This is a genomic window from Bordetella sp. BOR01 (assembly GCF_019218885.1).
Classification (GTDB): Bacteria; Pseudomonadota; Gammaproteobacteria; order Burkholderiales; family Burkholderiaceae_B; genus Bordetella_A.
Genome location: NZ_JAHUWT010000001.1, coordinates 845,883 through 959,756 on the forward strand (window position 1 = coordinate 845,883; position 113,874 = coordinate 959,756).

General features: G+C 63.6%; 110 protein-coding genes and 1 pseudogene (2 of these 111 running past the window's edge). 73 read left to right on the forward strand and 38 right to left on the reverse strand.

What is annotated here, in order from left to right; all coding sequences use genetic code 11:
* Positions 1-613, forward strand: partial view of an amidase gene (locus tag KW845_RS04020; RefSeq protein WP_218367868.1) — the 3' portion only. Its footprint begins 815 nt before the window's first position; only the last 613 of its 1,428 coding nucleotides appear in the window; the start codon falls outside the window, past its left edge; its stop codon occupies positions 611-613.
* A 47-nt stretch (positions 614-660) separates the two neighbouring features.
* Here KW845_RS04020 and KW845_RS04025 read toward each other — a convergent pair whose 3' ends face one another.
* Positions 661-1,950, reverse strand: coding sequence for an MFS transporter (locus KW845_RS04025; protein WP_218367869.1), 1,290 nt, complete (start codon positions 1,948-1,950; stop codon positions 661-663).
* A 55-nt stretch (positions 1,951-2,005) separates the two neighbouring features.
* Complete coding sequence (locus KW845_RS04030) at positions 2,006-2,809, reverse strand: nitrilase-related carbon-nitrogen hydrolase (protein ID WP_218367870.1); 804 nt, start codon at positions 2,807-2,809, stop codon at positions 2,006-2,008.
* A 94-nt stretch (positions 2,810-2,903) separates the two neighbouring features.
* Between KW845_RS04030 and KW845_RS04035 the strand changes: the two genes are divergently transcribed.
* The 17 genes from KW845_RS04035 to KW845_RS04115 all read left to right on the forward strand — a co-directional run bounded on the left by KW845_RS04035 (position 2,904) and on the right by KW845_RS04115 (position 20,758).
* Positions 2,904-3,875: a LysR family transcriptional regulator gene (locus tag KW845_RS04035; RefSeq protein WP_218367871.1), complete on the forward strand. Its 972-nt coding sequence runs from the start codon at positions 2,904-2,906 to the stop codon at positions 3,873-3,875.
* 3 nt (positions 3,876-3,878) lie between these two features.
* Positions 3,879-4,829, forward strand: a complete 951-nt coding sequence (locus KW845_RS04040) for a LysR family transcriptional regulator (protein ID WP_218367872.1) — start codon at positions 3,879-3,881, stop codon at positions 4,827-4,829.
* Positions 4,830-4,947: 118 nt separating this feature from the next.
* Entirely contained in the window at positions 4,948-6,318 is a 1,371-nt protein-coding gene (locus tag KW845_RS04045; protein ID WP_218367873.1) for an MmgE/PrpD family protein, read from the forward strand.
* A gap of 34 nt (positions 6,319-6,352) precedes the next feature.
* A complete protein-coding gene (locus KW845_RS04050) occupies positions 6,353-7,342 on the forward strand; it encodes a tripartite tricarboxylate transporter substrate binding protein (RefSeq protein WP_255592460.1) in 990 nt (329 codons plus the stop codon).
* 38 nt (positions 7,343-7,380) lie between these two features.
* Positions 7,381-9,066, forward strand: coding sequence for a class I adenylate-forming enzyme family protein (locus KW845_RS04055; RefSeq protein ID WP_218367875.1), 1,686 nt, complete (start codon positions 7,381-7,383; stop codon positions 9,064-9,066).
* Positions 9,063-9,947, forward strand: coding sequence for an SMP-30/gluconolactonase/LRE family protein (locus KW845_RS04060; protein WP_218367876.1), 885 nt, complete (start codon positions 9,063-9,065; stop codon positions 9,945-9,947). Before KW845_RS04055 ends, KW845_RS04060 begins: the two co-directional genes overlap by 4 nt.
* A 3-nt stretch (positions 9,948-9,950) precedes the next feature.
* Positions 9,951-11,087 (forward strand): thiolase family protein, encoded by a 1,137-nt coding sequence (locus KW845_RS04065; RefSeq protein WP_255592365.1) that lies wholly within the window; start codon positions 9,951-9,953, stop codon positions 11,085-11,087.
* Entirely contained in the window at positions 11,084-11,497 is a 414-nt protein-coding gene (locus KW845_RS04070; protein ID WP_218367877.1) for a Zn-ribbon domain-containing OB-fold protein, read from the forward strand. Before KW845_RS04065 ends, KW845_RS04070 begins: the two co-directional genes overlap by 4 nt.
* A gap of 2 nt (positions 11,498-11,499) precedes the next feature.
* Positions 11,500-12,201, forward strand: a complete 702-nt coding sequence (locus tag KW845_RS04075; protein WP_218367878.1) for a nitroreductase — start codon at positions 11,500-11,502, stop codon at positions 12,199-12,201.
* 50 nt (positions 12,202-12,251) lie between these two features.
* Complete coding sequence (locus KW845_RS04080; RefSeq protein WP_218367879.1) at positions 12,252-13,520, forward strand: TIGR03862 family flavoprotein; 1,269 nt, start codon at positions 12,252-12,254, stop codon at positions 13,518-13,520.
* Positions 13,521-13,704: 184 nt separating this feature from the next.
* A complete protein-coding gene (locus KW845_RS04085; protein WP_218367880.1) occupies positions 13,705-14,766 on the forward strand; it encodes a TauD/TfdA family dioxygenase in 1,062 nt (353 codons plus the stop codon).
* Between the two features lie 167 nt (positions 14,767-14,933).
* Positions 14,934-15,806 (forward strand): ABC transporter substrate-binding protein, encoded by an 873-nt coding sequence (locus KW845_RS04090; RefSeq protein ID WP_218367881.1) that lies wholly within the window; start codon positions 14,934-14,936, stop codon positions 15,804-15,806.
* Between the two features lie 10 nt (positions 15,807-15,816).
* On the forward strand, positions 15,817-16,953 hold the full coding sequence (locus tag KW845_RS04095; RefSeq protein WP_218367882.1) for an amino acid ABC transporter permease: 1,137 nt from the start codon (positions 15,817-15,819) through the stop codon (positions 16,951-16,953).
* A 16-nt stretch (positions 16,954-16,969) separates the two neighbouring features.
* The gene (locus tag KW845_RS04100; protein WP_218367883.1) at positions 16,970-17,713 is read left to right on the forward strand and encodes an amino acid ABC transporter ATP-binding protein; all 744 of its coding nucleotides are present in this window, start codon (positions 16,970-16,972) and stop codon (positions 17,711-17,713) included.
* A gap of 81 nt (positions 17,714-17,794) precedes the next feature.
* Positions 17,795-18,508 carry a histidine utilization repressor gene (gene hutC / locus KW845_RS04105; RefSeq protein ID WP_218367884.1) on the forward strand — a complete coding sequence of 238 codons (714 nt, stop codon included), beginning with the start codon at positions 17,795-17,797 and terminating at the stop codon, positions 18,506-18,508.
* Between the two features lie 70 nt (positions 18,509-18,578).
* Positions 18,579-20,138 carry a histidine ammonia-lyase gene (gene hutH / locus KW845_RS04110; RefSeq protein WP_218367885.1) on the forward strand — a complete coding sequence of 520 codons (1,560 nt, stop codon included), beginning with the start codon at positions 18,579-18,581 and terminating at the stop codon, positions 20,136-20,138.
* Positions 20,139-20,167: 29 nt separating this feature from the next.
* The gene (locus tag KW845_RS04115) at positions 20,168-20,758 is read left to right on the forward strand and encodes a HutD family protein (RefSeq protein WP_218367886.1); all 591 of its coding nucleotides are present in this window, start codon (positions 20,168-20,170) and stop codon (positions 20,756-20,758) included.
* A gap of 27 nt (positions 20,759-20,785) precedes the next feature.
* On the opposite strand, the gene KW845_RS04120 is transcribed toward KW845_RS04115, so the two are convergent.
* Positions 20,786-21,760, reverse strand: coding sequence for a tripartite tricarboxylate transporter substrate binding protein (locus KW845_RS04120; RefSeq protein WP_218367887.1), 975 nt, complete (start codon positions 21,758-21,760; stop codon positions 20,786-20,788).
* Positions 21,761-21,952: 192 nt separating this feature from the next.
* Here KW845_RS04120 and KW845_RS04125 point away from each other — a divergent pair, with 192 nt between their 5' ends.
* A complete protein-coding gene (locus KW845_RS04125) occupies positions 21,953-22,726 on the forward strand; it encodes an SDR family oxidoreductase (RefSeq protein WP_218367888.1) in 774 nt (257 codons plus the stop codon).
* A gap of 33 nt (positions 22,727-22,759) precedes the next feature.
* Here KW845_RS04125 and KW845_RS04130 read toward each other — a convergent pair whose 3' ends face one another.
* The 4 genes from KW845_RS04130 to KW845_RS04145 form a co-directional block, all read right to left on the reverse strand.
* A complete protein-coding gene (locus tag KW845_RS04130) occupies positions 22,760-23,806 on the reverse strand; it encodes an amidohydrolase (RefSeq protein ID WP_218367889.1) in 1,047 nt (348 codons plus the stop codon).
* A complete protein-coding gene (locus tag KW845_RS04135; RefSeq protein WP_218367890.1) occupies positions 23,803-24,384 on the reverse strand; it encodes a carboxymuconolactone decarboxylase family protein in 582 nt (193 codons plus the stop codon). The genes KW845_RS04130 and KW845_RS04135 overlap by 4 nt, the downstream gene beginning before the upstream one ends.
* Positions 24,385-24,474: 90 nt before the next feature.
* On the reverse strand, positions 24,475-25,302 hold the full coding sequence (locus tag KW845_RS04140; protein ID WP_218367891.1) for an SDR family NAD(P)-dependent oxidoreductase: 828 nt from the start codon (positions 25,300-25,302) through the stop codon (positions 24,475-24,477).
* A gap of 44 nt (positions 25,303-25,346) precedes the next feature.
* A complete protein-coding gene (locus tag KW845_RS04145) occupies positions 25,347-26,054 on the reverse strand; it encodes a carboxymuconolactone decarboxylase family protein (RefSeq protein WP_218367892.1) in 708 nt (235 codons plus the stop codon).
* Between the two features lie 361 nt (positions 26,055-26,415).
* On the opposite strand from KW845_RS04145, the gene KW845_RS04150 reads away from it, so the two are divergent.
* Positions 26,416-28,197: an FAD-dependent oxidoreductase gene (locus tag KW845_RS04150; protein WP_218367893.1), complete on the forward strand. Its 1,782-nt coding sequence runs from the start codon at positions 26,416-26,418 to the stop codon at positions 28,195-28,197.
* Between the two features lie 76 nt (positions 28,198-28,273).
* On the opposite strand, the gene KW845_RS04155 is transcribed toward KW845_RS04150, so the two are convergent.
* The 4 genes from KW845_RS04155 to KW845_RS04170 form a co-directional block, all read right to left on the reverse strand.
* Positions 28,274-29,242 carry a tripartite tricarboxylate transporter substrate binding protein gene (locus tag KW845_RS04155; RefSeq protein ID WP_218367894.1) on the reverse strand — a complete coding sequence of 323 codons (969 nt, stop codon included), beginning with the start codon at positions 29,240-29,242 and terminating at the stop codon, positions 28,274-28,276.
* Between the two features lie 205 nt (positions 29,243-29,447).
* Entirely contained in the window at positions 29,448-30,380 is a 933-nt protein-coding gene (locus KW845_RS04160; protein WP_218367895.1) for a LysR family transcriptional regulator, read from the reverse strand.
* Positions 30,381-30,485: 105 nt separating this feature from the next.
* Positions 30,486-31,250, reverse strand: coding sequence for an SDR family NAD(P)-dependent oxidoreductase (locus KW845_RS04165; RefSeq protein ID WP_218367896.1), 765 nt, complete (start codon positions 31,248-31,250; stop codon positions 30,486-30,488).
* A gap of 184 nt (positions 31,251-31,434) precedes the next feature.
* Positions 31,435-32,181, reverse strand: a complete 747-nt coding sequence (locus KW845_RS04170) for a sulfite exporter TauE/SafE family protein (protein WP_218367897.1) — start codon at positions 32,179-32,181, stop codon at positions 31,435-31,437.
* Between the two features lie 178 nt (positions 32,182-32,359).
* On the opposite strand from KW845_RS04170, the gene KW845_RS04175 reads away from it, so the two are divergent.
* Positions 32,360-33,802 carry an MmgE/PrpD family protein gene (locus tag KW845_RS04175; protein ID WP_218367898.1) on the forward strand — a complete coding sequence of 481 codons (1,443 nt, stop codon included), beginning with the start codon at positions 32,360-32,362 and terminating at the stop codon, positions 33,800-33,802.
* Here KW845_RS04175 and KW845_RS04180 read toward each other — a convergent pair.
* On the reverse strand, positions 33,792-34,709 hold the full coding sequence (locus KW845_RS04180; protein ID WP_218367899.1) for a LysR family transcriptional regulator: 918 nt from the start codon (positions 34,707-34,709) through the stop codon (positions 33,792-33,794). The two genes, KW845_RS04175 and KW845_RS04180, sit on opposite strands and share 11 nt — an antisense overlap.
* Positions 34,710-34,877: 168 nt before the next feature.
* Between KW845_RS04180 and KW845_RS04185 the strand changes: the two genes are divergently transcribed.
* The 22 genes from KW845_RS04185 to KW845_RS04290 all read left to right on the forward strand — a co-directional run bounded on the left by KW845_RS04185 (position 34,878) and on the right by KW845_RS04290 (position 58,121).
* On the forward strand, positions 34,878-35,897 hold the full coding sequence (locus KW845_RS04185; protein ID WP_218367900.1) for a tripartite tricarboxylate transporter substrate binding protein: 1,020 nt from the start codon (positions 34,878-34,880) through the stop codon (positions 35,895-35,897).
* 2 nt (positions 35,898-35,899) lie between these two features.
* On the forward strand, positions 35,900-37,279 hold the full coding sequence (locus KW845_RS04190) for an MmgE/PrpD family protein (protein ID WP_218367901.1): 1,380 nt from the start codon (positions 35,900-35,902) through the stop codon (positions 37,277-37,279).
* An 11-nt stretch (positions 37,280-37,290) separates the two neighbouring features.
* The gene (locus KW845_RS04195; protein ID WP_218367902.1) at positions 37,291-38,097 is read left to right on the forward strand and encodes an N-acyl homoserine lactonase family protein; all 807 of its coding nucleotides are present in this window, start codon (positions 37,291-37,293) and stop codon (positions 38,095-38,097) included.
* Positions 38,098-38,142: 45 nt separating this feature from the next.
* On the forward strand, positions 38,143-39,543 hold the full coding sequence (locus KW845_RS04200; protein WP_218367903.1) for an MmgE/PrpD family protein: 1,401 nt from the start codon (positions 38,143-38,145) through the stop codon (positions 39,541-39,543).
* Positions 39,544-39,591: 48 nt separating this feature from the next.
* Positions 39,592-40,944, forward strand: a complete 1,353-nt coding sequence (locus tag KW845_RS04205; RefSeq protein ID WP_218367904.1) for an MmgE/PrpD family protein — start codon at positions 39,592-39,594, stop codon at positions 40,942-40,944.
* Position 40,945: 1 nt separating this feature from the next.
* Positions 40,946-41,767, forward strand: a complete 822-nt coding sequence (locus KW845_RS04210) for an N-acyl homoserine lactonase family protein (protein WP_255592368.1) — start codon at positions 40,946-40,948, stop codon at positions 41,765-41,767.
* Positions 41,768-41,814: 47 nt separating this feature from the next.
* Positions 41,815-42,777, forward strand: a complete 963-nt coding sequence (locus KW845_RS04215; protein ID WP_218367905.1) for a tripartite tricarboxylate transporter substrate binding protein — start codon at positions 41,815-41,817, stop codon at positions 42,775-42,777.
* 37 nt (positions 42,778-42,814) lie between these two features.
* A complete protein-coding gene (locus KW845_RS04220; RefSeq protein WP_218367906.1) occupies positions 42,815-43,813 on the forward strand; it encodes an NAD-dependent epimerase/dehydratase family protein in 999 nt (332 codons plus the stop codon).
* Positions 43,813-44,706 carry an NAD(P)-dependent oxidoreductase gene (locus tag KW845_RS04225; protein ID WP_218367907.1) on the forward strand — a complete coding sequence of 298 codons (894 nt, stop codon included), beginning with the start codon at positions 43,813-43,815 and terminating at the stop codon, positions 44,704-44,706. The genes KW845_RS04220 and KW845_RS04225 overlap by 1 nt, the downstream gene beginning before the upstream one ends.
* 25 nt (positions 44,707-44,731) lie before the next feature.
* On the forward strand, positions 44,732-45,499 hold the full coding sequence (locus tag KW845_RS04230; RefSeq protein ID WP_218367908.1) for an SDR family NAD(P)-dependent oxidoreductase: 768 nt from the start codon (positions 44,732-44,734) through the stop codon (positions 45,497-45,499).
* 24 nt (positions 45,500-45,523) lie between these two features.
* Positions 45,524-46,681, forward strand: a complete 1,158-nt coding sequence (locus KW845_RS04235) for an ABC transporter substrate-binding protein (RefSeq protein WP_218367909.1) — start codon at positions 45,524-45,526, stop codon at positions 46,679-46,681.
* Between the two features lie 24 nt (positions 46,682-46,705).
* Positions 46,706-47,866, forward strand: coding sequence for an ABC transporter substrate-binding protein (locus KW845_RS04240; protein ID WP_218367910.1), 1,161 nt, complete (start codon positions 46,706-46,708; stop codon positions 47,864-47,866).
* Positions 47,867-47,879: 13 nt separating this feature from the next.
* Positions 47,880-48,749, forward strand: coding sequence for a branched-chain amino acid ABC transporter permease (locus KW845_RS04245; protein WP_218367911.1), 870 nt, complete (start codon positions 47,880-47,882; stop codon positions 48,747-48,749).
* A 3-nt stretch (positions 48,750-48,752) separates the two neighbouring features.
* On the forward strand, positions 48,753-49,748 hold the full coding sequence (locus KW845_RS04250; RefSeq protein ID WP_218367912.1) for a branched-chain amino acid ABC transporter permease: 996 nt from the start codon (positions 48,753-48,755) through the stop codon (positions 49,746-49,748).
* Positions 49,745-50,524, forward strand: a complete 780-nt coding sequence (locus KW845_RS04255; RefSeq protein ID WP_218367913.1) for an ABC transporter ATP-binding protein — start codon at positions 49,745-49,747, stop codon at positions 50,522-50,524. Before KW845_RS04250 ends, KW845_RS04255 begins: the two co-directional genes overlap by 4 nt.
* Positions 50,511-51,224: an ABC transporter ATP-binding protein gene (locus KW845_RS04260; protein WP_218367914.1), complete on the forward strand. Its 714-nt coding sequence runs from the start codon at positions 50,511-50,513 to the stop codon at positions 51,222-51,224. Before KW845_RS04255 ends, KW845_RS04260 begins: the two co-directional genes overlap by 14 nt.
* A 4-nt stretch (positions 51,225-51,228) precedes the next feature.
* On the forward strand, positions 51,229-52,125 hold the full coding sequence (locus KW845_RS04265; protein ID WP_218367915.1) for an NAD(P)-dependent oxidoreductase: 897 nt from the start codon (positions 51,229-51,231) through the stop codon (positions 52,123-52,125).
* Positions 52,122-52,928, forward strand: a complete 807-nt coding sequence (locus KW845_RS04270) for an N-acyl homoserine lactonase family protein (RefSeq protein ID WP_370628172.1) — start codon at positions 52,122-52,124, stop codon at positions 52,926-52,928. The genes KW845_RS04265 and KW845_RS04270 overlap by 4 nt, the downstream gene beginning before the upstream one ends.
* Positions 52,929-53,201: 273 nt before the next feature.
* Positions 53,202-54,200 (forward strand): tripartite tricarboxylate transporter substrate binding protein, encoded by a 999-nt coding sequence (locus KW845_RS04275; protein WP_218367916.1) that lies wholly within the window; start codon positions 53,202-53,204, stop codon positions 54,198-54,200.
* Positions 54,201-54,210: 10 nt separating this feature from the next.
* Positions 54,211-56,247, forward strand: coding sequence for an FAD-dependent oxidoreductase (locus KW845_RS04280; RefSeq protein WP_218367917.1), 2,037 nt, complete (start codon positions 54,211-54,213; stop codon positions 56,245-56,247).
* The gene (locus KW845_RS04285; protein WP_218367918.1) at positions 56,244-57,212 is read left to right on the forward strand and encodes a tripartite tricarboxylate transporter substrate binding protein; all 969 of its coding nucleotides are present in this window, start codon (positions 56,244-56,246) and stop codon (positions 57,210-57,212) included. Before KW845_RS04280 ends, KW845_RS04285 begins: the two co-directional genes overlap by 4 nt.
* Before the next feature lie 33 nt (positions 57,213-57,245).
* The gene (locus KW845_RS04290; protein WP_218367919.1) at positions 57,246-58,121 is read left to right on the forward strand and encodes an oxaloacetate decarboxylase; all 876 of its coding nucleotides are present in this window, start codon (positions 57,246-57,248) and stop codon (positions 58,119-58,121) included.
* A 5-nt stretch (positions 58,122-58,126) separates the two neighbouring features.
* Here the strand turns inward: KW845_RS04290 and KW845_RS04295 are convergent, their stop codons facing one another.
* Entirely contained in the window at positions 58,127-58,891 is a 765-nt protein-coding gene (locus tag KW845_RS04295) for an IclR family transcriptional regulator (protein ID WP_218367920.1), read from the reverse strand.
* Between the two features lie 125 nt (positions 58,892-59,016).
* On the opposite strand from KW845_RS04295, the gene KW845_RS04300 reads away from it, so the two are divergent.
* From KW845_RS04300 to KW845_RS04310, 3 genes are read left to right on the forward strand one after another with little or no spacing between them, the layout of a single operon-like run.
* Positions 59,017-61,179, forward strand: a complete 2,163-nt coding sequence (locus tag KW845_RS04300; protein WP_218367921.1) for an acetate--CoA ligase family protein — start codon at positions 59,017-59,019, stop codon at positions 61,177-61,179.
* 45 nt (positions 61,180-61,224) lie between these two features.
* Positions 61,225-61,812: a cysteine hydrolase family protein gene (locus KW845_RS04305; protein WP_218367922.1), complete on the forward strand. Its 588-nt coding sequence runs from the start codon at positions 61,225-61,227 to the stop codon at positions 61,810-61,812.
* 60 nt (positions 61,813-61,872) lie between these two features.
* Positions 61,873-62,862 (forward strand): tripartite tricarboxylate transporter substrate binding protein, encoded by a 990-nt coding sequence (locus tag KW845_RS04310; RefSeq protein ID WP_218367923.1) that lies wholly within the window; start codon positions 61,873-61,875, stop codon positions 62,860-62,862.
* On the opposite strand, the gene KW845_RS04315 is transcribed toward KW845_RS04310, so the two are convergent.
* The 12 genes from KW845_RS04315 to KW845_RS04370 form a co-directional block, all read right to left on the reverse strand.
* Positions 62,834-63,748, reverse strand: coding sequence for an alpha/beta fold hydrolase (locus KW845_RS04315; protein WP_218367924.1), 915 nt, complete (start codon positions 63,746-63,748; stop codon positions 62,834-62,836). The genes KW845_RS04310 and KW845_RS04315 overlap by 29 nt on opposite strands.
* Positions 63,749-63,755: 7 nt before the next feature.
* On the reverse strand, positions 63,756-64,733 hold the full coding sequence (locus KW845_RS04320; protein WP_218367925.1) for a tripartite tricarboxylate transporter substrate binding protein: 978 nt from the start codon (positions 64,731-64,733) through the stop codon (positions 63,756-63,758).
* 47 nt (positions 64,734-64,780) lie between these two features.
* Positions 64,781-65,767 carry a tripartite tricarboxylate transporter substrate binding protein gene (locus KW845_RS04325; RefSeq protein WP_218367926.1) on the reverse strand — a complete coding sequence of 329 codons (987 nt, stop codon included), beginning with the start codon at positions 65,765-65,767 and terminating at the stop codon, positions 64,781-64,783.
* Positions 65,737-67,209: an FAD-dependent oxidoreductase gene (locus KW845_RS04330; RefSeq protein ID WP_218367927.1), complete on the reverse strand. Its 1,473-nt coding sequence runs from the start codon at positions 67,207-67,209 to the stop codon at positions 65,737-65,739. Before KW845_RS04330 ends, KW845_RS04325 begins: the two co-directional genes overlap by 31 nt.
* Before the next feature lie 83 nt (positions 67,210-67,292).
* Entirely contained in the window at positions 67,293-68,072 is a 780-nt protein-coding gene (locus KW845_RS04335; protein WP_218367928.1) for an enoyl-CoA hydratase/isomerase family protein, read from the reverse strand.
* Entirely contained in the window at positions 68,069-68,464 is a 396-nt protein-coding gene (locus KW845_RS04340) for a Zn-ribbon domain-containing OB-fold protein (protein ID WP_218367929.1), read from the reverse strand. The genes KW845_RS04335 and KW845_RS04340 overlap by 4 nt, the downstream gene beginning before the upstream one ends.
* A 4-nt stretch (positions 68,465-68,468) precedes the next feature.
* Positions 68,469-69,641, reverse strand: coding sequence for a thiolase family protein (locus tag KW845_RS04345; RefSeq protein WP_218367930.1), 1,173 nt, complete (start codon positions 69,639-69,641; stop codon positions 68,469-68,471).
* Positions 69,638-70,780 (reverse strand): acyl-CoA dehydrogenase family protein, encoded by a 1,143-nt coding sequence (locus KW845_RS04350; protein WP_218367931.1) that lies wholly within the window; start codon positions 70,778-70,780, stop codon positions 69,638-69,640. The genes KW845_RS04345 and KW845_RS04350 overlap by 4 nt, the downstream gene beginning before the upstream one ends.
* Position 70,781: 1 nt before the next feature.
* The gene (locus KW845_RS04355; RefSeq protein WP_218367932.1) at positions 70,782-71,504 is read right to left on the reverse strand and encodes an enoyl-CoA hydratase/isomerase family protein; all 723 of its coding nucleotides are present in this window, start codon (positions 71,502-71,504) and stop codon (positions 70,782-70,784) included.
* Between the two features lies 1 nt (position 71,505).
* Entirely contained in the window at positions 71,506-72,303 is a 798-nt protein-coding gene (locus KW845_RS04360) for an aspartate/glutamate racemase family protein (RefSeq protein ID WP_218367933.1), read from the reverse strand.
* 26 nt (positions 72,304-72,329) lie between these two features.
* Complete coding sequence (locus tag KW845_RS04365) at positions 72,330-73,349, reverse strand: tripartite tricarboxylate transporter substrate binding protein (RefSeq protein ID WP_255592466.1); 1,020 nt, start codon at positions 73,347-73,349, stop codon at positions 72,330-72,332.
* 519 nt (positions 73,350-73,868) lie between these two features.
* The gene (locus tag KW845_RS04370; protein ID WP_218367935.1) at positions 73,869-74,561 is read right to left on the reverse strand and encodes a GntR family transcriptional regulator; all 693 of its coding nucleotides are present in this window, start codon (positions 74,559-74,561) and stop codon (positions 73,869-73,871) included.
* Between the two features lie 147 nt (positions 74,562-74,708).
* On the opposite strand from KW845_RS04370, the gene KW845_RS04375 reads away from it, so the two are divergent.
* The 5 genes from KW845_RS04375 (at position 74,709) to KW845_RS04395 (ending at position 80,435) form a co-directional block, all read left to right on the forward strand.
* Positions 74,709-75,926, forward strand: a complete 1,218-nt coding sequence (locus KW845_RS04375) for a CaiB/BaiF CoA-transferase family protein (protein ID WP_218367936.1) — start codon at positions 74,709-74,711, stop codon at positions 75,924-75,926.
* Complete coding sequence (locus KW845_RS04380; RefSeq protein ID WP_218367937.1) at positions 75,919-77,106, forward strand: CaiB/BaiF CoA-transferase family protein; 1,188 nt, start codon at positions 75,919-75,921, stop codon at positions 77,104-77,106. Before KW845_RS04375 ends, KW845_RS04380 begins: the two co-directional genes overlap by 8 nt.
* Entirely contained in the window at positions 77,103-78,323 is a 1,221-nt protein-coding gene (locus KW845_RS04385) for a CaiB/BaiF CoA-transferase family protein (RefSeq protein ID WP_218367938.1), read from the forward strand. Before KW845_RS04380 ends, KW845_RS04385 begins: the two co-directional genes overlap by 4 nt.
* Before the next feature lie 54 nt (positions 78,324-78,377).
* Positions 78,378-79,349 (forward strand): tripartite tricarboxylate transporter substrate binding protein, encoded by a 972-nt coding sequence (locus KW845_RS04390; protein ID WP_218367939.1) that lies wholly within the window; start codon positions 78,378-78,380, stop codon positions 79,347-79,349.
* 84 nt (positions 79,350-79,433) lie between these two features.
* A complete protein-coding gene (locus tag KW845_RS04395) occupies positions 79,434-80,435 on the forward strand; it encodes a tripartite tricarboxylate transporter substrate binding protein (RefSeq protein ID WP_218367940.1) in 1,002 nt (333 codons plus the stop codon).
* A 39-nt stretch (positions 80,436-80,474) separates the two neighbouring features.
* On the opposite strand, the pseudogene KW845_RS04400 reads toward KW845_RS04395, so the two are convergent.
* Positions 80,475-81,045 (reverse strand): annotated as a pseudogene (locus KW845_RS04400) (aspartate/glutamate racemase family protein).
* A gap of 274 nt (positions 81,046-81,319) precedes the next feature.
* Here KW845_RS04400 and KW845_RS04405 point away from each other — a divergent pair.
* On the forward strand, positions 81,320-81,877 hold the full coding sequence (locus tag KW845_RS04405; RefSeq protein ID WP_218367941.1) for a hypothetical protein: 558 nt from the start codon (positions 81,320-81,322) through the stop codon (positions 81,875-81,877).
* A gap of 18 nt (positions 81,878-81,895) precedes the next feature.
* Here KW845_RS04405 and KW845_RS04410 read toward each other — a convergent pair whose 3' ends face one another.
* Positions 81,896-82,843 carry a LysR family transcriptional regulator gene (locus tag KW845_RS04410; RefSeq protein ID WP_218367942.1) on the reverse strand — a complete coding sequence of 316 codons (948 nt, stop codon included), beginning with the start codon at positions 82,841-82,843 and terminating at the stop codon, positions 81,896-81,898.
* A gap of 148 nt (positions 82,844-82,991) precedes the next feature.
* Between KW845_RS04410 and KW845_RS04415 the strand changes: the two genes are divergently transcribed.
* Genes KW845_RS04415 through KW845_RS04435 form a run of 5 tightly spaced genes read left to right on the forward strand, consistent with a single transcriptional unit; the run spans position 82,992 to position 86,783 of the window.
* Positions 82,992-83,972 (forward strand): tripartite tricarboxylate transporter substrate binding protein, encoded by a 981-nt coding sequence (locus KW845_RS04415; protein ID WP_218367943.1) that lies wholly within the window; start codon positions 82,992-82,994, stop codon positions 83,970-83,972.
* Between the two features lie 58 nt (positions 83,973-84,030).
* Positions 84,031-84,492 (forward strand): cupin domain-containing protein, encoded by a 462-nt coding sequence (locus KW845_RS04420; RefSeq protein ID WP_218367944.1) that lies wholly within the window; start codon positions 84,031-84,033, stop codon positions 84,490-84,492.
* 10 nt (positions 84,493-84,502) lie between these two features.
* On the forward strand, positions 84,503-85,456 hold the full coding sequence (locus KW845_RS29700; protein ID WP_218367945.1) for an NAD(P)-dependent oxidoreductase: 954 nt from the start codon (positions 84,503-84,505) through the stop codon (positions 85,454-85,456).
* Positions 85,453-85,872, forward strand: a complete 420-nt coding sequence (locus KW845_RS04430; protein WP_218367946.1) for a heme-binding protein — start codon at positions 85,453-85,455, stop codon at positions 85,870-85,872. The genes KW845_RS29700 and KW845_RS04430 overlap by 4 nt, the downstream gene beginning before the upstream one ends.
* A 59-nt stretch (positions 85,873-85,931) precedes the next feature.
* Positions 85,932-86,783: a fumarylacetoacetate hydrolase family protein gene (locus tag KW845_RS04435; RefSeq protein WP_255592372.1), complete on the forward strand. Its 852-nt coding sequence runs from the start codon at positions 85,932-85,934 to the stop codon at positions 86,781-86,783.
* A gap of 89 nt (positions 86,784-86,872) precedes the next feature.
* Here KW845_RS04435 and KW845_RS04440 read toward each other — a convergent pair whose 3' ends face one another.
* On the reverse strand, positions 86,873-87,100 hold the full coding sequence (locus KW845_RS04440; RefSeq protein ID WP_218367947.1) for a hypothetical protein: 228 nt from the start codon (positions 87,098-87,100) through the stop codon (positions 86,873-86,875).
* A gap of 682 nt (positions 87,101-87,782) precedes the next feature.
* On the opposite strand from KW845_RS04440, the gene KW845_RS04445 reads away from it, so the two are divergent.
* Positions 87,783-88,733 carry an alpha/beta fold hydrolase gene (locus tag KW845_RS04445; protein ID WP_218367948.1) on the forward strand — a complete coding sequence of 317 codons (951 nt, stop codon included), beginning with the start codon at positions 87,783-87,785 and terminating at the stop codon, positions 88,731-88,733.
* Between the two features lie 75 nt (positions 88,734-88,808).
* Here KW845_RS04445 and KW845_RS04450 read toward each other — a convergent pair whose 3' ends face one another.
* Entirely contained in the window at positions 88,809-89,039 is a 231-nt protein-coding gene (locus KW845_RS04450; protein ID WP_218368665.1) for a hypothetical protein, read from the reverse strand.
* Positions 89,040-89,057: 18 nt separating this feature from the next.
* Here KW845_RS04450 and KW845_RS04455 point away from each other — a divergent pair, with 18 nt between their 5' ends.
* The gene (locus KW845_RS04455) at positions 89,058-89,345 is read left to right on the forward strand and encodes a GFA family protein (protein WP_255592468.1); all 288 of its coding nucleotides are present in this window, start codon (positions 89,058-89,060) and stop codon (positions 89,343-89,345) included.
* Between the two features lie 13 nt (positions 89,346-89,358).
* Here the strand turns inward: KW845_RS04455 and KW845_RS04460 are convergent, their stop codons facing one another.
* Genes KW845_RS04460 through KW845_RS04470 form a run of 3 tightly spaced genes read right to left on the reverse strand, consistent with a single transcriptional unit; the run spans position 89,359 to position 91,451 of the window.
* Complete coding sequence (locus tag KW845_RS04460; protein ID WP_370628173.1) at positions 89,359-89,841, reverse strand: cupin domain-containing protein; 483 nt, start codon at positions 89,839-89,841, stop codon at positions 89,359-89,361.
* Positions 89,838-90,455: a flavodoxin gene (locus tag KW845_RS04465; RefSeq protein WP_255592373.1), complete on the reverse strand. Its 618-nt coding sequence runs from the start codon at positions 90,453-90,455 to the stop codon at positions 89,838-89,840. The genes KW845_RS04460 and KW845_RS04465 overlap by 4 nt, the downstream gene beginning before the upstream one ends.
* A 6-nt stretch (positions 90,456-90,461) precedes the next feature.
* The gene (locus KW845_RS04470; protein ID WP_218367950.1) at positions 90,462-91,451 is read right to left on the reverse strand and encodes an aldo/keto reductase; all 990 of its coding nucleotides are present in this window, start codon (positions 91,449-91,451) and stop codon (positions 90,462-90,464) included.
* Positions 91,452-91,550: 99 nt separating this feature from the next.
* On the opposite strand from KW845_RS04470, the gene KW845_RS04475 reads away from it, so the two are divergent.
* The 5 genes from KW845_RS04475 (at position 91,551) to KW845_RS04495 (ending at position 96,543) form a co-directional block, all read left to right on the forward strand.
* Positions 91,551-92,453, forward strand: a complete 903-nt coding sequence (locus tag KW845_RS04475; RefSeq protein ID WP_218367951.1) for a LysR family transcriptional regulator — start codon at positions 91,551-91,553, stop codon at positions 92,451-92,453.
* Between the two features lie 25 nt (positions 92,454-92,478).
* On the forward strand, positions 92,479-93,375 hold the full coding sequence (locus KW845_RS04480) for a LysR family transcriptional regulator (RefSeq protein WP_218367952.1): 897 nt from the start codon (positions 92,479-92,481) through the stop codon (positions 93,373-93,375).
* A 201-nt stretch (positions 93,376-93,576) separates the two neighbouring features.
* Positions 93,577-94,365 carry a carboxymuconolactone decarboxylase family protein gene (locus KW845_RS04485; protein ID WP_218367953.1) on the forward strand — a complete coding sequence of 263 codons (789 nt, stop codon included), beginning with the start codon at positions 93,577-93,579 and terminating at the stop codon, positions 94,363-94,365.
* 2 nt (positions 94,366-94,367) lie between these two features.
* Entirely contained in the window at positions 94,368-95,483 is a 1,116-nt protein-coding gene (locus KW845_RS04490; RefSeq protein ID WP_218367954.1) for an alpha/beta fold hydrolase, read from the forward strand.
* Positions 95,484-95,487: 4 nt separating this feature from the next.
* A complete protein-coding gene (locus KW845_RS04495) occupies positions 95,488-96,543 on the forward strand; it encodes an alpha/beta hydrolase (protein WP_218367955.1) in 1,056 nt (351 codons plus the stop codon).
* Positions 96,544-96,745: 202 nt separating this feature from the next.
* Here the strand turns inward: KW845_RS04495 and KW845_RS04500 are convergent, their stop codons facing one another.
* Together KW845_RS04500 and KW845_RS04505 are read right to left on the reverse strand one after the other, a co-directional pair.
* Entirely contained in the window at positions 96,746-97,732 is a 987-nt protein-coding gene (locus KW845_RS04500; RefSeq protein WP_218367956.1) for a tripartite tricarboxylate transporter substrate binding protein, read from the reverse strand.
* Positions 97,733-97,765: 33 nt separating this feature from the next.
* Positions 97,766-99,109, reverse strand: coding sequence for an MmgE/PrpD family protein (locus KW845_RS04505; RefSeq protein ID WP_218367957.1), 1,344 nt, complete (start codon positions 99,107-99,109; stop codon positions 97,766-97,768).
* Positions 99,110-99,279: 170 nt separating this feature from the next.
* Here KW845_RS04505 and KW845_RS04510 point away from each other — a divergent pair, with 170 nt between their 5' ends.
* Complete coding sequence (locus KW845_RS04510; protein ID WP_218367958.1) at positions 99,280-100,659, forward strand: CoA transferase; 1,380 nt, start codon at positions 99,280-99,282, stop codon at positions 100,657-100,659.
* 50 nt (positions 100,660-100,709) lie between these two features.
* Positions 100,710-101,681: an ornithine cyclodeaminase family protein gene (locus KW845_RS04515; RefSeq protein WP_218367959.1), complete on the forward strand. Its 972-nt coding sequence runs from the start codon at positions 100,710-100,712 to the stop codon at positions 101,679-101,681.
* A 45-nt stretch (positions 101,682-101,726) separates the two neighbouring features.
* Here the strand turns inward: KW845_RS04515 and KW845_RS04520 are convergent, their stop codons facing one another.
* The 4 genes from KW845_RS04520 to KW845_RS04535 form a co-directional block, all read right to left on the reverse strand.
* Positions 101,727-102,695 carry a tripartite tricarboxylate transporter substrate binding protein gene (locus tag KW845_RS04520; RefSeq protein WP_218367960.1) on the reverse strand — a complete coding sequence of 323 codons (969 nt, stop codon included), beginning with the start codon at positions 102,693-102,695 and terminating at the stop codon, positions 101,727-101,729.
* 88 nt (positions 102,696-102,783) lie between these two features.
* Positions 102,784-103,935 (reverse strand): 2-methylaconitate cis-trans isomerase PrpF family protein, encoded by a 1,152-nt coding sequence (locus tag KW845_RS04525; RefSeq protein ID WP_218367961.1) that lies wholly within the window; start codon positions 103,933-103,935, stop codon positions 102,784-102,786.
* 30 nt (positions 103,936-103,965) lie between these two features.
* Positions 103,966-105,069, reverse strand: coding sequence for a mandelate racemase/muconate lactonizing enzyme family protein (locus KW845_RS04530; RefSeq protein ID WP_218367962.1), 1,104 nt, complete (start codon positions 105,067-105,069; stop codon positions 103,966-103,968).
* Positions 105,070-105,247: 178 nt separating this feature from the next.
* Positions 105,248-106,057 (reverse strand): IclR family transcriptional regulator, encoded by an 810-nt coding sequence (locus KW845_RS04535; RefSeq protein WP_218367963.1) that lies wholly within the window; start codon positions 106,055-106,057, stop codon positions 105,248-105,250.
* A gap of 130 nt (positions 106,058-106,187) precedes the next feature.
* Between KW845_RS04535 and KW845_RS04540 the strand changes: the two genes are divergently transcribed.
* The 7 genes from KW845_RS04540 to KW845_RS04570 form a co-directional block, all read left to right on the forward strand.
* A complete protein-coding gene (locus tag KW845_RS04540) occupies positions 106,188-107,582 on the forward strand; it encodes an MmgE/PrpD family protein (protein ID WP_218367964.1) in 1,395 nt (464 codons plus the stop codon).
* A gap of 84 nt (positions 107,583-107,666) precedes the next feature.
* Entirely contained in the window at positions 107,667-108,929 is a 1,263-nt protein-coding gene (locus tag KW845_RS04545; protein ID WP_218367965.1) for a CaiB/BaiF CoA-transferase family protein, read from the forward strand.
* Complete coding sequence (locus tag KW845_RS04550) at positions 108,929-110,146, forward strand: CaiB/BaiF CoA-transferase family protein (protein ID WP_218367966.1); 1,218 nt, start codon at positions 108,929-108,931, stop codon at positions 110,144-110,146. Before KW845_RS04545 ends, KW845_RS04550 begins: the two co-directional genes overlap by 1 nt.
* A gap of 20 nt (positions 110,147-110,166) precedes the next feature.
* Positions 110,167-110,946, forward strand: coding sequence for an enoyl-CoA hydratase/isomerase family protein (locus tag KW845_RS04555; RefSeq protein WP_218367967.1), 780 nt, complete (start codon positions 110,167-110,169; stop codon positions 110,944-110,946).
* A gap of 43 nt (positions 110,947-110,989) precedes the next feature.
* Positions 110,990-112,135 (forward strand): thiolase family protein, encoded by a 1,146-nt coding sequence (locus KW845_RS04560; RefSeq protein WP_218367968.1) that lies wholly within the window; start codon positions 110,990-110,992, stop codon positions 112,133-112,135.
* A 5-nt stretch (positions 112,136-112,140) separates the two neighbouring features.
* Entirely contained in the window at positions 112,141-112,554 is a 414-nt protein-coding gene (locus KW845_RS04565; protein WP_218367969.1) for a Zn-ribbon domain-containing OB-fold protein, read from the forward strand.
* Between the two features lie 48 nt (positions 112,555-112,602).
* A protein-coding gene (locus tag KW845_RS04570; RefSeq protein ID WP_218367970.1) for an MmgE/PrpD family protein crosses the window boundary here: on the forward strand, positions 112,603-113,874 show its 5' portion. The gene runs 102 nt beyond the window's last position; the window shows 1,272 of its 1,374 coding nt (coding positions 1-1,272); its start codon is at positions 112,603-112,605; its stop codon lies off the right edge, out of view.

The window sequence follows — 113,874 nt, forward strand, 5'->3', positions numbered from 1 at the left end:
GCATCAGGACTGCATTCGCGCCCTGGAAGATGCCGCGGCGCTATGCCGGGACCTGGGCCATGTCGTCGATATCGTTCCGCCCGCTGTCGACATGGCAGCATTGGACCGCAACGGTGTGGTCGTGCTGGCAGCCTCGACGCGGCTATTGATCGAGGCGCGCGCATCGGAGCTCGGCCGATCCCCCGGACAAGACGATCTCGAACCGGCTGCCCGGACCCTCTGGGAAGCGGCGGGCAACTATTCCGCACTCGACTACGCCAACGCTATTGCGGCATACCATCGGGCAGGGCGGCAGCTTGCCGCCTTCCAGTCCGAATGGGATCTCATCTTGACGCCAACGCTCGCACAGCCTCCGGTAGAGGTCGGTACCATCACCACTTCGGATGTGGATAGCGAGGGTTTCCGCCCGCGCAGCCGCGCGTTCAACCCTTTCTGCTCGCTTGCCAACCGAACCGGCGTGCCCGCCTGCTCGGTTCCTTTGTACTGGAACAGCGCAGACCTGCCGATCGGCGTGCAGTTCATGGCACGTTTCGGCGACGAGGCGACGTTGTTCCAGATCGCGTCGCAGCTGGAACAGGCACGGCCCTGGTCGCAACGCAGCGCGCCGCTATAGAACAGCGCAATTCTGGAAAGCCTGCTGTCGACACCAGCGGAAGATAATCACAGCGCAGCGCCTTCGTGGGCCGTCATGGCCCGCTTGGAAGTCTCAGGCAGGAACAGGCACACCACCAGCACGGCCACCGACACGACCGCCATATAACCTGCCGGGGCAAGTAGCGAGCCGGTTTGAAGCACCAGCCATGCGCCAAGAAAGGGGGCAGTTCCTCCGAAAATGGTGTACGCGAGGTTGTAGCTGATGGCCGAGGCGCTGAAACGCGTCTTGGTCGGGAACAGCTCCAGCAGCGCAATGCCAACCGGCCCGGAAAACATGCCCATGCCCACGGCAAGCAGCGTCTGCGCGAAGATCGCCGATGGCAGCGTTGCCTTGGATGCGAGGATATAGGCGGGAATACTGATGCACGCGTTGAACAGCAGGGCCGCCAGCAGCATGGGCTTGCGGCCGACACGGTCCGACAGGTATCCGCCAAGAATCATCGTGAAGAACGCAACGAGCATGGCGATACTGTTGGCGATCAGCGCGTCGCTGCGGCTCATTCCCACCGATGCGGTCAGGAACGTGACGAAATAGCCCGACAAGGTATAGAAGGCAAGGCTCGAGAAGGCGGCCAGGCTGAAGCCGAAGGCCATCTGTTTGCGTTGGTCTCGCAGCGCTTCCTTGATGGGGCTGTGAGATATCTGCCTGGCGGCCTGCGCCTTCTGGAACATCGGCGATTCGTCGACTTTGGTCCGGATGTACAGGCCCACCAGCGCCATGGGGCCGCCCAGGATGAAGGGAATCCGCCAGCCCCAGGCTTCGTAAGTGGCTTCGCCCATCAGTTGGGTCAGCAGCAGGATCAGCAAGGCGGCAAAGACCGGTGGCAGATTTGCAAATGAGTACGTCAGCGCCACATGCAGGCCGCGGCGGTCTGGCGGGGCGTGCTCGGCGACGAACGAGTTCGAGCCCACTGTTTCGCCCGCGGCGGACAAGCCTTGGATCAGCCTGAGCAGCACCAGGCAGATCGGCGCCCAGACGCCGATCTGGGCGTAGGTGGGCAGCAACCCGATCAGCAGGGTGGATGCGCCCATTGAAAGAATGATGCCGGCAAGAATCGCCTTGCGTCCGTAGCGGTCCCCCAGGCTGCCGAAAATGAAGCCGCCCAGGGGTCGCATGATAAATCCGACCCCGTAGACAGCCAGGGCGGACAACAGCGCTGTGGTGGGATCCGAGCTCGGAAAGAACAGCTTGGCAATGACCGTGGCAGAGTAGGCGTACACCACGAAGTCGTACCACTCTACAAATTGCCCCAGGGCCGCTGAGTACAACACCTTCTTGTTGCTGCGAACGGACATTCTTGTCTTCCTCAATTTTTTCGCTGGTCGTCCCGCGCCAGCCGTTTTCAGATACTCAGGCCGCCGCTATGCGGTAGCGCCGGTGCGCCAGGCAAGGCAGCATCTCTCGTACCTCGCCAAGATGCTCAAGATCTATGCTGGCGATGGCAATGCCTTCCGTGCGGGCAACGCCGGCAAGCGTCAGTCCGTTCGCATCCAGGATCATGCTCAGGCCAACCGATTCCGGCGGCGGCTGGCAAGGGGCAAGCACGAAGCACGTATTCTCGATGGCGCGTGCGCGCAGCAGCGACTCCCAGTGCAGTTCCTTCAGGCTTCCGGCGATCCAGCCGGCGCCATAAACGAGCACATCGGCTCCTTTGTCGACGGCAATCCTGGCAATTTCCGGAAACCGCAAGTCATAGCAATTCAGGATGCCGAACTTGATGCCATCGATGTCGGCCACATAGACTTCATCATGATTGGGCTTCAAGGGCGCATGCCGGTTCTTTGCCGATTCCTGGAAGCTGAAGGCGTCGTAGAGATGCACCTTCTCGTAGCGCCCGCCGATCTGCCCATCCCGGTTCGCATGAACGAAGACGTTGCTCGAGCGTTCTTCGCCGCTGGGTTCGTAGACGCCGATGAAGACGTCGATCCGATGCTCTTTGGCGGCGGCGGCCACGGCCTGGATGAAGCCCGCCGAGGATTGCTCCGCGTGCGCACGCAGCTCATCGCGGGTCGACTCGAAAGCCACCATGCTGGCCTCGGGAAAGGCGATGACCCGGGCGCCTTCCTGGGCGGCCGCGCCGATGTGCCCGAGCACCGTGGCCAGGTTATCTCGAACCTGCGGCGTGCTCTTGAATTGCGAGACCGATACCTTCATCCACATGCCTCCTTGTGCAGACAGCCATGATGGCAAGGCATGGCAGGGCCGTCCAATACTTGATTGGGCAGAACTGATAACATAAAAGGTATCAATGGAACATTTGCCATCCATCCGCCGGCTGCAACTTTTCGAAGAGCTGGGGCGCCAATTGAACTTCCGCAGAACCGCGGAGGCGATCGGCATCGCCCAGCCCGCGCTTACGCGCGCCATCAAGCAGCTTGAAGATGAACTGGGGTTCGAGCTTTTCGCGCGTACCAGCAGAAGCACGCAACTGACCCCCGCCGGACGCATCCTTCACCTGCGGGTGGGGCAGTGGCTGCAAGACATGGACGTGTCCATCCGCGATTGTCGCCGGCTGGCACAGGGCGGCGGCCGCAGGCGCCTGTTGCTGGGCTATTCGGCGCAGGCATCGCAAGGGCAAATGTCCCAGTATCTTTTCAGGTTCGGCCTGCAGAACAGCGACATCGAACTCAACCTTAGGCAACTGCCCTCGGAAGCGGCGTACGAGGAAATTGCAGCGGGTGATTTGCACGGCGCCTTTGTGCTGCAAGACGACGCGGCGCTGAACGAGCTGGACTTGCAGTCCATGCCAGTCGAACGGCAGGAGATGGTGGTGCTTTGTTCGGCCAATCACCCCCTGGCCGGCCGCGGGAAAATCCCTGCCGAAGAACTGCATCATTGGGAACTTGCGATCGGCAGCGCTGCCAGGTGGCAGGTGTTTCGCCGGTCGGTACTGGCGCAATTGGCTCGCCTGGGCGTGACTCCCAAGCTCGCTTACGAGGCCGATGACACCCCCTTGCTCCTGGAGGCCATCGCCCAGGGCGAGTATCTGGGCGTGTACGGCTCCAGCATCGTGGGCCATCTGCCTCACCACTTGGTGGCCCTTACGCTCGCGGAGGACATTTCGCTTGCGATTTGTTTTGCCCATCGTGCCAGGCCGGCGGAGGCAGTGTGCGACCTGTTGGGGTTCCTGAGCGAGGCGGTCGATCTGGATAGACTAGCGCCGGATGCGCCAGCAGCCATGCATGATCGTTTGTCTGCCGCTTGGCGTGACGTGGACTAGCACATGGCGATGACGTTCGAGTTCGACACCAAGGCGTTGCGCTGTTTTTCCGCTGTCGCGTCGCACAGAAGTTTCACAACGGCCGCAGCCCATTTGCGCATCAGCCAACCGGCGGTAACCCGGCAAATCCAGGCCATGGAACGGTCCCTGGGCGTGCGTCTGTTTCGCCGCGAAGGCCGGCACATGGTGCTGACCGAGGCCGGCCGCGTGCTGCTGGAGCAATCGCGCGACGTCCTCGAGCGTTTTGACGCGGTACTTACCCTGGTCAAGGATGCCGCCAACGAGCCGATCGGCAAGGTGGCGCTAGGTGCGCCGACCTCCACGGGCGAGCTGCTCTTGCCGTCCATATTGAACCGCTTCCACCGCAATCATCCGAAAGTCTTCGTGCAGATCGCCACCGGCTACAGCGGCGACAGCATCGAGATGCTGGTCGATGGCCGCCTGGACATGGCACTGGTATTTGGGGTGCCCAGCCACAGCGACCTGGAGCTGCATCCCTTGCTCACCATGGACCTTGGGTTGATTGTGCCGTCCCGTTCCCGGCCCGATCCGATCGGCCAGCGGACTTCCATTACCCTGGCCGAGGCGGCCGCCCTGCCGCTGATCTTTCCGACTCGTACGCAGTACCTGCGCAAGCGCGTCGAACAGGCCTGCCAGCAGATCGGTGTCACTCCCAATGTTGTGCTCGAGTCCGATTCGCTCGGCATCTCCAAGGAACTGGTGGCCGCAGGCATGGGGTATATGTTTCTGGCCGCCAGCGGCATCCGTAGCGAGATCAGGGAAGGGCGCCTGCGCTACCTGGCAGTGACCGAACCAGGTATGGACTGGCAGCTCGCGCTTGCCCTGCGCCGCACCAAGTCGCAGCCCTTGGCGGTCAGAGTGTTGATGCGCGAGATTATCGATTCGGTGCGCGCGGAAGGCGCAAAGTCGGGCTGGAACTGGAAACTCGCCTAGGGCAGGCGACTGCACTCTATTCGCTTTTTGCATGATCGGTATGCGCCGCGCATGGGCGCACACCGTCCTGGCCGTCTTAGCATGCTGCATTCCCGGATGACATGCCCATAACAAGATCATGAGACAGCCCAGTAGCAACACCGCGCTGAGAACCTTGGCTCGATTCGCGCACGCGGTGAACGTTCCAGAGCTACCCGTCGAAGTGGTGGACAAGGCCAAGCTTTGCGTGATCGATGCGCTGGCTGCGTCGCTGACCCTTGGCCTGACGCAGGAAGGCCGCCAGGCGTTGGCGTTGGCTCGTAGCCGGGCCGGCCAAGCCGAAGCGACCGTGGTCGGTTCGTCCCTGGCCACTACTGCCGCCGACGCTGCCTTTGTCAACAGTGTGTCGGCCGGCGCTACTGCGCGCAGCGATACGCATGCAGAAACCGCTAGTCACCCGGGATCGGTCATCGTGCCCGCAGTCATGGCCGTCTGTGAAGCCCGGCACCGCGGTGGCATGAGCCTGCTGAAAGGTGTCGTAGCGGGCTATGAGGCAATGTGCCGGCTGGGGCAGGCCCTGATATCGCCCGAGCTGGCTGCGTTTTTCCGTCCTACGGGCCTGACTGGTCCGACGGCTGCCGCGCTGGGCGCCGGCGCCGCTGTGGGCCTGGAGGAAGCACCGCTTTGCCAGGCTGCAGCACTGGCCACTCACACTGCCTCCGGCTTGAATGAGTGGGCGCATGCCGGTACGGCCGAACTGGTGTTCCACGGCGGTTTTGCCGCGCGCAACGCCGTCGACGCCGTGCAACTCGCTCAGGCGGGTATGCAGGCGGCCGCGTCTGTCCTGGACGGACGCGCCGGCCTGCTGGCCGGCTATGGCGCGCTGGCGCAGTGCGACTTGCTGACGCAGGATCTTGGCCTGCATTACCGGATATTGGAGATCGGGCATAAGCCCGCGCCGGCTTGCATCTTCGTGCAGACTCCCTGCCAGGTGGCGCTGGATCTGGTCCGCATTCATGCGCTGGAGGTGTCCAGTCTGTCGGCTGTACGCATCTACGTCTGCCAGGCCGCGGCCGCGTATCCCGGATGCGATGATGGCGGCCCCATTGAAGATGCGCGGGCCGCCAAAATGAGCATCCAGTTCGCGGTAGCCGCCGTCCTGGCACAAGGACGCCTGGCCGACACCAACTGGGCCGATTTTCGAAACGTTGCCACGGGCGAGCTGTGCGCGAAGTGCGAACTGACCGTCGACGAGGCATTGACGCAGGCCTTTCCTGCTCAGGTGGGATGCCGTATCGAGCTGCAGTTCCAGGACGGCCGCTGCATCCAGCATCACCAAGACGACTTCGTATCCATGAGCGTCCAGGACGTCCATGAGCGGTTCCTCGACGCGGCGTTGCCGCGCGTGGGCACAGACAAGGCCCACCGGGCCCTGGAAATCATCGCGAACCTGGAAGCCGCCGAAGACCTGGCCGCACTGGCAAGCTGCCTGCGAGCAGTAGCGGTCTGACACAGTACAACATCAACACCGGAGACAAATCTTGATGCTGAGCCGCATTACCCGCCGCCGTCTGCTGCAGACAGCCTGCGCCCTGCCTCTGATGGCCTCCATGCGCCCAAGCCAGGCCGCTGATTTTCCCGATCGCCCCATTACCTTTGTCGTGCCTTTCGTCGCCGGAGGGGTAGCCGATATCCAGGCGCGCGTGGTCGCTCCTCCCATGAGCAATGCGCTGGGGGCATCATTGATCATCGACAACCGGGGAGGGGCCTCCGGCAGCATCGGTGCACAGCTGGTCACGCGCGCCAAATCCGACGGCTACACCATCTTGCTGTCGACCATCAGCATCCTGGCAACCAATCCGCATCTGTACAGCAATCTGTCATTCGATGCGCTGACCGACCTGGAGCCCATTTCCCGGTTGTCGACCGTCGACAATCTGTTCGTGGTCTCGCCATCCTTGCCTGTACATAACATCCAGGAGCTGATCGCCTATTCCAAGACCAAAGACGGTGGCGTCACGTTCGGCTCGGCCGGTGCGGGTGGATCCCTGCACCTGACGGGCGAGCTGCTGCGCAGCATGACCGACCTGCGCTATACCCACATTCCCTACAAGGGCAGCGCGCCCGCCGAGATAAACCTGATCGGCGGCCAGATCGACCTGATCGTGACCAGTGTGGCGGCTGCGCTTCCCAACATCAAGGCGGGCAAGATGCGCGCCATCGCTGCCACCCGCGCCAAACGCTCGGTCATGTTGCCGGACGTTCCCACCGTCGCAGAGAGCGGCGTACCGGGCTTTGAGGTGGATTCCTGGATTGCCGTGCACGGCCCCAAGGGCATGGCTCCGGCCGAAATCAAGCTCCTGGACGCAGCCGTTCGCCAGGCCACTGAAGATCCCATCGTCATCGAACGCTTCCGGCAATTGGGCCTGGAACCCTTCTATGCATCCAGCGAGGAGTTGGCCCGCTATCAACTTGCCGAGAGCGAACGCTGGGGCGCCTTGATCAAGAAGTTGAACATCAAGCTGGACAGCTGAATCGGTCGTTGCATACGACCTCAAGGAGAAGCATCGAAATGAGTCAAGCGCCAACAGCGGCCAGGAAAGCCCAGGAATTGCGCACGTCCCTGGCCGGCGGGCCTCAAACGGTCGCGCGTGCCTTCCTGGACAGCCTGCGCCAGCATGCCGGCCGGGATGCCATCAAGCCGCCCGGCATGCCCGCCAGGACGTACGCGGAACTGGGCGAAGATGTGCGGGTCGCCGTCGCCGTCATGCAGCGGCTTGGGCTTGCTGCCGGCACGCGGGCCGCCATCTGCCTGCCCAATGGCTACGATTGGGCTGTCCTGACCTACGCCGCTGCCATGCTGGGGGTGTGTCTGGTGCCGTTGAACATCCGCTATCGCGCCGACGAACTGGTCAGCGCCCTGCAGCGCTCGGCGGCCACGGTCCTGTTTACGCAAGACCGGTTCCTGAGCAACGACTTTCTTGCGCGGCTGCGCGAGATCGCTGGCGACCGCGAGCTTGGCCAAGGTACACGCGCAAGCATAGAGGCCTTGCCGGATTTGCACGATATCGTACTCATGCAAGGCGCAGCCATGGCGGGTACCCAGCACTATGCAGCGATATCCAGGGACGCCGATGCCAGCCGCGTGGACCTGGAAGCGTTCGCCGCCAGGCGCCAGCCGCAGGACCCCATGTGGTTGTTCTGGACTTCCGGCACGACCAGCGCGCCCAAAGGTGCTCTGCTGCCGCAGTCTGCTGTGGACATGGCCTGGCGCTGGAGCACGTTGGCGGGCTACAGGCCGCAAGACCGCATCCTCATGACGCGCCCCTTGTTCTATATCGCCGGGCATTTCTGGTGCCTGCTCGCGCCCATGCTCCACGGCGCGCTGTCCGTGGTGGGCGACCGTTTCACGGCCGAGGAAATGATTGTGCGCTGCCGTGATGAGGCCGTCACGATCCTGTCTGGCAATCCGCTCATGCTCAAGGCCCTGGTGCAGGATCCGTCTTTCGAGCCAGAGGCTTTTCGCAGCGTGCGATTGGGTTACTTCGGCGGCTCTACCTTGTCGCTCGAGGAAATGCGGCAAATCCGCGATCGGATCGGCATCGCGCGCATGATCCATACCTATGGCATGACCGAGTACGGCGGTTTCGTGCTGAGCACACTGCCCGACGATTCCATTGAACAGGCTTGCGCAAGTTGCGGCTATCCCTTTACGGAAGTAGAGATCAAGCTGGTGGATCCAGCGAGCGGCGAGCCGACGCCCCGGGGGCAGGTCGGCATGGTGATGACGCGCGGGCACAAGCTGCTTGATTACCTGGATCTGCCCGCGCAAGAGAAGAGCCGCCTGTTCGATGAGCAAGAATGGTTCCGCAGCGGCGACTTGATGCGGGAAACGGAAGAGGGCCGATACGAATTCATCGGCCGTGCCAAGGATCTCATCAAAGTCGGGGGAGAAAACGTGACCGCTGCCGAGGTTGAGACGCTTCTGATGCGTCATCCACATATCAATATCGCGGCTGTCCTTGGAGAACCGGACGCGAACAAGGGCGAGGTGGTTGTCGCCTACGTCGAGGTCGGCCCGCAGGCTGGCGGGCTGGACGCCGCCGGTATTCAGGCATGGTGCAGGCAGAAGATGGCGCCCCATAAGGTGCCGGCCCGTATCCATCTCGTGGCGCCCGCCGTGTGGCCCATGACGTCTAGCGGCAAGATCGCCAAGCACCTGCTGGCCAGCCTGGCGATACGGGAGCATACCGTATGAAATTGACGTTTTCCCCGCTCTGGTGTTCCGACGAGCGTGCGCTCCTGGGCGAGAATCCGCTATGGGACGACGCCAGCGGCGAGCTGTACTGGGTGGACGCCGCCAACCCGGCCGTTTATCGGCTCTCGCCCGGTGCCGGGGTGCGCCGCTACGCATTGCCCAGGCCGGTCGCGTCGATATTCCTGTCCCATCCCGGGCGCCTGGTGGTGGCAATGCGCCGGAGCGTCGTCGAACTGGACTTGGGCAGCGGCCGGCAGGTCGCCGACCTTGGCCTGTCCCCGCCGTCCGAGAACGAGCGCTTCAATGATGGGCGCTGCGGCCCCGACGGTGCGCTCTGGATCAGCACCATGGACAGGGAACTCAAGCGGGACATAGGCTCGCTGGCGCGCATGGACTCCGCCGGCGGCCGCCAGTCCTTCGGCACATCGGCGGCGCTCGGCAACGGGGTCTGTTTCAGCCCGGATGGCGGCACCCTGTACTTCTCTGACACTCAGCGTCGCACCATTTTTCGCTATGTGCTGCGCGATGGCCTGCCCGCCGAACGTACCGTCTTTGCCCAGCTCGACGCCGCTCCGGGGCGCCCAGACGGCTGCACTGTCGATGCCGATGGGTGCCTGTGGAGCGCGCGTGCGGGCGGCGGGCGGATCGATCGGTATGCACCCGATGGCCGGCTCATCGACTATCTCGAAACGCCAGTCAGCCATCCCACTCATTGCGCCTTCGGTGCGGGGGGCCTGTACATCACCAGCCTGCGCTACCCCGAGGCGTCATTCCGGGGCCAGCCGCTGGCGGGAGCCACTCTGGCCCACCGTATCGACGTGCAGGGCCTTCCGCAGGCACGCTTCCTTTCTTCGGCCACGGCCGCCAACACGGAGGTCTGAATCATGCATCCTTTGCGCAGCAAGGCGGTGGTGGCTGGCATTGGCGTTACCCGCTTTGGCGTCTTCGATACAGAGGACGCCTATACCCTCGGCGCCCAAGCCCTGCGCTCGGCCCTGGAAGACGCCGGCAGGCAGGCCTGCGACCTTGATGCCGTCATCACGATCCGTATCCCGTCATATCAGCGGTTCTGCCAGTTGGCGGGTGCTGACCCGCGCACGGCCTTCGCGCTGCAGGGCCAGGGCCGGATGGCGGGCGTAGCCCTGGAGCTTGGCGCCAGCCTCATCGCCTCGGGGGCGGCGCGGACGGTTGCGCTGGTCTATGGCAATGATGGCCGTTCGCGCGGGGCCACTTACGGTGGCCTGGACGACCGCTACGGAAACGGCGACGCCACATTCTGGCAGGCATACGGCATGACCTCGCCTGGCGCGGTGCATGCCATGATGTACGCGCGCCACGCTGCGCAATATGGCACGGACGATGACGCACTGGGGGTCATCGCTTCCACTTTTCGACGGCACGCCGGCCTGAATCCCGCGGCGGTCATGCGCAAGCCGTTGACCCTGGACGATCACCGCAACTCCCGCTACATCGCCGAGCCTCTGCGCCTGCCGGACTACTGCTTGATCAACGACGGTGGCGTGGCGCTCGTGCTTACCCACGCCGATGCGGCGCACGACCTGCCACAGCCACCCGTCTACCTGCGGGCAGTGGCGACGCAGACACGGATGCGGGATTCGGGCTTTCCCCCTGATGATTACTGGCATGGCGCCATGCAAGACATCGGCAAGCGGCTGTACCGGATGGCGGACCTGGCTCCGACCGATATGCATGCGCTCATGATCTACGACAATTTCACGCCGACCGTGCTTTTTTCGCTAGAGGGTTTTGGCTACTGCGATCCCGGCGAGTCTGGCCCATGGGTCAAGCAGGGGCACCTGTCGCTGCAGGGGCGCTATCCGGCCAACACCAGCGGCGGGCATCTTTCGGAGAGCTACATGCAGGGCTGGGCACTCATCGCCGAAGCCGTGCGGCAGGTCCGCGGACAGGCGCAAGGCCGCCAGGTGGCGGACGCGGGCAATGTGCACTATATGTGCGCGTCGCCGGTCAGCAGTTCGGCAATTTTCTCGGAGGCGCCATGAAACCCAGCCCTGCCATGCTCGCCCAGATCGATCCCGCCAACGCGCCCCATTGGGAGGCCGCCCGGCGCGGCGAACTGGCTGTGCAATGTTGCGTCCAGTGCGCCGCTGCGCGCCTGCCTTGCGCCCCGGTTTGCACCGCCTGCGGCAGCGCCGAGCATATCTGGCGTACGGTGGGGCGCGGCGGCCGCGTGCTTTCATGGTGCCGCTTTCACAAACCCTATTTCAAGGACGTTGCCGTACCCTATGCCGTATTGCTGGTAGAACTCGATTGCGGCCTGCGCATCTTCGCCAATCCGTGCCAGCAATACGAGGGCGGGCCGAATATCGGCGATGCAATCGAAATCGTCTTCGACACCATAGAGAACGGTACGCCGCTCATGCGGGTGCGCAAGCAGGAGGGTGCCGCATGAGTATGGATCCGGCCGGCTCCGTCAGTGCCGCGTTGTCGTCGCGGCGCTCAGTGCGCGCATTCACGGCCCAGCCCGTCGATGACGCTGTCCTGCAGCGCGTTATCGCGCGGGCGTCGCTGGCGCCTTCCGGCGGCAATCTTCAGCCCTGGCACCTCTATGTCCTGCGCGGCCGGGTCCTTGACGACCTGAAGACCATCATGACAGAGCGGGTTCGGGCTTTTCCCGAGGGCGAGGCCGGACACGGCGAAGGTGTTGAATACAACATCTATCCTTCCCCGTTGCAGTCTCCCTACAAAGAACGGCGGGTGGCTTTTGGCGAGGCACTTTATGGCAGCCTGGGCATTGCCCGGGACGATGCAGCCGCACGGCGGGCATGGCACGAGCGTAACTATCGCTTTTTCGATGCCCCTGTCGGCCTGTTCTGCTATGTCGAGCGCGGCCATGGAAAGCCGCAATGGGCAGACTTGGGCATGTACTTGATGTCGCTCATGCTGCTGTTGCGTGAAGAAGGTCTGCACAGCTGTCCGCAAGAGTGCTGGGCGCGCTACGCGCGCAGCGTGGACGCCTACGTGCAGCCCGCCGAGGGCATGATGCTGTTCTGCGGCGTGGCCATCGGCCATGCGGACCTGTCGCATTCGGCCAATCAGTTTCCCCGGCAGCGCGCACCTGTTCGGGAGTTCGCCACCTTTCTCGGCGATCCGTGAAGGCGCTGGCGTGCGACAATCGCCTCGCACGCCTCCCGCTCTCCCCATCCATGCCCGACTCCACCCCGCCCATCTCCCACGCTTGTGTCCGCGTCGCCATCATCGGCGGTGGCCCCGCCGGCCTGATGGCGGCCGAAACCCTGGCTCGACTAGGCATACAGGCCGATGTCTACGACGGCATGCCGTCGGTGGGGCGCAAATTCCTGCTGGCCGGCCGCGGCGGGCTGAACCTGACCCACAGCGAACCGGCCGAGCGTTTCAATCAACGCTATGGCGGGCGCAGCACGGCCGTGGCCGCATGGCTGCGCCGCCTTGATGCCCAGGCCTTGCGCGATTGGGCGCATGGGCTGGGCATCGATACATTCGTCGGCTCGTCGGGCCGCGTGTTTCCCCTTGAAATGAAGGCTGCGCCGCTATTGCGCGCCTGGCTGTCGCGGCTGCGCGCCGCAGGCGTGCGCTTTCATATGCGGCACCGCTGGAACGGCTGGGCCGCCGGCGAAGCAGCCGGCCCGCAGGCACTGCATTTCGAGACGCCGCAGGGCGTGCTGGCCGTGCGCGCCGATGCCGCCATCCTGGCGCTGGGCGGCGCCAGTTGGGCCCGGCTGGGTTCGGACGGCGCATGGGCCGCCGGCTTGCAGGCGCACGGCGTGGACATGGCGCCGTTGCACCCGGCCAATTGCGGCTTCGACACCAACTGGAGCGCGCACCTGCGCGAGCGCTGCGCCGGCATGCCGGTCAAGTCGGTTGCCATGGCACTGGACAATGACAGCGTGCCTGGGGCATGGCGGCGCGGCGAATTCATGCTGGCCGCGTCGGGCATCGAAGGCAGCCTGGTCTATGCCTTGTCGGCCGGGTTGCGCGATGCCATCGACGCAAATGGCGCAACGCTTGCCTGGGTCGACCTGCTGCCCGATCTGTCGGCCGAGCGTGTCCTTGCGCAAGTCTCGCATCCGCGCGGCGCGCGCTCCATGGCCAGCCATCTGCAGAGCCGGTTGGGGCTCAAGGGTGTCAAGGCCGCGCTGCTGCGCGAGTGCGCGGACCCGCTGGCCTGGCAGGATATGGCGCTGCTGGCCCGCTGCATCAAGGCGTTGCCGCTGCGCCTGCTGCGCCCGCGCCCGATCGACGAAGCCATCAGCAGTGCGGGGGGCGTGCGCCTGGAAGCGGCCGACGAAGCGCTGATGCTCAAGGCCGCGCCGGGCATTTTCTGCGCAGGCGAAATGCTCGACTGGGAAGCGCCCACCGGCGGGTATCTGCTGACGGCATGCATGGCCAGCGGCGTGACGGCGGCCGAGGGCGTGCGGACATTCCTCGCATCCTGACCACGCGGAAGTGAAAGCCGGGCGACCCTAAGGATTTTCCCTTAAAGACGTTTTTTTGTGTTTGCACATCCCCGGACCGAGGCGTATCGTGAGCCACTTGTCTATACAACCCTAGGCAACGTGTTTTTCTCGCGGGATTTCCTATCCTGGCACAATACCCACCCCTCTGTCCGGAGAGAGCTTCATGTCGGAGTCGAGTTTTCTGCAAGGCGCCTGCGTTTGGCAGGGTAATGAGATCGCAAGCAACCCACGGTGGGCCAAGCAGTTTCCCGCCGCCGTGCTGGATGCGATCGACACGGCCGTTCACAAGACCAAAGACGTGCCGTGGCGCAAGATCAATCGCGAGAATTTCCCGCTGCCGGGTGCCGAACCCTATTTCGATGACGTGCGTGAAGAACTGGAGAACGGCTCGGGTATGGTGAAGATGAGCGGGCTGGATGTTGCCCGCTATGACGCCGAACAGCTGCGTCGCCTGTGGTACGGCCTGGGCGCACACCTGGGTACCGCGATGTTCCAGAATCGCCGCGGCGAAGTCATGCGCGAGATCAAGGACGAAGGCATGGGCGTGGGCGCCAAGTTGTATGGCGCCTCTACCGATACGTCCGGCAAGCCATTCCTGTCTTCCGGCGCGCGTACCCTGTCGCCGGGACAACTGCGCTTTCACACCGATCGCTGCGACGTCGTTGGCCTGCTGTGCGTGCGCCAGGCCTCCGAGGGCGGCGTGAGCAAGCTGGCCAGCAGCGCCACGGTCTACAACGAGATCCTGCGCCGCCGTCCCGACCTGCATGCATTGCTGTGCCAGGCCATTCCCCGCAGCCGCTTCGGCGAAGAAGCGGGCGGCGAGCACGTCGTCTACGACCTGCCCATTTTCGGCGTGCGCGACGGCAAGCTGACCAGCCATTTCTCGCTTACCTACATCGAGAATTCGCAGATGCTGCCCATGGGCCGCAAGCTGACCGATGCCGAGCACGAGGCCATCAAGCTGCTGATGGCCGTGGCCGAAGAGGTCTGTTTCGAAATGCGCTTCTCTCCGGGCGACATCCAACTGCTGAATAACCACGTCGTCTATCACGGGCGTACCGCTTTCAAGGATGACGTCACCACCGGCCAGGACCGCATGCTGATGCGCCTGTGGCTGTCCGTGCCCAATTCGCGCGCGCTACCGGCGGACCACGCCGTGCTGTGGGGCGACGTGGGTGCGGGCCAGCCGCGCGGCGGTATCGCGCAACCGGCCATCGCGGCCTGAACCGGGCGGCACGCGGCAGCGCCACCGGCAGGCGAGACCACGCTGCGCGCGCTGATCGTACGACCAGAAAAATCATCGTTGGCATTACCCAGAGCCTGGCCACCAGCCCCGGGATCATCTTCCGGGCCGGGAAGGTCTGGCCAAACATGTTCAAGGAGGGAAGCACCATGAAGCAGCTTGCAATGAAGAAATCGGGTCGCCGCCAGGCGGCCGTGAAGGCAATCGCCGTTCCGTTCCTGCTGGGCCTCTGCGCGACGGCTTTTGCCGCGCCGCAGTTCGGCAATTGCGAAGTCAGCGGCAAGCGGGGCTCGGTGAAGCTGGAAACCACGGAACCGGGCGCGCTGTCGGTACGCCCGGTCCTGCCGTCGCCGGGCTGGTGGAATGGCGACTCGCCGTCCACCATCAAGGATGGCTTCGAGTATTGCATGGCCGCCAACATGGCCTACCGCGCCGGCCTGGACCGCCTGAACATCGTTACCCGCTCTTTCGCTCAAGTGCTGACGGGCCAGTCCAAGGGTTTCGACATCGCGCTTAGCGAAATCACCATCACCGAACAGCGCAAGAAAGTCGTCGACTTCACCATTCCCTATTTCACGTCCGACCAGGGCATCTTGGTCAAGACAGACACCAAGATCGACCAGGACAGCATCAAGAACATGCGCCTGGGCGTGCTTCAGGGCAGCACCATCTATCACTACCTGATGGAAAACGTGAAGCCCAAGGAACATCCCAAGGTGTACACCGACACTGCGCCCATGTATGCGGCGCTGGCGGCCGGGCAGGTCGATGCCGTGCTGTATGACACGCCCAATGTGCTGGCGCGCGCCAAGCGCTCCAACGGCCTGTTCCGGGTGGCGGGGCGTTACGACACCGGCGAACGCTGGGGCGGCCTGGTGAACAAGGATTCGCCCAATCTGGAGGCCTTCAACACGCTCATCCAGGAGATGATCGACGACGGGACGTTCGACAAGCTGGCGGCGAAGTACCTGACGCCGACTTTCGGCGACGAACCCAGCCACGTGCCGCTTTTCACGCCTTGAGGAAGAGGGCATGAGCGAGCTAAGCCAGCAGGCGCACGCCGGAGCCTCCAATAACAATAAGCAGCGCCGGCTCAATATTGGCGGCATGCCGTCCATGCCGAAGGGGCTGTTCCTGTTCGCGCTGGCGGGCGTGATCGCCGCGATCGCGTCCGGCGGCGTCACCATCCAGGCGCTGCGCGGGGCCTTATTGGCCAACGGCCACGATGGCTGGTGGGTCTCGGCGGGCACGGTCCTGCTGGCGCTGGCGGCCATCCTGGTGGCGCTGCCCCTGTTCAACGCCTTCAGGTGGTGCCGCAAGGTCAGTGCCGCCGCGCGGCGAAACGACGTCGTCGCCGCGCGCATCGCGCGCTCGGAAGCCTGCACGTATAGCTGGATCGCACTGGGCTACACGCTGGCGCAATTGATCGTGGTCCTGCTGGCCCAGTTCCTGCTCGCCAATAACCAGACAGTGGCGAAGACCTTTTTCTTCGTGCCGCTCATCGTCCAGACTTTCCCGCTGGTTCTGGATGCGTTCTGGATCAACGTCAAGATCTTCGTCATCTCCGAGATCTTCGTCCTGATCTGGGGCCTGGTCGTGGCCCTGGCCATGTTCGCTCCCGGACCGGCGGGCAAGCCCCTGCGCCTGCTGGCCACGGCCTACGTCGACGTGTTCCGCTCCATCCCCGCGGTCCTGGTGATTTATCTGGTTGGTTTCGGGCTGCCCCTGACCGGCGTGGTCGTGCTGAAGGACCTTTCGTCGACCTCATATGTGGTCATCGCCTTGACGCTGACCGTGGGCGCTTATGTGGCCGAGATCTACCGGGCGGGCATACAGAGCATCCACTGGAGCCAGACCGCGGCGGCGCGCTCGCTGGGCCTGTCCCATATGCAGACCCTGCGCTTCGTGGTCCTGCCCCAGGGGATACGGCAGATCATCCCGCCGCTGCTCAACGCCTTCATCGCCCTGCAGAAGGATACGGCGCTGGTCAATGTGGTTGGCGTCATCGATTCCTTCAACCAATCGATGGTGATCGCCTCCAACTACTACAACTTGTCGGCCGCCACGACAGTCGCGCTGCTGTTCATCGTGATTTCCGTCCCGCAAACCCGGTTCGTCGAACGCATGGCGAAACGCGACCGTGCCCGCATGCGTGCGGGCGGTGCATGAGAGACTAGGGTAGAGCATGCCATTCATCGAAATCCGGGATATCTCCAAATCCTATGGCGACCTGGTAGTGATCAACCGCTTGGCCATGTCGGTGGAAGAGCACCAGGTCGTTTGCCTCATCGGACCTTCAGGCTCGGGCAAGTCCACGCTGCTTCGTTGCATCAACGGGCTCGAGCCCATCGATTCGGGCGATATCCTCGTGCATGGCGAGCGGATCACCGGTCCGGGGGTGGACGTCAATTCGCTGCGCCGTGACATCGGCATCGTCTTCCAGGGCTACAACCTCTTTCCCCACATGACGGTGCTGGACAACGTCACCCTGGCACCGATCCGCGTATTGAAGCAGGCCCGCGATGAAGCCGAGGGCAGGGCCATGGCGCTGCTGAAGCGCTTCGGCCTGGCCCACAAGGCCGGGGAATATCCCGATCGCATGTCAGGAGGGCAGCAACAACGCGTGGCCATCGTGCGCGCCCTGGCCATGGATCCCATGGTACTGCTGCTCGACGAGATCACTTCGGCGCTCGACCCTGAGCTGGTTTCCGAAGTCCTGGGCATCGTGCGCGAGCTTGCCAATGAAGGCATGACCATGCTGCTGGCCACGCACGAGATGGGTTTTGCGAACGAAGTGGCCTCCAAGGTATGCTTCTTGTGCGATGGCGCCGTCTATGAAGAAGGGCCGCCGGAGCAGATCTTCGGAGATCCCCAGGGCGACCGGACCCGGGCGTTCTTGCGCAGCATCCGCGAAGCGAAGCGCATCTAGGCCGCGATCGATTTGCAATGCGCGTCCAATAACCATGAGCTGGCTGAAGCCTGGCCAGGCCATTCAATAGGTTCTACGGGAATGGCAACGACACTGCACGAAAAGATCAAGGCCCATGTGATCCGGGGCATCCATGATGGAACCTGGTTGCCAGGACAGCGCTTGCCCTCTGAGCACCAATTGGTTTCCGAGCTTGGCGTATCGCGGATGACAGTCAACAAGGCTTTGCGCGAACTTGCCGGCGCTGGTCGTATCGTCCGGATCGCCGGGGTGGGCAGTTTCGTGGCCGAGGCCAAGCCGCAATCCACGCTGCTGCAAATCGCGACGATCGCCAACGAAATCCGCGCCCGCGGCCATGAGCACAGCTGGCACTGCCTGTCGCGCGAGCGGATCGCGGCGCCCCCCGATGTCGCTGTCTGGCTGGACATGATTCCCGGCCAATCCATTTTTCACATGGCCAGCGTGCATTTCGAGAACGGGGTACCCATCCAGCTGGAGGACCGCTATGTGAATCCGAAGATGGTGCCGGATTTCCTGGACCAGGACTTCAGCCACAGCACGCCCGGCGAGATCCTGCTCGCTACCGTGCCTGCAGACCTCGTGGAACATGTGGTGGATGCCGTGATGCCAACCCCCGAGCAAGCGCGCATACTGGACATGCAGGCAAGCGAGCCCTGCCTGCAACTGACGCGGCGCACTTGGTCTCGCGATGTGCCGGTGACCTGGGTGCGCTGCCTGAATCCCGCGTCACGCTACAGCCTGGGCAGCCGGTTCCGGCCGGGGCCGGATCATTGACTTCAACTGGGTACCCGGCCGGCTGCTCTTTTATTTGCTCATTCTTGTATATACATGATTAGAGATTTCCATGACCAACATGCCTGAACTGACCCTCACCGCCCGCCCCCTGAGCTTGGGCGACTTGCGCCGCCTGCATGCCGGAGAGGTTTGCCTGCGCGTCGCGGACGAGACTTTCGACGGCCTGGCGCTGGCCCATGGCACGGTCAATGACATCGTGGCCAGCGGGCAGGTGGTCTATGGCATCAACACAGGATTCGGCAAGCTGGCCAGCACCCGGATCGACACTGGCCGGCTGGCCGACTTGCAGCGCAACCTGGTGCTTTCGCACAGCGTCGGCACCGGCGAAGCCTTGCCCGCCGATGTCGTGCGGCTCATCCTCGCCACCAAGGCCATAAGCCTGCTGCGCGGCTATTCCGGCGTACGGCCAGAGCTTGTGCGCGCCCTGGTCACGCTTTTCAATGCCGGCGTCGTGCCTTGCATTCCGGCCAAGGGTTCGGTGGGCGCCTCCGGAGACCTGGCGCCGCTGGCCCACCTTGCTTGCGTGCTGATCGGCGATGGCCAGGCCGTGATGCCCGACGGCCGCAAAGTGCCCGGCGCGCAAGCCCTGCACGAAGTCGGCTTGGCGCCTTTCGTGCTCGGGCCCAAGGAAGGGCTCGCGCTGCTCAACGGCACCCAGGTCTCGACCTCGCTGGCACTGGCCGGCCTGTTCGTGGCCGAACAAGTCTTCGCCGGCGCGCTGACGGCCGGCGCATTGTCGCTGGAAGCCATCCAGGGTTCGATCAAGCCCCTGGACCCGCGTATCCATGCCGTGCGCGGCCAGGCCGGCCAGATTGCCGTGGCGCAAAGCCTGCGCGAGCTGTTGGCCGACAGCGCCATCGTGGCCTCGCACGCCCAGTGCGGGCGCGTGCAGGATCCGTATTCCATCCGCTGCGTGCCGCAAGTGATGGGTGCCTGCCTGGACAATCTCCAGCATGCCGCAAGGGTGCTGGAAATCGAGGCCAACGCCGCCTCGGACAACCCGTTGGTGTTTTCCGATACGGGCGAGGTCATCTCGGGGGGCAACTTTCATGCCGAGCCGGTGGCTTTTGCCGCCGACATCATCGCCCTGGCAATCAGCGAGATCGGGGCTATCTCGGAGCGGCGCCTGGCGCTGTTGCTGGACTCTGGCCTGTCTGGCCTGCCTCCTTTCCTGGTGCGCGACAGCGGCCTGAATTCCGGCTTCATGATCGCCCAGGTGACCGCGGCCGCGCTGGCCTCGGAGAACAAATCGCTGGCCCATCCGGCCAGCGTGGACAGCCTGCCCACCTCGGCCAACCAGGAAGATCACGTGTCCATGGCCACGTTTGCCGCGCGGCGCCTGGCCGAGATGGTAAGCAATACCGCCGTGGTGGTCGGAATCGAGGCCATGGCCGCGGTGCAGGGCATCGAGCTCAAACGCACGCCTAAGGGGCCTCATAGCTCTGATACGCTAGAAGGCGTACTGCGGGCGATTCGCCAGGAAGTGGCCTTCGTCGACCAGGACCGCTATCTTGCCGACGATGTGGAGACCATGCGCCTGTGGGCGATGCATCCCGATCGCTTGTCCATCTTCAGCGGCCTGGTTCCCAGCCTGCGGGAAGCAGCCTGAAGCTGTCCATGTGCATACAGGAACCGGCAATGCTCCAGATATTCCATCTCGATACGATCACCCCCACGCCCTGGAAGAACGGCGGCGGCAGCACGCGCGAACTCGCCAGTTGGCCGCCCGGAGCGGGGACCGCGGGCTTCGATTGGCGGGTCAGCGTGGCGACCATTGCGGCGGCGGGGCCGTTCTCGGCCTTTCCGGGCGTGGATCGCACCATCATGCTGCTGGAAGGAGATGGCGTGCAGTTGCGCTCCGAGGACGGCGCGATCGACCAGCGGCTGGATTCGGCGCTTGCACCGTTCGCCTTCAGCGGCGATGTGCCGCTGCACTGCCAACTGCTAGGCGGCGTCTCGACCGACCTCAACCTGATGGTGCGTCGCGATCGCGTGCGCGGCCAATTACGGCTATACCGCGAGCCGGCCGCTTCGCCGGCCTCGGCCGGCGGCCTGTTGCTGGCCTGGCGCGGCAACTGGACGGTGCAGCGGGGCGGGGTCGAGAATCGCCTGGCGCCGCGCCAGGGCCTATGGTGGAGCGACGAGCCCTTTTCGCCGCAACTGCATCATGATGGCACGCCCGGGGCGTGCCTGGTCGGCGTGCACATTGCGGGCCGGGTGGCAGCCTGATGTACGTGCCCCGGGAATGCCATCGCCTTATTCAGGCTGTATGTTTGCATCGCGGACGATTTTTTCGGCTCTTTGCATTTCAGACTGTAGCAATTGCTTCAGGTCTTCTGTTCCACCGACCATGGGTGCGGCATTGATGGCCTTGATTTTTTGCTCTGTCTCGGGATCTTCCAGGACGACTGCGAGGGCCTGCGAGAATCTTTCAATTGCTGCCTTGGGGGTATTCCTGGGGCCGAAAACGGCAACCCACGCAGAGAAGGTGAACCCGGGCAAACCTGCCTCCGCCACCGTAGGCAAGTCAGGTGCATTTTCAACGCGCTGCGGGCTGGTGACACCCAGTGCCCTGAGCCTGCCAGAGGCAATATTGGGTAGCGCAGTGGCGACCGGCTCGCAAATGATGGCCAGGCGACCGCCGATCAAATCATTGAGTGCTTGCGGCGAACTCTTGTAGCTGATCATTTGCAGGTCCAGTCCTGCCATGGTCTTGAAGTTTTCCATGCAGATCTTGGCGCCGCTGGTGGCTGCGCCGTAGTTGTACTTTCCGGGATTGGCCTTGGCAAGCGCGATGAATTCCTTCAGATTCCTGGCTGGAATATCGGGATTGATGACCAGTACGTTGAAGAAATCCTTTAACGCTGTCGATACCGGAGCCAGGTCGTCGACCGGATGGAAAGGAAGATCATTGCGCAGGTAGTAGTTGGCCGCGACAGTGGAGCTTGAGCCCAGTACGTAGGTGTAGCCGTCAGGCGCCGCCTTGGCCGCGGTATTCACCCCTATTGCGCCCTCGGCCCCCGGGCGATTCTCGATAATGACCTGCTGCCCAAGTTTGACGCTGAGCTTTTCGGCGATCACGCGGGCCACGACATCGGTCGCACCACCCGCCCCAAGAGGCACAATCAACGTGATGGGTCTCGTTGGGTAGCTGCTATTCGCATGGCTGATGCCCACCATGGCCGCTGCCAAGGCAAGAGAAGCTGCCAAAGCTCTACTTGGGTTCTTCATTGTCTCTCCTGTCAATTCTTATCATCGCGGTAGAACCGCCCATGGCGGCGCTGGCATTATCCCGTGGCAAGCTGCGGCCTTACAAGGATTTGGCAATGCATAAAAGTGAAAGGAGCTTTGCACGCGGCGCGTGGTATCCGGCCCATGCGGGCGGTATATTGTCTTCTGCTGCAGAATCTCACGGATCAAGATATGGCTGACTCTAAGCTGGGCGTGGTCATCGGTGGAGCCAACGGTATAGGTGCCGCTTGTTGTGAATTGATGGCACAAAGGGCTTGGCGCGTTGTGGTGGTGGATCTGGACGAAGCGCACGCCCAACAGCTGGCGGCAGGCATCGGAGGCATCGGCCGGGGTGTAGATATACGAAGCCTGAAGTCGCTGGAAAGCCTGGCCGATTCAATCGAACGTGAGGCTGGGCCCATCAGTTCGCTGGTCGTTTCGGCGGCGGCGTTTCAAGACCGCTACGCCCCGGGCGATTTCCCGGAAGATGTCTTTCGCACCGTCATGGAAGTCAATGTGCAAGGTACATTCAATGCGAACCGGGCATTCGGGAACCGCATGGTCCAGAACGGCAAAGGCAACATCGTCAATATCGCCTCCACTGTGGCGCATGGCTCTTCGCCGTTGCACGCATATGGCCCGAGCAAAGCCGCGGTCGTCAATCTGACGCGCAACTTTGCAAGCCAGTGGGGTCGTTTCGGCGTTCGAGTCAATTCCGTATCGCCCGGAACGACCGAGGTCGCTCGCGTGTTGCAACGCCCGCCCGGCCGCTATGCGGCTGATTTCCGCGATCACATGGCTTTGGGCAGGCGTGTACAGCCCAACGAAGTCGCGGAAGGTGTGGAGTTCCTGGCGTCCGATAGGGCGTCGGCCATAACGGGTGTCGATCTATTGATTGATGCCGGCTGGCTGGCTGCGAGTACCTGGGGGCTCTATGGCGGTGTTCCCAGGCCGTCCGAAGGCTAGTCCGCGGGCAGGCGCTCGAACCGCGGGCGAAGGTCAGTTTCGCCCGCCGCTTGGGCTCGTTTGTATCCGATAGAACGTACACGCGCTGCGCCAGAACAAATCTGCCTTTTCAGATGCGCTTGCATGCTCTGCGATGCGCTGGAACGCATTCCAGCCGGCAGCATAGTCATATCCAACCTTGTCGGCCGGGAAGTTGCTTTCGAACATGCAGCGTGACGGTCCAAAAGTCTCGATGCAATGTTCGATCCAGGGGCGCCACAACTCGGCCAATTCCGCCGATGAGGGCCGCGCATCGTGCCGACGGGTTCCCAGGCCTGACAGCGGCATGCCCAATCCACCCAGCTTCACCATGACATTCGGGCACGATGCCAACTCGCGGGTCGCAGTCGCCCATTGGCGAAACACTTCCTGGTGCCGGCCTTCATAACATCCCAGCCCCAGGATGCCTCCGCAGTGGTTGAGGACAATAGGCGTATCGGGGAATGCCCGCGCAAGCGAAGTCAGTCTAGGAATCTGATGGAAATACAGCCATGCGTCGAAGCTCAGGCCCCGAGGATTCAGTTGTGCGAATCCCGCCCGGAAGGCCGCGCTGTCCAGTAGATCTTCACTGGTTGGATAGGCCGGATTCAATAAGGCTGGATCGGCGTCCCAGGCGGCAACGTGGCGAATTCCCCTGAAGCGACCTCCGACCGCAGCAGGGCCGCCTGCGGTATCGATATGCGCTTGCAATACAGCTTGCACGGCCTGTCCCAGGCAGAGGTCGGCGAAACCCACAATGGCTGCACACACGCGGGCATTTCCGTATATGCCGCTAGCGCACATCGCCGCCACGCCATTGGCAAACTCTGTTTCGCCAACTGGCTTGAGGCTCTCGGGGCCTTCCTGGCGCTGCATGGCCCGCGCTTGCACGTAAACCGTCGCGCGTACGTCATGGCCGGTACGGATGTCGGCCAGAAAATCATCCAGCAGGTACCTCAGGCTGGGCCGATCATATAGGTGATGATGCGCGTCGACGATCGGTTGCGCGGGGTCTATCGGTTCTTCCTGCCTGGCAATCAGGCCATGTGCCGCGTGCGTCATGCCGTTGGACCGGTGGCGGGGAACCGCGGATCCTCGAGTTCCGGGGCAATATTTTCCGGAATGCCCAGTTCGAACGCGTTGAGCGTCAAAGCCACAAGGCAGTAATAGCCCAGTACACCAACGAGTTCAACCACGCCCGGCTCTCCCAGGATGCAAACGCCCTGGTCGTAGAGTTCTTGCGGAACTTGTCCGCTTGCCAGCAGCACGGTTGAAAAATCGTAAACGACACGTTGCCGCTCACAATCAAAATCCGGCACGCGGCGCGCGGCGATATCCGCAATCACGCCTGCATTCAGGCCGGCTTTCAGGCCAAGTGCTTTATGCGCAGTCCATTCATGGTGCGAGGTCCAGTGGCGGCCGCACACAAGAATCGCAAGTTCGGTCAGCCGTGGCTCGAGCGATGTGCCAAAGCGCAGCAGCTCTCCAAGCTTCTGAGCGCGCCGAGCCAATTCGGGGCTGCGCAACCATCCGATCATGGGCGCCGGTACTCTGCCCCTGGGGCCTGACACGGCCTCGGCGCATACCGCTGCTTGCTCCGCTGTCAGCGCCGCCTGTGGCACCATTTCGATCCTGGACATTGCCCGCCTCCTGGGTGTTGTCAACTCGCAGGGCCAAGAATTTCCGCGCCTGGGCGGATGCCGTCGCCAGCGAATCTGGATAGCACCGCATTACATTCCCGGCCGCGCCGCCGTCAATCCGCCATCAACCACCAGCTGGGTTGCCGTGATATAGCGTGCTTCGTCGCTGGCAAGAAAGAGCACCGCGTTGGCTACGTCCCATGCGTCGCCCATGTGCCCCATGGGAACACTGGCATGTCGTTTCGCAATCAGCGATTGGGCATCTGCTGCCCCCAACTGCTTGACCAACCGGTGTTCGACGAGAGGCGTATGCATGGTGCCCGGAACGACCGTGTTGACTCGGACGCCTTTCTTGACATAGGCAATCGCCGTCGAGCGGCCGAACGCGATAACGCCCGCTTTGGAAGCTGCGTAGGCGGCACTGACGCGGCCTTCGACTGGAAAGCTCATGCAGCCTATGCTGGACACATTCACGATGGCGCCACCATTTCCGCTTGCGGCGAATTGCCGTTCCATCACCGGAAGCACATGCTTGCATCCCAGAAAGGCAGTCTTGAGATTGAGGTCCATCTGCGCATTCCACGTCTCTTCGCTCATTGCGACGGGGTCGCCTGGCGCGCTGCCTCCTACGTTGTTGACGAGTATGTCGATGCGTCCATGCCGCCGGACACAATCGTCGACGGCCGCCTGGACGTCCTCGCTGCAAGTCAGGTCGCAGGTGCGGCCTGTCCAATGTGCCAATCCCTCTTTTCGCATAACGGCGGCGGAATCTGCCAGGGCATCAGGATTCACGTCTACGCCATAGATTGTTGCACCTTGCCGCGCCATGAGCACAGCTGTCGCCTTGCCGTTACCCCAGCCTTCACCCACGGAGCCAGCCCCCGCAATGAATGCCACTTTTCCTGTTAAGTCATGCATGTGAAATTTTCCGGTATGTATTCATAAGGGCTTATCGGTATGGGCTAACCAAGCTTCTGCAACGCCTCTGCACCCAAGATGTACCCTTCCAGCCCGATCAGGACAGCCAGCTGGAATACGGTCAGGATTTCATCGCGCGTTGCTCCGTGCTCAAGGGCGTGGCGAATGTGCATCGCGAGGCCGGGGCCATACATGTGCGTCACAGAGCAATCGATCGCGATATAGATGAATTCCCGCTCTTTGGGCGTCAGCGCGCCCTGTTTCCAGGGCACCATGGTAAGTTCCGAGAGCGCCCGGGAGTAGGCCGGCAGGAACTGCGCAATGGTGTCGCGTTGCTCGCTCCAGAAGCCGCGTGTCTTGAGAAAATCGTCCCGAACCGCTTCGAGGTCCGGCAACATTTCCGGAGGCTCCGCCTCTTCGCCGCGGCCAGCTTTCCTGAGTTCGTCCTGAAGAATCGGCAGCGAAAAATACATGCTGTGATTGCTCAGGCCAACGATGGACACCAAGACGTCCAGGACATCCCCGTCCGAGGCGCCGGCGGCCCGAGCTCTTTTGGTATGACGACCGATTGCCTGGGCATTGACTGCAGAGGCAGAAGCGTGAACCGCAAGCAGCACAAGTTCCTTCATGCGCACAGACAGATGTTCGGCGGCCATCACGGTTCGCCAAAGCCGTGACGCTGCTTCGAACGAGGCGGGGCTCTCGCTGCGCAGGTATCTGGCCACGGCGGGATCGTCAAAGATCTCGCTCATCTGTGCCAGGCCGGCCGGACCAGCGATGCGCTGCGTGCCAGTAAATGGGAAGCCGTGAGGGGCATGCTTGTATGCCTCGATAGCAGGAGTGGCTGAAAAATCAGTGTAAAAGCCGCCAGCTACTACCGGGTAGACCTCAGACTGGAAAGGTGCCTTGCAGCTTGCGCAATAAGCCAGTCTTCCCGTTCCAGAATGCGCAAGAATCCAGATAACTACCCATGGCCGGCACACAACCACCGTGCCATGCGGTCTTTGCACTTGACGCAAGATTCCTTGTCGCGCAACCACGTTATACGAAACAGACCCCTACCTTAGAATCGTCGGCATGGGCGAGTAGCCGTGACAGAAACGGGAGATCGGAATGTTGATTGACAGTGGGATTGAAGAGAATCCCGCAAAATTCGAGCAGTCGTCGGAAATGCAGCAAGTCAATAACTGGTTGAGGGCCTTCGAGCAGGCATTGCAGGCATGTGATCGGGAAGCTCTACTGTCGCTGTTCGCGGATGAGTGCTATTGGCGCGACATGCTGGCGTTCACCTGGAACATCACGCCGCACGAGGATCGGAAATCCATTGTCGATGGCCTTATCAAATACCAGCCCAAGGTAAACGCGCGAAACTTCAGCGTCGCTGAAGGGCGCACGCCGCCTCGCCAAGTCCGGCGCACCGGCAACGAAGTCATTGAAGCGATATTCAGTTTCGAGACTGACGTTGCGCGCTGCCATGGCGTTCTACGGTTGCCGGTTCAGAGTGCGGATCGGGCATGGGTGTTCTCAAGTTCGACGACAGAACTCAAGGGCCATGAAGAGCCGATCTTCGGGCGCCGGCCGACAGGTGCCGCCTACTCGCGCAACTTCGGTGCGGGGAACTGGTCCGACATGCGGGCCACGGAGCAGGCTTATGAAGGCCGCGAGCCGACGGTACTGATAATAGGGGGTGGTCAGGCTGGAGTCACGCTGGGTGCGCGGCTGAGGTTGCTTGGCGTTGACGCCCTGATCGTCGAAAAGACCCCGCAGGCAGGGCAGGTGTGGGCCAATCGCTATCATTCCCTGGCGCTGCACAACGAGGTCGCCATCAATCATTTTCCCTATATTCCATTTCCCCCGAACTGGCCAAAATATCTTCCCAAGGACATGCTGGCAGGATTCATCGGGTTCTACGCATGGGCCATGGAGTGCAATGTATGGGGCAATACCCGCTTTCTCAACGGCGACTACGATGAAGAGCAGGGCGTCTGGAACGCGACTGTGCGTCTGAACGATGGCACAGAGCGAACGCTGCATCCGAAACACCTGGTATTCGCCAATGGCATCGCCGGCGGCAAGAAGATACCCGCTCTTCCTGGCTTGTCCGACTTCAAGGGCGAGGTGCTGCACACCGAGGACTACTACTCAGGCGGCGGGTACAAGGGGAAACGTGTCCTCGTCCTGGGAACGGGCACCAGCGGACACGATTGCGCCCAGGACCTTCATGGCCACGGCGCCAGGGTAAAGCTGATCCAGCGCGGTTCCACCACCGTGGTAAGCGTGGCGGCCGCCGGGTTCAATAATGCGGTGCACTACCAGGAAAATATCCCCATCGAGGACGCTGATCTGATTGGCACGGCTCCTACGTTCCGGCTTCTGCAACGTGGCTATCAACTGAACGTCAAAAGGATGAAGGAGCACGACAAGGAATTGCTTGAGGGCCTTCGCTCTCGCGGTTTCAAGGTCGATTTCGGGCCTGACGAGGCTGGCCATCAGATGAAGCTGCGCTCACGCCATGGCGGCTACTACCTGAATTGCGGATGCTCCGAGCTGATCGTAAGCGGCGATATCGGTCTGCTGCAATGGGAAAACGCGCAAAGATTCGTTGCCGAGGGTTTGTTAATGAATGACGGGCATGTGGAAAAAGCCGATCTGCTCATAGCCGCGACTGGCTACCATTCGCAAGAAGAGGTGGTAAGGCAGTTGCTGGGCGAAGAGATTGCAAGAAAAACAGGGCCGATCTGGGGGGTGGGGCAAGACGGCGAGTTGCAAAACATGTTTGGCCCGACCCCGCAACAAGGCCTGTGGTTCTTGGGAGGCGGCTTGTCCCAGAATCGTGTCTATAGCCACTTTGTGGCAATACAGATCAAGGCGCGTGAACTTGGCCTGGTTCAGTAAGCAAGTATGGCTGGCGATGGCTCTTGGCCGGACCGTCGCCGGGCACCACGGCCTTTGGCCATGGAATCCAGCCCGTTTATTTGATCCGCTTTGCGACCGTACCCCAGAGGGCCATATCTTCATCTATCCGCTGTGTGAATTCCTCCGAGGTACCCGTTACTGGCCGAAAATCCATTTCGGCTGCGCGCTGCTGAACAGCAGGCAGGGATGAAACTTCATTGAACGCATCGTTCAACTTGCCTGTCACGTCTTTCGGCATTCCTGCAGGCCCAAGCATGGCGTAGAACGCATAGACACTCATGCCTTTCAGCGCAGGAATCGAACCTTCTTCAAGCGTGGGAACATCGGGCAGCGACTTCACGCGTTGCTTGCCGGTGACGGCAATAGCATCGATTTTTCCTGCATTGATGAGCGGTGCCGCAGCGGCGGGAACAACGACTGCGAAATCAATGCTGCCGGCCATCAGTTCTCGTGCAACGTCCCCAGCGCCTTTATAGGGGATATGCGTCATCTTGATATCAAGCAGGCTTTGTATGTACTCGACGAGCAGGTGGCTGGGAGCGCCGGTTCCAGCCGAACCGAAGTTGATCGCGTTCGGATGGGCTCGTGCATATTCAACCAGCTCATCCACTGATTTTGCCGGGAAATCCTTCTTTACGGCCAGTACGGCGTCTGCCTCTGCTATTACCCCGATATGAGTGAAGTCGTGCTTGGGGTCGTACGGCATGTCGCGAATCAGGGGGGCCTGGACTATTCCCCCGGTGGTAGCCAGCCAAAGGGTGTATCCGTCCGGGGCTGCATTTTGTACGTACCTTCCTGCCAGCTGTTCGTAGGCTCCCGCTCTGTTCTCAACGATCACCGGAGTTCCCAGTATTTTTTCCAGCTCGGCCGCGTAAATCCTGGCAATGGCATCAGCGCCCCCGCCAGCACTGAAACCCAGCACGAGTTTAATTGGCCTGGAAGGATATGTTTCGGCGTTCGTTGTGTTGCCGGCAAGCAATGCAGCGCATGACAATATCACCGCCAATAGCCTTGTTCCGATCATGTTCGTCTCCTGGGCCTTGATATTTATTGCCATCCGGGAATCGCCGAAAATTCTCCGGATTTTCAATTTTCAGGATAGCGGATAGGCACCGGCGAACGACAGCAAGCTGCACGGGAAACTGCTTTGCAGAGATTGCAAGAGTCCGTTTGCGCAGCCGCTGCGAAAGGGCAGGGCAGCCCGGTCGATGCGCGGTGCGCGGACGATATCAGCGGCTTGGCAGAGAGCCCTGGCCGGCGTTTGCTTCGGGAGCGAACAACTGCACGAGGAAGTCGACAAAAACGCGTACCTTCAAGGGCAAGCGGTCGCGGTGTGGATACACAACGTAGAGGGACGTGTCCTGGTCGGTTGGGTAGGCTTCATAGTCGGATAGCACGGTTTGAAGCAATCCTTCCTGTACCGATTTGCGCACCATCCAGCCCTGCAGCATCACGAGGCCCAGCCCCCCTTTGGCGCCCGTGATCAGGGCAGCACTGTTCGATGTCCGCAAGCGGCCCGAAACAGGAGTGGAGATCAATTCGCTACCTTTGCGGAATCGCCATTCCTTCAGGTAGTTATGTTGCTGGTAAATCAGGCAGCTATGATGAACCAGATCTTCCGGCTTGCCGGGAATGCCGTGCCGCGCAAGATATCCAGGGCTTGCGCATACAACTCGCCGGCTTTCGCTCAGTTGTCTCGCCACCATGTTCGAATCGTCCAGCGTGCCGAGCCAGACGGCGACGTCCACGCCATGTGACAGGAGATCCACGCGCTCGTCAGTGAGTGCAATGTCGATCTCGACATCCGGATACTGTTCAAAAAACAATGGAAGCGCGGGCACGATCACTTCGGCACCCGCCGACATGCGCGCGTGTACGCAAATCGACCCGCTGATTTTTCGTTGGTAAGCGTGGGCCGTTCTGCGAGCCAATTCCAACTGGCGCAACGCTGGCGCTACCGAAGCCAGATAAGTCTGGCCGGCTTCGGTGAGTACGAGGTTGCGCGTTGAACGCTTGAACAGGCGTACATCGATCGATTCTTCGAGGCTGCTGATTTGACGAGAAACGGAGCTGGTGGACATTCCGAGGCGTCGGCCAGCCTCTGAAAAACTGCCGGCCTCGGCCACAAATGTGAACACGCGGATTGCGGCAAGTTCATCCATTCGCTACTCGCACTCTGATCAGTTGCTTGGGCACGCGCCTTGCCGCCGAGTATACGCTCTCGGCGCCAGCCGGAGCGCGTGCTGGTGCACGCGCCCCCTTGGCGGTTATTTCGGAATGAACGCGGCCCGGGTGCCGCCATCCACGGGAAGTACGGTTCCGGTCACGTACTTGGCAGCATCGTCCAGGAAGAACAAGATTACCTTCGCGATATCATCCGGCTGGGCTATTCTGCCCAGAGGCGAGTCCCCAGAGGGTCTGTATCGAGCGGCACCCGAAGAGCCGCGCAAGGCGGATATCATCGGCGTGGCCACTGTGCCTGGCGCTACGGCGTTCACCAGCACGCCGCTACCTGCCAGCTCGACCGCAAACACACCGGCAAGTACATGTAGTGCTGCCTTGGTTGCCCCATAGAAACCGCCGCCCACTTTGGGCCGAATGCCGGCGATGGATCCGACCAATACCACGCGCGCGGGGTTTTCGGCTGAGGCATCCTTTCTAAGCAGGGGAAGCGCTGCGCAGGTCGTCAGCCATGGGCCTTTGATATTGACGTCCATCATAAGGTCCACCTGATCTGGCGTGTGATCTTCCAGGCTGCCCGTGCCAAGTACACCGGCGGAACATATCAGCGCGTCGATCTTCCGCGTTTGTTGGTGGATGACGTCGAATGCTGCCCGTACGCTTTTCGCATCCGCGACATCGCATTTCACATAGGAAACAGCTCCAGATCCATCTTCAATTGCCGCTTTTGCTTCTGGGCCGGGTTCGGCGCGGTCAAGCGCCCAGACTTTCCAGCCTTTTTCTTTAAGCCGGTTTGTCGTCTGCAAGCCAATGCCCGATACGCCACCCGTCACCACTGCAATCTTTGCCATATTGAGTTCGCTTCAATCAATTAGTCGATATGCAGCGGACATACTCATCGCCTGCATTTCAGCACAGCATAGAGGAACGGGCTGCGCCGACTAAAGCGTTTTCAGGGAATCTGCCTTGCTGATTGCGCAAAGGTTTCGGTACATAGTGGGTATGCCGCTGCGCATCCGGCAGCAAACCCGATACTTAAAACGCCTGCCAGATCATGTGCAGGCTGGCCACGGTCATCACGATCTTGAAGCCCAGCCGGAACATCGCCTCGGGCAAATTGTCCAGCGTACGGGTGCCTACCCAGGTGCCCACCACGCCGCTGGCAATCATCGCTGCAATCAGCGGTCCCCATTCGGCGTAGGCAAAACCCAGTGTGCCGAAAACCAGGATCTTCAGCCCGTGCTGAATTACCATGCACGCTGCGTGCGTAGCCACCAGCGGCTGCTTGACCAAGCCGGTGCTGGCCAACAGCGCGGCCACCAGCGGTCCGGTGGCGCCCACCAGCATGGTGCAGAAGCTCGATATCGTCCCGCCCAACAGGAAATAAGCCTTGCCGTGACGCTGGGCCGTGGCGCTGGGCTTCTTGCGATAGACCGACCACAAGATGAACAGCGCCAGCGCCCCCTTGGCCAGGGAGTCAGGGATACGTACTACTACCGAAGCACCCAGCGTGATGCCGGCCAGGCTGCCCAGCGTGAACCACAGCAGCAGCGGTGCCACCAGGTAACGGCGCTGGATGATGACACGGCCGCTGTTCGATCCCATCTGCACCACGCCATGCACCGGCAGCACGCTGGTCACCGGCAGGCCCAGGCTTAACACCGCCAGCATGGCCACGCCCCCGCCCAGGCCCATGGCGGCCGTCAGCGCCGAGGTGAGAAAGCTGGTGATCACCAGAACGGTGGCAAAGACAGTCGTGATCTCGGGCGGGACGAAGGACATGGGGCTCTCTGGCGGACGGACGGCAGTGTAGCGTGTCCGGATCGAAGCACTGATGAATGATGTTCATAACTGATCTGATCCGGGGCCGATAGATACCCGCGCGCATCACTCCTATCATCAAGCCGCAGAAGCCGTAAGCCGGCAGGTGATTCATCCGTTTCAGCAAGGAGCAGCAAGCGTGGACGATCTGGAGACTTGGAAGAAACTGGCGCGCGAACATCGCGGCGTGACCCAGGAACTGGCGGCTTTCATCGCAGGGCTCAAGCCCGGCGACATTCCCGGAAAGACCCGGGAAATCCTCGACCACGCCCTGGTGGATGCACTGGGCTGCGGCCTGTACGGCCTGACCACACCATGGGGCCGCGTCATGGCCGAGTTCGCCCGCGAACAGCAGGGTCCGGCCGAAGCCGCCCTGTGGGGCTGCGGCACGCGCATAAGCGCGGTCAACACCGTGCTGGCCGGCGGTACGGCCATTCACAGTTTCGACTTCGACGACCACAGCCGCGCCAAGATCCATCCGGGCGCGCTGGTGGTGCCCGTCGTGCTGGCGTTGGCCGAGCGGCAGCGCGCCGGCGGCGACCTGATGCTGGCGGGCATGGCGGCTGGCTACGAAGCCATGAACCGCGTCAGCCAGGCGTTCAACCCGAGCCGGACACGCATGCGCGGCTGGCACCTGACCGGCACCGCAGGGACTTTCGCAGCGGCCGCGGCCGCGTCCGTGATGCTCAGGCTCGATGCCGAGACCACGGCCAGCGCGCTGGGCCTGGCCGGCACCCAGTCGGCGGGCACCTGGGCCTTTACAGCCGACGGCGGGATGAGCAAACGCATGCACCCCGGCCGGTCGGCACAGGCGGGTCTGATGGCCGCGCTGCTGGCGCAGCGTGGCTTCGCCGGTCCGCGCTACATCCTGGAGGCCGAAGACGGCGGGCTGTTGTTCGGTATGTCCGATACGCCGCGCCCGGCCATGCTGGTCGAAGGCCTGGGCCGCCGCTGGCATTCCGACGAGACCTGCTTCAAGCCGCATGCCTGCTGCGGCAGCAATCATGCCTGCGTGGATGCGGTGCTGGACCTGATGCGCGAGAACAAGCTCAAGCCTGCCGACGTCGAACGCGTGGTGGCTGGCGTGGCCAGCGTGGTCAACACGCAGACAGGCTTCGAATACCGGGCCGATTCGGTGCTGAATGCCCAGATGAGCCTGCGCTACAACATCGCCGTGGCCATGTTTGACGGCCGGGCCTACCTGGAGCAGTTCACTCCGCAGCGCATCGTCGAACCGCAGGTGGTGGCCTTGTCCCGGCGCGTGGAAATCGAGATCGATCCGGAGATCGACCGCGCTTATCCAGAGATTTACGGCGGCAGGGTCTCGCTGGTTACCAAACAGGGCAAGACACTGACCCGCAAGGTCGACTATTCGCGCGGCATGCCGGAAAACCCCATGTCGCGCGCCGAGATCGACGCCAAGTTCATGTCGCTGGCCTCGGCCGCCGTGGGCACCGAATCGGCCGCCGGCGTGCTGCAAGCCGCGCGCGGCGTGTTCAACGCCGGCTCGGCCAAGCCCCTGGCCGGCCTGCTGGCGCAGGTGCGCGCGGGCAACACGGCCGACGCGCCTGTCACGGCGTGATCTTGTCCCAGTCGGGATTGCCGGAGATCTCTTCCAGAAGGAAATTGACGAAGGCGCGGACCTTGGGGGAAAGATTCCGGCTGGGCAGGTACACCACCGACACTGGCGGGCCTTCGCCGACGTAATCGGTCAGGATCGGGCGCAGCCGCCCCGCGCGTATGGTCTCGGCCGCGGTGAAGTTGCTGATCATGGCGATGCCCAGGCCCGACGAGGCGGCCTCTAGCAGCGTTTCCGCGTTGTTGACGTTGAGGTGGCCCGACACGGACTTGGGGCAAGGTATGCCGTTCTTGCTGAACGGCCACTCGCGGTAGCGGCCGGTATGCATCAGCACGTAGGCCATGCAGTGGTGCTTGTCCAGTTCTTCGGGCGTGCGAGGCTCGCCGTGCTGCGCCAGATACTGCGGCGAGGCGCAGGCCATGAAGCGCAGGTGGCACAGCTTGCGCGCGATCAGCCGGGCGTCGGCCAGTTCGCCGATCTGCACGGCGACGTCGATGCCTTCGTAAGCCAGGTCCACGTTGCGGTCGCTCAGTTCGGCGTCCAGCACGAGGTCGGGGTACTGCTTCAGGAAGCGCGGCACCATCGGCATGATGACGCGCCGTCCGAAGCCCACCGGCAGATGCACGCGCAACCGTCCATGCGGGCTGGAGGTGGCCTGGCCCAGCAGGTTCTCGGCGTCCTCGATCTGTCCCAGGATCTGCAGGCAGTGCTCGAAGAAACTGGCGCCGTCGTTGGTCAAGCCCACCGAGCGGGTCGTGCGGTGCAGCAGCCGCACGCCCAGTTCCTGCTCGAGCCGGGTGATGGCCTTGCTGACAGCCGACGAAGTCAGCCCCAGCCGCTTGGCAGCCTGGGTAAAGCTGCGCGTTTCGGCCACGCGCACGAACACTCGCAGGGCATTGAGGTTTTCCACGCCTTGTCTCCCGTTTTTGGTTGTGAATGAATTTAGTGAAATTCATTCATTAGTATTTTGAATTTTGAGTCATTGATCTGTTTTTATAGCGTAATTAGACTGCCCGAATCAATCCATTACTGACCAGACACCTACCGCAAGCACGGTACGGACCAGGAGACAACAGGCGTGCGTGTACCCGAAACCAAGATCGCTGTCCGCCTGGCTTGGGGGATGCGGATCCTGGCCGCTGCGGCCTCCCTGTCCCTGTGCGGCGCCGCCGCCCAGGCGGCGGACGAGTCCGCCGGCCCCTTTCCCGACCGTCCCGTAAAACTGATCGTGCCGTTCCCGCCGGGCGGCGGCACCGACATCCTGGCGCGGCCGCTGGCGCAGCGGCTGAGCGAGTACTGGGGCCAGTCGGTGGTGATCGAGAACCGCGGCGGCGCGGGCGGCAACGTAGGTGCCGCCGCCACGGCCAGGTCAGAGCCCGACGGCTACACCTTGCTCTTCACCCCGGTGATCACGCTCGCGGCCAACCAAAGCCTGTACAAGTCGGCCGGTTATGACGCCGTGCGCGACTTCACCGCGGTCACGATGCTGGTCAGCACCCCCAACATCCTGGCAGTGCCGGCGTCCGTGCCGGTAAGAACGGTGCAGGAATTCCTGGATTACGCCCGTGCCAAGCCCGACCAGTTGAACTTCGCCTCGCCGGGCAACGGCACGCCGCCGCACCTGGCCATGGAAATTCTCAAACGCATGGCTGATGTCAGGATCACGCACGTGCCCTACAAGGGCACCGGCCCCGCCGTGACCGACCTGATCGCCGGCCGGGTGCAGGCGATGATGGTCAACGCCCCGGTGGCGCTGCCTTACATGAAATCCGGCCAATTACGTGGCCTGGCCACCACCAGTGCGAAGCGGCCCTCCTCGGTCGCCGACCTGCCCACGCTGGACGAAAGCGGCCTGAAGGGCTATGAGGCCGACACCTGGTACGGCCTGTTCGCGCCGGCGGGCACGCCCCAGGCCGTCATTGCCAAGATCAATGCCGACGTGGCACGGGCGTTGAACTCGCCCGACATCAAGAAGCTTTTCGCCGGGCAGGGCGCCGAGGTGGTGGGCGACAGCCCCGAGTCGGCCTCGGCCCGGGTGCGCGCCGACGTGATCAAGTGGCGCGATGTCATCAATGACATCGGCCTCGAAGTGGATTGACCATGCGGGAATCTTCTGTGGCTTCCATTGAGGCTGGCGCAGCGCCGCTGGCGGCCATCCTGGGCCGGTTCATCGCCGGCACGCGGGCCGGGCACCTGCCCGCCGAGGTGGAACAGGCCGCGTCCCTGCGCATGCTGGACACATTGGCCGCGGCCGCCAGTGGCGTACAGCAGGGCACCCACCGGAAGCTGCTGGCGCTGCTGCCCGGCGACGGCCCCCTTTCCGCCTGGGGCACCACCGTTCGGCGCGGCTTGCGCGATGCGGCCATCATCAACAGCGCGGTATCGCATTCCACCTATTTCGAGGACGGCTGCCGCTACACCGGCGGACATCCCTCGTCGGCGCTTATCCCCGCGGCATTTGCCCTGGCTTGCGAGCGCGAGGCTGGCGGCGCGGAGCTGGTCGCCGCCATCGCCGCAGGGTACGAAGTCTTCCTGCGCCTGGGGCGGGCCATTTACCCCTCTACGGTGCGGCGCGGCTTCCAGAGCACGGCGATCCTGGCAGCGCCTGCCACGGCGGCGGCTGCCGCCGTGTTGCTGCGCCTGCCCGCCGAACAGGCCACGCACGCGATCGCCATCGCCTGCAGCCACGGCGCAGGGCTGAAAGAAGCGCTGAAGAATGCCGGCAGCCAGCCCCTGCAAGTGGGCCGCAGCAGCGAAGGCGGCCTGCTGGCGGCGCTGTACGCCGCACAGGGTGCCGAGGGCGTGCCCGCAGTGATCGAGCAAGGCTTCTTCAAGGCCTACGCCGAAGGCGCCCAGGCCGACGTCGTCACACGCGAGCTGGGCCGGCAATGGGGTATCGGGCAGACCTACTTGAAGATGCACGGCGGCTGCCGCGGCAATCACGCGCCGGTGGATACGGCGGTGGCCCTGGCGCGCGAATACGGCGTCGTGCCGCGCGACATCGCATCCATGGACGTGTGGGTGGACACCGTGACGCTGGCGGCCGAGGTGGCGGAGCCCGCCAATGCCGACCAGGCCAGGTTTTCCATCGCGTTTTCCATCGCGGCAAGGCTGCTCAAGGGTGACGCCATGCCGGCGCGCTACACCGACGCCGCGCTGGCCGAGCCCGAAGTGCGCGCCTTGATGGCGCGCATCCGGGTGCGCGCCGACGCCGCGCTCGACGAAGGCTATCCGGACCGGCGCGGCGCGGTGATCCGCGTGCGCACCACCCGCGGACGGGACCTGGAATATGTCCTGGACCGTGCCCTGGGCGAGCCCGAGCAGCCCTTCACGCAGGCCGATATCGAGCACAAGTTCGACCTGACCGCGGGCACGCTGTACGGCGCATCCGCCAGCCGGATCAAAGAGCTGTCGCTGTCGCTGCCGTCGCTGCCGAGCGTGAAGGTACTGAACGACCTGCTGCAAGCCAACCCTTCCTGACGAAGAGATAGATGAGCCATACGACGCTGCCCAACTACGAGGTTTACGCCATCCGCTACGGCACGCGCGATGCCAAGCGCACCAATAATTTCATCGGCGGCGACCCGCACGATGCACCGATGCCCATGGACTACTACCTGTGGCTGGTGCGCGGCAAGGGCCGGGAATTCGTGGTCGACACGGGGTTCGGCGCCGAGGTCGCGAAAAAGCGCGGCCGCACGCTGCTGCGCCATCCGTCCGAGGGCCTGGCCCTGCTGGGCGTGGACGTGGACAAGGTCGAGGACGTGATCATCACGCACCTGCATTACGACCACGTCGGCACCTTCGACGGTTTTCCGCTTGCACGCTTTCACCTGCAGGATGACGAAATGTCATACGCCACCGGGCGTCACATGTGCTATCGGCAGTTCAACCACGGCTACGAGGCCGACGAGGTGATAGGCATGGTGCGCATGGTCTACAAGGACCGGGTGCGTTTCCACAAGGGTAGCGCCGACCTGGCTCCCGGCCTGAGCATCCACCGCATCGGCGGCCACACCCACGGCCTGCAGTGCGTGCGCGTGCACACCAAGCGCGGCTGGGTCGTGCTGGCGTCGGACTGCAGCCACTACTACGAGCATTTCGAGAAGAAGCGCGCCTTCAGCACCGTGTTCCATGTGGGCGAATTGATCGATGGATACAACAAGCTGGACATGCTGGCCGACAGTCCGAAGCACATCGTGCCCGGCCATGATCCGCTGGTGATGCAGCGCTACCCGGCGGTCTCCGGCCAGCTCGAGGGCATCGCCGTCCGCCTGGATGAAGAACCCAACTACTGATGCATTTCCGATTCGCAAACTTGTTCAACCAGCAGAGACATCCCGATGAGTAGTTCGCAACCGCCGCTTCTGGAAAACGCCACCCGGGACCTTGCCTGTTTCGCCGCGCAATTGCGCTACGAGGACATTCCCGCCGACGCCGTGGACCGCATGAAGACCAGCCTGCTCGACAGCATCGGCTGCTGCCTGTACGGCGCGACCCTGCCGTGGACGCAGCGCGTGCAGGCCATGGCCGAGGCCGAGCAGGCGGCGCCCGTCGCCAGCCTGTGGGGCAGCGGCCGCAAGACCTCGATCGCCAATGCCGCGATGGTCAATGGCACGGCGGGGCACGCTTTCGAGCTGGACGACATTCACAAGGAATCCATCGTGCACGCGGGCTCGATCGCCGTGCCCGTGGCGCTGGCCTACGCCGAGCGCCACGGCAACTGGAACGGGCGCGACCTGGTCACCGCCCTGGTGGCCGGCTACGAAATCGGCACGCGGGTGGGCAATGCCGCCACCATGAGCCTGTTCTACCGCGGCTTCCATCCGCAGGGCACCTCTGGCGTGTTCGTGGCGGCGGCATCGGCGGGCAAGGCACTGAAACTCGACGCGGACCGCATGCAGCATGCCCTGGGCATCGCAGGCTCGCAGGCGGGCGGCTTGATGGCCGCGCAGGAAGGCGCCATGGTCAAGCGTTTCCACGCCGGCCGCGCTGCGCAGAGCGGCGTGTACTCGGCGGAGCTGGCCCAACGCGACTTCACCGGTATCGTCGATGTGCTGGAGGCGAGCTACGGCGGCTACCTTTGCTCGTATTCCGACCAGCCCAACGCCGCGCGCCTGACCGACGGCCTGGGCAAAGTCTGGGAAACCGCCAAGGTGGGCTACAAGCCGCACGCCAGCGTGACCAGCATCCACGCCGCGCTCGACGCGCTGACGCACATCATGCGGTCCAACGCCTTGCAGGCGGCCGACATCGCCTCGATCCGGGCCGGGGTCAGCCACATGACCTACGTGCACTGCGCCTGGGAATACAAAGCGCAGGGCGTGACTGCCGCACAGATGAACCTGTACTACGGCCTGGCCGTGACCGCGCACGACGGCGTGGCCTTCGTCGACCAATACGACGAGAAACGCCTGGCCGATCCGGAGTTGCTCGACCTGATCAAGCGCACCCAGGCTTATGAAGATGCGGAGATCGAGGCCATGGGTCCGGCGTTCCGCCATGCCGCCACGGTAACGGTGCAAACCCGCGACGGCCGCGAGCTGACGCACCGCATCCTGAACCGGCGCGGCAGCCCCGAGAACCCGATCTCGGCCGGCGACGTGGAATACAAGTTCCGCAACGTGGCCCGTTCCTGCCTGCCGGCAGGCGAGCTCGATCGCCTGGTCGAGTTGTGCAGGCGGCTGGACACGCTGCCCAGCCTGGATGAACTGATCTCCATTGTGAGCGCCCCCCGCGCCTGACCCTTTCCATTTCCCGATACGGCCTTTCAACGCATTCACGAAACCACCATGGCAAAAACCATCGCTGAACAACTCGCTTCCCACTTCGAAAAATTCAACTACGACACTTTGACGCCGGCAACCCGCAAGGCCGTCAAGCGCCTGTTGCTGGACTACCTGGGCGTGGGCGTGGCCGGCAGCCAGACCGGCAGCGGCAAGGTCGCGCGCGAGTTCGCCACCTCTACCGGCGGCTTTGAACAGGCCACCCTGATCGGAGACGGCCGGCGCGTGCCGGCCATGCAGGCCGCGCTGGCCAATGCCATTTCCTCTCACAGCGTCGAACTGGACGATATCGATGTACTGGCGCTGTTCCACTTCAGCCCGCCCGTATATTCGGCGGCGCTGGCCACGGCCGAGCAGACGGGCAAGGACGGCCGCGCCCTGCTGGCCGCGCTGGCAGCTGGCTGCGAAATGATGGAACGCCTGAGCAAGGCGGCCAACAATTCGCTGCGCAATCGCGCCTACCACACTACGCCCACCTGCGGCATATTCGGCGCCACCATCGCTTCCGGCCTGCTGCTGGGCAATACGGCAGAGCAGATCGTGTCGTCACTGGGCCTGGCCGGGGCACAGTCGGGCGGCCTGATGGAAATGTACGGCCCCTCGATGCAGAAGCGGTTCAACCCCGGCCCGGCCTCGCGCAGCGGCGTGACCGCTGCCGCCATGGCCAAGCTGGGTTTCACGGGCGCCGCTACCATTTTCGAGGGTGAGCGCGGCTGGCTGAAGTCTTTCACCGACACGAACGACCCTGGCCAACTGACACTGGACCTGGACAAGCCCTACCAGTTGGACATCGAGTTCAAACCCTATTCGTGCGCCCGCCCGATCCACAACGCCATCGACTGCGCGCTGGATATTCGCAAGAAGCATGCGCCCGACCTGAACCGCATCAAAAGCATGACCATGGCGCGCCACTCCGACTGGGCGCTGTACCACCAGAACACCCGGCCCCAGACCTACCACGAGGCGCAGGTCAGCCTGCCGTACTCGGTGGCTGTTGCCTTTACCGACGGCCAGGCGCTGTTCCCGCAATACAACAACGCGCGCTTGAAAGAGCCCATGCTGGCCAGGCTTTCGGAAATGCTCAAGATCACGGTGGACGACACGCTGCCGCGCGGCGTGTCGTGCAAGCTGACCGTGCAAATGGAAGACGGTACCCAGCACGTGTCGCAGGTCGATTATCCCAAGGGCTCGATCCAGAATTCCATGTCCGACGACGAGCTGCGCGCCAAGTTCGACAGCCTGACGATTCCGGTGATCGGCCCGTCGCGCTCGGCCGAGGCGGCCGGGATGGTGGCGGATATCGAGCATTGCAAGGACATCGGCCTGTTGATGCGCCTCCTGGCGCCGGCGGGAGCCTGACATGGCCATGATCCGGACGGCCGGGGCGCTGCCCACGTACGAGGTGTACGCGTTGAAGTACGCGACGCGGCCGGCCCGGCGTGGCGCCAACTTCGTGGGGGGAGACCCTCACGACGCGCCCATGCCGCTGGACTACTACGTGTGGATCGTGCGCAACCAGGACCGCCTGGTCCTGGTGGATACCGGTTTCTTCCAGGACATGGCCGACAAGCGCCACCGCACCTTGCTGCGCACGCCGGTCCAGGCCCTGGCGCTGATGGGCGTCCAGGCGGCCGACGTGCGCGATATCGTCATCACCCACATGCACAACGACCACGTCGGCACATTCGACGCCTGGCCCAATGCGCGCTTCCACCTGCAGGACGCCGAGATGGACTACGCGACGGGCCGGCACATGGCCTGCGAAGTGCACAGCCGGGCATACGAGCCCGATCACGTGGCGGGCCTGGTCCGCCTGGTCTACGGCAACCGCGTCGTGTTTCACGATGGCGACGCGGCAATCGCCCCCGGCATCAGCCTGCACCGCGTAGGCGGCCACACGGCCGGCATGCAGGTGGTGCGGGTGAACACGGCGCGCGGCTGGGTGGTCCTGGCGTCCGACGCCAGCCACTTCTACGAGCATATCCAGAAGCGCCGCAGCTTCACGCTGGTATTCCACATGGGCGACCTGTTCCAGGGCTATGCGCGCATCGAGGCGCTGGCGCAATCGCCCGATCACATCATCCCCGGCCATGACCCGCTGGTGATGGAAAGGTATCCACCGGCAAGCCAGGAGCTGGCCGGGATCGTGGCGCGACTGGATGTGCCACCCATAAGGCAGTAGCCGCCGCACTCGGCGGACGATCAACCATAAGAATCAGGAGACATGCAATGAGAAAGTTGGTTTTGGCGTTTTGCTGGACATTGGCATCGGCTTTGCCCTTGGCTGCCCAGGCGGATTATCCCGATCGTCCTATCAAGCTTATTGTCCCTTTCCCCGCGGGCAGCGGCACGGATACGGTGGCCAGGGAGCTGGCGGAGGAAATGGCGAAGGATCTGCGCCAGCCCATCGTGGTGGACAACAAGCCTGGCGCGCAGGGCATCATCGGTGTCAATGCGGCCGTGGATTCGCCGCCGGACGGCTATACCCTGGTCATGCTGGGCGTGACCACCGGGGCCAGCAACGTCACGCTGTTCAAGAAACTACCCTATGACCCGATACATGACCTGACTCCCATCGGCATGATTGCCGAGTCGCCCATCGTGCTGGTGGCGGCCCCTCAATTCGGGCCGAACAATACGAAAGAGCTGTTCGAGCTTGGGCACAAAGAGCCGGGCAAGCTGACCTATGCCTACGGCTCGGGAAGCGCGCAGGTGGCGGCCGCAAAACTGGTGGACATGGGAAGCATCGAGACGGTCGGCGTCGCGTACAAGGGGTCGCCGCAAGCGCTGACGGACGTGATGTCCAGGCAGGTGGATTTCATGTTCGTCGACTTGTCCTTGGCCATACCGCAGATCCAGGGCGGAAAACTGAAGGCCCTGGGGGTCACGACAGCGTCGCGGTTCTCGGTGGTGCCTGACATTCCGGCCATCAATGAATCTGGCGCGCCGGGTTATCAGTTGGTGGTCTGGTTCGCCCTGGGCGGCCCCGCAGGCATGCCGAAACCAGTGGTCGACCGTCTTTCAGAATCACTGAAACAGGCTCTGGACAGCAAGAAACTGCAAGGCAAGTACGCGAACCACGGCTTGGAGGTGAAGGTGTCCACGCCGGATGAGTTCGGCGAATTTCTCAAGAGCGAAATCACCAATTGGGGTGGGTTGATCCGCAAGGCCGGGATCACCCCTCAGGGTTGAGGTCATTTTCAAGAATCGCGGAGACAGGATCAACGTCATGAAAATCTCTGGAGGCCGGTTCGCCATCACCGGCGGGGTCAGCCTGATCGGCTCCCACATCACTGAAGTATTGTTGTCGCGCGGCGCAGAACAAATCACCCTGTTCGACAACTATTCCCTGAGCACACCGGAAACAGTCGGCGATTTGCTCAAGAACCCCCGCATCAAGCTGGTGCGAGGAGACATCCTTCGAATCGGTGAGATTTATGACGCGTTCGAGGGGGTGCAAGGCGTGTTTTCCGTCGCCGCCTTCCTTACCTTGCCCTTGTCGCAGAATCCCGCGCTCGGCCTCGCCGTGAATGTGCAAGGACAGAACAATGTCCTGGAGGCTTGCCGTTACCGGGGCGTGAAGAAGACGGTCTTCTCGTCGTCCACCGCTGTATATGGCGAACCGATTCCAGGAGTCATGGACGAAACCACGGCATCCAACCTGGCGCCTTTCCAGCCTGCGGCGGCGTTGTACTCGGCATCCAAGCTGATCGGCGAGCATCTGAACCGGCATTACCACCAGAGGCACGGGCTGCAGGCGGTTTCATTGCGCTATGCCACGGTGTACGGCGAACGCCAGCATTACCGTGGCGTCAACGCCCTGTACATCGTGGAGAACTACGACAGGATCAAGCGGGGCGAGCGTCCCATCATTCCGGACGACGGAAAAGAGGTTCACGACTACATCCATGTCGCGGATGTGGCCAGGGCTAATGTGCTTGCCATGGCATCCGACGTTTCCGGCGAGAGCATGAACGTATGCACCGGCATTGCCACGACCTTGAATGACGTAGTGGCCACGCTGCTGAAGGTCATGCAATCCGACCTGCAACCCGAATACCGCACGCCGGCAGAAGTGGTGCGCGCCTCGGTCGGTACGCACCTGGCGTTCAGCCGGGAAAAAATCGGCCGCTTGCTGGGCTGGAAGCCCGAGGTCTCGCTTGAAGAGGGCATACGCCGGCTGGTGGCCTGGTGTGAACAACGGGATGTCGCCAAGGGGAACGGCTGATGGACAAGCTGGCCGTAGCGGTGGTCGGCCTGGGCCAGATGGGCTCGGCCATGGCGCTCAATCTGGCGGAAAAGAGCTTTGATGTCATGGGCTGGGACATCGTTCCGGCTGTGCGCGAGCAGGTTGCGTCGCAAGGCCTCCCGGTCGGGAAAACGCTGGCCGATACGCTGAGGGGGCGCGCCTATGTGCTGAGCAGCTTGCCGAACGGGGCCATCGTCAAGGAAAGCTGGCTGGGCAAGGAAGGAATGGCCGAGCTGGCTGACGCGGGCGCGACCCTTATCGACCTGAGCACGATAGAGCCCGCCGCGATGCGGCAGGTTGCGATCCACGCGCAGGGCCGCGGGCTGAAGGTGCTGGATTGCCCGGTCAGCGGCGGCCCGGCCGAAGCGCGCACGGGAAAACTCATCGTCATGGTGGGCGGCGAGACCGCGGCGATGGAGCAGGCGCTTCCGTTGCTGCAGGCATTGGGTTCGGCGATCCGGCATACCGGCGACGTCGGGTCGGCCAAGGTGGTCAAGGTCATCAATAACACCATGGCGATGGGGAATCTGCTGGTCGCCTGCGAAGCCTTCGCGCTGGGCGAAGCCTTGGGCGTGGATTCAGCGACCTTGTTCGACGTGCTGTCGGAAAGCGGCGGCCGCTCGATGACGTTCACCAAGCGGTTTCCACCTGCCCTGAAAGGGGACTTCGAACCGCGTTTCAAGTTGGAACTGGCGGAAAAGGACTTGGCGCTGGGTTTGTCGATGGCCCGACAGCTGGGGGTGCAAGTTCCGGCGGCCACCCTGGTACGGGACCTCTTCGGCCAGGCCTTGGAAGAAGGGTACGGAGGCAAGGATGCAGTGGCGCTGCTTGCCATGTGCCGAGGCAGGATCCAGAAGCAAGCGGGGAAATGAACATGGGGTTCAGGAGATGAAAGCAATGGGCAAGCATGCGGTGGTTACAGGCGCTGCCTCGGGCATTGGGGCGGACTGCAGCCGGGATTTGTTCGAGCGCGGTCATACGGTCTTCGGGCTGGACAGGGACGAGCAGAAACTGAAGCTGGTGGCGGAAAGCGCGCAGGGTCTTGCGGGGAAATTCATTCCGATTGCCTGCGACGCTTCGAGCAGCGCCTCGGTAGCCCAGGCCTTCGAACGCATCCGTGCCGCGACGAGTGCGGTGGATGTACTGGTGTGTTCGGCTGGCGTATTCCGCACCGGTGCCCTGATGGAGCTTTCAGAGGCGGACTACGACGCGCTGTTCGACATCAATACCAAAGGATGCTGGCTGGCGGCGAAGGCTGCCCATCCCTTGCTCAGGTGCGCGGCGACCCAGGATGCGCCGGCCCGGGTGGTATTCGTGGCATCCGCCGCAGCGCTGCGGCCCAAGACCGGAGGAGGCGCCTACGCGGCGTCGAAGGTCGCACTGACCTACATCACACGGGTGCTTGCGGTTGAACTGGCGAACCAGTCGATTCTGGTGAATGCCGTGGCCCCGGCAACCGTGGATACCCCGCTGGTGCACAAATTGATGGCCGATGCCGCCACCAGCGGTTATCGGGTTTCGGGAACTTCACCCTTGGGCCGGGTGGCACAGCCGTCCGACGTCACGTCAGTGATTCGTTTCTTGCTTGGCGATGAGTCGCGCTATGTGACGGGCACGGTCATCCCCATAGATGGAGGTTCGGTCGCCGCGGTTTTATCAAACTAAAAATAATCGAAGGAGATGGAGACAATGAAAAGATTGATATTCATGGCCCTGGCCAGCGCGGCCGCGTTTTCCGTGCATGCGCAAGACGTCTTGAAAATCGGCGTGCTGGCGAGCCTTTCCGGCCCTGGCGCGCCATGGGGGCAGGCCATTCTGTACGGGACGCAATTCGCGGCGGACGATATCAACGCCAAGGGCGGCCTGATGGTGGAAGGCAAGCCTTACAAGATCGCGATCGTTGCATACGACGACAAGTACCAGGCCAGCGAGGCCGTTACCGCGGCCAACCGGCTGATCTTCGAGGACAAGGTCAAGTTCATCATGGGTCCGATGGGTGGCGCTACCGCCTTGGCTATCGGGCCCACTGTCGAGAAGCACGGTGTCATCACGACCACCATGGCCTTTACGCCCCTGGCATTGGGCCCGGACAAGCCGTTGACGTTCCGCCCGGTTCTCACGACATCCGAAACCGCCGGCGTGCAGGTGGCCTGGGCGGTCAAGAAGTATGGCCTGAAGAAAGTGGGCGGCCTGTTCCCGAACGACGAAACGGGCCAGAAAATCGTCGTCGACCTGGAGCAGGCCTATGCCAAGGCCGGGGTGCCGTTGGCGGCCAAGGAAATGTTCGATCGTGACCGGCTGGATATGGTTCCGCTGCTGACCCGCCTGATGGCGCAGGGCGTGGATGCGATCGACCTGGACGGCAACGCGCCTGCGACCGCGGGCCTGATTGTCAAGCAGGCCCGCGAGCTGGGATTCAAGGGGTTGATCATCCGCAGTGGTGGCCCTGCCACGCCCGAAATCGTCAAGGTCGCGGGAACGCAGGCCACTGAAGGCATGGTGGTCTATGCGCCGATCGATCCATCGAACAAGGCGGTTTCCGATTACGCGGAACGCTACCGCCTGGCGCACAACAAACCCATGAACGGATTCAGCCCCTCGTACTACGACAGTGCCAACATGCTGTTCCAGGCGATTTCCACGGCAGGAACCGTTACCGATACGAAAAAGATCGCGGATGCCTTGGCCGCCATGCGCGACTACAAGGGCATTCTCGGCACGCTGAACTGGACAGGCAAGGAGGCCTACGGCATCGACAGGCAGGTGGCGATGCCTTTCTATGTGGCGGAGGTCCACGCCGGCAAGGAAGTGATTGTCGCGAAGTGCACGCTGGATGCCTGCGAATAATCAAGAACGCACAAGGAGACAACCATGTTGAAGACATCATTGATGCTGGCTGGCTTGCTGGCCATGACGGCAGCAGCCCAGGCCCAGGAAACGCTGAAGATCGGCGCGGTGCTGGCCTTGTCCGGCCCCGGCGCCGCCTGGGGGCAGGGTATGCAGTACGCCGCGCAATTCGCGGCGGATGACGTCAACGCCAAGGGGGGGCTCGAAGTCGGCGGCAAGAAGTACAAAGTGGAAATCATCGCCTATGACGACAAGTACCAGGCCAACGAGGCCGTGACGGCGGTGAATCGCCTGATCTTCGAGGACAAGGTGCAATACGTCATCGGCCCGACGGGCTCCGCCCCGGCGCTGGCCATCCAACCGGTCACGGAAAAGAACAAGGTCATCATCATGACCCTCGCTTTTACCGCGAAGGCCATGGGGGCCGACAAGCCCTACACCTTCCGCCCCGTGTTGACCACGGTGGAAACGGCCGGCCCCCAGGTCGCCTGGATTTCGCAGGTGCTTGGTATCAAGAAGGTCGGCGGCCTGTTCGTCAGCGACGAATCCGGGCAGCAGCAGCATGAGTGGCTTACCAAGGCCTACAGCCAGGCGGGTATTCCGCTGGCCGCCAGCGAGTTCTTCGACCGGGATCGCCTCGACATGATGCCGCTGATCACCCGGCTGATGGCCAAGGGCGTGGAAGCGATCGAATTGAATGGAATCTCGCCCACCACGGCAGGCCTGATCGCCAAGCAGGCGCGTGAACTTGGCTTTACGGGCAGGTTCATTCGCAGCGGCGGCCCGGCCACCGCCGAAATCGTCAACGTCGCGGGCGCCAAGGCGGTCGAGGGCATGATCGTCTATACCCAGTTCGACCCGAACGATCCCAAGGTGCAGGCCTATTCCGGGCGCTATAGCGATAAATACAAGAAGCCGATGAACGGCTTCAGCCCGTCTTTCTACGACGGAACCCACATGTTGTTCCAGGCCATGGCAAAGGCGGGAACCGTGACCGACACCGACAAGGTCCGCGCAGCGCTCGAATCGATCAAGGATTATCCCGGCATATTGGGCAATACCAGCTGGACCGGGCAGCAGATGTACGGCATCAATCATCAGGCCGATACGCCGTTCTATCTTTCTGAAATCGTCGATGGCCAGGAGGTCATTCGGGCGCGTTGCACGATGGCCGGATGCAAATAAAAAAGGGATTGTCGTGGATATCTCTTTTCTTCTGGGCCAGGCGCTGACGAACGGGCTGATCATCGGATTGCTCTATTTGCTGATGGCAATCGGCTTTACCTTGGTATTCGGCGTGATGCGCATCGCCAATTTCGCGCATGGCGAGTTCTACATGCTGGGAGCCTTCTTTGCGTTCATCGGTGTAACGCAATGGGGGCTTCCCTATATGTTGTCCGTGCTGATCGCGTTTGCCCTGACGCTGGTGCTCGGATGGGCGCTGGAAATCGTGGTCCTGAAACCCTTCCGGGGCGACGAATTGAACGGGCTGATCGCGACGCTGGGCTTGGGCATGATCATACAGAACGTGGCCCTGATGGCCTTTGGCCCCGATCCTCAATCCATGCCGCCCGCCGCCCAGGGGGTATTCACACTGGGGAAGATCGTCATGCCCTTTTCCCGCCTGTATGTCGTGGCGTTTTCAGCGGCGGTCCTGGTGATGCTGTATGTATTCCTGATGCACAGCAAGGCGGGGCGGGCCTTGCGGGCTGTCGTGCAAGACATGGAGATCGCCTCTGCCTATGGTATCCGCTCCAGCGCGACGTATCCGCTGGGATTCGCGCTGGGTGTCGCCCTGGCTGCGATCGCGGGCGCATTGATGGCGCCGGTGTTTTCCGTTTCGCCTTTCATTGGCGGCGCGCCGCTGTTCAAGGCTTTCATCGTGGTGGTGCTGGGGGGGCTGGGCAGCATCGGCGGGGCGGTGCTGGCCAGCCTTCTGCTGGGCATATCGGAAAGCCTGGGGGGCACGTTCTTCGATGGCAGCACGGCCGACATGTTGATTTTCGCCCTGGTGATCGTGGTCCTGGTCGTCAAGCCAACCGGTTTGCTTGGGCGTGCGGAGCATTGATCCATGACACGCAACTCCATTTCCACTCTCCTCAATCCATCGTCCGGCCACTCCAGGTGGAATTCCTTGCGTTTTCCCGTCGCGGCGTGGGTGCTGCTTGCCGCGCTGATGGTCATGCCGCTGGGGTTCAGCAGCGCTTTTTATCTGCACCTGGCAGTCTTGATATGCCTGAACACCTTCATCGTCAGCGGCCTGGCATTGGTGATGCATACCGGGCAGTTGTCGTTGTGCCATGCGGCCTTCGTCGGTATCGGCGCCTATGTTTCCGTATTGTCAGAGATGCTGCTGGGGATACCTTTCCTGCCAGCGGCCGCCTTGGGGGCGATGGCGGCGTCGCTGGTGGCCTACCTGCTGGGCTCGGCCATACTGCGTTTGCGCGGCGTGTATTTCGTGCTGATCACCTTCGCGTTCGGCGAGTTGTTCCGCCTTTTCATGCTGGATGCCGCGTCGGTGACGGGCGGAGCGAACGGCATCGCGAAAATCCCGCCGGCGAGCTTGCTAGGCTTCGCGCTAGACACCCGCCAGGCGTTCTATTGCCTGGCGGCGCCCTTGGCCGTTGCCTCGGTCGCATTCCTGGTCGCGTTTTTCCGCACCCCCAAGGGCCATGCCCTGGATGCCGTAGGAGAACAGCCTGCCCTGGCGGAATCGTCCGGCCTCAGTGTGCGCAAGTCGCAGTTGTTCGCCTTCACCGTGGGCAGCGGCATGGCCGGCCTGGGCGGTGTGCTGCTATCGCGCTACGTAGGGTATATCTCGCCCGAATCGTTTTCCGCGCAGGTGTCGATTGCCGCCATCATCATGCTGGTCGTGGGCGGGCGGATGTCGGTGGCCGGCCCGCTGATCGGCGCGCTCATCATGACGCCCCTGCCTGAGTTGTTCCGCGGCGCCGTGCAGTCCCAGAACATTTTCTATGGCGTGAGCCTGATTCTTATCCTGCGGTTCCTGCCCAAGGGAATCGCCAGCCTGGCCCTGTTGAGGCGCATCACGGGGGAGCGGCTATGACGGCGTTGTTGCAGGTCAGGAATCTGTCGAAGACGTTCGGCGGCCTGAAGGCGGTGCGCGATCTCAGTTTCGACGTCAACGAAGGCGAAATCGTCGGCCTGATAGGGCCGAACGGAGCCGGGAAAAGCACGGCGTTCAATTTGATCACCAGCACCCAGCCGGCCACTTCCGGAAGCGTGCGCTTCAACGGCAAGGAGATCCTCGGCTCGACGCCCAGCCAGGTGGTGCAGCACGGCCTGGCGCGGACTTTCCAATCGGCCTCGGTCTATGGCAACGCCACCGTGCGCGAGAACGTCTTTCGGGGCGCGATTTCCAAGCTTGGCGTGCCGTTCGTCAATCAGCTGCTCGGCACGCGGACCCATCGCGAACGAATGTGCGAGATCGATGCGGAAATCGACGAGATCCTGGAGATCGCGGGCTTGGATTCCGTTCGGGACCTGCTGGCGGGCGGCCTGGCCTACGGGTATCAGAAGCGGCTCGGCGTCGCCATCGGCCTGGCGACCAAGCCCCGCCTGCTGTTGCTGGATGAGCCGGCTGCCGGCTTGAACCCCGAGGAATGCGCCGAGTTCGGCAGATTCCTGCAACGCGTGCGTTCCCACTATCGACTGACGCTGTTGTTCGTCGAGCATCACATGGCGCTGGTCATGGGAACCTGCGAGCGCATCGTCGTCCTGGTGCAGGGGCAGAAGATCGCCGAGGGCACTCCAGGCGAAATACAGGCCAATCCCGCAGTGATAGAGGCCTATCTGGGAGAAACAGAACATGCCGGCGCTTGAGGCAAAGGACATCGTGGTGCGCTATGGGCCACTGGAGGCCGTGCGCAAGGCGTCGTTCACCATCGGAGACGGCGAAATCGTCGCGCTGATCGGCTCGAATGGCGCCGGCAAAAGCACGACCCTGAAATCGCTGATGGGCCTGATGCGCCTGGCATCGGGAGAGCTGCTGCTGGACGGCCGGCAGATTTCCGGCACCGGCGCGGCCCAGCGCGTACGCATGGGAATCGCATTGGCGCCAGAGGGGCGACGGCTTTTCCCGCGCATGACTGTCTGGGAAAACCTGCAGATCGGCGCCCACACGGTAAGCGATGTCGCCCGCAAGCGCAACGCGCAGGAACTGGTGTGTTCGCTGTTTCCCATCGTTGCCCAGCGCCGGCGCCAGCAGGCCGGGTCGCTGTCGGGCGGCGAGCAGCAGATGGTCGCCATCGGCCGTGCACTGATGGCCTGTCCGGCCATCCTGATGCTGGATGAACCCTCGTTGGGAATTGCCCCCAAGATCGTGGCCGAAATCGGCGCATCGATCGGGCGCCTCAATCGTGAAACGGGCATCTCGGTCTTGCTGGTTGAGCAAAACGCGGGGCTGGCGTTGCGCCTGGCCAGGCGCGCCTATGTATTCGAGCAAGGCGCGATCATCCGCTCGGGTGCCGGACAGGAATTATTGAACGATCCGTTTGTGCGGAAGGCTTATTTGGGGGTGTAGCGTCATGAGTCAAACATTAGGATTTATCGGTGTCGGCGTGATGGGCGAACCCATGTGCCGGCATCTGGCGACGAAAAGCGGCACCAGGGTTCTTGCCTGCGACCGCGATCCGGAGCCCTTGCGCAGGCTGGAGCAGGCCGGCGTGCAATCCGCCGGCATCGCGGATATTGCACGCGACGCAGATATCATTTTCCTGTCCCTGCCTTCCGGGGAAGTGGTCGAACAGGTCGTTCTAGGAGCGCAGGGCTTGCTGTCGAAGCTGCGGTCCGGACAGACGCTGGTCGACCTGAGCACATCGCCACATGAAACCGCAATCCGGCTGTCCGCCGCGCTGAAAGATGCCGGCGTGCATTTTGCCGATGCGCCAGTCATGAGAACCCGCGCGGCTGCACAGGCAGGCACCCTGGCGGTTCCCGTTGGCGCCGACCAGCGGACGTTCGCGTTGCTCGAGCCGCTGATCAAGTGCTTCGCCACTGACGTCATGCATGCCGGCCCCGTCGGTTGCGGCCAGGTGGTGAAGATCCTGAACAACATGGTGGTCTATGAAACCGTGCTGGCCCTGGCCGAGGCGCGCGCGGTGGCGGTCCGGGTCGGCATGGACCCCGAGCAGCTGTTCAATGCCTTCGCCACGGGCTCGGCCGACAGCTTCGCGCTGCGCAACCAGGGCTTCAAGGCGATCTTGCCGCAGCAATTTCCGGAAAAGGCATTTCCCGTCACCTACGCGCGCAAAGACCTTTCATATGCTGTCAGGCTGGCGGAGCAGGTTGGCGTCAACGCCACCGGCGCAAAGAACCTGATCGCCAGCTTCAATCAGGCGATAGAGGCGGGCTACGGGGATATGTATGCGCCGGCGATCAGCCTGCTGTTCGAAGGCGCGACGGGAAAAGGAGATCAGCGGTGAGCCGGAAGACTTTGCCCAAGTACGAAATCTACGCGCTGCGGTATGCCTCGGTGCAGCGGCAGCGTTCGGACAACTTCATACGCCACGATGGCCACGACGGCCCCATGCCTTTGGATTTTTTTGTCTGGCTGCTGAAGGGAAAAGACCGGAACATCCTGGTTGATACGGGGTTCGGCGCTGAGTCTGCGCGTGAGCGGCCCCGCGATCTCGAGTGCTGTCCGGTCGATACGCTGAGCGTGCTGGGGGTGCGCCCGGAGGATATCGGCGATGTGATTCTTACGCACTTGCATTACGACCATGCTGGAAACCTCGACAAGACGCCCAACGCCGTGTTCCACATCCAGGATGACGAAGTCGAGTACGCCACGGGCCGCTGCATGTGCCACCACGTCTTGCGCCATCCTTTCCGGTTCGAGGATGTTGCCATGCTGATACGCCATCTCTATTCCGACCGCGTGAAATTCCATCGTGGCAACGACACCGTGGCGCCGGGGGTTGAACTGTTGTTCATCGGCGGGCACACCAAGGGGCTGCAGGCTGTCAGGGTCCATACGGAACGCGGCTGGGTCGTCCTGGCCTCTGATGCCAGCCATTACTACGCCAATATGCAAGACGCCAATCCCTTTCCGGCGGTCTATGACGTCGCCGCGATGCTGGACGGGCACCAGATATGCCTGCGCCACGCCGACACGCCGGACCATGTCGTTCCGGGCCATGATCCGTTGGTCCTGAAGCGCTATCCCAGGGTCGCTGGCGTGGGGGTCGACGTGGCCTGCCTGCATCTGCCGCCGTCCGGCTCATGAACCGTCTGCCAGGCGGCCGGAGCCGCGGGCTCAGCAACTGCCCAGGGCCGCATCCTGCCAGGCAGCGGCCAGGGCCGATACGATGGCCTGCCTGGTTTGGAGCGGTCACCGCCCAGGCCAGGCATGCCACCCAGGACGTATCCGCCTCGGTCCCGTAGCGGGCCCGAGGCGCCGATGCGATTGAAGACCAACTACATCATCAACGGAGGCTGGCCATCGACGGATTGCGTGGGCAGGTCTTGCAAACCGGAAGAGGGCCACACAGACAAAACCATGTTGACCAAGAATCCTGAAATCTCGCGCCGTGGCCTGTTGAAAGCATTGTTTGCGTCCGCGCTGGCGATCGCCGCGGCGCCCGCCGCGGCGGCCAGCGACTATCCCTCGAAACCCATCATCATGGTGGTGGGCTTTCCGCCGGGCGGATCCAACGACATCGTGGCACGCATCATCGCGCCCAAGCTGGGCGAGCTTCTGGGCGTGTCGGTGGTAATAGAGAACAAGCCCGGCGCCAACGCCACCATCGGCACCGAGCACGTGGCACGCGCCAAGCCCGATGGCTACACGATCACCCTGGGCAGCGTGAGCCCGCTATTGCTCAGTTACTACGCTTATCCCAACTTGCCGTACGACCCCTACAAGGATCTGTCGGGCATCACGACAGTGGCATCCACGCCCGAACTCCTGGCGATCAACCCCAGCGTGCCGGCCAAGAACCTGGCCGAGCTGGTGGCGTTGTCGAAGAAGCAGGACATTACGCTGGCCTCGGCCGGCAACGGCGGCCTGCCGCACCTGGCGATCGAACTGTTCAAGGCGGAATCGAAGGGCCGCATCGTGCACGTACCCTACAAGGGTGCCGGCCCGGGCATGGTGGATGCCGCGGGCGGCCACGTCAACGGCATCATCGTCGACCTGCCGGCACTGCACAAGCTGGTGATGGACGGCCGGCTGCGCCCGATCGCGGTAACCGACACCAAGCGCTCCGCCGTCATGCCCGACGTACCGACCACGGCCGAGAGCGGCCTGCCGTCGGTGATCGCGTTCAACTGGTTTGCCGTGATGGGCCCGAAGGGCATGCCCATGGACATTCGCGAAAAGCTGCACGACGCCCTGGTCAAGACAGTGAACGATCCAGACACCAAGGCCAAACTGGAACAGCTGGGCATCGGGCCGTTTACGCAGGAATCCCCCACCGCGTTCGACGCCTTCATGAAAGATGAGGGCGAGCGCTGGGGCAAGCTGATCAAGGACGCCGGCGTCCAGTCTAACGGCTGATACCCCAGCCATGGACATGTTGCTGGCACAACCGGGGCAGGTGGGCCGCCTGCGCCTGAAGAACCGCGTCGTGATGGCGCCCATGGGCACCAACTACAGCACTACCGATGGCTTGTCGACTGACCGCGACAAGCGCTATTACGAGGAGCGCGCCAAGGGCGGCATCGGCGCGATCATGACCGAGGCCATGGTCGTGACCGAGCATGCCAGGCCGCATCACAATTCGCTGTGCTGTTATCACGACAGGTTCATTCCCGGGCTGGCCAGCATCGTCGAGGCGATCAAGAAGCACGACTGCCACGTGTTCGGGCAGCTCAACCACCGCGGCGCACTGCTGCGCCGCGCTGTGCTGAACATGGAGCCCGTGGGGCCTTCGCCGTGGGTCAACCCCAACACCGGAGACAAGGTGCGGCCCCTGGCGGTGGACGAGATCGTCGAGATACAGAAACTGTTCGTGGCCAGCGCGCGCCGCCTGTGGCGGGCAGGGTACGACGGCGTCGAGATCCACGCGGCCAACGGCTACCTGTTCCAGCAATTCTTCAGTCCGCGCGTGAACCGGCGCACCGATGCCTACGGCGGCTCGCTGGCGAACCGCATGCGGCTGCTGCTCGAGACCATCAACCGGATGCGCGACGCGTTGCCTGACTTGTGCCTGGTGGTGCGCCTGTCGGCCAGCGAGTTCGCCGCAGGCGGCTACAGCCGCGAAGATGTCATCGCGCTGGCACAGGCGGTGGAGCAGGCGGGGGTGGATGCCATTGATCTTTCCGGCGGCAGCAACGAAAGTCCGCAACTGTCGAAGTTCTGCATCCAGCCGCCGTCGTTCCCGCGCGGCTGCCTGGCGTCGCATGCGAAGCCGATCAAGCAACAGGTGAAGATCCCGGTGTTCGTGGCCGGCCGCATGGTCGAGCCCCAAGACGCCGAGACCATGCTGTCTTCGGGCAGCGCCGATTTCGTGTCGATCGGCCGCGCGTTATATGCCGATCCGCACTGGTGCGACAAGGCGTTCGGCAAGATCCAGGCGCCCATCCGCACCTGCATTGCATGCAACGTCTGTTTCGAGCGCCTGACGCTGGAAAAAGACGTTTCCTGTGTGCAGAACCCCATGATCGGCACTGAGTTCGAAGCCCTGGAATACGCCGAGCCGCAATTGTTTCCGGCCCCGAAGGAAGGGCGCCTGCGTGTGCTGGTGCTGGGTGCGGGCGTGGCGGGCGTGGAGGCCGCGCGCGTGCTCAAGGGCCGTGGCCATGACGTCGAGATCTGGGAAAAGCGCGCACAGCCCGGCGGCCAGATGCCGTTGGCGGTGGCCTCGCCCGACAAGACCGAGGTCGAGCCTATCTGGACCTGCCGCTGGAAGACCGTGCAGGCGCTGGGCGTGCCGATACGCCTGGGCGTGCAGGCCGATGCCGGGCTTATCGGCGCGTTCGCGCCGGACCACATCGTCGTCGCCACGGGCTCGCGCCCAGCCAAGCCGCCGCTGGATTTGTCGGCGCTGGACGCCGGTGTGCGCGTGCTGCACGCCTGGGACGTGCTGGCCGACCTGGATGCCGTCCAGCCCGGGTTGCGGGTCACCATCGTGGGCGGCGGCATGGTGGGTGCCGAAGTGGCCGACGCGCTGCGGGTGCGGGCTGCGCAGATCACGATACTGGACCGTTTGCCCATCATCGCCACGGGCATGGCGCGCAACAACCGGTTCGAGCTGGTCGAGCGCCTGGAGGCCCACGGCGTCGCCATGATCACCCATTGCCGCATCCTGGGCGTGCAGGGCGGCCAGATCGAGATCCAGCAGGGCGACAAGGCGGCCGAAAGCCTGTCCGTCGGCAACTGGCTGGTGTTCGCCACCGGCCCCAGGCCCGAGCTGGACGTCCTGGACGCGGTCGAGGCCAGCGGCGTTCCCTATACACGCATTGGCGACTGCAACGCACCCGGCGACTTCCTGGCCGCCATCCGCGACGGCTGGATGACGGCGCTGCTGATGGATCGCATTAGCCATCACGATGGGCAAGGCATCCGCCGCAGTCCATTCATACAAAAGGAGACAACCCCATGAAGAAGACGTTCAAACTGTGCGCCAGCCTGCTGGCGGCTGCCGCGCTGTCGCCGGCCACCCAGGCTGCCGACAAGTATCCCAGCCGGCCGATACGCGTCGTGATCATGTTCCCGGCCGGAGGCAGCGCCGATATCGTCAGCCGCCTGGTCACGCAGAAGGTCGGCGACATGTCGGGCTTCAACTTCGTGGTCGAGAATCGCCCCGGCGCAGGCGGCAACCTGGCCCTGGACGCCGTGGCCACCGCCCCCGCCGATGGCTACACGGTGGTTTTTGCCACGCCGGGCATCGCCATCAATCCCAGTCTGTACGCCAAGGTTCCGTACAAGCTCACCGATTTCAGGGCGATCTCGCTGGTCGGCGAGGCGCCCCTGATGCTCATGGCACGCCCTTCGCTGGGCGCGAAATCGATTGACGACCTGGTGAAGATGAGCAAGAAGGCCCCGGATGCCATCCGCTTTGGCAGCTCGGGCAACGGCAGTTCCTCGCATCTGGCCGCCGAAGTGCTGCGCTCCATGACCGGCCTGCAATACCTGCATGTGCCCTACAAGGGCGGCGGCGCTGCCATGGCCGACGTAGTGGGCGGCCAGACCGACATCACCGTGCTGCCGATTGCCGAAAGCATGCCATTCATCCGCGACAAGCGGCTGCAAGCCATGGGCCAGACGGGCCGGGTGCGTTCACCCATCGCTCCGGACATCCCCACCATCGAAGAGGGGGGCGTGAAGGGCTACGCGTCAACGACCTGGTATATGCTGGCGGCACCGGCCAAGGTGCCGCAGGACGTGGTTGATACGCTGGCCGAAAAATTCGACCAGGCCTTGCGCCAACCAGACTTGCGCGAGAAGCTGCAGAATGTCGGCGTCACCACGATCAACGGCGGCCCCAGGCAGGCCGGCGAGTTCCTGAAGGACGAAGCCGCGCGCTGGGACAAGCTGATCACGGCCGCCAAGATCCGGCTTGAATGACGCCATATCGACTTATCAATGAAGGAGACCCTCATGGGGAAATCGACGAAGCAAATCCTGCGTGAAAAAGTGGCCCGGCGCAATGGCCTGGTCGTGGCCGGGGCATTCAATGCGATGAGCGCCAAGGTTGTCGCAGACCAGGGATTCGAGGCCGTCTACTTGACGGGTGCCGGGCTTACCAATATGCACTACGGTGCGCCCGACCTGGGCATCATCGGCTTGCGCGACGTGGCCGACGCCACCCAGCGCATCCGCGAGGCGGTGGAAGACCTGCCGCTGATCGTCGATATCGACACGGGGTTCGGCAATGCGGTCAATGCCTGGCACACCGTGCGTGCCCTGGAGCGCGCCGGGGCCGATGCTGTCCAGATCGAGGACCAGGTCTTCCCGAAACGGTGCGGCCACTTCGCCGGCAAGGCGGTGGCGCCGCTGCCAGAAATGCTCGACAAGATCCGCGCGGCCACCGACGCGCGCAAAGACCCTGATTTCCAGATCATCGCGCGCACAGACGCCCGGGCAGTCGAGGGTTTCGAAGGGGCTATCGAGCGGGCGCAGAAATTCGCCGAGGCGGGCGCCGATATCCTGTTCGTCGAGGCCATGACCAGCCTGGAAGAAATCCGCAAGATTCCTCAGTTGCTGAAAGAGCCGTTGTTGATCAACATCGTGGTCGGCGGCAAGACGCCCACGCTGACCTCCCAGGAACTGGGCGGCATGGGCTACAGCCTGGTGCTGTATGCCAACGCGGCGCTGCAGGGCGCGGTGCTGGGCATGCAGAAGGCGCTGTCCGCACTTAAGCGCGACGGCAAGCTGGACGAAGATCCCGCACTGCTCGCGCCCTTTGACGAGCGCCAACGCCTGGTTGGCAAGCCCCTGTACGACGAACTGGAAAAGCGCTACGCCGAGCGCTGACCGCGTTACACCATCAGCATCGTGGACAAGTCGGCGGCCAGCTCCCGCATGGCTTGCGCCACCGGGCCTTCCAGCTTTTCGCGCGTCATGACCGAACTGGCGCCGCCGCAGTTCATGGCCATGACGTGCCGCCCATTGGGAGACACGATGGCCACTCCAAGCGCGTTCACGTCCGGGTGGTAGCGCCGCAGATTCAGTACATAGCCGCGCTCGCGATACATTTCGATGGCCTCGTCCAGATAGCTGCGATGTTCTTTCCAATGTTCGGGATGGGCCTGTTGCAGCTCTTGCAGCAGCGATTTCCGTTCGGCATCGGGTAAAGCGGCCATGTAGGCCGCGCCCACGGCGGAGCGCTCGATCTGCAGGGCAGAGCCCACATGGAAGTTCAGCCTCAGCATCGAGGGCGCCGATGCCCGGGCCAGAATGCGCATGGCGAGTTGGTCGCGGCCGGCCACCGAGACTGATGAGTCGAAGCGGTTGGCGATCTCAGTGATACGGGGTTGCGCGACCTCGGCAATTCCGCCGTGCGACAGCGCTTCGCAGCCCAGCGCCAGGACCCCCGGGCTGACCCGCAGTTTTTCCGGATCGTGCCCCGGCTCGAGGTATCCGGCCTTTTGCAGCGTATAGCACAGGCGCCAGACCGTGGATTGCGACAGGCCCAGCATGCGGGCGATCTCGGTACTGCCGAGTTCGCGATGTGCGCTGCTGAAGCAGCGCAGAACGTCCAGCCCTCGGGCCAGTGCGGTGACGAAATGACGGTCTTCCTTCATGGAGCCTCTCGGTAGACGCCTGAGTGCCTGCCGACGCGTTGACAGCGCCGACAGTAGGCTTTTACACTGACCTGCATAGTGGATAGTAAAGCTGCACTGCAAATTATAAACGAGGCAATCCAATTATGGCAACTGATTTGGCGGGCGCTGCGGGCAATGACCCGGACGGTTTTCCCGATTTGAGACATTTCTTCGCGCCACGGCGGGTTGCGCTGGTGGGGGCAACAGAAGACTTGTCCAAGTTCGGGGGGCGGTGCATGCGCCAGACCCTGGATTTCGGCTACACCGGGGCCATCTACCCGGTGAATCCACGTCGGACGGAAGTCTTCGGCCTGCAATGCCACGGTTCGATCGCCGATTTGCCGGAAGTGCCGGACCATGTGGGAATCGTGCTGCCCGCCACCGCCGTGCCCCAGGCGCTCGAAGATTGCGCGGCGCGGGGCGTCCCGTACGCCACGGTATTTTCGTCGGGCTTCGGCGAACTGGGTACGGATGCAGGGCGGGCCATGCAGCAACGGATCGTGCGGCTCGCCCGGGAAGGGGGCGTCAGGCTGATGGGGCCGAACTGCAACGGCATGATCAATTTCGTGGATGGCTTTGCGCTGACGTCCACGGCCACGATCCAGGGCCCGCGCCGGCCCGCCGGCGACATCGCCGTCGTCAGCCAGTCGGGCGGCGCGGGGCAGGTCAATGTCATGTGGCGCGCCCAGCAGGCCGGGCTGGGCATTAGCTACCAGGTCAGCTGCGGCAATGCCGCGGACCTGGACTTGATCGATTACGCATGGTTCATGGTGGAAAGCCCGGCTACGCGCGTAGTGCTGATGCTGGTCGAACGCCTGGCGGATGGCGAAAAGCTGCGACGGCTGGCGGCGCGCGCCCATGCGCTGGGCAAGAGCATCGCGATGGTGAAAGTGGGGCGCACCGAAGCCGGTAGCCGCGCGGCGGCATCGCACACCGGTGCGATAACGGGGGCCGACGATGTCTGCGATGCGGCCTTGCGCCAGATGGGCATTGTGCGCGTCGACGATTGCAACGAACTCTACGAAACCGCCATGCTGCTGCGCCAGGGGCGGACGGTTGCCGGTCGCGGCGCGGCGGCGACTTCCATCTCGGGTGGCAATCTGGTAATGGTGGCGGACCTGGGCGCTTCGCTGGGCCTGGATTGGCCCGAATATGCGCCGCAGACGCGCGAATGCCTCGCGCAGGCGCTGCCCGGTTTCGGCTCGGCCACCAACCCCACTGACCTGACCGCGGCGGCCATTGGCCAGGATGGGGCATACGAGCGAGCCGCACGGGCCATACTGGCCGATCCGGCCATCGATGTGATGATTCCCGTGCTGACCATCGCCAGCACATCGGATATCAGGACCATCGGGCGCGTGGCCGCGGCTAGTGAAAAGCTCGTGCCGATTCTCTGGACGGGTTGCGCGTCGGACGATCCGGAATTAAGGCCCGAGACGCTGGTGGCGGAAGGCCAGGCCGTGTATCGGGACGCGATGGCTTGCCTGAAAGCGGTGCGTCGCGTCATGGATCACGGCGAATGGCAGCGGCGCCAGGGCGAAGCGCCCGCAGTCCGGCCGCCGGGAACTGACGCGGCAGCCGCGCGCCGGTTGTTGGCGCCGGCCGGGGGGATGCTCAGCGAGCACCAGTCGAAAGCGCTGTTGGCATGCTATGGCCTGCCACTCACCAAGGAATACCTGGCGCGTTCGGTGGACGAGGCAGTCCATTGCGCGGCCCGGCTTGGCGGCCCGGTCGTGCTGAAGGTACAGTCGGCGGACATTCCGCACAAGACCGAGGCCGATGCCATACGTGTGGGCGTGCAGGGCGATGCCGCCGTGGCGGCCGCCCATCGCGACATCCTGCGCGCCGCCACGCAGTATTGTCCGCAGGCCCGCATCGATGGCGTGCTGGTACAAGAGATGATCACCGACGCCCGCGAGATGCTGCTGGGCGTGTCGCAGGACGCCACTTTCGGGCCAGTGCTCACCATCGGATTGGGCGGTATCCACGTCGAGGTATTCAAGGACGTGGTCTTCAGGATGGCCCCGCTGAGCGCCGCCGAGGCGCGGCGCGCAATCATGGAATTGCGCAGCGCGGCGTTGCTGCGGGAAGTACGGGGCCAGCCCGCCGCCGACATCGATGCGCTGGTCGACTGCGTGGTGCGAGTGTCGTGGCTGGCAGCCGATCTGCGCGACAGCCTTGCCGAGCTCGACATCAACCCCTTGTGCGTATTGCCGGACGGGCAGGGTGTCCGGGTGGTCGATGCCTTGGCCGTGCCGCGCAGGTAGCCGGTTCCCATGAGGGCTTCCTTTTCGCATATCCAAGGAGCACGAATGCCCGCAAGATCACTTTATCTGGTGCTGGACATGATCAACGACCTGGTCCACGAGCAAGGCCCGAACGGTGCGACGCCCTTGGGTGAACAGGTGCGCAGCCGCGGCCTGCTCGCCAACACGCGCGCGGCGCTCGGGAAGGCGCGTGCGGCGGGAATACCTGTCGGCTATGTGCGTGTCGGTTTCTCGCCCGACTACCGGGAATGCCCGCTCGCGTCGCCGGTGTTCTCTCGCGCGCGCGAACATGGCCTGTTCAAGCTGGGCACCTGGGGCACCGAAGTGCATCCGGAACTTGCGCCGTCCGCGGGCGATTTCGACATCGTCAAGCATCGGGTCAGTCCGTTCTACGGCACGTCGCTGGAACCGCTGTTGCGCGCGCACCGGATCGAACGGCTGTACCTGGGCGGCGTCTCGTCCAATGCCGTGGTGCAGGCCACGGTGCGGGATGCACACGACCGCGATTATGCATGCGTCGTCCTCGAGGATTGCTGTGCCTCGTTCTCGGCCGAAGATCACCAGCAATCCATGCAGGCGGTCGCGCGCTTTGCCACTCTTTCTTCTTCCAGGGAAGTCGACTTCCTGGCTTGAGGCGCGGTCCGGGCAAGCGCCGCGGGCCGATAAAACGATACCTACAAGGAGACAAAAACCATGACCACGAAACCACAGACCTCGCGCTTGGCGCGCTGGAGCAGCACCGTACTGGCCGCGGCGTCGATGGCGATGGCCGCGCCCGCCGTGCTCGCGTATCCGGACCGGCCCATTACGGTCATCAACCCCTGGACGGCCGGCGGGCCTGCCGACACTGTGGCGCGGCCCATCCTCGAGAAGCTGTCGCAACGCCTGCACCAGCCCGTGGTGCTGGAGAACCGGGCCGGCGCCAACGGCGTGATCGGTGCTTCGTATGTGGCCCGGGCCAAGCCCGACGGCTACACGTTGCTGTTTTCGCACGTGGGTCCGATTACCATCAGCCCGGCCCTGACCGAGGACATGCCCTACGATCCGGTGCGCGATTTCGCCCCGATCACGCAGGTGGTGTCCGCGCCCACCGTCCTGCTGGTCCGTCCCGACCTGCCCATCCATGATCTCAAGGAACTGGTCGACTATGCGCGCGCGCATCCCGGCAAGCTGTCCTATGGGTCAGTCGGGCCGGGCAGCACCACGCACCTGGCGGGTGTCATCCTGGGCGACATGGCCAGTATCGAACTCTTGCACGTACCCTACAAGGGGGCGGCGCCGGTCATCACCGATATGCTGGGCGGCCAGATAGACATGGGGTTCCTGAACATCGCAGGTGCCATGTCTTACATCAAGTCCGGCCAGCTGCGGCCGATCGCCGTCAGCACCTTGAAGCGTTCCACGCTGCTGCCCGACCTGCCGGCAATCGCCGAGACCTACCCTGGCTTCGAGGTCAATTCCTGGTATGGCCTGATGGCTCCCGCCAAGACGCCGCAACCCATCGTCGACCAGTTGCAGAGCGAGGTCAGCGAGATCCTGAAACTGCCCGATATCAAGAAATTGCTCGATGCCAACGGCCTGGCGCCGGAAGGCACCACGCCCGAGGTCTATGCACAGCAGGTCAAACGCGACCTCGAACGCTGGGCCGATATCGTCAAGGAAGCCGGCCTGAAGCCCCAATAGGCGCAGGCCGTTCCATGAAGCTCAGTATCCGGTCCACGACGTCCGCGGGCCGGCTTTCCAGCACGCCGCCATCGGCATCGTCCAGTGTCGCGTAGTGGGCCTGCTGCATTTGGGCGCACAGTGCGGGGCCCTGTGGGCCGAAATGGGCTTCGGCCAGGGTCAGCAGTTCCAGCACCAGCGTGCGCGCGGCGATGCGCTTGAGCGCGCCGGTCAGGTCGAAATCGAAGATGGCGTCGTAGATCGGCATGACCGACTTCCAGCCCTGCAGGTAATCCAGCACCCGGATTTCAGCTTGCGCGATCTGCCCGGCGTCTACCTGCGGGGAGTGCAGCAGTGCCGGCGGCCACCAGTAGCCGTCCAGCGTGGCATGCGCGCCAAGCCAGTTGCGCAGGGCATCGGCATGCGGGTCGCTGCTGGCATGCGTGGGCGTATAGCGGGCCAGGAAGCCCCGGATGCCCGCGTTGCGTTCGGCGTGGTCGGCGTGGATGCTGTGCGTCTGGCCGGCCAGCATGACATTGCCCACGCGGTCGGGCCAGTCGCTGGCCAGCGCCGCGGCAATCTTGTTGCCGGTATGCAGGCCGAACACATGGGCACGCGCGATGCCCAGCGTATCCATCAGTTGCACCAGGCTGGCGGCCAGCGCCGGCAAGGTAACGTGGCCGGGCAGCGGCGCCGAACTGCCAAAGCCGGGCGTGTCGACGGCGATGGCGTGGAAGTGGGGCGCCAGCAGGGGAAGCATGTGGCGGAAGGCACGGTGCGAGCGTGGCGAGGCGTGCAGCAACAATAACGGTTCGCCGACACCGGCTTCGGCATAGTGCACCTGGCCGCTCGGCGTGGCGGCGTAGGCACAGTGCGGCAGGCCGGCGGCGCGGGTTGGATTGGTCATGGCGCCCTCAATCCATGGTGACGTTGGCCGCCCGGATGATCCGCGCATAGCGTTCGGAATCGTTTCGCAGGGTTTGGGCGAACGCTTCGGGCGTGGTGCCCGTCGGCGTGATGCCCAGCGCAGCAAAGCGCTCGCGTACTTGCGGTGCCTTCAGGGCTTCGTTGACGTCCGCATTGATCTTTCGCAGCAGGTCGTCGGACAGGCCGGCGGGGCCCAGCACGCCCCACCAGATGCCGCCGTCGAAGCCGGGCAGTGCAGCCTCGGACATGGTGGGCAGGTCCGGCAGCACCGGCGAGCGTTGCGGGCTGGTGACCGCCAGGGCGCGGATGCGGCCGGCCTGCACTTGGGGCAGCGCTGACGGCATGGCCTCGATCATCATCTGCACCGTGCCGCCGATCAAGGCCGCCATGGCGGGTCCGCTACCGTTGTAAGGAATGTGCACGATATCCACGCCTGCGTCGCGTTTGAACATTTCGGTGATCAGGTGGATGGACGTGCCGTTGCCGGTGGATGCGTATGACAGTTTGCCGGGCCGCGTCTTTGCCAGCGCGATCAGTTCCTTGACCGAATGGGCCGGCACGGACGGATGCACCACCACCAGCATGGGCGCCACGCCCACTAGCGAGACCGGCGTGAAGTCGGCGATGGGGTCGAACGGCAGCTTGGGATTCAGGCCGGGCAGGATTGCGTGCGTGATGCTGCCCAGCATGAGCGTCAGGCCGTCTGAAGCGGCGCGCGCCACGACGTCGCTGCCGATGATGCCGCTGGCGCCGGGGCGATTTTCCACTACCACCGATTGTTTCCAGATGGCAGTCAGGTGTTGGCCCAGGGCACGGGCGATGGAATCGTTGGGGCCGCCGGGTGGGTAGGGCACCACGATACGTACCGGGTGGGCGGGGAAGCCCTCGGCCGCATCGGGCGCGGCGGTGACGGTGCCCGTCGCGGCGGCGAGCAGAACGCATGCCACTAATCTATGCCAAACCATGGCGGTCTCCTTTGCGCGGGGGCGTGGCCGCCGCGCTTCCAATCGCTTCAATTGAGCTTGATGTTGGCTTTGTGGACCGCGTCGGCCCACTTGCCAGTCTCTTGTTGCATGTAGTCGGCGAAGGCCTGCGGGCTCATGGGCATGGGGTCGAGCCCCAGCTTGGCCAGCAACTGCTGCATGTCCGGGCTGTTGATGATGCGCACCAGTTCGGCGTTGAGCTTGTCGATCACGGGTTCGGGCGTGCCGGCGGGGGCCAGGATGCCAAACCACGATCCGACGTCGAAGCCAGGCAGCCCGGATTCGTCGACAGTGGGCAGCTCGGGCATGGCCGAGGCGCGCTTCTTGGTCGAGACGGCCACGGCGCGCAGCTTGCCGCTGCGGACATGCGGCAGCGACGAGGTCATGCCGTCGAAGATCATGTCGACGTGTCCGCCCAGCAGGTCCACGATGGCCGGCGCGTTGCCCTTGTACGGCACGTGGGTCATGGAAATGCCGGCCATGCTCTTGAGCAGTTCGCCCGCCAGGTGGGCGCCCTGGCCAGCTCCGCCCGAGGCGAAGCTGAAGCGATTGGGCTGGGCTTTGGACAGCGTGATGACGTCGTTGATGGAATGGATGGGAGAATCGGGCGGTACCACCAGCATCAGCGGCAGCGTGGCCACAGTGGTGACGGGAGCGAAGTCCTTGACGGGATCGTAGGGTAGTTTGTCGTACAGGCTGGGGTTGACCACCAGCGTGCCAAAGAACGCGACCAACAGGCTGTAGCCGTCGGGCGCTGCCTTGGCCACCATTTCGGTGGCGATGAAGGAATTGCCGCCGGGGCGGTTCTCGACCACCACCGGTACCTTCCAGGCCTGGCCGAGCCGTTCGCCCAGCGCGCGCGAGACGACATCGGTGGGGCCGCCAGGCGGGAACGGCAGGATCAGATGGATAGGCTTGGACGGATACGCGTTCTGCGCCGCAGCCGGCAGCGCAGCCGCGCCGGCCATGCAGGCAAGGGCCAGTATCAGGGTCTTGCAGCAGGGAAGCAATCGCATGGTGGGTCTCCTGATGTTGTTGTCCGCAGCTTCGCTGCATGGCGTCCGGCGATCCGGCCGAAAACGGCGCTCTTGCCCAGCGACGACCCCGTCATGTAGGCCGCGCCATGGAAACCGCCGGTGACTTCACCGGCGGCGTACAGGCCGGGGATGGGTTCGCCGTAGACGTCCAGCACGCGTGCCTGGGCATCGATCGCCAGTCCCGCGTAGGTCGCCAGCACGGCGCTGGTCGAGGCATAGGCATAGAACGGCGCGGTGTCGATGCGGCGCAGCGTGCCGTAGTGGTTGGCCAGCCCGTCGCGGCCGAATTCGGTATCGCGGCCATGCAGCGCGACGTCGTGGTTGTAGCGCTCCAGCGTGGCGGTAAGCGTGGCTGCGTCGATATCCAGTTCCGCGGCCAGTGCCGCGATGGAGTCGGCCTGCACCAGGTGGCCCGAAGCCAGTGCATCCTGGAAGTCCGAGGTCGTCACACCGGGCACCGACAGGGCCATGATGCCCGCGTCGAAGATCTGGTAGGCCAGTGCGTCGCGCTGTTCCAGGCAAGCGTCGCCGCTGATCTTGTATGACACTGATTCGTCGATGAAGCGGCGCCCGTCCAGGTTGACGGCGATACCGCCCTTGAAAATGGCGTGGATGAGCAGGCGCTGCTCGGTGCCGGCACTGGGGTGCACGCCGAAAGTACCGCGCACGTATCCCATGTCGCGCAAGTTCGCGCCCAGCGCCATGCCCATCCTGAGCCCGTCGCCGGTATTGCCGCGCCCGCCGATGCGCAGCGCGCGCGTCTGCAGGGGCGCGAACACGCCCAGCCATTCCTCGCTGCGCGAAAACCCGCCGGTGGCCAGCACGATGCCGCGGTTCGCACGCAGCGGCCGGCCTGGCGCCGCGCCCTCGGAAACCAGCAATTCCAGCCCGCCGCCGTGGCCGAGGCGGCGCAGGCGTTGCGCCTGTGCGTTGCAGCGCAATTCGAAGCGGCCTGTGGCGCGTGCGCTGCACTCCAGCGCGGCGATCATCTGCTCCGTGTCGACGCGATTCGAGCGAGGCACCGACTGGCCGCCGCCCAACTGCACCGAATGGAACTGCACGCCGTGCTGCTTGAGCCAGCGGTAGGTGCCGAGCTGGGCAGCCACGTAGGCCTGCAGCAATAGCGGGTCGTTGCGTCCTCCGCCTACCTTCTGCAGGTCCGACAGCAGTTGCGCATCGGAATCAGTGATACCGGCGGCCTGTTGCTCGTCAGTGCAGGCAAAGGCCATGGCCCCGCCGCTGATGACGGTGCTGCCGCCAACCGCATCGAGCTTTTCCAGCATGACCACGCGGCCGCCTTCCTGCAAGGCCGCCAAGGCGGCGCAGTAGCCGGCCAGCCCGCCGCCGCAGACGATGACGTCTGCCTGTTCGGCTGGCTGCGTCGGGGCAGTATCTGATGCGGGGGCGGGTGAAGTGTGCAAGGCTTGTCTCCTTGGATTTGTTCTGCAGGCCCGGGGCGCAATGTCGGCCGGTGCTGCCGCGGGACGCTGGCGGCATCGCGCGCCTATTGCCCGGTGTAGCGGGGCGGACGCTTTTCCTGGAAAGCGAGCGCGGCTTCCACGCGGTCTTGGGTATCCACCAGGTGGCTGCATAGATCGCTTTCCAGCCGCATGCCGTCGGCCAGCGACAGTTCGGCACCGCTGCGCACCGCTTCCTTGGCGAACTGCGTGGCCAGGGGCGGGCGCGCGGCGATGCGCCTGGCCAGGTCGCCGGCGGCTTGCTGCAGGTCGTCGGGCGAAGCCAGCCGGGAAACCAGGCCCATGGCCAGCGCCCGCTGGGCGTCCAGCCGTTCGCCGGTCAGCACCAGGTCGAGCGCCAGGCCCAGCCCTAGCACGCGGGTAAGGCGTTGCGTGCCACCGGCGCCGGGAATGATGCCGTGGCCGGTTTCGGGCAATCCGAACAAGGCGTCAGTAGCGGCGATACGGATATCGCAGGCCAGCGCGATCTCCAGGCCGCCGCCCAGGCAGTGGCCATGCACCGCGGCGATCACCGGCTTGACCGCGCGGTCGAAGGCCGCGATCCAGTGACGATGCACGCGCGCCTGGCGATACGCCGTCGGTTGTGGTGTGGCGACAAATTCCTTGATATCGGCACCGGCACAGAAAGCGCGCGGCCCGGCGCCGCGCACCACGATGGCCCGCACTTGCGGGTCGGCGTCGGCCGTGGCCAGCGCCTCGGGTAGCAAGCGCCGCACGTCTTCGTTGATGGCGTTCATTGCGTCGGGGCGGTTCAGCGTGATCCACGCGACCGCATCCTGGGTATGGACGAGCACGGCGTCGGTCATGATGCCTCCGTGGTGGCGGGTTCGAACTGCGGTGGCTGACCCGGTGCGCCGAGGTGCACTTGCACGCGCAGGCCGATGCGGACCTGGTCGGGCGCGATGCCGACCAGCCGGGTCATCAGGTGGGGGCCTTCGCCGGTAGCGACGATGGCCACGGTGTAAGGCACGTCGGCAGCGAACGCCGGGCTGGGCGCACGGTGCACGATGGAATAGCTGTAGACCGTGCCGCGGCCGCTGGTGCGCGCTGGCGCGACATCGGCGCTGCCGCAGAAAGGGCAGGCCGGGCGCGGGTAGAAATGGAAGCGCCCGCAGGCGGCGCAGCATGGCAGGGCGAAGCCCAGGTTGCGCACCTGGCCCCAGTACGAATCGTGTCGGTCGGTGTCGGCGTCGGACATGGCGTCAGGCCTTTGCAATGATCAGGGTGGCGTGCAGGCCGATGATGCCGCCGTTGCCGTGCACCAGCGCTACCTCGGCGTCCGGAACCTGGCGGGCGTCGGCCTGGCCACGCACCTGGCGCACGCCTTCCAGCAGGTGCAGCATGCCCCCGGCCAGGCCGGGGTGGCCGGCCGAGAGCAGCCCCCCATGGGTAGTAACCGGCAGCCTGCCGCCCGGCCCGATGGCGCCGTGCTCGACGTAGCGGCCCCCCTCGCCCTTGGCACAGAAGCCCAGGTCTTCCAGTTCGATGATGACGGTGATGGTGAAGCAGTCGTATAGCTCGGCCACGTCGATGTCCGTTGGCGACAGGCCCGCCATGGCGAAGGCGTCGCGGCCGGATTGCACCGCGCCGGTGGTGGTGACGTTGCGGTAGTCGCCGATATAGGTATGCGAATGCCCGTAGCCGTGGCCTAGCAGCGCGACCGCGGGCTGGCGCAGGTCGCGCGCGCGTTCAGGCGTGGTGACGATGAATGCGGCCGCGCCGTCGGACACCAGCGCGCAATCCAGCAGCCGTAGCGGCGAGGTGATCATGCGCGACTGCATCACATCGGCCACCGAGATCGGATCCCGCTTGTGCGCCAGTGGATTGCGCGTGGCGTGCGCGCGCATGGCCACCGCCACTTCGGCCATCTGCTCGAAGGTGGTGCCGTATTCGTGCATGTGGCGCTGGGCCGCCAGCGCGTACAGCGTGGGCACCATCGGGCCGTAGGGGGCTTCGAACTCCGGATGCGCCCAGCCGGCGTCGGCCATCTTGCGTATTGCCGAGCCGCGCGAATGGAACGACAACAGGTTCTGCCCGGCCACGCACAGCACGGTCTCGCACTGCCCCGTGGCCACTGCCATGGCCGCGTGATGGGCCATGGCCACGCCCGAGGCGCCGGCCACGTCCAGCGTGGCTAGATAGCGCGGGTGCAGGCCCAGGCCTTCGGCCACCACGCCGCAGGGCATGGCCCAGTTCTCCACGCGCAGCGGCGTGGTGAGCAGGCCGTCGATGTCCTGCAGCGCCAGGCCGGCATCGGCCAGCGCGCCCAGGGCCGCCTGGCGCTGCAGGCCAAGAGCATCGAATTGCGGCACCAGCCCGATCGGGCTTTCGCCCACGCCGGCGATGACCGCTGCCAGAGGTGAATGCCGGCTCACTGCAGCACCTCGCGCGCGATCAGCATGCGCTGGATTTCAGACGATCCTTCGCCCACCCGGTAATGGCGGATGTCGCGGTAGAAGCGTTCTACCGGAAAACCGCGTACCAGCCCCATCCCACCGTGGATCTGCACCACCCGGTCGGCGACGCGGCCGACCATTTCCGAAGCGGCCAGCTTGCACATGCTGGGCGCGCTGCCGGTGTCTTCACCGGCGTGCAGGCGGCGCAGAGTTTCGTAGACGAAGGCGCGCGCGAGCGCCAGTTCAGTGGCCGAGTCGGCCAGCATCCACTGGATGGCCTGGCGTTCGGCCAAGGGTTTGCCGAAGGTGGTGCGTTCCCGGGCATGCAGTGCCGCCATTTCCAGCAGGCGGTCAGCCGCGCCCAGGCAAGAGCACGCCACGCCCATGCGGCCGCTGGCAAGCGATGACATGGCCACCTTGAAGCCTTGGCCGACTTCGCCCAGCACGCAGCCTGCCGGCAGCACGCAATCGTCGAAAGCCAGTTCGGCCAGCTTGATGGGTTCCGAACCGATCGTGGTGTCGACCCGCGAGACCGTGAAACCGGGCGTGTCCTTGTCGACCAGGAAAGCGGTGATGCCGCCGCGCGCGCGCTTTTGCGGGTCGTTGACAGCCATGACCAGCACCACGTCGGCGATGTGGGCGCCGCTGATATAGTGCTTGCGGCCGTTGAGTACCCAGCCGTCGCCGCGTGGCTCGGCGCGCGTCTGGATTGCTTGCGCATCCGAGCCCGCTGCCGGCTCGGTAAGCGCGAACGCCGCGTTCAGCGTGCCCGCGCACAGCCCGGCCAGGTAGCGCTCTTGCTGGGCGGCAGTGCCGAAGCGGGCGATCGCGATGGGGTTCAGGCCGCTGGTGGCGTCCAGGATCAGCGTGAAGATGCGGTGCGACCGGCTGAATTCTTCCAGTACCAGGCAATAAGTGGGCAGATCGAAGTCGCCGCCGCCGAATTCCGCGGGCAGGCGCATGCCAAGGTAGCCGTGCTCGCGCAGCAGCGGCACGGTACGCTCGGGAAGTTGGCCGGTGCGGTCGATTTCCTGGGCGATAGGCTCGAGCTGCTGCTGCGTGAAGCGGCGGATGGCCGCGCGCATTTCGGCGAGTTCCGGGCTGATTTCCAGTTGCAAGTCAGGTCTCCTGGGGGCGGGGTGATGTCGCGATCTGGCTGGCGAGCGTGGCGGCTTCCGCCGCCTTGGCCAGATGCTGGCGCAGGTCGCGGTTGATCCAGCGCTTGTTGGCAGCATAGGCATGGCCGGCGTGCGCGCCGCGTGCCTGGGCCAGTGTGGCGCAGCGCTCGCGCAATGCCTCGGCAGGCGCCACATGGTCGACCAGGCCGGCCTGCAGGGCTTGGCCGGCATCGATGCGCTCGCCGGCCTGCACCAGCCGCTGGACTACCGGCCGGGACGCACGCTGCGCCACGATGGCCGCGCCCACTGGCGTGGGCATGCCCAGCCGGATCTCCGGCAGCGACAGCCAGGCATGCTCGGCCATGACGATTTCGTCGCAGGCCAGCGCCAGCATGGCGCCGGCGCCGACGGCCGGAGCCTGCACGCAGGCCAGCAGCGGCTTGGGGAAGTCCAGCAAGGTATAAAGGGTGTCCATCAGCAGGGTGCGGCGGCGTTGCGCGGCTTCTGCCTTGGGTAAATCGGCGAATTCTTTCAAGTCGGCGCCGGCACAGAACGCCCGGTCGCCCGCAGCGCCCAGCACAACCGCGCCGACGGCAGGTTCTTGTGCGGCCTGCTGCAGCGCGTCGGCCAACGCGCTGCATGTGGCCTGGTTCAACGCATTGGCGGCGGCCGGGCGCGCCAGCATCAGCCAGCGCACAGTGCCTTCGGTGATGGTCTCTATCATGTCAGCGCGCCGACAAGGCATCCACTTGCTCCAGGATGTCGGCGGGCGGGGTCGTGTAGGCCCACCGGCGGCCCACGCCCATCCCGGTCGCGCGCTGCAGCCGGACCATCATCTGCGCGGCCGCGAGTGCATTGCCGATGCAGTCCATCACCGTCGCGCCGTCGATCGTGCGCACGCCATTGAAGAAAAGCAGTTCGCTCAGCACGCCTTCGGCCGGTATCACCACGTCCGCCCCGCCTTCGACCAGGCGTTGGGCCACAGCGCGAAAATCCTCGCAGACGGCTTGCGGAGCGCCCATCGCCGCTTCGAGTTGCGCTTCGGTGACTGGGCGGTCCAGCGCCTCGATGCCGCTGACGCGCGCGCCCAGGGAATGTCGCGCCACCAGCGCCGCCACGCGCTTGACGCCAGCCGGTGCAAGCGGCACCAACGCGAAACGCTCGGCCAGCACGCACGCGGTCAACAGCGCGCTTTCGGGCATGGATACGACCGGAATGTGCAGGATCGAGCGGATCTCTGCCAGAAAGGGCTCGCTGAAGCTGCCCAGAACGACCGCATCGTGTCCTTCGGCCTGGGCCCGTCGGCAAAAGCCGATGGCTTCGCGCTGGATGACGTGCTTGACATAGGGGTAGCGCAGCATCTCTGCCGGGGTGCGGACGTCGTACCAATGATCCGAGGCACCGTTGAAGGTGACGGCGACTTCGTCGCCGCAGACCTCCCGCGCGTGCTGCGACAAGGCCTGGACGTAGCGGGGCAGATGGCCCAGCGGGGCCATGGACTGATACCAGATTTTCATGGTCATGACATGAGTCGTGAAAGGTGGGGGGACTATTCGGCCTTGGCGCCCGTCATCTTTACTATCGCGGTGTATTCGGGAGTTTCCTTGGCGATTTGCGAGGCGAACTGCTGCGGCGTACTGGCGATCTTTTCCAGTCCGCCGTCCACGAACAGGCGTTGGTGCACATCGGGCTGGTTCAGCGCGTCGATCACTGCGCCATGCAGCTTCTGCACGATCGCCGATGGCGTTCGCGCGGGCGCGAGCAGGCCATACCAGGAAACAATCTGGAAGCCCGGCAAACCCGATTCGGCCACCGTGGGAATGTCCGGGGCGAACGTGGCGCGTTTGGGCGTGACCACGGCCAATCCCTTCAGCGATCCGTTCTGCAGCGACGGCATGGCCGCCAGCAAGCCTCCAACCATCAGCTTCACGTGACCGGCCAGCAGGGCCGTGGTCGCGGGCGCCATGCCGCGGTAGGGGATGTGCACTATGTCGATGCCGGCGCGTTGCGCCAGCAGGGCACCCGCCAGATGGCCGCCGGATCCCGCGCCAGAAGACCCATAGCTCAATTCGCCCGGATGCGCCTTTGCGTACGCGATCAGTTCCTGCACGTTGTTCACCGGCACGGACGGATGCGCCAGCAGCACGAGAGGGATCTCGGCGATCTCGGTGATGGGCGCGAAATCTTTTTGCGGATCGAAAGGCAGCTTGTCATACAGGGAGACGTTCACCACCAGCGGGCCGTTCGTACCTAGCAGCAGTGTCTGTCCGTCGGGCGCCGCGCGGGCGACTTCTTCGGTGCCGATATTGCCGCCTGCGCCCGAACGGTTCTCGATGACGAACGGCTGCCCCAGGCTGGCCGCGAGTTTCGCGGCAATACTGCGCGCCACCACGTCCGCCGGGCCGCCCGGCGGATAGGGCACGATGATGCGGACAGGGCTCGAGGGGTAGGTGGCGGCCCCGTTCGCGGCGCGCGCGGGACTCGATACGGTCAGCATGGCGGCGGCGCACGCCGCGCCAAGTACGGCCAGGCGGTGCAAGGCGTGGCGGCGCGCAATGCTCAGAGTCATCACGATGGTCTCCGTTCTATTTTTAATTTGCACTGCAGATTAAATAATTGCTATGCGAGTAAGGATAGAGCGCGCCCGTGAGGCTGTCAACGAAACGCCGGTGCCGATCGCCGGTTTCTAAGGCAGTTTCCTGGCGCAGCCTTGTGAGCTTGTGAAGAACTTCCTGGCAAAGGTTCCACTCATCAATCTGCTTGGTGAGCGGGGTTGCCGTCAGCTACGTCTTTTCCCTGGGCGGGGAACGTATGGTGCGGTGAGAACTGCGCGAGAGCGTCCCCGCGGCGCACCTGGATGCGTTGCACACGCCAGCCGGAGAAGCGCTCGCCCGCCTAGCCGGCGCGAGCTTTCTGGAGAATCGGAGTTACGGCTTCACCGTGCCCTTGCCGGCGAAGGTGTCCGTGGCAGGCGAGGGCGCTCTTCGACGTTGTCGGTGTTCTGAAGACGCCTTCCTGCGCGGGCCTGCACAATGCGCTCCAGCCTGCGTCATAAACAATCCCACGTCGCCTCAGCGAATGAGTGTGCCTACAGCTTGCCTTCCAGGCCCTTCAGAAACAACTGCTTGGTGACGGACAAGTGCTGGACGCAAACGCGGGCCAATGCCTTGCTGTCGCCGCGCTTGAGGGCTTCGATCATTTCCCAATGTTCTTCGGATGTCTGCTTGCGCCTGTTTTCGTTGTGCACGAACTGCATCCGGATGGGTTGGACCTGCATCGAATAATGCGCAATGGCCTTGTTCAGGGCTGTATTGCCGCATGCGCTGAACAAGGTCTGGTGAAACGCATTGTTCAGCGAGAACAGCCGGAAATAATCGCCTTCGCGCATGGCAGCGTCGTGCTGTTCTTGCAGAGAAGCCAGGCTGCGCAGAAAGTCGTCGGAAACCGGCATCGGAATTTGCCTGGCAGCGGCTGATTCCAGTATTTCTCGTACGCCGAAAAGATCCTGCACCTCTTGGGCGGTGTAGTCGCGAATGTATGCGCCGCGATTCTGATTACGCACGACCAGGCCCAGCGCGTGCATCTCGTCCAGGGCGCGTCGCACGGCATAGCGCGAAGCCCGGAAGCGCTTGATCAGATCGTCTTCCACCAGATGTTCGCGCAGGTGCAGCTTGCCCGTGATGATGTCCAGTTCCAGCGTTTCCGCGATCTCTTTCCAGCCCGATCGCGTGTCGGCTGCCGATGGCGCATTGGCTACTTGGGATGCCCGGTGTCCTGCCATATGTCTGCCTTGCACGTGTGAATAGTGAAATTCTATATCAATCGGCAAGATGGTCAGATAAATTCATCGATTGAATTATCGATAATTTCCTCGTACGATACTAAAAAAAGCGAAGGTGCAATTGCGCCGCATCAACCGGAGACCACGATGCAAGAAGTGCTGCAGGGCGTTCGCGTTGTCGATTTCACCCGGCATATGTCGGGCCCGTACTGCACCCTGCTGCTGGGCGACTTCGGCGCCGATGTCATCAAAGTAGAGTCAATGCCTCACGGTGATCCCACGCGCAAGATGGGTACCGCCTTTATTGATGGGGAATCGAGCCTGTTCCTGATCTGGAACCGCAGCAAACGTAGTCTGGCTCTGGACACGCGCAAGCCGCAGGCGCGCGAGATCATCCACCGCCTGGTTTCGAATGCGGACCTGTTGGCTGAAAACTTCCGCCCCGGCGTGGCCCAGAAAATGGGGCTGGGGTACGAGGAGCTGGCGGCGCTGAATAGCCGTCTAATCTACTTGTCCATCAGTGCATTCGGTGCCAACGGGCCGTACGCCAGGGTGCCCGGCACCGACCCGGTTGTGCAGGCGATGTCTGGCGTTATGTCGGTAACCGGCGAGGCGGGCCGGGATCCGGTCTTGGTCGGCTTTCCGGTGGCGGATTTTGCGTCCGCCATGGTCGCCGTGCAAGGCGCCTTGCTGGGCCTGATCGCGCGCCAGACGACGGGTCGGGGGCAGCGTGTCGACATCCCGATGCTGGCCTCGCTGGTGTTCGGCCTGACCACGCGTCTGGCTACTTACTGGGGCAGCGGCCAGCAGCCTGTGCGCGAGGGCAGCAGCCACAGCGCCGTTGCACCGTATCAGCGCTACGTTGCGCAGGACGGCGACATCGTGGCCGGCGCCTGGACCACTGACAGCTGGCCACGCTTTTGCCAGGCTCTGGACCTGTCGGAACTGGTCGAAGATCCCCGCTTTGCCGGGAATGTCGAGCGGATGCGCAATCGGGTCGCGCTCAATGAAATTCTGGATGCCACCTTTCGCTCCCGCACGGTGGCGCAATGGGAACAGGCGTTCCGGCAATCCAATGGGTTGTTCGGCCCCGTGCTGACGATTCCTCAGATGCTCGAGCATCCGCAGATCAAGGCGTTGGGCATTGTGCAGTCGCTCGATCACCCCAAGCTGGGGCCGATTCCCCATATTGCATCGCCGATTTTCATGTCTGACACGCCTGCCGAAGCACGCTTGCCTCCGCCGCAGTACGGCCAGCACACGCAACAGGTTCTGAATGAGCTCGGCTACTCCGATCGCCAGGTCGCAGAGCTGGCGCGCGCGCAGGTGGTGCACCTGGCTGCCGTGGAGAATGTCCATGGCTAAATCACCCAAGGTCGTGGATTTTTCCACGCATTTTTCCGGGCCGGTTGCCGCCCGATGGCTGACGCATCTTGGCGCCGATGTGATCAAGGTCGAGCATCCGGTTGTCGGTGACGGCAATCGCAAGTTCGGGCCCATGTTCCACGAAGACAGCGTGCACCATCTGTACCTGAATGCGGGAACGCGCAGCCTGGCCATGGCCTGGCAATCACCCGAATGGCCACGTACCGTGCAGGCCCTGGCTAATTGGGCCGATGTGGTGATCGTGGGAAATCGTCCTGCCCAGGCCGAGCGCCTGGGTATCGATGCGGCCGCGATGCTGGGCCATAACCCCGCGTTGGTTTACTGCATGATCACCGGCTACGGGCTGGACGGCGAGTGGGCCGCCTTGCCCGCGCACGGCTTGAATATGGATGCCCTGGCGGGCGCCGTGCTACTGAAGCGCGACGACGGAGATTTGCGTGTTTCGCATCGGTACCGCTCCGTGGGTACCACGGTGGCCGGAATCGAGGCTGCATTGGGAATCTACGCGGCACTGCATCGCCGCGCCCAGGGACAAGGCGGGCAGGTCGTGCAAGTGTCTATCTGGGAGGCTGCATTGGCCTGGCAGTGGCGCGATCTCGTTACGCAGGCCAACCTGGGCCATGCGTGGACTGAATATCAAGATCTGGGTTCGCGCTACGCTGTCTACACGACCCAGGATGACAAGGCCTTGCTGGTATGTCCCATTGAACAGCGGTTCTGGGAGCAGTTCTGCGACGTTCTGGGACTGCCTGCCGACATCAAGGCGCGGGGGGACTGGAGCGGTGGCATGGACCTCGGCGCAGATTATCGCAGCCTGGGAGAATCGCAACTGATTGCCGGCGTGATCCGGACCCGACCGCAGTCTGTGTGGCTGGAACGGCTGCGCGCCGCCCAGGTTCCGGTGTCGCCGGTGCTGGATTACACCGAGGCCATGGCAAGCGCACATGCCCAGGCCAATGGCGTCATGGGAAGCTACCAGATACATGGCCACACCGCTTCGATGCCTGTGCCGCCCGTCTCTATTACGCCGGTGGACTCTGGGGTGGATGGCGCAACCCTGGCGGCCAGCCACCGCGCGAAATCGGAATGTGTACCGCGGCCGCCCGATCTGGGCGAGCACAACCGGGAAATTCTCATGGAATTGGGGCTAGAGCCATGAACACAGCAAACACCCCTCTGCAAGGCGGCCTTGCGCAAGGCGTATTCGACGGCATACGCGTGCTGGATATCGGCCACGTCGTCGCCGGGCCTTTCGTGGCGTCGGTCATGGCCGACTTCGGTGCAGAAGTCATCAAAATCGAGAAGCCCGGAACGGGCGATCCGCTGCGATGGATCTACCCTAAAGACCAGGTCGGCCTGTTCTACAAGATGCAGGCCCGCAATAAGCAGTCCATCACGCTGGATCTGAAGCACCCCGAGGGCAAGGCCCTGTTCCTGGACCTTGTGGCGCGCAGCGATGTCCTGGTAGAGAATTTTCGCCCTGGCGTCATGGAGCGCTTGGGCCTGGGCTGGGATGTGCTGTCAGAGATCAACCCGCGCCTGGTCATGTGCCGCCTTTCGGGCTTCGGCCAGACTGGCCCGTACGCGGGGCGTCGTGCATATGGGCGCATCGGCGAGGCATTCGCCGGTTTTGCCCATATCACGGGCGATCCGAACGGTCCGCCTTCGCACTCGCAAATGTCGGTGGGGGATACGGTGGCTGGCACCTGGGCGGCCATGGGCGTCATGATGGCGCTGTACTGGCGAGATGCACAGGCGGGCGGGGCTGGCCAGGTGATCGACATCGGCTTGTACGAAGGCCTGTTTCGTCAGATCGAGCAGCAGGTCATTGTGTACGACCAGCTTGGCAAAGCGCTGGAGCGTACCGGCAGTAATCATCGAAATGTGCCATACACCGGCCTGTTCAAGACCCGGGACGGGGGCTACTACTCGTTCTCGGCCGTTACGGAGCGTAGCGCTCGCGACATACTGGCCGCGATGAGCCTGGCGCAGGACGATCGATTCAATACCTTTGAGCGCTGCATGCAGCACCGCGATGAATTCGCGACCGCTGTGACAGGATGGATGGGCGCGCGCAGCCTGCACGAAATAGATGAGCTGTTCCAGCATCACGATGCGCCGGGTACGCCGGTAAAGAGCATCGCGGACTTGATGGACGATCCGCACATCCAGGCGCGCGAGATGATGATCTCGGTGCCGGACAAAGATCTGGGCACCGTGCGCATGCAGGGGGTCGTACCCAAGCTGTCGCGTACACCGGGAAAAGTCCGGCACGCCGGCCAGGTTCTGGGCGAATCGAACGGCCACGTTTACAAGGATCTATTGGGTTGTACCGATGCAAGGCTGCAGGAATTACGCCGCAAAGGCGTGATCTAGCGACGTAGAACCCGACCCGCCATTTCAGGCTGGCGTAGAGCAAGGAGACAAACCATGAAGATCCTTTTCAGGCTGATCGCCGCGAGCGCATTCGCCCTTGGCACTTTGTGCGGCGCCGCGCATGCACGGGATTACCCCACGCGTCCCGTCAATTTAGTCATTACGTTCGGTCCCGGCAGCGGGGCGGACACCATCGGCCGCATCCTGGCCGACGGGCTATCCAAGGAAATCGGCACGTCTATCGTGGTGGAAAACCGTGCGGGCGCGGGCGGTGCGGTAGGCACGGCGTATACGGCCAGGGCCGCGGCCGATGGTTATACGCTGATGCTGGGTGCGACCCCGATGACCGTCGCGCCGCACATGCAGACATCGGCGCCATACGACGCGGTCAAGGATTTCGTGCCCATCATCAAGGTGGCCGAATTGCCGCTGATGCTGATTGCATCCAAGAATGCGCCGTTCGATAGCTTTCCGGCGTTGGTGAAATACGCGCGCAGCCATCCGGGGGCGCTGACTTATGCGACTTCGGGCAAGGGGTCGCCCAGCCATCTATCGGTTGAGATGCTGCGCCAGGCGATCGATATCGACGTGCGCGACGTGCCATATTCCAGCGGCAGTCAAGCAATGGCCGACACGCTGGGCGGCCAGGTCTCGTTCTATTTTCCGGCCATTACGGCGGCCCTGGCGCAAGTAAACGGGGGCGCCGCGCAGGCGCTGGCCATCGGCGCAAAGCAGCGATCAGAAAAGGCGCCAGATGTGCCCACCATCCACGACGTCACGGGGGCCGACGGGCTGGAGGTCATCACCTGGTATGGCCTATTCGCGCCGGCTGGAACGCCGCAGGCCGTTGTCGACAAAGTCCACGCCGCAGCCTCCCGCGTCATGCAGGACCCGCAGATTCGCGAACGCATCAGCAAGACGGGTGCCGATGTCGCGGTAAGCGGCCCCGGCGATTTCGCCAAGGAGGTCAAGATGGACGATGCCCGCTATGCCAGGCTCGTGCGCGACCTGGATCTGTCCCAGTGAACCGGGTGGTCGCCGGGCCAATATGGAAATTTCATAACATCGGCCGCGCCGGGCGAATTCGGCAAGGCTGAAAAAGGAGACACCATGCGTTCTTATTCACGGCCTTGCCCTTCATGGCGCTACACCGGCCTGACAATTGCCTGCGCTGCAATTCTGGCTTTGGCGGCGCCAGCCAGCCAGGCAGCAGGTGCGGCCGATTGGCCAGGCCGGCCGATAACACTAGTCGCACCGTCTGCGCCAGGCGGCGCTACTGACTCTGTCGGCAAGATCCTCGGCCGTTATCTGGAAACCTATTTTCACCAGCCTGTGGTGGTGGTTACCAAGCCCGGCGCTGGCGCCACCATCGGTGCTGCATATGTACGATCGGCCGCGCCGGATGGCTATGTGCTGCTGATATCTGGTAGCTCGACGCATTCTGCGAATCCCTACCTTTTCAAGACGTTGAGCTATAACCCCGCCAGTGACTTCCGGGATGTCGGCATGGTTGGTTTCATTCCGGCAGTTGGACTGGTGCGGTCGTCGCTGCCGATTCGTTCGGCCGGCGACCTGATCGCATACGCAAAGGCCCATCCCGGCAAGCTGTCATACGGCCACGCCACGTCGTCGTCGCAAGTGCCGCCGGCCATCATTGCGGCCAATGCGAATATCGATGTTTTGGGTGCGGCCTATAAAAGCCTGTCGCAGATCATCATCGATATTGCCGGCGGCATCATCGATTTTGCGTTTCTGGACATCATGTCTGCACAGCCTGCACTCAAGCTCAAGGAGATTACGCCGTTTGCTGTCACTTCTCCAAAGCGGGATCCCATGCTGCCTGACGTTCCCGCGGTTTCAGAAGCCCTGCCGGGCTACGAAGTCAGAAGCTGGATCGGCATTGCCGCTCCAGCACAGACGCCTGACGAGATAGTCGAGAAACTCAGTGCAGGTTTGAACAAGGCACTCGGGGATGCACCGACCAAGGCTGCCCTGCAGCGGCTGGGGATGACGGTTCAGCCGATGTCGGTGGCTGAAATGGGCGAGTTCACCCGGGCTGATCGTGAGCGTTGGAAAGGGTGGGTGAAGCTGGCAAATATTCAGCCTCGGTAAGGCATATCAGGCAGGGTGCGGTCTTTCACGCCAGCCAAGCTAGCCTTCCATCGACCAGCGCGCGGCTTCGGCTGCTTGAATCGCGGTCGTGTCGAAAAGCGGCACGGGCGCGTCTTGCGGCCGCACCAACAGTGATATCTCGGTGCGACCGAGGATGATGGCCTGCGCGCCCTTGGCGACAAGGCGATCAATAATCGCCACGTACTGTTCGCGCGAGACCTCTTTCACGATACCCAGGCACAACTCATCGTAGATGACTTTGTGTATGACGGCGCGGTCCTGTTCCTCGGGAGTCAGGACATTGAGGCCGTGGTCGCGTTCCAGGCGCGCACGATAGAAATCCTGCTCCACCGTGAAACGAGTGCCCAGCAGGCCGATGGTGTGCAGGCCGGCAGCCTTGATTGCTGCCGCCGTGGGATCGGCGATCTTCCGCCTTGCCCTACTCGCCGGTGTGCTGCAATTCCTCGATTTCTTGAAAATCAACGCTGAACAGGATCACCTTGGCGGAATGCAGCCCGCCAAGCCGGTCTTTGACCGCCTCGTTGATGTGGCGATAGTAAGGAACCGTGGATTCCCAGCTCATGCCACCGATGAGGCCGATCGTTTTCATGCTTGACTCCATTTGAAAGTTGCCTTGGTGGCGCAGTGCCGCCGCGGTCGGCAATTTTCCCAGCATAACTCCCATCACCTTGATATCAGTATCGCACTACAAATGCATGGCACATAAGCGAAGAAAACCGTAGAAAGCTCCAGGGCCATCTGCAAGGGGATGAGCAACACGGATCGTCTTGTCAGCGTTTCGGCGGCCCCTGATTTTTGGGATCGTAGCCCGTTACAATCCCATTGGTGCCGCGTTATACGTCACGCGCGGCCAGGGAGTTGCCATGATCCTGAATGCCATCGACCAACTTGGCCGGGTCCGTATCGACGAAGGCTGCGATCCCTATCGCGCCGAGCGCTCGCGCCCCCAGACGCGGGCCGATCTGCAAGCCGATCGCGTGGCGCGAACGCAATCGGCGCATTTTGCACGCCTTACCGCCGCACGCGAGCAGGCTGAGGCAACGACGGCATCGATTCAAAAAAAGGTCAATGCGGGTGCTTCGGCCCGGCCTGTCAATTGGCTGCGCGATCTATACGCCAGCCATCGTCTGACGAGCGCCGTCCAGGCCTTTCTCGACGAACAAGCCATGCTGCAGGAACGCGCCGACGCTGCCACTGACCTGGGCACGATACAGGGCCTGCTGCCGCTTCAACCCTATCGCTTCGCGACGGGCAATCCGCCGATCCAGCCGCAACAGTTGGTTGCCGCGGCAAGCGTCGTGCCGGCCATGGTGGGCTCGGTGGCCAATATGGCCGTGCTGCGTAGCGCCACCGACGACGCGCTCAGCACCAATCCCGCCACGCGCGCCGGCGTGCGCCGCCTGCCCGAAACCGACGCCTGACGCCTGGCGGCGGGCGCATCACTTAATACGTTTCAACCCATGCCCCGCCGTGGCGGGGTTGCTCAACGAAGCCGCGCATTCCAGCAATTGGCGCCGCAGCCAGGCTCCGCCTGGATCGTTCTCCCGGTAGGCGTGCCATTGGAGCGATTGATTAATCGTGGGCATTTTCACCGGCGGAAGCAGAAGCTTCAACGGCATGGCTTGTCCGTACAGTGTGGCCAGGCGCTTATGCATCATCGCGATGCGATGGCTACCGACCACAAAATGGGGAATAGAGTTGAAGCTGGTGACCGTTACTTCCACGCGTCGTGTAATGCCAGAGCTCCTGAAGAATTTTTCTTCGATGTGAGACACCCCCCGCGTGCCGTATTTCACCACGACGTGCCCCAGCTTCTGGAACTGTTCCAGGGAAATACGCCCACCGATAAGTGGGTTCTTCGACCACGCGACACAAGCAAAGCCGTCCTGGAACAACAGCGTGGAAGGGTGCCTGGGTGAAAGGTATTCCTTGGCGATCAACAGGGCGTCGATATCGCCATGTTCCAGAGATTCGGCAGGAGCGTCCGAGAATGGCAATACCTCGACCCCGACGGACGGTGCCAGATCTTTGATCCGCCGGCACATCGCCGCCAGGACAACCGTCGAGCCGTAGTCCGAGGCCATCACCCGAAAGGTTCGTGACGAGGCGCCCGGATCGAAGGCCGGCTGGGTCAGCGAGACCGCCTCGATCTGCATCAGGATGGAACGCACCGGCGCGACCAGCTCTTCTCCCAGTGGAGTGCGCCGCAGTTTGCGGCCCAAGGGCACCAGCAATGGATCGCCAAAATGTTCGCGCAGGCGCCCCAGCGATCCGCTCATGGCGGATTGCCCGACATGCATGTGCTCTGCCGCGCGCGTCACGTTTTGATGGTCCAGTAGAGCATCGAGCGCGACAAGAAGGTTCAGGTCCAGCCCTTTCAGATGCATATTCAACTATCTTTTAAAACAATACCTAACATCGATATAAACGATTTTACCAATACCAGGCTCTTCACTAATCTCACATCCAACCGACCGCAAACCATCGCGCAGCAAGACAAGCGCTCGCCATATCGGAATAACAAGGAGGAGAGACATGCAACGACTGTTCGCGGCGATCGCCGTGTCCGCTTTAACCCTATGTACGTTCACGGCCTCGGCACAGACCCCTTACCCCGACCAGCCTATCAAGATCATCGTGCCCCTGGCACCCGGCGGAGCAACCGACACGATTGCACGGATTCTTGCACGACACCTGGGCACTGCCTTTTCAACGCCGGTCGTGGTCGAAAACCGCACCGGTGCGGGCGGCATCATCGGCCTTAGCGCGGCGGCCAAGGCTCCCGCCGACGGCTACACGCTATTTCTGGGCAATATCTCGACCAATGCCCTGATCGAAGCCGTCTACGGCGACAGATTGAAATTCAGGCTAGATGACGCATTGCAGCCTGTCACGATGGTGGCCACCATTCCACACATCCTGGTGAGCTCGATGCAGTTCGAGCCCAAGACCGTGAAAGAACTGATCAGCTACGCCAAGGCCAACCCGGGAAAGGTGAACCATGCTTCGCCCGGCGTCGGCTCGTACTCCATGCTGGACATGCTCAAGTTCGAAAAGGCTGCGGGCCTGGAGATGGTGCATGTGCCCTACAACGGCGGGGCCGGCCAGTACATAGCTCCATTGATCTCCAACGAGGTGCAGATTGCGTTTCTTAACGCCTCTTCGGTAATCCAGATGATCAAGGGGGGCAAACTGCGCGCCTTGGCCGTAACTACCAAGAAGCGGCTGCCCGAGCTGCCGGATGTGCCGACCATGGCCGAAGCGGGCTTTCCCGATATCGGGACCAATGCCTGGCAAGGTCTTTTCGCACCCAAAACCACACCCAAGCCAATCGTCGACAAGATCTACACGACAGTGGTCAACGTGCTGAAGCTACCCGAAGTCAGGAAGAGCTTCGCCGAACACTTGATCCAGCCAACCGGCAGCGAATCGCCTGCAAGCTATCGGACATTCGTGAATTCGGAAATAACCAACTGGGCCAGCGTGGTCCATACCTTTCACGTCAACGTGCAATGACCGTACTGCCACACCGGCATTCCGTGCATTTCCTTTTTCATCACCCCAAGGAGTATTCATGAACATCACGACCACTTCGGGCGAATTCGAAGTCATCGGCCCGCGTACGCCTGGCGCCAAACGCGCCGCCACGGGCGAATACGTCTTCGATTTCCACGCTGTCAACCAGATCATGGGAGGCCCAGGCTATTCCCCGGTGTTCGGAGGCTGTGTCGAAGGCGACCGCATGATCGTCGCTTTGATGCGCGCCCCTGCCGGCAAGATGGGCGATCCGCACCTGCACCCCAATGAACAATGGATCTACATCCTGGAAGGACAGTTCGACTTTCGAACCGATGGCAAGACGTTCATCGTGGGCCCCGGAGGCCTGATTTTCATCCCGGCTGCCCAAGTGCACCAGGGCGGTGCGACGGCCGATGGCGATTGCGTATTTTTCACCTGCAAAGACGCAACCCATAGCCTGCATGGTATGCGCGCCGACGCGGTAGCCGCGACGGCGCGCGCCGCAGCCTCCGCCTGAAGGAATACTTGTGCAGCCAACGGGACACGACGCAGCGCCGTCCGGTTTTTATCGGGATCACGGTGCCATCGGTGTGATAGGCCTGGGGATCATGGGTGGGCTTTACGCTCGGCACCTGCTTGACGCGGGGTTCAGGGTTGCAGGTTACGACGTCGCGCCGCAACGGCTACACGTCTTCCGGAAAGCGGGCGGCAGCGTCTGCGCAAGCGCCGCCGAAGTTGTGGCGGCATCGGAAGTGATTATCGTGGCACTTGCCTCGGCCCCTGCCTTTCGCAGTGTGATGCTGGATGAAGGGAACGCCGCCTGCCAAGCCCGCGCGGGCCAGCTTTTTATCGAAACTGGAACATTGCCGATCGAACTCAAGGAACAGGCACGCGCCCGGGTCGAATGTCAGGGTGCCCAAATGATCGATGCCCCCGTGACCGGCACGCGCATCCATGCCGAACGCCGTGAGTTGATCATCTACGCCAGCGGCACCGAAGCGGCGGTGCGGCACGCAATGCCTGTCCTCGAGACCTTTGCGAGCAACATTCGCTACGTAGGGCCTTTCGGGTATGGGATGAAGCTGAAAATGATTACCAACCACCTGGTCGCGGTGCACAACGTAGCCACCGCCGAAGCGCTTTCACTGGCCTTTCTTGCCGGCCTCGATCTGCGGCTGGTGCACGAGCTCATCGCCGATGGCCCGGCCAGTTCGGGGATCTTCAGTTTTCGAGGGCCGCTGATGATCGAGGGCCGCTATGACACACCTACCATGCGGCTGGACGTGTTCCAGAAAGACCTGGACATCATTAATGCCTACGCGCGGGAACTCCATGCCCGGACGCCGCTGTTTGATGCCGGAGCAGCGGTGTACCGGTCAGCCCTGGTCCAGGGTAACGCTAGCGAGGACGTCTCTGCGGTGTTTCGTGTCCTGTCCCAGGCCGAGACGACCGCCTTATCCGACACACAGGATCCGCCATGACAGACATCACCTTGGCTCACGCCAACCAACTTATCGACGCCGCGCTGGGCGAAGCACGCCACACAAGGCTGGCGCCCATGACCGTCGCCGTCCTGGACCGTGGCGGCCACGTGGTCGCCCTTAAGCGTGAGGACCAGTCTTCCACCATGCGCGCCGATATCGCCATCGGCAAAGCCCGAGGCTGCCTGGCTTTGGGCCAGTCTTCGCGCGCCATGGCAGAACGGGCAGACTCGGTTCCGCTGTTCTTCAATGCCCTGGCGGCGCTTTCGCACGGCAACGTGATTCCCGTTGCAGGAGGGCTGCTGCTGAAAGATTCCGCCGGCCACGTATGCGGCGCGGTCGGTGTCAGCGGCGACACACCAGATAATGACGAACACTGCGCCCTGGCCGGAATCGCCGCGCTCGTCCAGAGCTGAAGCCCGCCGGCTTCCACAAGAGCCCACCCACCATTGCTTGACACTTTCCGAGGTTCCCATTGAGACTGTTTTCCTTACGCGTCGGGAATGCGCCGGCGATCGGCGCGCGCGTCGGCGACTTGTTCATCAATCTGAGCGCAGCGGGCTTGCCCACAACGCTCGATGCCCTTCTGAACGAAGGCGACACCGGCCTGCAACACGCCCGGCAACTGATCGCCCGCGGCGAGGGCTTTCAACCTTTGGACGGCGTGCAGATCATGCCGCCGCTGCACAATCCGTCCAAAGCCATCGCCGTAGGACTCAACTACCACGACCATGCCGTCGAAAGCAGCATGCCGGCGCCCTCGTACCCTGTGCTGTTCCAGCGCTACGCTTCTTCGTGGGTCGCTCATGGCGAACCGCTCGTCTTGCCGAAGCTGTCGGCCGAGTTCGATTTCGAAGGCGAACTGGTCGTGGTCATCGGTAAAGCTGGCCGATATATCGACCCGGATACCGCGCTGGGACACGTGGCCGGATACTCCATCTTCAACGACGGCTCGATCCGCGATTATCAATTCAAGACGCCACAATGGCTCATGGGCAAGAACTTCGATCACTCGGGCGCTTTCGGTCCGGAATTCGTGACCGAAGATGAGCTTCCCGCTGGGGCGAAGGGCCTGCGCCTGCGGACACGCCTGAACGGTACCACTGTGCAAGACGCTAGCACCCGCGACATGATCTTCGATGTGCCGAGGCTGGTGGCCACTTGCTCGCAGGCTTTCACGCTGCGGCCGGGCGACATGATCATCAGCGGAACACCGGCCGGCGTGGGGTTTGCTCGCAAGCCGCCGCTGTACATGAAGGCTGGCGATGTCTGCGAGGTGGAAATCGAAGGCCTGGGTACCTTGAGCAACGCCGTGATCGCGGAATAGGGCCCGACACGCGGCCGCGTCGGGGCTGGGCGAGATCGAAATCGGCCGGCTACTCGCTCGCCTGGGAGGCGGCTGGGGCCGCGCCCTATTTATCCCAGGCCAAAATGCGTGCGGATAGCGTTGCCACAACTGCGTCCATCGACGTTGTAGTCGTCACCTATCTCGGCGCACGACTCGGCAATGGCCAGGGCAAAGGCCAGCAAGGTGGATTCGTCTATAGAGTGCGTCAAGCCCGCAACTTCTGCCATTTCCCAGAGTTCATTGGGCCCTATGCCCAGGCGGTCTGAATCGGGCAGGCTGGTGTCATCGTTGTTCATCGTGGATTCCTTTGCGCTGGGTTCGAAATATCAGCAAGGCATGTGCCGCTCAGGCGTGCGAATTCGGCATGAATTCCGTGCGAACCCGTAGGCAGTCTAAGGCAGAAAAGGGCGGCAGGTTCTTCCTGGCCACCCCTGTTGTGCGCCGTCAAGACGCCGATATTTGTAACCTGGCCGGAAAAGTACCCACAACGCGGCCATTTTGGCGGGTTGCTGTCGCCTGCTACCAGCCAGGCCCTGGCTCATCATCCATTTTTGGTATGACCAGCATTTCTTACGCGTACTGCCAGAACGGTTGCCGGTTGTCTATTCTGAAACCAGCCCGCTCAGGCGGTACTTCAATGCATGACTGTCCCATTGAAAAAAGAGGACGCCGAACGAGCGCGCATTTCGAATCAACAGAGTGAGGGCAGACGCGGTCGGTCCATGTGTCGGCTGCATTTTCCCTGGCCAGTCGCAGGCCGAGCTTACATGGGAACGGGCTCTGCCTTTCGTTCGATCAATGGGATAGGCGCAAGCCATCCTGAGTCGCAGGCATTCGCGCATATGCGAGTATTATTCTTTCAATGACGTCGTCTCGGCGTTCGTCCATGGCAGACCGCGCGGCAACCGCGCTTTCGCATGTGGCGAGAAGTACATTGTCGGCGATACTGCCGCGAAATAGTCGAAAAGGGCCAATCCGATGAGCGCTGGTACAAGACTTCCGGGGACCCCTGATCCTACGCATATATGGCGAGGAGCAGGAGGCATCCACATCGCAGGCGACGCCTGGGGCAATCCCGATGGCCCCCTGGTGGTGCTTCAGCATGGCGGCGGACAAACCCGTCATGCTTGGGGAGGCACAGGTGAACTGCTTGGTGCAGCAGGATATTACGCAGTTGCGTTCGATGCGCGCGGCCATGGCGATTCGGATTGGGCCAGCGACGGGACGTACGGACAAGACATAATGGTGCGCGATCTGGAATGCATCATCGAAGCCTTGGGCAAGCGCCGCCCGGTTTTGGTGGGCGCCTCCATGGGCGGCGGCACCAGCCTGGTGGCCGTCGGTGAAGGTCATGTCGACGCCACTGCCTTGATCATGGTGGATATCGCGCCGCGCATCGAGCCTGAGGGAGTCGACAAGATCCAGGCTTTCATGGCGCAAAAGCCCGAGGGCTTCGATTCGCTGGAAGAAGTTGCCCAGGCCATCAGCAATTATCAGCCTCAACGTGTGCGCCCCAAGAACCTGGATGGCCTTGTGAAAAATGTGCGCCAGGGCGCAAACGGCAAATACCATTGGCATTGGGATCCGCGCATCCGTGCCGGCAAGCGCGACCTGGAACGGCGCCAGCAGCGCCTGGAAGCATGCGCCCGGCGGCTTATCTTGCCAGCCTTGCTGGTGCGCGGCGGCCTGTCAGACGTGCTTAGCGAAGAGGGCGCTCAACAGTTTTTGGCTCTTTGCCCACACTGCGAATACGTTAACGTAGCCACCGCGGGCCATATGGTAGCGGGGGACCGCAACGACATTTTCGGCACCTCGGTGATCGAGTTTTTGGGGCGCGCGGTGCCGGTAGGTGGCGAGCCGGTTCATCCCGCGCATCCTGGCAGCGCGCATGGCATTGACGCAGGCGAAGATATCAACGACGTGCCGTAAGGCCTTGCTCACTATTCTTCGATCACAGCAATAGCCCGATGCACCCCCAGCATCGTTTGAAGTTGGGAACTGCCATCACAAAGCGCGTTCATCGAGCACTCGGAGAGAAAGCAAGGCTCTCTGCTGCAAATGGCTGGCCAACCTCTGATATCGCAGCAGCACAAAGCTATCCAGACTGAAGCTTTCAAACTCACCGGAGAGATCATGAAGGTCGACGGCCAGTGCCACTGTGGTGCCATAGCGTACGAAGCCGAGGTCGAACCCGGCGGGATCGTTATCTGCAACTGTGCGGATTGTCAGATGCAATCGGGCTCGGTCTTTCGCATGAATATCCCTGCGTCCGCACAGTCGTTTCGCCTCTTGAAGGGATCCCCCAGGAAATACCTCAAGGTCGCTGAAAGCGGGACGAAGCGTGTCCACGCCTTTTGTGGAAATTGTGGCGGCCCGATCTACTCTTCTGCTGCCGAGGACCCACAGAGCTACTCTTTGCGGGTTGGCGCCTTGAAGCAGCGGTACCAGCTGGGACGCCCTGTCAGGCAGATTTGGACGAAGCGAAGATTCCCGTGGTTTCCGCACCTCGACGGCACCGAAGAGTTCGAAGAGCAGCCTTGATGTGCAGGCTGAGTCATGAAGGGCCACGTTCGTATTCTTCCTTGCTGACCTTCTCCATCCACTTCACAGATTTGCCATCAAGGCCTTCTGAGATCGCAATATGGCTCATACCCATGGTGGGACTGGCGCCATGCCAATGCTTGACGCCAGGCGGGATCCAGACGATGTCGCCGGGGCGAATCTCCTGAACCGCATCGTCCCATTTCTGCACCCGTCCTACGCCTGCCGTGACGATAAGGGTCTGTCCGAGAGGATGCGTATGCCAAGCGGTGCGTGCGCCGGGCTCGAAAGTGACGATGCCGCCACCCACGCGCGCGGGTGCGGTGGCCTGAAAGCGGGAGTCCACTCGGACCGAGCCGGTGAAGTTTTGCTCGCCGCCCGCGCTTGATGGCTGGGTGCCGGCCGGGGTGACCTTGATGGGGTCCTGCTCTGTGGCGGAGGCAGTTGATAATCCCAACGACAAGGCCATGGCGACGACGGGTAGTTTCATGTTCATTCTTTATAGAGTTCCTTGGTTTTCGACTTGACCGGCACTTCGCCTAACCAGCTCGTCACCCGCTCCATTGTGCGTCGTTCTTGATCCGCTTCCATCACGAAACCATCCATTATTCGGGCCTTGGGCGCAAGCCTCGCGAGCACCGACAGGCTATTGCCCAGGCCATAGCCGCCGTGAGTCACGAAGGGGATCAGCGTTTTGCCTGACAGATCGTGTGTGGACAGGAAGGTACGGACCACTGGCGGCACTGTAGTCCCCCAGATGGGAAAACCCAGGAAGACGGTGTCATAGCCCGCGACATCGGTGACCACGGATTCCAGGGGCGGTTCGTAGCCCGTATCGGTTTCCTGTCGAGCCTTTTCGACCGTTGCAAGATAGTCTTCCGGATAGGGCAAGGCGGTCCGGATTTCGAACAGATCGGCGCCAAGCTGACGATGTACCAGCCCGGCGATGACGCGCGTGTTTCCGCTTCGGGAAAAGAACGCCACCAGTGTTTTGGAGCCTATTCGCCTGAAATCCCCCCCGGTATCCGGGGTTGCGGCAAGGCCGCCCAGTGGCAGGCTTGCCAAGGCCGCCATCATTGCTCGACGGGCGGGGTCGTGAAATGTCGTCATGAGGCTTTATCGGCCAACACGCGCCTGTAGGGCGGCGGGATATCGATCGCCCTGGATGTTTACTTCCGATAAGGCATGGTTGATCGTCGCCAGGTCGGCTTCCGACAATTCGATGGACGCTGCATCCAGGTTTTCGTTCAGGCGATGCAGCTTCGTCGTGCCTGGGATGGGCACGATCCAGGGCTTTTGGGCCAACAGCCATGCCAGTGCAATCTGCGCCGCGGTGCATCTGTTTTCGTTGGCGAGCTGGGCGAGCAACGCCACCAAATTCTGATTCGCCTTGATCGCTTCGGGCGAAAAACGCGGCACTTGGCTGCGAAAGTCGTCGTTGCCGAAGGTTGCCCCTTCCTTGATGGCGCCTGTCAGGAAGCCTTTGCCCAATGGACTGAAGGGCACGAACCCGATTCCCAGCTCTTCCAGGGTGGGCAGGATTTCTGCTTCCGGCTCTCGCCACCACAGCGAATATTCACTCTGCAATGCGGTAACCGGCTGCACCGCGTGGGCACGGCGGATAGTCTGAGCGCCGGCTTCCGACAAGCCGAAGTGCTTGACTTTGCCTTCGGCGATCAAGTCCTTGACTGTGCCGGCCACGTCTTCGATCGGAACGTCGGGATCGACGCGATGCTGGTAGAGCAGATCGATCACGTCTGTTTTCAAGCGCTTGAGGGATCCCTCGACCGCCCAGCGTATGTGCTCTGGCCGGCTATTAAGGACCTGTTGCTTGTTGTCATCACCGAAGGTAAAGCCAAACTTGGTGGCGATGACCACCTGGTCGCGGATCGGGGCAAGTGCCTGGCCAAGCACTTCTTCGTTGGTATAGGGGCCGTAGACCTCAGCAGTATCGAAGAAGGTGACGCCGCGATCCGCTGCGGCCCTGATCAGCGAGATCGCCTGCCGGCAGTCTGTTGCCGGACCGTAGCCGTGGCTCAAGCCCATGCAGCCCAAGCCCAGGGCGGAGACGGTCAGATTGCCGGGTCCGAGTGTGCGCGTTTGCATGTGGTGTGCTCCTGAAGGGTTCCAGCAATGAATGTAGCGATCGAGGACATGTGCGACTAGATGCTAAGATCGACATAGACTTGTGAGGTAGGCTCATAAATGCCCAGAGACCGCTACAACGACCTGCAGGCTTTCATTGCTGTTGCGCGGGAACGAAGCTTTACGCGCGCCGCTGCGCGGCTCGGAGTGTCTCAGTCAGCACTGAGCCACACAATCCGTGAGCTTGAAGCCAGGATGGGCGTGCGTTTACTGACGCGTACTACGCGCAGCGTGTCGCCGACAGAGGCGGGAGAGCATTTGATGTTGAGCATAGCCCCCCGCTTCCAGGAGATCGAGGCAGAGCTGGCGGCGGTGGGCGAATTAAGCGACAAGCCCGCGGGCACTGTCCGTATTACTGCAACGGAAAATGCGGCCGAGACGGTACTGTGGCCAAGGCTGGCGGTGCTGCTTCCGAAATACCCTCAGATCAAGGTTGAGCTTACGGTGGATGCTCGCTTCGCTGATATCGTTACCGACCGGTACGACATGGGGGTGCGGCTTGGCGATGAAGTTGCCCGGGACATGACTGCCGTTCGCATCGGCCCCGACCTATGCTTTGCGATCGTCGGTTCACCCGCATATTTGGCGCAGCACCCGGTTCCCAAGAAGCCGCAAGACCTGGCTTGTCTTGACTGCATCAACCTGCGCCTGATGAGCCATGGCGAACTCTATGCCTGGGAGCTCCGCAAGGGTAATCAACAGATCAATGTACGTGTCGAAGGCCAGCTTGTATTCAATGGGACAAGGCCCATCCTCCAGGCTGCGATCGCGGGCTTCGGGCTTGGGTATTTGCCGCTGGACATGGTGCAGCCTCATATTGCCGAAGGAAGGCTGGAGCGGGTACTTGAAGGCTGGAGCCCGACATTTACCGGCTACCACCTCTACTATGCGAGCCGCAAGCAATTGCCTCGCGCGATGGCCGTGCTGATCGAGGGGCTGCGGTACCCGTACAGCGCGATATGAATCCGTGAACTTGGCAGGTTTGTGAATGGCGATAGAGAGCTTCAGCGACGTTCTGGCCTTCATTCATGTGGTGCGCGAAGGAAGTTTTACGCGTGCTGCTGCGCTACTCGGTATATCTCCTTCCGCAGTGAGCCATTCTGTCCGGGGGCTTGAAGTACGGCTGGGAGTCAGGCTGCTGACTCGCACCACCCGTAGCATTTCCACCACCGAAGCGGGAGAGCGGCTATTTGCCAGCGTGGCACCGCGATTCGATGAAATAGACGCCGAGGTTGCTGCGGTAGAGGAATTGCGCGACAAGCCAGCGGGTACTGTACGCATTACGGCGGCCGAACACGCAGCCAATAGCATTCTCTGGCCCAAACTATCCAAAGTCCTGCACAGCTATCCCGACATCAATGTTGAGATCACCGTTGACTACACCTTGTCGGACATTGTCGCTGCGCGCTATGACGCGGGCGTTCGCGTGGGTGACCAGGTAGCGAAGGACATGATCGCGGTCCGTATTAGTCCGGACCTGCGAATTGCTGTCGTGGGTTCGCCGACATACTTCACCAAGCGACCAAAGCCGGACTCTCCGGATGAGCTTGTCCAACACAAGTGCATCAGCCTGCGGCTATCAACCCATGGCGCGCTACTTCCCTGGGACTTTGAAAAGGATGGCCAGAAACTCAAGTTCCGCATGACGGGCCAATGGGTGTTCAACAACAGTTCAGCCATCGTCCGCGCGGCCCTCGCCGATTATGGTCTGGCATTCGTTCCCGAAGACATGGTGGTCGAACACCTCGCGGCTGGAAGGCTGGTACGCGTGCTGGATGACTGGTGCGCCCCTTATCCAGGGTATTACCTCTATTACCCGAGCCGGCGCCAATCCTCGCGCGCCTTGGGCATCATTGTGGACGCCCTGCGGCATCGCAGCCGTTGAGAAGTAAAGAACTTGCCATTTGACGCTTCGCTACTGCCAATTCATGAATTTTTATCAGTAGTGAATGCGGATTTGTGGGCTTAATCAAAATAACGGCACCCCGTACGATTCATCTTTCTGTAAGGAAAGGCGGGGGCAGGCCCTCTTGCGGTTGTCATTGCCTTCCTTCCAACAGCTCGTACTGCAGGGAGCAAATGATCAATGGCCAATGCAACATCCGCGAAGTACCACAAGGCTGACGCGCTAATTGCCGGCCTTGCCTTGAGCCTTGGGCTGGGGTTTGCGCCGGCCCAAGCCGCCCAAAACACAGCGGCACAAACCTCTGCCGTTCGGCCTGCGTCCGATCTGCTTACGGCCAAGCAGCAGGCTATCCCGTTGATTGCAGCCTTTATGGCCACCAGCGACTTGCCCAGGTTGAATAGCGCCTTGAATCGGGGGCTGGATTCTGGTTTGAGCATCAGCGAGGCGAAAGAAATCCTGGTGCAGCTGTACGCCTATGTCGGTTTTCCCCGCAGCCTGAATGCGCTGGGCGAACTGAAGAAGGTGATGGAGGAGCGCAAGGAGCGCGGTGTCCGGGATCTGCCCGGGCTAGAGCCTGGCCGCGCCATTCCCGCAGGCGAAGAATTGGTGGCGATAGGCAAGGCCAATCAGACTCGTATTTCGGGCAGGGTTGTGGAAGGCCCGCTGTTCGACTTTGCGCCTGTCATCAATCAGTTCCTGCGGGCACATCTGTTCGGCGCAATTTTCGAGCGCGACAACCTCGACTGGCAAAGCCGCGAGTTGGCGACGGTCGGGGCATTGGCCGCCACACCGGGGGTAGAAGCGCAGTTGCGTTCTCATATGGGCGCCAGCCTGCGGGTGGGCCTGAGCGCCGCGCAGTTGCGCCAGGTGAGCCAAGCGCTCTCTGAAGGTGGCGATGCACAGGCTGCGCAGCGTGCCGACGAGGCCCTGACGCAGGCGCTGGCTGCAGCATCAGCATCCGGAGGTTGAACATGAATCTTTCCAGAATCCTGCCGTCCGCCGCCGTCGCAATCCTGGTCGCTGCTTGCGCGAGCAATCCTGGCAAGCCGGATAGTTCCTCCGGTCCCTTGCTGATTCAAGAACAAGGCAGCTTCGCCGCCGGCGGGAAGATGCTCACCACGCCAGGCACGTTCAATCCTCGCCTTCCCATGGAGCCGGCCGGGCAGACTTACCGCGGCGATCATGCGTATACCTTCTATCAAATTCCTGTGGATGCCCGGAAGTACCCGATCGTCATGTGGCATGGCGCGGGGCAATCTTCCAGGACCTGGGAAACAACAGCAGACGGCCGCGAAGGTTTTCAGACCATTTTCCTGCGCCGGGGATTCGGTGTCTATCTGGTCGACCAGCCTCGGCGAGGCGGCGCGGGGCGAAGCATGGCCGAAGCGACAATAACGCCTACGCCTGACGAGCAGCTTTGGTTCAACCAGTTCCGTGTCGGGTTGTGGCCAGACTACTTCAGCGGCGTACAGTTTGACCGCGATCCAGAGACCTTGAATCAGTTCTTTCGGGCCATGACGCCAAACACGGGCGCGTTCGACTCGAACGTGGTTTCTGACGGAGTCTCTGCGCTCTTTGATCGCATCGGCGCTGGGATCCTGTTCACCCATTCGCAAGGGGGTGGGCCGGGTTGGCTGACCGCAATCAAGAATGACCGGGTCAAAGCCATCGTGTCGTTTGAGCCGGGCAGTGGTTTTGTCTTTCCCGAAGGCGAAGTGCCTGCACCTATCCCCAGTGCATTCGATACGGTGAAAGCCGAGGCCGTGCCGCGCGCGCAGTTCAACGAACTGACGCGCATTCCCATACTCATCGTTTACGGCGACAACATCCCTGGCCAGGCGACCGATATGCCTGCGCAGGACAGCTGGCGTGCGCGGTTGGAGATGGCACGGCTGTGGCGTGACGCGGTAAATCGCCATGGCGGCGATGCCACTGTGGTGCACCTGCCGGAGATTGGCATCAACGGCAACACGCACGTCCCCATGTCGGACTTGAACAACATGCAGATCGCGGACCTGGTTTCAAAGTTCCTGGCCGAAAAAGATCTGAATCAACGAGAAAAAGACGGTTTTAACTTCAAGGAATAATTCTATGAAAGCCACAGTTGTAAAGGCTGCTCTCCTGGCCACGGTGGTCGGTGTCCTGCCCACCGAGGCCGGCGCGGCGGACTACAAAAAGAACCCGTTCACGCTGGTCTACGACGGCGCGATCACGCAGAACGAGCCCGGAAAAGTCAATATTCATCCCGTTACGTACAAGCTGAACGGCCTGGACATCGCCGCCAATGTCTATACCCCTGCCGGCTACGACCCAAAGAAGCGCTATCCCACGGTGGTGGTCGCCCATCCGAATGGCGGCGTGAAAGAACAAGTAGCCGGCTTGTATGCCCAGCGACTGGCCGAGCAAGGCTATTTGACGATTGCCGCCGATGCCGCCTATCAGGGCGCCAGCGGAGGACAGCCGCGCAGTGTAGATAAGCCCGCCCATCGCATCGAAGATATCCATGGCATGGCGGACTTCATCGCCCAATATGCAGGAGCCGATGTGAAGCGCCTGGGCCTCTTGGGCATATGCGGCGGCGGTGGATATTCGCTGGCGGCAGCCCAGACCGACAAGCGCTTCATGTCTGTTGCGACGGTAAGCATGTTCAACTCCGGGCGGGTACGCCGCAATGGCTACGTGGATTCGCAACTGGATTCCATCCAGCAGCGCTTGCAGCAGGCTTCGGCCGCCCGTGCCCAGGAAGCGGCCGGCGGCGAAGTGCTTTATTCGGGCGATGCCAACTTGACGGATGAGCAGATCGCCCAGCTGCCGTTCGACCTGTATCGGCAGGGTTACGACTACTACTGGAAGACGCACGCGCATCCCAACTCGACCTTCAAGTACACCACCAGCAGCCTGCTGGACCTGATGCGCTTCGATGCCACCGACCAGATCGCACTGATCGAACAGCCCCTGCTGATGATCGCGGGCAGCAAGGCCGACAGCCTGTATATGAGCGAGGATGCCTACGCCAAGGCTAGTGGCACGAAGGATAAGGAATTGTTCAAGCTCGATGGCGCCACGCATATCGAAACCTACTGGGTTTCCGAGTATGTAGACTCCGCGATCGACAAGCTGACGGTGTTCTACGAGAGGACTTTATGAGGCACGCTACTCCGATCGCCGGGTACGTGCGAACAGCAGGAGCGGGGGGCGTTGCAAGCTGACATCGCTGTTGCAGAATCGCGGCGCATTGCAGAAAGGAATACTCAATGAGCAGGTTGGTGCGGCCCTGCAGCGCAGATGGACGCCCCACCGGCCGCCGGGCAGGATGTGGCGTCCAGATCGAACGATACCGCCCTGCGCGCTACTGCAGGGCGATGTGCGCGGCCTCGATCAGCTTGGCTGTATTGGCAATGTCCTGGTTCAGGAAGGTAGCGAATTCCTCGGGGCTGTTCGCCACCGTCTCGGCGCCTTGCGCGAGCAGCTGTGCTTTCACCTTCGGGTCGTGCAGGATTTTCACGATGGTGGTGTTCAGCTTCTTCACTACTTCGGGCGGCGTGCCCTTGGGCGCCATCAAGCCGATCCACGAGACCTCGCTATAGCCCTTCAGGCCCAGCTCGTCCAGGGTGGGGTACTGAGGCGCGGCCACCGAGCGCTGCGCGCTGGTCACCGCCAGCGCACGCACCTTGCCGCTGTTCACGAAGTTGATCACGCTGGGCATGGTGGCAAAATACATATTGACCTGGCCCGACATCAAATCCACGACCGCCGGGGCGCCGCCGCGGTAGGGAACGTGCAGGATGTTGGTGCCCGCCATGCTGTTGAACAGTTCTCCGGCCAGATGGGTGCTGCCGGCCAGCCCCGCCGAGGCGAACGTGAGCTTGCCCGGTTCGGACTTGGCCAGCGCGATAAGTTCCGGTACCGTTTTCGCCGGCAACGACGGGGTGACCACCAGAAGGTTCGGAATCTGCGCCATGACCGTGATCGGCACGAAATCCTTCTGGATGTCGAAGTGCAGGGACTTGTACAGCGTGGCATTGACCGCGTTGGCGCGGCTGGCGGCGAGCAACGTATAGCCGTCGGCGTCGGCGCGCGCCACGGCCTCGGTTGCGATATTGGTGGCGCCGCCCGGCTTATTCTCCACGATCACGCTCTGGCCCAGCGCGCCGGTCAGGTGCTGCGCCACGGTGCGGGCGACGAAATCCACGCCGCCGCCTGGCGCGTACGGCACCAGGATGCGGATGGGGCGGGAGGGAAAGGTTTCCGCGCGCGCTTGCGGCAGGCCGGCCGCGCACAGCAGCAGCAAGGCCGCTGCCATTCTGGGCACGGTGGATAGTTTGGTGAGCGTCATGCAATGTCTCCGTTTGGGATTTGGGATCGGCAATCAGGCTGCGCGCAGCAGCGCGGTCAGTTCGGCGATGTGCTCGACCCGCTCGAGCCGCCATACGCAGTCGGCCACGGCCTGCGCGCGCTCGGTTCCGAGCGCGTCGCGGGCATTGGCGAGGAATTTGGCGGTCAGCGCCGCATCTTCTAGTGGGCGCGCGGCGTCGCCATAAGGGACGTCCTGGAATTCGGACCATTGCCGGCCGTCCGCGGTATGCACCGTGACGCATGCCGGGCGGCCTTGCGGATATCGTTCGGCCAGCGATCCGTCGGCGTGGACCGTAGTGCGTTGCACCAGTTCGAGCACGTCTGCCGCGGCCCAGCGGTCGCGCTCGAACTGCGCCGCGGTCAACTTGCCGTCCAGCAACGACATGGCTACCGTCACGGGCAGGCTGTGATCGGCCGTTTCGCGATTGGCCGGCTTGAACTTGGACGGATCGGCCGTGCGCTTTGCCGTGATTGGCGGCACCGTGATCTCTACCCGCTCGATCGGCTGGCCGCCCAATTGCGCATGCAGGCGCAGGGCGACTTCGTTGGGCGTCTGCAATTCGAATTGCACGGGGAATTGCTTGAAGCTGGTGGCGGCGATCAGTGGCGCTCCACCGGGTTGCAGCGCTTCGGGCGCATAGCTGGACTTCATCGGGCCGTCCTGCGCCAGCCAGTCCAGAAAGTGCGTGGGGCCGGTGAAGCCGCCTTGCGCCAGACGCACCGCCAGAATGCTGTCCATAGCAGACCAGGCATAGCCGATCGCCTTGGCCATGCTGATACCGCCCTTGGACATGGCATGCACGGTGAACTGGCGGCAGCCGGACAGCGCCACGGCCTGCTCCACCACGTTTTCGGGCAGGTTCCAGGCTTTGCCGACCACCAGCGGCGCCACGATGCCCGCGGCCGTGACATGGTGCATGCCCATGCCTTGCAGCGAGGCAAGGTGCGTCAGCCGCATCTGGCCTTCATAGCCGGCCGTGACCGCCTCGATCAGCCGAGCGCCGCTGCCGTCGGCTTCCTCTACGCAGGCCAGCGCCAGCGGGACGTTTTCGGCGGGATGGCAGACGTCCTGTGCCCAGTACACGTCCATCATGTCCAGATAGCGCACCATGATGCCGTTGAGCAGCACGGCGCGTTCCAACGACGAGGTGCCCGCTTCTCCGATAACCGTGGTGTTGCCGCTGCCGCCGACCAGCGGACCGGCGATGCGCGCCGGCTCGCAGCCGATGGCGGCGATCGCGCAGCCCAGGGCGTCGAGAATCGCGCGCTTGGCCGCGGTGATGGTGTCGTGCGAGAGGTCGGGTAGCCGCAAGTTCTGGGTGAGGGCGGTCAGTTGCCCGATAGCGCTGCGGCTCATGAGTATGTCTCCATTTTAGTCCAATATATGGAATCTATTCGGGTCGATCTAAAGTCTACCGGTGCATTTTCTATTGGGCACTAGGCTGGCCGGAAATATAAGTTCATATAGTGGGAATTAGAGCGCTGTATCGGAGGTGGCGCGGATAATGCCGGGATCAGGAGAAGACCATGAGCCAGGCATTGTTGGAATTGCTGCAATGGGCCGAATTGCCCGCGGATGCGGCCGCCCGCACCGTCATCGAGGGCGCCGATCCCGTGTTCGGCACGCGTTATCGCATCGCGGATCTGGGGGCGGCGTCGATCGCGGCAGCCGCCATTGCCGCGGACCGGTTGTGGACACTGCGTACCGGCCGCCGCCAGGCGATCTCGGTGCCAGCCCGCGCCGCCGCCGTTGCGCTGCGCAGCAATCATTACCTCAAGATCGACGGCAGCACGCCGCCGCGCCCCACCGACAAAGTCACCGGCTTCTATCCTGTGCGTGACGGGCGCTGGATCTACCTGCACTGCAATTTCCCCAATCTGCGCGACCGCAACTTGGGCGTGCTGCGAGCCGCCGCCAATCCGGCCGCGGTCGCGGCGGCGGTTGCGCAATGGGACGGCATTGCGCTGGAAGAGGCCGTTGCCGCCTCGGGTGGCTGCGCCGCCTTCGTGCGCAGCGAAGACGAATGGGCCGCCACGCCGCAGGCCGCCGCCGTGGCGGCCGAACCGCTGCTGACCATCGAGCGTATCGGCGATGCCCCCGCCGAACCGCTGCCGCCGGGCGACCGGCCGCTGTCGGGGCTGCGCGCACTGGATTTGACGCGCGTGCTGGCCGGACCGACCTGCGCGCGCACGCTGGCCGAGCATGGCGCCGACGTGATGCGCGTCTCGCGCGAGGGGCTGCCGGACTCCGGCCTGTTCGACCTGGACACCGGTCTGGGCAAACTCTCTACCTACATCGATCTGCGCGAGCCCGCCGGCGTCGAGCAACTACGCGCACTGGTGCGCGGCGCGGACGTCTTTTCGCAGTCGTACCGTCCCGGCTCACTGGACGCGCGCGGTTTCTCGCCGCAAGACCTGGCCCAATGGCGGCCTGGCATCGTCTACGTCACGCTCAGCGCCTGGGGCTACTCCGGCCCGTGGCGGCAGCGGCGTGGCTACGACACCGTGGTGCAGTCGGCCAACGGCCTGGCCTGGCGCGGTCCGGACCAGCGGCCGGCCTTCCTGCCGGTATCCGCGCAAGATTACATCGCTGGCTATCTGATGGCCTACGGCGCCATGACGGCGCTCGAGCGGCGAGCCCGTGAGGGCGGCAGCTGGCTGGTGCGCATTTCGCTGGCCGGTACCGGCCATTGGCTGCGCCGCTACGGCCTGCTGGACCCGGCGGCCGTGGCCGGCCTGCCCGCCGACCTGCCGGCAGACGAACTGCGGAACTATCTGATGGAATCGGATTCGCCGGTCGGCCGGCTGACGCATTTGGCGCCGGTGGCCCGGCTGTCCGAGACGCCGGCCCGCTGGACGCGTCCCGCCGTGCCGCTGGGCGCGCATCCGCCCGCGTGGCCCGCCTGAGCCCGGCGACGATTCCCTATCCCGATGCAGAACCCAATCAGGAGATGTACATGCGGTTTGTGAAGGAAGAAGAGGTAGTGGACCTGTTTCCGCTGGAGGCCGCCATCGATTGCGTGGAGCGGGCCTTTCGAGACTATGCCGACGGCGTTGCCTTCGACGTGCCGCGCGAGCGGACCAAGACGCAGTATGGCAGCCTGCACATTCTGCAGGCCGCCTCCGAGAAATTGAACGTCATCGGCTACAAGGCCTATTATCCGGGCCGCGAGCGGCGCGTGTTCCTGGTGCACATCATGAATCTGCGCACCGGCCGCCTGGAAGGGATCGTCGAAGGCGATGAAATGGGCATCCGCCGTACCGGCGCGGCCACCGCCGTGGCCACCCGCGCGTTGGCGCGCGCCGATGCACGCACGCTGGCCTGCTTCGGCACGGGCCGGCACGGCCTCACGCAACTGCGCGCCGTATGCGCCGTAAGGCCGATCGAGCGGGTGCAGGTCTATGGGCGCACCTTGGAGCATCTGCAGGCGTTCCGCGCCGAGGTCGAAGCGTCCTCTGGCGTATCCGTGACCATTGCCGCCACTCCCGAAGCCGCGCTGAATGGCGCTGACATCGTCAACATTGTCACCCGCGCCGACACGCCCTTGTTCGATGGCGCGTTGCTTGCGCCGGGCCAGCACGTCAACGCCGTGGGCTCCAACGCCCTGAACCGGCGCGAGATCGACCTGGCCGCCGTGCGTGCCGCCGATCTGGTGGTTGTGGATTCGGTGGAAGTGGCGCGCCGCGAATGCGGTGACCTGCTGCCGGCAATCGAGGCCGGCCTGCTGCACTGGCGCAACGTGCCCGACCTGGGGGGCGTGCTGACCGGCCGCGCGCAGGGGCGTGTGTCCGAACGGCAGATCACCCTGTTTGAATCGCAAGGCATGGGCGTGCAGGACATCTACGCTGGCAAATACGTGCTGGAGGCCGCCGCGCGCGCCGGCGCCGGCGTGGCTATTCCCATCGAGGGCCAGCCGGCACGCCGCTGACCGGCCCGCGTTGGCCGGCGGCCCGCCACGGCCGCCGGATTCCGCTTATTCGGCCTTCAGGCCGGTATCCTTCACTACCCTGGCCCACTTCTTCAGCTCGGCGTTGATGAAGTCGCCCAGCTCCTGCGGAGTGGAGGGCTTGGGCTGTGCACCCATTTGTTCCAGCAGTTCCTTCGTGCGCGGATCGTTGGCGAATTTCTGCACCTCTTGGTTCAGGGCCGCCACGGCCTCGGGCGGTGTGCCCTTGGTGGCCACCAGCGCCCACCAGACGGTGGCGTCGAAGCCGGGTACCGTCTCGGCTACCGTGGGCACGTCGGGCAGCGCATCCGAGCGCGCCGGCGTAGTCACGGCCAGCGGCACCAGCTTGCCGGCCTTGACCTGCGGCAGCACCGCTACGATGTTGCCGAAACTCATGCTGATGCGTCCGCCCAGCAGGTCGGTCATCATCGGTCCGGTGCCCTTGTACGGCACGTGCAGCATGTCCAGCCCGAACGTGTTGGCGAACAGTGCGCCGGCCATCTGTTGCGAGCTGCCGGTGCCGTTCGAGCCGTACGTGAGTTCGCCCGGATGCGCCTTGGCATAGGCCACCAGTTCCTGCACCGTCCGCACGCCCAGCGAAGGCGGCACCACCAGCACGTTGGGGGAGTTGGCCACCATCGAGATGGGGACGAAGTCTTTCACCGGGTCGTACCGCACGCTGTTGTACAGCGAGGGATTGATGCCGTGGCTGCCATTATTGGCCATCAGCAAGGTATAGCCGTCCTGGTCGGCGCGCGCCACGTATTCTGCGGCGATGATGCCGTTGGCGCCCGGCCGGTTCTCGATGATCACCGGCGTGCCGAAGTCTTCGCCCATGCGCTGCGCCAGCGCGCGCGCCAGCGTATCGTTGCCGCCGCCGGGCGGGTAGGGCACCACCAGATGGATCTGGCGCGAAGGATAGGCGTCGGTGGCCAACGCTGTCTGGATGGAAAGCGCGCCGAGCGCGATGCACAACGAGGCTAAGAGTCTTTTCATGATGATTCTGATCGTTGGTTAGAAAATGCACATGGGCGTCCGAGCCGCGCCAGCGGCCCGCGGGCGGGCAGGAATAGAAAGAGCAAAGTCAGGCACGCAGGCCCGACTCGCGGACGTAGACAGTCCCTTCCATGATGCGTCTGGCGGTGCGCACGTACGAGGCCTCCTGGATCTCGCCGTCGGCCGCCAGCGCGATGCGTACCGGGAACACGCCGGTCGGATGGCCGATGCGCACCACGCCGTCGGGGAAATGGCGCGCCACGGCATGCACCACCGTGCCCGGCAGGTTGGCGGCGATGGCAGTGCACACCGCGCCGGTGGCGGCGAACGCCTTGTGCAGCCGAGGTGGCGGCCCACCCACGCGGCGCGCCACGAAACTGACGTCCTGTGCCGACACGGTCTGCTTGGTCATGTAGTCCACGTAGTCTGTCGGCGCCACCACCGAAACCGGGTGCGGCAGCCGAGAATCGGGCGCCAGTTGCACGTGCGCGGCGGCGGCGTTGCGGATGGCCCAGAAGCGCTCGAGGATTTCCGGTGTGAAAGCCTCTGGGCTCTCGGTGCCCAGAATGCCGGCATCGCGGGCATGAAAGAACACCGTGGCCTTGGCCACGTCCACGATGGACACGGCGATTTTGCGGCCGAACTCGGGGATGTACAGCTCGTCGATCAGGTTGCCGCTGGGTAGCAGCTTGCCGGTGCTGGCTCCTTTGGTGCCGGCGAAGTCCATGCGGATCTCGCCCGAAGTGCCGGGCACGCCGGCGATGGCGCAATCGCCGTCCACGGCCGGGGCGCCATTCTCGTCCACCGGCACATACGACACCAGCAGCTGGCTCGTATTGGTGTTGAAGATGCGCACGCGCGTAACCGGGTGCACGGGTTCCACCATGCCTTCCTCGATAGCGAAGACACCGACGCCGGCCGACAGGTTGCCGCAGTTGGCCGAGTACGACACATAAGGCAGGTCGATGCCGACCTGGCCGAAGGTGTAGTTCACATCGGCGCCGGGGCTGTTGCTCTTGCCGACGATGACGATCTTGCTGGTGAGATTGTCGGCGCCGCCCAGTCCGTCGATCTGGCGCGGATCGGGGCTGCCCATCACAGCCAGCAGCACTTTGTCGCGCGCCTGCGGGTCGGCCGGCAGATCGTCTTCGTGGAAGTAGACGCCCTTGCTGGTACCGCCGCGCATGACCACGCAGCGCACGCCGCGCTGACCGGCGGAGCGGCGTATCGGGGTATTCATATGTTGGGTCTCCGTGGATGATGGGTTCGTCTACCAGTCAAGCCGGTAGCGCGCCAGTTTTTCGTCGCTGACCTGCGCGCCGATGCCCGGCTCGTCGAGGATGTGCAACTTGCCGTCGCGGATGTCGATCGGGTGTTCGAGCAGGTCGTCTTCCTGCTTGAGCGGCGTGGACAGGTCGGCCGGATAGGTCACGCTGCGGAAGGCCGAGGCGAAGTGCGCGCTGGCCAGCGCACCGATGCCCGACACGCCCTGCGACCCGATCCAGCACGGCAGGCCGTAGCCTTCGGCCATGTGGACGATGCGCATCGATTCGTAGATGCCGGTGCGCGCGATCTTGATGCCCATTACGCTGATAGCGCCGTCCTGCAGTTCGCGCCGTACGTCCGTCAGCGAGAACACGCTGTCATCGGCCAAAATGGGCACGGTGGTCGCGTCGGCCACTTTCTTGCGGTAGGCGCCCAGACCGATCGGCACGGGCTCTTCGGCCATGGCAAGGCCGTATTCCGCCATGGCGTTGATCGTGCGGATCGCCACGGCGGGGGAGTAGAGTTGATTGGCGTCGATGAACAGGATCGCATCCTCGCCCAGCGCTTCGCGCAGCATGCGCAAGCGGCGCAGGTCGCCGGCCGGATCCGACCCGGCCTTGATCTTGAACGTGCGGATGCCGTAGTCCTCGCGGATGCGCACCGCTTCCTGGATGAACTCCTCATCGTCGACGAAGTTCAGGCTCAGCATCCAGCTGACTTCCACCGGCTTGACCTTGCCGCCCAGCAGGCGGGCCAGGCTGACGCCCAGTGCTTGCGCGGCCACGTCGTGTAGCGCGGTGTCCAGCGCCGCCTTGGCAGTGGGGTTCCACGGGATGGCGGCCAGCTTGGCCTGGTAGCCCTCGCGGTCCAGCGCATCGTGGCCCACTAGCATGGGGCCCAGCGTGTCGCGCACGATGTGAACAATGGAGCGCTGCGTTTCACCGTAGATGGTGGGCCGGGCCGGGGCTTCGGCGGTGCCGGCTGCGCCACCGGCGTAGACCCGGATCAGCACGTGCTCCTGGGCGTCGCGCTTGCCGTGCGCGCCCCAGCGAGAGGCTTTCTTAAGGGGGATGCGGAAGGGAATCGCTTCCACGTGTTCGATCTTCAAGACTGTCTCCTTGTGCATGGCCGTCCATCCGCGGCTTGTCGCGGCGACGCATGCAGGCAGCCAATAGTCCATTTTTTGGACTACTTGGGCTGTGCGGGATAGTCTATCTAGCGGTATGCCTGCGTGAAATACATGGCACGTAGAAAAAATTCCACAACGTGGGAAGTCAGGATTGCCCTCAGGGGCTGGCGGCTTCTTCCACCGACATGGTGCGCAGCTTGTCCTCCAGCGATTCGATGGACGCGCGCAGGAAGGTGACGACCTCCTGCACCCGGTCGCTCTCCAGCCGCGATGCCAGGGTCGAGACGCTGATGGCGGCGATCGGATTGCGGTCGCGGTCGCAGATCTTCATGCCTACCGAGCGCACGCCGGTGGTCTCGAGCACGTCGGTGACCGTATAGCCCAGCGTTTGCGCCCGCTCGATCCGAGAGGCGAGTTCGGTCTCGGAGTAGCGCGGGTATTTCTGTCGGATGCGCGGCCGGTTGGCGGCACAAATGCGCGCGATTTCGGCGGGGTTCAGCCCGGCCAGGATGGCGATGTTGCCGGCGCCCACGCCCAGCGGGCGCCGCCGCCCGGGCTCGAGCACGAAAGCCTTGACCGGGTAGGAGCCTTCCTTGCGGTCCACGCAGACGCCGTCGAAACCAGAGCGTACCGTCAGGAACACCGTGTCGCCGGTTTGCTCGGCCAGCGCGTTCATATAGGGCTGGCATACATCGCGCAGCTTGACCGGCGGCGCGACGGCCACGCCCATTTCATACATCGCGATACCCAGAAAGTAGCGCTTGGACTCGCGGTTCTGCAATACCAGTCGCTCGGAGATCAGCCCCTGCAGCAGACGGTGCACGGTGGAGCGCTCGATTCCAGTGGCGCGGTACAGGTCGACCAGCCGCATGCCTGTGCGATTGTTGGCCGCCAGCAGGCGCAGCAGCGCCGCAATGCGCCGTATGACTTGGGTGCCGCGTGAAGTTTCGTCTTCGATGGAAGTCATGATTCCCGCTATGTGGAACAATTTCTGGAGAAAGGCCATCAGATTAGAGGCTTGTTGGCCTTATTATGGCCACATTATGAACTATTTGCCGGGCCACTCGCATCGGCGAGTCATTGCAAGAGGAGTACGGATGGCAGGCCTGACCGAAACCATGTCCCGCGTCACCGTGGACCGGGGGCTGGCGGATTTTCCGCCCGAAACCGTGGACAAGGCCAAGAGGGTCATTGCCGACACCTTCGCCGTGATCCTGTCCGGCGCCGGCAGCGAAGTCGAGGAGCCGCTGATGCGCTACCTGGACATGGCCGGCGGCAACGGCGGCGGCAGTGTGCCCATTCTGGGCACCGCGCGCCGCGCCGGGCCGGAGCTGTCGGCCCTGATCAACGGCACCTTCGGCCATGCATTGGATTTCGACGATGTCCTGTCCATGATGCCGGCCCACCCCAGCGCCATCATCGTGGCCGCGCTGCTGGCCGACCTTCCCGAGAATCCGCTGGACGGGCGGGCCTTCGTCGAGGCTTACGTGATCGGCGTCGAGGTTGGCGCGCGCATCGCGCAGGGCATCACCGTCGGGCATTATGGCCGTGGTTTCCATGGCACCGGCACACTGGGCACCTTCTCGGCGCTGGCGGCGCTGGCCAAGGCGCGCCGCCTGGACCTGGACCGCGTCCGCATCGCATTCGGTATCGCCTCGTCCATGGCCAGCGGGGTGCGCCGCAACTTCGGCACCATGACCAAGCCACTGCACACGGGCCTGGCTGCGCGCAATGCCGTCGAGGCGGTGCGCCTGGCGCTGTGCGGCTTTACCGCCGCACCCGACGCGCTGGAGGCCAAAGCCGGTTTTTACGCCGCCTATGGCGTCGAAGCCTCCAACCCCCAGGTGGCCATCGATGCGCTTGCCGGGCCGGGCATCCTGGCCGACCCCGGCATCGCGCTGAAGAAATTCGCCTGCTGTTATGCCTCGCATCGCGGCATGGACGGGGTGCTGCAGTTGCGCGCTCGCCATCACTTCACGGCGGACGATGTGGTGCGATTGGAATGCCGCATGCCGCCAGGCGGCATGCTGGTGTTGACCTATCCGCGGCCGGTTACCGGCCTGGAGGGCAAGTTCAGCCTGCAGTATTCGCTGGCCGCCGGCGTGCTCGACGGCAAGTACTCCATTTGGTCGTTCACCGACGAGGCCGTGCGCCGCCCCGGGATCGCCAGCCTGCTCGACCGCATTTCGGCCTTCGAGGACGAGTCCTGCCGTGACGACGATCCGCTGTTCGATACGCGCAGTTCCGGCGGCCGCGGCTTCGTCGAGGTCGAAGTCGAGCTACGCAATGGCACGCGCGATTGCGTGCGTGTGAACAAGGCGCCCGGGCATCCCACCCGCGAACTGAGCTGGGACGATATCGCGGCCAAATTCGCCGACTGTGCCGGGCACGCCCGCCTCGATGCCGGCAGGGCCGCCGAGGCGTTCGGCATGCTGCGCGAGTTGGAAAACCGTCGTGACCTCGGTGCGCTGATCGGCAAGCTGCATCACTAGAGAAACCGCCGTGTGTTTGGCATGCGCGCGTGTCCGGACGATCGGGCGCGCGGCGTCGTGCCGTGCCTACTTTTTTGTCAGACGATGAACGCAACTTCCCATTCTTCTGTTGCTCCCGCCGCGCTCGATGGTATGCGTGTGCTGGAGATCGCCGGCGCCGCGGGGCAGTACTGCGGCAAGCTGTTCGCCGGCCTGGGGGCCGACGTGATCCTGGTCGAGCCGCCCGGCGGGGCGAACATCCGGAACTGCGCGCCCTACGCGTCGCTGCCGCCGGATGCGGACGCCGACACGGTGCGCAGCCTGGCCTTCGCCTATTTCAACAGCGGTAAGCGCAGCGTCACGCTGGACCTGTCCAAACCCGACGGGCAGGCGTTGCTGCGTCGGCTGGCCGCGCAGGCCGACATGGTCATCGACAGCGGCCAGCCCGGCGCGCTGGCGGCCTTGGGCTGCGGCTATGAGGCCCTGTCGCAGGCCAACCCCGCGCTGGTCATGACCAGCATCACGCCATTCGGACAGACCGGGCCCTATAGCGCCTACCTGGCCGACGATCTGGTGTGCCTGGCGGCTGGCGGCTTCCTGTACCTGGGCGGCTATCCGGACTCGCCGCCCATGGGTGCCTACGGTGGCCAGGCCCACCTGGGCGGCAGCATGTTCGGCGCGGTTGCCGCCATGCTGGCGCTGACGCACGCCGAGGCGACGGGGCAGGGCGAGCACGTGGACGTGTCCATGCAGGAGTGCATGGTGCTGGCCATGGAGAACGCCGTGCAGTTCTACGACCTGGAAGGAACTATCCGCAAGCGCACGGCGGGCGTGCAGCGCTTCGCCGGCACGGGCGTATACGAATGCAGCGACGGACACATCTACATGATGGCCGGCGGTATCGGCGCCAATCGCTTCTGGGGCCGCACGATCGAGTGGCTGACCGAAGAGGGCGTACCCGGCATCGAGCGGCTGCTGGGCGGCCAATGGCAGGAAACGGACTATCTGCAATCCGACGAGGCCAAGCAAATATTCATGGAAGTTTTCGGCGACTGGGCCAGGCACCACAGCAAGGCCTATTTGTATAGCGAAGGCCAGAACCGCCACGTGCCAGTGGCTGCCATCAACGCGGTCGACGACCTGATCGCCAGCCAGCAATTGGCGGCGCGCAACTACTTCATGACGCTGGATCAGCCGGGCTGGCCGCGTCCGGGCCGCATGCCTGGCGCGCCTTACCAATTGGAGCGCACCCCCTGGCGGGCGGGGGCGCCCGCCCCACTTGCGGGGCAGCACAACGCCGAGGTCTACGGCGCCCGCGGCGTCGCCGCCGACGACTTGGCGCGTCTGGTTGCGCAGGGGGTGGTGTGATGGCCAATCTTCCGCTCTCGGGTATTCGTGTCACCGACTTCACATGGATCGGCGCCGGCTCTTACACCACCAAGATCCTGGCCGACGCCGGCGCGGACGTGATCAAGATCGAAAGCAATGATCGGGTCGACTCGCTGCGGCTGGCCGCGCCGTACAAGGACGGCATCAAGGGCATCAACCGCAGCGGCTATTTCGCGGACCGCAATTCCAGCAAGCGCAGCCTGACGTTGAACATGAAGCATCCACGCGCGCTGGAGCTGGTGTCGCGGTTGATCCGCCAGAGCGACGTCATCGCCAACAATTTCACGCCCGGCGTGATGGACCGCTTCGGGTTGGGTTATGACGCGGTGCGCGAGATCAAGCCCGACATCATCTACCTGGCGATGTCCATGCAGGGCGGCTCCGGGCCCGAGAAGCACTATCTGGGTTATGGCGCCACGATGGCGGCGGTAACGGGCATCCAGCAACTGACCGGCCTGCCGGGCCGCTTGCCGGCAGGCACGGGTACAAACTATCCAGACCATATCCCTAACCCGTGCCACGCAGCCTTCGCCTTGCTGGCCGCGCTGCGCCATCGGCGTCGCACGGGGCAGGGCCAGCGCATCGACATGGCCCAGACCGAGCCCACCGTGGCGTTGCTGGGACCCGCGGTGTTGGACTACACGGTCAACGGCCACGTGCAGCAGGCGCGCGGTAACCGGCATCCCGATGCCGCCCCGCACGGAGTCTATCCCTGCGCCGGCGCGGACCGCTGGATTGCGATCTGCGTCATGCGCGATACGCAGTGGCAGGGCCTGCGTCGGGCCCTGGGGCAACCGCACTGGATGGCCGACCCGGCGCTGGCCACGGCCTCGGCACGCCTGCGGCATGCCGACGAGATCGACGCCCGGCTGGCCCAGGAAGCCGCGCGCCACGATGCGGGCGCGCTGGTGGCGCTCCTGCAGTCGCATGGCGTAGCGGCCGGCATGGTGAGCACGGCCGCCGACGTCATCGCCGACCCCCAGCTCGAGCATCGGGACCATTGGCTGACGCTGAACCATCCCGAGATGGGGCCGTCGCTGTACAACGCGCAGCCGTTCCGCTACGCCCGCAGCCCGGCCGGCCAAGCACGGCCCGCGCCGCTGCTGGGCCAGCATACCCGCGACATCTGCGGCGAGCTGATGGGGCTGGACGAGGCCGAGATCGAACGGCTGGCCCAAGAGGGCGCCTTGAATTAATTGACATTGGGGACTACCGCATGGGCTCAGTTGAAATCACCGTCGAGGACCACGTCGCCACGGTCCTGCTGAACCGGCCCGAGGCCATGAATGCCGTCGACCCGGAAATGCGCGGCTTGCTGCACCAGGCCTGGGACCGCATCCGCCAGGACGACGACATCTGGGTCGCCGTGGTCACGGGCGCGGGCGAACGCGCCTTCTGCACGGGCTCCGACCTGAAGAAAACACTGCCCACGGCGGAAACCGCGGCCCAGCAACTATTCGGCTCGTCGCCGACCAGTTCGCTGATCGCCAATCTGCACACCGACAAGCCCATGATCGCCGCCATCAACGGCTATGCCATGGGCGGCGGCCTGGAGCTGGCGCTGGCCTGCGACATCCGCATCTGCTCGGACAATGCCCAGTTCGCCTTGCCAGAGGTGAAGGTTGGCAGCATGCCCGGCGCCGGCGGCACGGCGCGCCTGCCGCGCTACATCGGCCGTTCCGACGCCATGCTGATGCTGTTGACCGGCAGCCGCACGGACGCGGCCGAGGCGCATCGCATCGGGCTGGTCAGCAAGGTGTTGCAGCAAGCGGCCCTGCTGCCCGAGGCGCTGGCCATTGCGCGCGCCATCGCCGCCAATGCGCCGTTGTCGGTGCGGGCCGTCAAGCGCATGGTGCGCCAAGGCGAGGACATGCCGCTGGGCCATGCCATCGACACCGAGCGCGCGCTGTTCGGTCTGCTCTACAACAGCGAAGACCGCACCGAAGGGCGCAAGGCTTTTGCCGAGAGGCGCAAGCCGCAGTTCAAGGGCCGCTGACCCGTCGGCCAGCCCATCCATTACGCACATCTCCTGGACCTGTATGAATCCGCTACGAGACCAAACCGCCATTGCCGGCGTGGGCGCCAGCCCGCAAGGCAAGTTTCCGGAAGAGACCCCCGTCACCCTGGCCGTCGAGGCCTTCAAGCGTGCGCTGGACGATTGCGGCCTGAAGAAGGACCAGATCGACGGCATTCTTACCATGCCCGGCACCACCTCGCCCGAAGGCGCGCTGAACTACCTGCGCTTCGGCGAGGCGGTCGGCATCAACCCGCGCTACACCGGCAGCAAGAACATGGGCGGCGGCACGGCCGGCGCGCTGCTGCACGAGGCGGCGTTGGCGGTCAACGCCGGGTTCGCCAACTATGTTGCCTGCGTATTCGGCGATACGGCGGCCACCGGTGGCAACAAGTTCAACCGAGCCTCGGGTTGGGGCGACTCGTGGGGTATCTGGGGCTTCATGGCGGCCTGCGCCAACAGCGCCATCACCGCCTCGCGCCACATGGCGTTGTATGGCACCACCAGCCGTCAGTTGGGCGAGATTGCGGTAGCCTGCCGCCGCCATGCGTCGATGAATCCCGACGCCATCATGCGCAAGCCCATCACGGTGGATGATCACCAGAATTCGCGCTTCATTGTCGAGCCGCTGCACTTGCTGGACTGCTGCCTGATCTCCGACGGCGCGGTCTGCGTCATCGTCACCACCGCCGAGCGCGCCCGCGACCTGAAGAAGCCGCTGGTCACCATCGCCGGCATGGGCCAGGCCTACACCACCGAGAACATGGAGCGCGAGGACTGGTGGTATGTGCCGCACCAGAAGCTGGCGGTCAACGACGCCTATGCGATGGCCGGCGTCGGCCCGCGCGACATTGACGTCTGCCAGCTCTACGACAACTTCACCAGCAGCGTGCTGGTGTGGTTCGAACATGCCGGCTTTTGCAAGCCGGGCGAGTCGGGGCCGTTCGTCGAAGGCGGCCGCATCCAGCTGGGCGGCGAGCTGCCGATCAACACGGCGGGTGGCAATCTGTCTGAATCGTACATGGAGGGCTGGCTGCATATCGTCGAGGGCGTGCGCCAGATGCGCGGCGAATGCGGCCCGCGCCAGGTCGAAGGCGCCGAGATTTGTCTGGTGACCGGGCGCGGCCAGGCGCTGAACTGCGCCAACGCCACCATCTTGAAGAAAGGATAGGAATCATGGGTGAATATCTCAAGCCGCTGCCTGTGCTGAACAAGGACAACCGGCCCTTCTGGGAGGGCTGCAAGGACGGCAAGCTGCGCATGCAGCAATGCGGCGATTGCGGCCACATCCGTTTCCCGATCAATTCGGCCTGCCCCAAGTGCCTGTCGGGCAAGTTCGACTGGAAGGACCTGTCCGGTCGTGGCACGGTGTTCTCGTACGTGGTGTTCCATCAGGTCTACAACAAGGCCTTCGCCGAGGACGTGCCGTACAACGTGGCGCTGGTTCAGCTGGAAGAAGGGCCGCGCATGTACAGCAATGTGGTCGGCGTGCCCAACGACGCGGTCAGGGTAGGAGACCGGTTGGAGGTCGTGTTCGACTCTGTCACCGACGATGTCACCATTCCGCGCTTCCGGCTGAGCGGCAAGTAACGCGCTGCGGTGGGCTGGCTGCCGCAGGAAAATGACAAGGAGCGAGACATGGTTACGGAACAGTTCTCGCGCTTCGTTCTCGAGACGCCGGCGCGGCAGATTCCCGCGCCGGTGCTCCAGGGCGCGCGCGACGCCTTCATCGACACGGTGGGCGTCGCGCTGGCCGGGCTTGACGAGCCGGCCAGCCGGCTGGCCACCCGCTGGGTTGAGGAACTGGGCGCGCGGCCACAGGCCAGCCTGTTCGGCGCCACGCTGGCCACCGCGCCGACCGAAGCGGCGTTCGCCAATGGCATCAGCGCCCACGCGCTCGATTTAGACGACAGCCTGACCACGCTGCACGGGCACCCCAGCGCCACGCTGGTGCCAGCCGCGCTGGCGGTGGCGCAGTCCACGCATGCCAGCGGAGCCGAGCTGCTTGCCGCCTATGCGCTGGGCCTGGAGGTAGCCGGCAAGTTCGGCCGCGCGCTGGGCGACGAGCACTATATGCGCGGCTGGCACAGCACCAGCACGATCGGCGTGTTCTCGTGCACCGCCGCCGCCGCCCGCCTATGGGGCCTGGATGCAAAGCAGCTGTGCATGGCCTGGGGCCTGGCGGCCTCGCAGATGAGCGGGCTGTTGCGCAACTTCGGCTTCATGGCCAAACCGTTCCATGCGGGGCATGCTGCCCGCGCCGGCGTTTGGTCAGCCTGGGCGGCAAAGGCCGGCATGACAGCGGATCCAGACATCCTGGACGGCACGCGCAGCATGCTGGCCACCTACGGGGGCGGCGATGGCGCAACGCCGTCCACCTTGGTCGGGCGCCTGGGGGCTCCCTGGGAAATCCTGGATCCCGGCATCAACGTCAAGCGCTGGCCCTGCTGCTATGGCACGCATCGCGGTATCGCTGGCCTGTTGGCGTTGCGCGAGGCCCATGGCCTGCGAGCCGACGACGTGCAATCGGTCGAAGTCGGCTTCGTGCCCGGCAACGACGCCGCGCTTATCGGGCGCGAGCCGGCCACCGGCCTGGAGGCCAAGTTCAGCATGGAATACACCGCCGCCGCCGCGTTGATCGATGGCGCGATCGGCGTCGATACCTTTACCGATGCGGCCGTGATGCGCGAGCCGCACCGCGCGCTGATGCGCAAGGTGCGACGCTATCACGTCGATCCGCGCGATATTCCGGCCGGCATGCCTGTATTCGTGGACCTGGCGGTGACCATCGCGTCGGGCCGCTTGACGCTGCGTGTGCAGCACGCCCCGGGCTCGCGCGCCGCGCCCATGGACGCGCAGGACCGCAAGGCCAAGTTCCTGGAGTGTGCCGGCCGCTGGCTGGACCCGCAG

Bases quoted from the DNA above. Each gene is read 5' to 3' on its own strand.
- KW845_RS04485 (WP_218367953.1), top strand. From the start codon at position 93,577: ATGGCCAATGCAACATCCGCGAAGTACCACAAGGCTGACGCGCTAATT.
- KW845_RS04410 (WP_218367942.1), bottom strand. From the start codon at position 82,843: ATGCATCTGAAAGGGCTGGACCTGAACCTTCTTGTCGCGCTCGATGCT.
- KW845_RS04065 (WP_255592365.1), top strand. From the start codon at position 9,951: ATGCATCCTTTGCGCAGCAAGGCGGTGGTGGCTGGCATTGGCGTTACC.
- KW845_RS04295 (WP_218367920.1), bottom strand. From the start codon at position 58,891: ATGAAGGAAGACCGTCATTTCGTCACCGCACTGGCCCGAGGGCTGGAC.
- KW845_RS04310 (WP_218367923.1), top strand. From the start codon at position 61,873: ATGACCACGAAACCACAGACCTCGCGCTTGGCGCGCTGGAGCAGCACC.
- KW845_RS04220 (WP_218367906.1), top strand. From the start codon at position 42,815: ATGAAAATCTCTGGAGGCCGGTTCGCCATCACCGGCGGGGTCAGCCTG.
- KW845_RS04075 (WP_218367878.1), top strand. From the start codon at position 11,500: ATGGATCCGGCCGGCTCCGTCAGTGCCGCGTTGTCGTCGCGGCGCTCA.
- KW845_RS04480 (WP_218367952.1), top strand. From the start codon at position 92,479: ATGGCGATAGAGAGCTTCAGCGACGTTCTGGCCTTCATTCATGTGGTG.
- KW845_RS04535 (WP_218367963.1), bottom strand. From the start codon at position 106,057: ATGACTTCCATCGAAGACGAAACTTCACGCGGCACCCAAGTCATACGG.
- KW845_RS04525 (WP_218367961.1), bottom strand. From the start codon at position 103,935: ATGAATACCCCGATACGCCGCTCCGCCGGTCAGCGCGGCGTGCGCTGC.
- KW845_RS04125 (WP_218367888.1), top strand. From the start codon at position 21,953: ATGGCTGACTCTAAGCTGGGCGTGGTCATCGGTGGAGCCAACGGTATA.
- KW845_RS04195 (WP_218367902.1), top strand. From the start codon at position 37,291: ATGAGCCATACGACGCTGCCCAACTACGAGGTTTACGCCATCCGCTAC.
- KW845_RS04170 (WP_218367897.1), bottom strand. From the start codon at position 32,181: ATGTCCTTCGTCCCGCCCGAGATCACGACTGTCTTTGCCACCGTTCTG.
- KW845_RS04085 (WP_218367880.1), top strand. From the start codon at position 13,705: ATGTCGGAGTCGAGTTTTCTGCAAGGCGCCTGCGTTTGGCAGGGTAAT.
- KW845_RS04145 (WP_218367892.1), bottom strand. From the start codon at position 26,054: ATGAGCGAGATCTTTGACGATCCCGCCGTGGCCAGATACCTGCGCAGC.
- hutC (WP_218367884.1), top strand. From the start codon at position 17,795: ATGGCAACGACACTGCACGAAAAGATCAAGGCCCATGTGATCCGGGGC.
- KW845_RS04215 (WP_218367905.1), top strand. From the start codon at position 41,815: ATGAGAAAGTTGGTTTTGGCGTTTTGCTGGACATTGGCATCGGCTTTG.
- KW845_RS04150 (WP_218367893.1), top strand. From the start codon at position 26,416: ATGTTGATTGACAGTGGGATTGAAGAGAATCCCGCAAAATTCGAGCAG.
- KW845_RS04090 (WP_218367881.1), top strand. From the start codon at position 14,934: ATGAAGCAGCTTGCAATGAAGAAATCGGGTCGCCGCCAGGCGGCCGTG.
- KW845_RS04205 (WP_218367904.1), top strand. From the start codon at position 39,592: ATGGCAAAAACCATCGCTGAACAACTCGCTTCCCACTTCGAAAAATTC.
- KW845_RS04340 (WP_218367929.1), bottom strand. From the start codon at position 68,464: ATGTCCGACGCCGACACCGACCGACACGATTCGTACTGGGGCCAGGTG.
- KW845_RS04260 (WP_218367914.1), top strand. From the start codon at position 50,511: ATGCCGGCGCTTGAGGCAAAGGACATCGTGGTGCGCTATGGGCCACTG.
- KW845_RS04540 (WP_218367964.1), top strand. From the start codon at position 106,188: ATGGCAGGCCTGACCGAAACCATGTCCCGCGTCACCGTGGACCGGGGG.
- KW845_RS04275 (WP_218367916.1), top strand. From the start codon at position 53,202: ATGTTGACCAAGAATCCTGAAATCTCGCGCCGTGGCCTGTTGAAAGCA.
- KW845_RS04405 (WP_218367941.1), top strand. From the start codon at position 81,320: ATGATCCTGAATGCCATCGACCAACTTGGCCGGGTCCGTATCGACGAA.
- KW845_RS04240 (WP_218367910.1), top strand. From the start codon at position 46,706: ATGTTGAAGACATCATTGATGCTGGCTGGCTTGCTGGCCATGACGGCA.
- KW845_RS04460 (WP_370628173.1), bottom strand. From the start codon at position 89,841: ATGAACATGAAACTACCCGTCGTCGCCATGGCCTTGTCGTTGGGATTA.
- KW845_RS04280 (WP_218367917.1), top strand. From the start codon at position 54,211: ATGGACATGTTGCTGGCACAACCGGGGCAGGTGGGCCGCCTGCGCCTG.
- KW845_RS04070 (WP_218367877.1), top strand. From the start codon at position 11,084: ATGAAACCCAGCCCTGCCATGCTCGCCCAGATCGATCCCGCCAACGCG.
- KW845_RS04395 (WP_218367940.1), top strand. From the start codon at position 79,434: ATGCGTTCTTATTCACGGCCTTGCCCTTCATGGCGCTACACCGGCCTG.
- KW845_RS04335 (WP_218367928.1), bottom strand. From the start codon at position 68,072: ATGACCGACGCCGTGCTCGTCCATACCCAGGATGCGGTCGCGTGGATC.
- KW845_RS04365 (WP_255592466.1), bottom strand. From the start codon at position 73,349: ATGACTCTGAGCATTGCGCGCCGCCACGCCTTGCACCGCCTGGCCGTA.
- KW845_RS04235 (WP_218367909.1), top strand. From the start codon at position 45,524: ATGAAAAGATTGATATTCATGGCCCTGGCCAGCGCGGCCGCGTTTTCC.
- KW845_RS04470 (WP_218367950.1), bottom strand. From the start codon at position 91,451: ATGCAAACGCGCACACTCGGACCCGGCAATCTGACCGTCTCCGCCCTG.
- KW845_RS04285 (WP_218367918.1), top strand. From the start codon at position 56,244: ATGAAGAAGACGTTCAAACTGTGCGCCAGCCTGCTGGCGGCTGCCGCG.
- KW845_RS04315 (WP_218367924.1), bottom strand. From the start codon at position 63,748: ATGACCAATCCAACCCGCGCCGCCGGCCTGCCGCACTGTGCCTACGCC.
- KW845_RS04475 (WP_218367951.1), top strand. From the start codon at position 91,551: ATGCCCAGAGACCGCTACAACGACCTGCAGGCTTTCATTGCTGTTGCG.
- KW845_RS04160 (WP_218367895.1), bottom strand. From the start codon at position 30,380: ATGGATGAACTTGCCGCAATCCGCGTGTTCACATTTGTGGCCGAGGCC.
- KW845_RS04290 (WP_218367919.1), top strand. From the start codon at position 57,246: ATGGGGAAATCGACGAAGCAAATCCTGCGTGAAAAAGTGGCCCGGCGC.
- KW845_RS04230 (WP_218367908.1), top strand. From the start codon at position 44,732: ATGGGCAAGCATGCGGTGGTTACAGGCGCTGCCTCGGGCATTGGGGCG.
- KW845_RS04100 (WP_218367883.1), top strand. From the start codon at position 16,970: ATGCCATTCATCGAAATCCGGGATATCTCCAAATCCTATGGCGACCTG.
- KW845_RS04430 (WP_218367946.1), top strand. From the start codon at position 85,453: ATGACAGACATCACCTTGGCTCACGCCAACCAACTTATCGACGCCGCG.
- KW845_RS04045 (WP_218367873.1), top strand. From the start codon at position 4,948: ATGAGACAGCCCAGTAGCAACACCGCGCTGAGAACCTTGGCTCGATTC.
- KW845_RS04545 (WP_218367965.1), top strand. From the start codon at position 107,667: ATGAACGCAACTTCCCATTCTTCTGTTGCTCCCGCCGCGCTCGATGGT.
- KW845_RS04305 (WP_218367922.1), top strand. From the start codon at position 61,225: ATGCCCGCAAGATCACTTTATCTGGTGCTGGACATGATCAACGACCTG.
- KW845_RS04120 (WP_218367887.1), bottom strand. From the start codon at position 21,760: ATGAAGAACCCAAGTAGAGCTTTGGCAGCTTCTCTTGCCTTGGCAGCG.
- KW845_RS04490 (WP_218367954.1), top strand. From the start codon at position 94,368: ATGAATCTTTCCAGAATCCTGCCGTCCGCCGCCGTCGCAATCCTGGTC.
- KW845_RS04225 (WP_218367907.1), top strand. From the start codon at position 43,813: ATGGACAAGCTGGCCGTAGCGGTGGTCGGCCTGGGCCAGATGGGCTCG.
- KW845_RS04445 (WP_218367948.1), top strand. From the start codon at position 87,783: ATGAGCGCTGGTACAAGACTTCCGGGGACCCCTGATCCTACGCATATA.
- KW845_RS04360 (WP_218367933.1), bottom strand. From the start codon at position 72,303: ATGACCATGAAAATCTGGTATCAGTCCATGGCCCCGCTGGGCCATCTG.
- KW845_RS04415 (WP_218367943.1), top strand. From the start codon at position 82,992: ATGCAACGACTGTTCGCGGCGATCGCCGTGTCCGCTTTAACCCTATGT.
- KW845_RS04320 (WP_218367925.1), bottom strand. From the start codon at position 64,733: ATGGTTTGGCATAGATTAGTGGCATGCGTTCTGCTCGCCGCCGCGACG.
- KW845_RS04130 (WP_218367889.1), bottom strand. From the start codon at position 23,806: ATGACGCACGCGGCACATGGCCTGATTGCCAGGCAGGAAGAACCGATA.
- KW845_RS04390 (WP_218367939.1), top strand. From the start codon at position 78,378: ATGAAGATCCTTTTCAGGCTGATCGCCGCGAGCGCATTCGCCCTTGGC.
- KW845_RS04495 (WP_218367955.1), top strand. From the start codon at position 95,488: ATGAAAGCCACAGTTGTAAAGGCTGCTCTCCTGGCCACGGTGGTCGGT.
- KW845_RS04050 (WP_255592460.1), top strand. From the start codon at position 6,353: ATGCTGAGCCGCATTACCCGCCGCCGTCTGCTGCAGACAGCCTGCGCC.
- KW845_RS04510 (WP_218367958.1), top strand. From the start codon at position 99,280: ATGAGCCAGGCATTGTTGGAATTGCTGCAATGGGCCGAATTGCCCGCG.
- KW845_RS04500 (WP_218367956.1), bottom strand. From the start codon at position 97,732: ATGACGCTCACCAAACTATCCACCGTGCCCAGAATGGCAGCGGCCTTG.
- KW845_RS04135 (WP_218367890.1), bottom strand. From the start codon at position 24,384: ATGTCCAGGATCGAAATGGTGCCACAGGCGGCGCTGACAGCGGAGCAA.
- KW845_RS04385 (WP_218367938.1), top strand. From the start codon at position 77,103: ATGAACACAGCAAACACCCCTCTGCAAGGCGGCCTTGCGCAAGGCGTA.
- KW845_RS04465 (WP_255592373.1), bottom strand. From the start codon at position 90,455: ATGACGACATTTCACGACCCCGCCCGTCGAGCAATGATGGCGGCCTTG.
- KW845_RS04520 (WP_218367960.1), bottom strand. From the start codon at position 102,695: ATGAAAAGACTCTTAGCCTCGTTGTGCATCGCGCTCGGCGCGCTTTCC.
- KW845_RS04380 (WP_218367937.1), top strand. From the start codon at position 75,919: ATGGCTAAATCACCCAAGGTCGTGGATTTTTCCACGCATTTTTCCGGG.
- KW845_RS04265 (WP_218367915.1), top strand. From the start codon at position 51,229: ATGAGTCAAACATTAGGATTTATCGGTGTCGGCGTGATGGGCGAACCC.
- KW845_RS04080 (WP_218367879.1), top strand. From the start codon at position 12,252: ATGCCCGACTCCACCCCGCCCATCTCCCACGCTTGTGTCCGCGTCGCC.
- KW845_RS04095 (WP_218367882.1), top strand. From the start codon at position 15,817: ATGAGCGAGCTAAGCCAGCAGGCGCACGCCGGAGCCTCCAATAACAAT.
- KW845_RS04255 (WP_218367913.1), top strand. From the start codon at position 49,745: ATGACGGCGTTGTTGCAGGTCAGGAATCTGTCGAAGACGTTCGGCGGC.
- KW845_RS04505 (WP_218367957.1), bottom strand. From the start codon at position 99,109: ATGAGCCGCAGCGCTATCGGGCAACTGACCGCCCTCACCCAGAACTTG.
- KW845_RS04550 (WP_218367966.1), top strand. From the start codon at position 108,929: ATGGCCAATCTTCCGCTCTCGGGTATTCGTGTCACCGACTTCACATGG.
- KW845_RS04370 (WP_218367935.1), bottom strand. From the start codon at position 74,561: ATGGCAGGACACCGGGCATCCCAAGTAGCCAATGCGCCATCGGCAGCC.
- KW845_RS04420 (WP_218367944.1), top strand. From the start codon at position 84,031: ATGAACATCACGACCACTTCGGGCGAATTCGAAGTCATCGGCCCGCGT.
- KW845_RS04055 (WP_218367875.1), top strand. From the start codon at position 7,381: ATGAGTCAAGCGCCAACAGCGGCCAGGAAAGCCCAGGAATTGCGCACG.
- KW845_RS04165 (WP_218367896.1), bottom strand. From the start codon at position 31,250: ATGGCAAAGATTGCAGTGGTGACGGGTGGCGTATCGGGCATTGGCTTG.
- KW845_RS04040 (WP_218367872.1), top strand. From the start codon at position 3,879: ATGGCGATGACGTTCGAGTTCGACACCAAGGCGTTGCGCTGTTTTTCC.
- KW845_RS04300 (WP_218367921.1), top strand. From the start codon at position 59,017: ATGGCAACTGATTTGGCGGGCGCTGCGGGCAATGACCCGGACGGTTTT.
- KW845_RS04250 (WP_218367912.1), top strand. From the start codon at position 48,753: ATGACACGCAACTCCATTTCCACTCTCCTCAATCCATCGTCCGGCCAC.
- KW845_RS04115 (WP_218367886.1), top strand. From the start codon at position 20,168: ATGCTCCAGATATTCCATCTCGATACGATCACCCCCACGCCCTGGAAG.
- hutH (WP_218367885.1), top strand. From the start codon at position 18,579: ATGACCAACATGCCTGAACTGACCCTCACCGCCCGCCCCCTGAGCTTG.
- KW845_RS04565 (WP_218367969.1), top strand. From the start codon at position 112,141: ATGGGTGAATATCTCAAGCCGCTGCCTGTGCTGAACAAGGACAACCGG.
- KW845_RS04325 (WP_218367926.1), bottom strand. From the start codon at position 65,767: ATGCGATTGCTTCCCTGCTGCAAGACCCTGATACTGGCCCTTGCCTGC.
- KW845_RS04035 (WP_218367871.1), top strand. From the start codon at position 2,904: ATGGAACATTTGCCATCCATCCGCCGGCTGCAACTTTTCGAAGAGCTG.
- KW845_RS04210 (WP_255592368.1), top strand. From the start codon at position 40,946: ATGGCCATGATCCGGACGGCCGGGGCGCTGCCCACGTACGAGGTGTAC.
- KW845_RS04060 (WP_218367876.1), top strand. From the start codon at position 9,063: ATGAAATTGACGTTTTCCCCGCTCTGGTGTTCCGACGAGCGTGCGCTC.
- KW845_RS04140 (WP_218367891.1), bottom strand. From the start codon at position 25,302: ATGCATGACTTAACAGGAAAAGTGGCATTCATTGCGGGGGCTGGCTCC.
- KW845_RS04515 (WP_218367959.1), top strand. From the start codon at position 100,710: ATGCGGTTTGTGAAGGAAGAAGAGGTAGTGGACCTGTTTCCGCTGGAG.
- KW845_RS04025 (WP_218367869.1), bottom strand. From the start codon at position 1,950: ATGTCCGTTCGCAGCAACAAGAAGGTGTTGTACTCAGCGGCCCTGGGG.
- KW845_RS04555 (WP_218367967.1), top strand. From the start codon at position 110,167: ATGGGCTCAGTTGAAATCACCGTCGAGGACCACGTCGCCACGGTCCTG.
- KW845_RS04190 (WP_218367901.1), top strand. From the start codon at position 35,900: ATGCGGGAATCTTCTGTGGCTTCCATTGAGGCTGGCGCAGCGCCGCTG.
- KW845_RS04200 (WP_218367903.1), top strand. From the start codon at position 38,143: ATGAGTAGTTCGCAACCGCCGCTTCTGGAAAACGCCACCCGGGACCTT.
- KW845_RS04560 (WP_218367968.1), top strand. From the start codon at position 110,990: ATGAATCCGCTACGAGACCAAACCGCCATTGCCGGCGTGGGCGCCAGC.
- KW845_RS04455 (WP_255592468.1), top strand. From the start codon at position 89,058: ATGAATATCCCTGCGTCCGCACAGTCGTTTCGCCTCTTGAAGGGATCC.
- KW845_RS04355 (WP_218367932.1), bottom strand. From the start codon at position 71,504: ATGATAGAGACCATCACCGAAGGCACTGTGCGCTGGCTGATGCTGGCG.
- KW845_RS04375 (WP_218367936.1), top strand. From the start codon at position 74,709: ATGCAAGAAGTGCTGCAGGGCGTTCGCGTTGTCGATTTCACCCGGCAT.
- KW845_RS04440 (WP_218367947.1), bottom strand. From the start codon at position 87,100: ATGAACAACGATGACACCAGCCTGCCCGATTCAGACCGCCTGGGCATA.
- KW845_RS04030 (WP_218367870.1), bottom strand. From the start codon at position 2,809: ATGAAGGTATCGGTCTCGCAATTCAAGAGCACGCCGCAGGTTCGAGAT.
- KW845_RS04155 (WP_218367894.1), bottom strand. From the start codon at position 29,242: ATGATCGGAACAAGGCTATTGGCGGTGATATTGTCATGCGCTGCATTG.